At 53.3% G+C, this 115,343-nt stretch carries 116 protein-coding genes (2 of these 116 cut by a window edge); 28 read left to right on the plus strand and 88 right to left on the minus strand.

The features are described 5' to 3' along the window. The 4 genes from BMY01_RS08315 to BMY01_RS08330 form a co-directional block, all read left to right on the plus strand. Window positions 1-730, plus strand: the 3' portion of a protein-coding gene (locus BMY01_RS08315) for an acetyltransferase domain-containing protein (RefSeq protein ID WP_074746136.1). The gene continues 470 nt to the left of window position 1, outside the view; only the last 730 of its 1,200 coding nucleotides appear in the window; the start codon falls outside the window, past its left edge; its stop codon occupies window positions 728-730. 138 nt (window positions 731-868) lie between these two features. Beyond that, window positions 869-1,135: a hypothetical protein gene (locus BMY01_RS08320; protein WP_254772676.1), complete on the plus strand. Its 267-nt coding sequence runs from the start codon at window positions 869-871 to the stop codon at window positions 1,133-1,135. Between the two features lie 119 nt (window positions 1,136-1,254). Then, on the plus strand, window positions 1,255-3,129 hold the full coding sequence (nhaA, locus tag BMY01_RS08325; RefSeq protein ID WP_074746140.1) for a Na+/H+ antiporter NhaA: 1,875 nt from the start codon (window positions 1,255-1,257) through the stop codon (window positions 3,127-3,129). A 161-nt stretch (window positions 3,130-3,290) separates the two neighbouring features. Continuing rightward, window positions 3,291-3,719, plus strand: coding sequence for an OsmC family protein (locus BMY01_RS08330; RefSeq protein WP_074746142.1), 429 nt, complete (start codon window positions 3,291-3,293; stop codon window positions 3,717-3,719). A 275-nt stretch (window positions 3,720-3,994) separates the two neighbouring features. Here the strand turns inward: BMY01_RS08330 and bamC are convergent, their stop codons facing one another. The 4 genes from bamC to BMY01_RS08350 all read right to left on the minus strand — a co-directional run bounded on the left by bamC (window position 3,995) and on the right by BMY01_RS08350 (window position 10,543). Further along, complete coding sequence (bamC, locus tag BMY01_RS08335; protein ID WP_074746144.1) at window positions 3,995-5,119, minus strand: outer membrane protein assembly factor BamC; 1,125 nt, start codon at window positions 5,117-5,119, stop codon at window positions 3,995-3,997. A 56-nt stretch (window positions 5,120-5,175) separates the two neighbouring features. Next, window positions 5,176-6,078 carry a 4-hydroxy-tetrahydrodipicolinate synthase gene (dapA, locus tag BMY01_RS08340; protein ID WP_074746146.1) on the minus strand — a complete coding sequence of 301 codons (903 nt, stop codon included), beginning with the start codon at window positions 6,076-6,078 and terminating at the stop codon, window positions 5,176-5,178. A gap of 234 nt (window positions 6,079-6,312) precedes the next feature. After that, window positions 6,313-8,922: an ATP-dependent chaperone ClpB gene (clpB, locus tag BMY01_RS08345; RefSeq protein WP_074746148.1), complete on the minus strand. Its 2,610-nt coding sequence runs from the start codon at window positions 8,920-8,922 to the stop codon at window positions 6,313-6,315. Window positions 8,923-9,061: 139 nt separating this feature from the next. After that, complete coding sequence (locus BMY01_RS08350; protein WP_074746150.1) at window positions 9,062-10,543, minus strand: FMN-binding glutamate synthase family protein; 1,482 nt, start codon at window positions 10,541-10,543, stop codon at window positions 9,062-9,064. Between the two features lie 59 nt (window positions 10,544-10,602). Here BMY01_RS08350 and nadC point away from each other — a divergent pair, with 59 nt between their 5' ends. After that, window positions 10,603-11,472 (plus strand): carboxylating nicotinate-nucleotide diphosphorylase, encoded by an 870-nt coding sequence (gene nadC, locus BMY01_RS08355; RefSeq protein ID WP_074746152.1) that lies wholly within the window; start codon window positions 10,603-10,605, stop codon window positions 11,470-11,472. Window positions 11,473-11,574: 102 nt separating this feature from the next. Here the strand turns inward: nadC and BMY01_RS08360 are convergent, their stop codons facing one another. Both BMY01_RS08360 and putA read right to left on the minus strand, forming a co-directional pair. Then, entirely contained in the window at window positions 11,575-12,705 is a 1,131-nt protein-coding gene (locus tag BMY01_RS08360; protein ID WP_081353850.1) for an acyltransferase family protein, read from the minus strand. 172 nt (window positions 12,706-12,877) lie between these two features. Further along, complete coding sequence (putA, locus tag BMY01_RS08365; RefSeq protein ID WP_074746154.1) at window positions 12,878-16,531, minus strand: trifunctional transcriptional regulator/proline dehydrogenase/L-glutamate gamma-semialdehyde dehydrogenase; 3,654 nt, start codon at window positions 16,529-16,531, stop codon at window positions 12,878-12,880. 664 nt (window positions 16,532-17,195) lie between these two features. On the opposite strand from putA, the gene BMY01_RS08370 reads away from it, so the two are divergent. The 3 genes from BMY01_RS08370 to BMY01_RS08380 all read left to right on the plus strand — a co-directional run bounded on the left by BMY01_RS08370 (window position 17,196) and on the right by BMY01_RS08380 (window position 20,511). After that, the gene (locus tag BMY01_RS08370; RefSeq protein ID WP_074746156.1) at window positions 17,196-18,404 is read left to right on the plus strand and encodes a cation:proton antiporter; all 1,209 of its coding nucleotides are present in this window, start codon (window positions 17,196-17,198) and stop codon (window positions 18,402-18,404) included. 10 nt (window positions 18,405-18,414) lie between these two features. Further along, window positions 18,415-19,530, plus strand: coding sequence for a YbdK family carboxylate-amine ligase (locus BMY01_RS08375; RefSeq protein ID WP_074746158.1), 1,116 nt, complete (start codon window positions 18,415-18,417; stop codon window positions 19,528-19,530). Window positions 19,531-19,734: 204 nt separating this feature from the next. Next, window positions 19,735-20,511: a gamma-glutamyl-gamma-aminobutyrate hydrolase family protein gene (locus BMY01_RS08380; protein WP_074706824.1), complete on the plus strand. Its 777-nt coding sequence runs from the start codon at window positions 19,735-19,737 to the stop codon at window positions 20,509-20,511. Between the two features lie 125 nt (window positions 20,512-20,636). Here BMY01_RS08380 and thrC read toward each other — a convergent pair whose 3' ends face one another. The 3 genes from thrC to BMY01_RS08395 form a co-directional block, all read right to left on the minus strand. Beyond that, entirely contained in the window at window positions 20,637-22,070 is a 1,434-nt protein-coding gene (gene thrC, locus BMY01_RS08385) for a threonine synthase (protein WP_074746160.1), read from the minus strand. Window positions 22,071-22,221: 151 nt separating this feature from the next. After that, entirely contained in the window at window positions 22,222-23,541 is a 1,320-nt protein-coding gene (locus BMY01_RS08390; RefSeq protein ID WP_074746475.1) for a homoserine dehydrogenase, read from the minus strand. Window positions 23,542-23,639: 98 nt separating this feature from the next. Further along, window positions 23,640-24,869, minus strand: a complete 1,230-nt coding sequence (locus tag BMY01_RS08395; RefSeq protein WP_074746162.1) for a pyridoxal phosphate-dependent aminotransferase — start codon at window positions 24,867-24,869, stop codon at window positions 23,640-23,642. A 234-nt stretch (window positions 24,870-25,103) separates the two neighbouring features. Here BMY01_RS08395 and BMY01_RS08405 point away from each other — a divergent pair, with 234 nt between their 5' ends. Continuing rightward, window positions 25,104-25,472: an Mth938-like domain-containing protein gene (locus BMY01_RS08405; protein WP_074746166.1), complete on the plus strand. Its 369-nt coding sequence runs from the start codon at window positions 25,104-25,106 to the stop codon at window positions 25,470-25,472. Window positions 25,473-25,501: 29 nt separating this feature from the next. Next, window positions 25,502-25,873 (plus strand): VOC family protein, encoded by a 372-nt coding sequence (locus BMY01_RS08410; RefSeq protein ID WP_074746168.1) that lies wholly within the window; start codon window positions 25,502-25,504, stop codon window positions 25,871-25,873. Window positions 25,874-26,107: 234 nt separating this feature from the next. Here BMY01_RS08410 and BMY01_RS08415 read toward each other — a convergent pair whose 3' ends face one another. The 4 genes from BMY01_RS08415 to BMY01_RS08430 all read right to left on the minus strand — a co-directional run bounded on the left by BMY01_RS08415 (window position 26,108) and on the right by BMY01_RS08430 (window position 34,235). Then, complete coding sequence (locus tag BMY01_RS08415) at window positions 26,108-27,346, minus strand: EAL domain-containing response regulator (RefSeq protein WP_074746170.1); 1,239 nt, start codon at window positions 27,344-27,346, stop codon at window positions 26,108-26,110. Window positions 27,347-27,433: 87 nt separating this feature from the next. Next, window positions 27,434-31,639 (minus strand): PAS domain S-box protein, encoded by a 4,206-nt coding sequence (locus BMY01_RS08420; protein WP_074746172.1) that lies wholly within the window; start codon window positions 31,637-31,639, stop codon window positions 27,434-27,436. A 4-nt stretch (window positions 31,640-31,643) separates the two neighbouring features. Then, a complete protein-coding gene (locus BMY01_RS08425) occupies window positions 31,644-32,969 on the minus strand; it encodes an ABC transporter substrate-binding protein (protein WP_074746478.1) in 1,326 nt (441 codons plus the stop codon). A 321-nt stretch (window positions 32,970-33,290) separates the two neighbouring features. Next, a complete protein-coding gene (locus tag BMY01_RS08430; RefSeq protein ID WP_074746174.1) occupies window positions 33,291-34,235 on the minus strand; it encodes a histone deacetylase family protein in 945 nt (314 codons plus the stop codon). 189 nt (window positions 34,236-34,424) lie between these two features. On the opposite strand from BMY01_RS08430, the gene BMY01_RS08435 reads away from it, so the two are divergent. The 7 genes from BMY01_RS08435 (at window position 34,425) to BMY01_RS08465 (ending at window position 46,580) form a co-directional block, all read left to right on the plus strand. Further along, entirely contained in the window at window positions 34,425-36,533 is a 2,109-nt protein-coding gene (locus BMY01_RS08435) for a bifunctional diguanylate cyclase/phosphodiesterase (RefSeq protein ID WP_074746176.1), read from the plus strand. Window positions 36,534-36,776: 243 nt separating this feature from the next. Continuing rightward, window positions 36,777-38,924 (plus strand): hypothetical protein, encoded by a 2,148-nt coding sequence (locus tag BMY01_RS08440; RefSeq protein WP_074746178.1) that lies wholly within the window; start codon window positions 36,777-36,779, stop codon window positions 38,922-38,924. Between the two features lie 76 nt (window positions 38,925-39,000). Then, window positions 39,001-40,023, plus strand: a complete 1,023-nt coding sequence (locus tag BMY01_RS08445) for a class I fructose-bisphosphate aldolase (protein ID WP_074746180.1) — start codon at window positions 39,001-39,003, stop codon at window positions 40,021-40,023. Between the two features lie 23 nt (window positions 40,024-40,046). After that, a complete protein-coding gene (crcB, locus tag BMY01_RS08450) occupies window positions 40,047-40,433 on the plus strand; it encodes a fluoride efflux transporter CrcB (protein WP_074746182.1) in 387 nt (128 codons plus the stop codon). Window positions 40,434-40,499: 66 nt separating this feature from the next. Further along, entirely contained in the window at window positions 40,500-40,817 is a 318-nt protein-coding gene (locus BMY01_RS08455; RefSeq protein ID WP_074746184.1) for a DUF190 domain-containing protein, read from the plus strand. A gap of 980 nt (window positions 40,818-41,797) precedes the next feature. Next, window positions 41,798-45,190 (plus strand): hypothetical protein, encoded by a 3,393-nt coding sequence (locus tag BMY01_RS08460; protein WP_074746186.1) that lies wholly within the window; start codon window positions 41,798-41,800, stop codon window positions 45,188-45,190. A gap of 103 nt (window positions 45,191-45,293) precedes the next feature. Further along, window positions 45,294-46,580, plus strand: coding sequence for a hypothetical protein (locus BMY01_RS08465; protein ID WP_139176820.1), 1,287 nt, complete (start codon window positions 45,294-45,296; stop codon window positions 46,578-46,580). An 89-nt stretch (window positions 46,581-46,669) separates the two neighbouring features. Here BMY01_RS08465 and BMY01_RS08470 read toward each other — a convergent pair whose 3' ends face one another. Both BMY01_RS08470 and BMY01_RS08475 read right to left on the minus strand, forming a co-directional pair. Continuing rightward, the gene (locus BMY01_RS08470; protein WP_074746190.1) at window positions 46,670-47,182 is read right to left on the minus strand and encodes a hypothetical protein; all 513 of its coding nucleotides are present in this window, start codon (window positions 47,180-47,182) and stop codon (window positions 46,670-46,672) included. After that, window positions 47,169-47,900, minus strand: a complete 732-nt coding sequence (locus BMY01_RS08475; protein ID WP_254772677.1) for a polysaccharide deacetylase family protein — start codon at window positions 47,898-47,900, stop codon at window positions 47,169-47,171. The genes BMY01_RS08470 and BMY01_RS08475 overlap by 14 nt, the downstream gene beginning before the upstream one ends. A 106-nt stretch (window positions 47,901-48,006) precedes the next feature. Between BMY01_RS08475 and BMY01_RS08480 the strand changes: the two genes are divergently transcribed. The 3 genes from BMY01_RS08480 (at window position 48,007) to BMY01_RS08490 (ending at window position 49,705) form a co-directional block, all read left to right on the plus strand. Next, window positions 48,007-48,564 (plus strand): NADPH-dependent FMN reductase, encoded by a 558-nt coding sequence (locus BMY01_RS08480; protein ID WP_074746192.1) that lies wholly within the window; start codon window positions 48,007-48,009, stop codon window positions 48,562-48,564. Window positions 48,565-48,611: 47 nt separating this feature from the next. After that, window positions 48,612-48,923: a hypothetical protein gene (locus BMY01_RS08485; protein ID WP_074746194.1), complete on the plus strand. Its 312-nt coding sequence runs from the start codon at window positions 48,612-48,614 to the stop codon at window positions 48,921-48,923. A gap of 320 nt (window positions 48,924-49,243) precedes the next feature. Further along, window positions 49,244-49,705 carry a ferritin-like domain-containing protein gene (locus BMY01_RS08490; RefSeq protein ID WP_074746196.1) on the plus strand — a complete coding sequence of 154 codons (462 nt, stop codon included), beginning with the start codon at window positions 49,244-49,246 and terminating at the stop codon, window positions 49,703-49,705. A 161-nt stretch (window positions 49,706-49,866) separates the two neighbouring features. Here the strand turns inward: BMY01_RS08490 and BMY01_RS08495 are convergent, their stop codons facing one another. Further along, window positions 49,867-51,267 (minus strand): adhesin, encoded by a 1,401-nt coding sequence (locus tag BMY01_RS08495; RefSeq protein WP_081353851.1) that lies wholly within the window; start codon window positions 51,265-51,267, stop codon window positions 49,867-49,869. Window positions 51,268-51,615: 348 nt separating this feature from the next. Here BMY01_RS08495 and BMY01_RS08505 point away from each other — a divergent pair, with 348 nt between their 5' ends. Both BMY01_RS08505 and BMY01_RS08510 read left to right on the plus strand, forming a co-directional pair. Then, the gene (locus tag BMY01_RS08505; protein WP_074746200.1) at window positions 51,616-51,960 is read left to right on the plus strand and encodes a hypothetical protein; all 345 of its coding nucleotides are present in this window, start codon (window positions 51,616-51,618) and stop codon (window positions 51,958-51,960) included. Further along, on the plus strand, window positions 51,961-52,371 hold the full coding sequence (locus BMY01_RS08510; RefSeq protein WP_074746202.1) for a hypothetical protein: 411 nt from the start codon (window positions 51,961-51,963) through the stop codon (window positions 52,369-52,371). It begins immediately after the preceding gene. Between the two features lie 66 nt (window positions 52,372-52,437). On the opposite strand, the gene BMY01_RS08515 is transcribed toward BMY01_RS08510, so the two are convergent. After that, a complete protein-coding gene (locus BMY01_RS08515; protein WP_074746204.1) occupies window positions 52,438-52,896 on the minus strand; it encodes an SRPBCC family protein in 459 nt (152 codons plus the stop codon). Window positions 52,897-53,078: 182 nt separating this feature from the next. Between BMY01_RS08515 and BMY01_RS08520 the strand changes: the two genes are divergently transcribed. Next, window positions 53,079-54,158 (plus strand): alpha/beta fold hydrolase, encoded by a 1,080-nt coding sequence (locus BMY01_RS08520; protein WP_074746206.1) that lies wholly within the window; start codon window positions 53,079-53,081, stop codon window positions 54,156-54,158. 336 nt (window positions 54,159-54,494) lie between these two features. Here BMY01_RS08520 and BMY01_RS08525 read toward each other — a convergent pair whose 3' ends face one another. Beyond that, on the minus strand, window positions 54,495-54,848 hold the full coding sequence (locus tag BMY01_RS08525; RefSeq protein ID WP_175463230.1) for a heavy metal-binding domain-containing protein: 354 nt from the start codon (window positions 54,846-54,848) through the stop codon (window positions 54,495-54,497). Window positions 54,849-54,892: 44 nt separating this feature from the next. Beyond that, on the minus strand, window positions 54,893-55,288 hold the full coding sequence (locus tag BMY01_RS08530) for a hypothetical protein (RefSeq protein ID WP_074746211.1): 396 nt from the start codon (window positions 55,286-55,288) through the stop codon (window positions 54,893-54,895). A 798-nt stretch (window positions 55,289-56,086) separates the two neighbouring features. Between BMY01_RS08530 and BMY01_RS08535 the strand changes: the two genes are divergently transcribed. The 3 genes from BMY01_RS08535 to BMY01_RS08545 all read left to right on the plus strand — a co-directional run bounded on the left by BMY01_RS08535 (window position 56,087) and on the right by BMY01_RS08545 (window position 58,916). Beyond that, entirely contained in the window at window positions 56,087-56,890 is an 804-nt protein-coding gene (locus tag BMY01_RS08535; RefSeq protein WP_074746213.1) for a DNRLRE domain-containing protein, read from the plus strand. Window positions 56,891-57,066: 176 nt separating this feature from the next. Next, complete coding sequence (locus tag BMY01_RS08540; protein WP_074746215.1) at window positions 57,067-58,149, plus strand: tetratricopeptide repeat-containing protein; 1,083 nt, start codon at window positions 57,067-57,069, stop codon at window positions 58,147-58,149. 245 nt (window positions 58,150-58,394) lie between these two features. Next, window positions 58,395-58,916, plus strand: a complete 522-nt coding sequence (locus tag BMY01_RS08545) for a hypothetical protein (protein ID WP_074746217.1) — start codon at window positions 58,395-58,397, stop codon at window positions 58,914-58,916. 41 nt (window positions 58,917-58,957) lie between these two features. Here the strand turns inward: BMY01_RS08545 and BMY01_RS08550 are convergent, their stop codons facing one another. Further along, window positions 58,958-59,473, minus strand: a complete 516-nt coding sequence (locus BMY01_RS08550) for a S1 RNA-binding domain-containing protein (RefSeq protein ID WP_439331398.1) — start codon at window positions 59,471-59,473, stop codon at window positions 58,958-58,960. 214 nt (window positions 59,474-59,687) lie between these two features. Between BMY01_RS08550 and BMY01_RS08555 the strand changes: the two genes are divergently transcribed. Continuing rightward, complete coding sequence (locus BMY01_RS08555; RefSeq protein WP_074746221.1) at window positions 59,688-60,404, plus strand: Npun_F0296 family exosortase-dependent surface protein; 717 nt, start codon at window positions 59,688-59,690, stop codon at window positions 60,402-60,404. A gap of 183 nt (window positions 60,405-60,587) precedes the next feature. Here BMY01_RS08555 and BMY01_RS08560 read toward each other — a convergent pair whose 3' ends face one another. From BMY01_RS08560 to BMY01_RS08620, 13 genes are all read right to left on the minus strand, one after another. Then, a complete protein-coding gene (locus BMY01_RS08560) occupies window positions 60,588-62,954 on the minus strand; it encodes a Tex family protein (protein WP_074746223.1) in 2,367 nt (788 codons plus the stop codon). Window positions 62,955-63,355: 401 nt separating this feature from the next. Next, entirely contained in the window at window positions 63,356-64,429 is a 1,074-nt protein-coding gene (locus tag BMY01_RS08565; RefSeq protein ID WP_074746224.1) for a hypothetical protein, read from the minus strand. A 138-nt stretch (window positions 64,430-64,567) separates the two neighbouring features. After that, a complete protein-coding gene (locus tag BMY01_RS08570; protein WP_074746225.1) occupies window positions 64,568-67,426 on the minus strand; it encodes a hypothetical protein in 2,859 nt (952 codons plus the stop codon). A 265-nt stretch (window positions 67,427-67,691) separates the two neighbouring features. Beyond that, the gene (mnhG, locus tag BMY01_RS08575) at window positions 67,692-68,051 is read right to left on the minus strand and encodes a monovalent cation/H(+) antiporter subunit G (protein ID WP_074746226.1); all 360 of its coding nucleotides are present in this window, start codon (window positions 68,049-68,051) and stop codon (window positions 67,692-67,694) included. Next, window positions 68,048-68,329 carry a K+/H+ antiporter subunit F gene (locus BMY01_RS08580; RefSeq protein ID WP_074746230.1) on the minus strand — a complete coding sequence of 94 codons (282 nt, stop codon included), beginning with the start codon at window positions 68,327-68,329 and terminating at the stop codon, window positions 68,048-68,050. Before BMY01_RS08580 ends, mnhG begins: the two co-directional genes overlap by 4 nt. Beyond that, window positions 68,326-68,814, minus strand: a complete 489-nt coding sequence (locus tag BMY01_RS08585) for a Na+/H+ antiporter subunit E (RefSeq protein WP_074746232.1) — start codon at window positions 68,812-68,814, stop codon at window positions 68,326-68,328. Before BMY01_RS08585 ends, BMY01_RS08580 begins: the two co-directional genes overlap by 4 nt. Continuing rightward, on the minus strand, window positions 68,811-70,475 hold the full coding sequence (locus tag BMY01_RS08590) for a monovalent cation/H+ antiporter subunit D (RefSeq protein WP_074746234.1): 1,665 nt from the start codon (window positions 70,473-70,475) through the stop codon (window positions 68,811-68,813). Before BMY01_RS08590 ends, BMY01_RS08585 begins: the two co-directional genes overlap by 4 nt. Further along, window positions 70,472-70,813 carry a Na+/H+ antiporter subunit C gene (locus BMY01_RS08595; protein WP_074746236.1) on the minus strand — a complete coding sequence of 114 codons (342 nt, stop codon included), beginning with the start codon at window positions 70,811-70,813 and terminating at the stop codon, window positions 70,472-70,474. Before BMY01_RS08595 ends, BMY01_RS08590 begins: the two co-directional genes overlap by 4 nt. Then, window positions 70,813-73,875 carry a monovalent cation/H+ antiporter subunit A gene (locus BMY01_RS08600; protein WP_074746237.1) on the minus strand — a complete coding sequence of 1,021 codons (3,063 nt, stop codon included), beginning with the start codon at window positions 73,873-73,875 and terminating at the stop codon, window positions 70,813-70,815. Before BMY01_RS08600 ends, BMY01_RS08595 begins: the two co-directional genes overlap by 1 nt. 385 nt (window positions 73,876-74,260) lie before the next feature. Further along, window positions 74,261-74,794: an NlpC/P60 family protein gene (locus tag BMY01_RS08605; protein WP_074746238.1), complete on the minus strand. Its 534-nt coding sequence runs from the start codon at window positions 74,792-74,794 to the stop codon at window positions 74,261-74,263. Window positions 74,795-75,020: 226 nt separating this feature from the next. Further along, window positions 75,021-75,398, minus strand: coding sequence for a VOC family protein (locus BMY01_RS08610; protein ID WP_074746241.1), 378 nt, complete (start codon window positions 75,396-75,398; stop codon window positions 75,021-75,023). Between the two features lie 95 nt (window positions 75,399-75,493). Then, entirely contained in the window at window positions 75,494-76,837 is a 1,344-nt protein-coding gene (gene astB / locus BMY01_RS08615) for an N-succinylarginine dihydrolase (RefSeq protein WP_074746243.1), read from the minus strand. Between the two features lie 47 nt (window positions 76,838-76,884). Beyond that, the gene (locus BMY01_RS08620; protein ID WP_074746244.1) at window positions 76,885-77,193 is read right to left on the minus strand and encodes a hypothetical protein; all 309 of its coding nucleotides are present in this window, start codon (window positions 77,191-77,193) and stop codon (window positions 76,885-76,887) included. Between the two features lie 279 nt (window positions 77,194-77,472). Here BMY01_RS08620 and BMY01_RS08625 point away from each other — a divergent pair, with 279 nt between their 5' ends. Continuing rightward, window positions 77,473-78,240, plus strand: coding sequence for a hypothetical protein (locus BMY01_RS08625; RefSeq protein ID WP_074746246.1), 768 nt, complete (start codon window positions 77,473-77,475; stop codon window positions 78,238-78,240). A 240-nt stretch (window positions 78,241-78,480) separates the two neighbouring features. Here BMY01_RS08625 and BMY01_RS08630 read toward each other — a convergent pair whose 3' ends face one another. The 55 genes from BMY01_RS08630 to BMY01_RS08910 form a co-directional block, all read right to left on the minus strand. Next, on the minus strand, window positions 78,481-79,131 hold the full coding sequence (locus BMY01_RS08630; RefSeq protein ID WP_074746251.1) for a hypothetical protein: 651 nt from the start codon (window positions 79,129-79,131) through the stop codon (window positions 78,481-78,483). Window positions 79,132-79,219: 88 nt separating this feature from the next. Then, window positions 79,220-80,998: an ABC1 kinase family protein gene (locus BMY01_RS08635; RefSeq protein ID WP_074746253.1), complete on the minus strand. Its 1,779-nt coding sequence runs from the start codon at window positions 80,996-80,998 to the stop codon at window positions 79,220-79,222. Window positions 80,999-81,044: 46 nt separating this feature from the next. Further along, a complete protein-coding gene (locus BMY01_RS08640) occupies window positions 81,045-81,725 on the minus strand; it encodes an HNH endonuclease (RefSeq protein WP_074746255.1) in 681 nt (226 codons plus the stop codon). 890 nt (window positions 81,726-82,615) lie between these two features. Further along, on the minus strand, window positions 82,616-83,029 hold the full coding sequence (locus BMY01_RS08650) for a nitrosocyanin (protein ID WP_011380929.1): 414 nt from the start codon (window positions 83,027-83,029) through the stop codon (window positions 82,616-82,618). Window positions 83,030-83,971: 942 nt separating this feature from the next. Beyond that, the gene (locus BMY01_RS08660; protein WP_074746263.1) at window positions 83,972-84,157 is read right to left on the minus strand and encodes a CsbD family protein; all 186 of its coding nucleotides are present in this window, start codon (window positions 84,155-84,157) and stop codon (window positions 83,972-83,974) included. A 260-nt stretch (window positions 84,158-84,417) separates the two neighbouring features. After that, the gene (locus BMY01_RS08665; protein WP_074746265.1) at window positions 84,418-84,825 is read right to left on the minus strand and encodes a hypothetical protein; all 408 of its coding nucleotides are present in this window, start codon (window positions 84,823-84,825) and stop codon (window positions 84,418-84,420) included. A gap of 568 nt (window positions 84,826-85,393) precedes the next feature. After that, a complete protein-coding gene (locus BMY01_RS18060) occupies window positions 85,394-85,702 on the minus strand; it encodes a hypothetical protein (protein WP_139176824.1) in 309 nt (102 codons plus the stop codon). Window positions 85,703-85,718: 16 nt separating this feature from the next. Beyond that, window positions 85,719-86,087: a hypothetical protein gene (locus tag BMY01_RS08680; protein ID WP_074746271.1), complete on the minus strand. Its 369-nt coding sequence runs from the start codon at window positions 86,085-86,087 to the stop codon at window positions 85,719-85,721. A gap of 112 nt (window positions 86,088-86,199) precedes the next feature. Further along, window positions 86,200-86,388 carry a hypothetical protein gene (locus BMY01_RS08685; protein ID WP_074746273.1) on the minus strand — a complete coding sequence of 63 codons (189 nt, stop codon included), beginning with the start codon at window positions 86,386-86,388 and terminating at the stop codon, window positions 86,200-86,202. Window positions 86,389-86,479: 91 nt separating this feature from the next. Then, window positions 86,480-86,791: a hypothetical protein gene (locus tag BMY01_RS08690; protein WP_074746275.1), complete on the minus strand. Its 312-nt coding sequence runs from the start codon at window positions 86,789-86,791 to the stop codon at window positions 86,480-86,482. Continuing rightward, window positions 86,788-87,252 (minus strand): lysozyme, encoded by a 465-nt coding sequence (locus BMY01_RS08695; RefSeq protein WP_074746277.1) that lies wholly within the window; start codon window positions 87,250-87,252, stop codon window positions 86,788-86,790. Before BMY01_RS08695 ends, BMY01_RS08690 begins: the two co-directional genes overlap by 4 nt. A gap of 168 nt (window positions 87,253-87,420) precedes the next feature. Then, the gene (locus BMY01_RS08705; RefSeq protein ID WP_074746281.1) at window positions 87,421-87,606 is read right to left on the minus strand and encodes a hypothetical protein; all 186 of its coding nucleotides are present in this window, start codon (window positions 87,604-87,606) and stop codon (window positions 87,421-87,423) included. A 10-nt stretch (window positions 87,607-87,616) separates the two neighbouring features. Next, window positions 87,617-87,766 (minus strand): hypothetical protein, encoded by a 150-nt coding sequence (locus BMY01_RS17765; RefSeq protein ID WP_175463232.1) that lies wholly within the window; start codon window positions 87,764-87,766, stop codon window positions 87,617-87,619. Between the two features lie 84 nt (window positions 87,767-87,850). Then, window positions 87,851-89,446, minus strand: coding sequence for a right-handed parallel beta-helix repeat-containing protein (locus tag BMY01_RS08710; RefSeq protein WP_074746283.1), 1,596 nt, complete (start codon window positions 89,444-89,446; stop codon window positions 87,851-87,853). Beyond that, complete coding sequence (locus tag BMY01_RS17770; protein WP_175463233.1) at window positions 89,446-89,604, minus strand: hypothetical protein; 159 nt, start codon at window positions 89,602-89,604, stop codon at window positions 89,446-89,448. The genes BMY01_RS08710 and BMY01_RS17770 overlap by 1 nt, the downstream gene beginning before the upstream one ends. Beyond that, window positions 89,605-90,237 carry a hypothetical protein gene (locus tag BMY01_RS08715; protein ID WP_175463234.1) on the minus strand — a complete coding sequence of 211 codons (633 nt, stop codon included), beginning with the start codon at window positions 90,235-90,237 and terminating at the stop codon, window positions 89,605-89,607. Further along, window positions 90,237-90,617, minus strand: coding sequence for a hypothetical protein (locus BMY01_RS08720; RefSeq protein WP_074746285.1), 381 nt, complete (start codon window positions 90,615-90,617; stop codon window positions 90,237-90,239). The genes BMY01_RS08715 and BMY01_RS08720 overlap by 1 nt, the downstream gene beginning before the upstream one ends. 2 nt (window positions 90,618-90,619) lie before the next feature. Continuing rightward, window positions 90,620-91,498 carry a hypothetical protein gene (locus tag BMY01_RS08725; RefSeq protein ID WP_074746287.1) on the minus strand — a complete coding sequence of 293 codons (879 nt, stop codon included), beginning with the start codon at window positions 91,496-91,498 and terminating at the stop codon, window positions 90,620-90,622. Further along, window positions 91,499-94,666, minus strand: coding sequence for a phage tail protein (locus BMY01_RS08730; protein ID WP_074746289.1), 3,168 nt, complete (start codon window positions 94,664-94,666; stop codon window positions 91,499-91,501). It abuts the gene before it with no gap. Continuing rightward, window positions 94,654-95,019, minus strand: a complete 366-nt coding sequence (locus BMY01_RS08735; RefSeq protein ID WP_074746291.1) for a DUF6950 family protein — start codon at window positions 95,017-95,019, stop codon at window positions 94,654-94,656. The genes BMY01_RS08730 and BMY01_RS08735 overlap by 13 nt, the downstream gene beginning before the upstream one ends. Further along, window positions 95,019-95,282 (minus strand): hypothetical protein, encoded by a 264-nt coding sequence (locus BMY01_RS08740; protein ID WP_074746293.1) that lies wholly within the window; start codon window positions 95,280-95,282, stop codon window positions 95,019-95,021. The genes BMY01_RS08735 and BMY01_RS08740 overlap by 1 nt, the downstream gene beginning before the upstream one ends. 36 nt (window positions 95,283-95,318) lie before the next feature. Then, window positions 95,319-95,903, minus strand: a complete 585-nt coding sequence (locus BMY01_RS08745; RefSeq protein ID WP_074746295.1) for a hypothetical protein — start codon at window positions 95,901-95,903, stop codon at window positions 95,319-95,321. After that, a complete protein-coding gene (locus BMY01_RS08750; RefSeq protein ID WP_074746297.1) occupies window positions 95,900-96,511 on the minus strand; it encodes a hypothetical protein in 612 nt (203 codons plus the stop codon). Before BMY01_RS08750 ends, BMY01_RS08745 begins: the two co-directional genes overlap by 4 nt. Then, window positions 96,508-98,844: a tape measure protein gene (locus tag BMY01_RS08755; RefSeq protein ID WP_074746299.1), complete on the minus strand. Its 2,337-nt coding sequence runs from the start codon at window positions 98,842-98,844 to the stop codon at window positions 96,508-96,510. Before BMY01_RS08755 ends, BMY01_RS08750 begins: the two co-directional genes overlap by 4 nt. Continuing rightward, window positions 98,844-99,287, minus strand: coding sequence for an HK97-gp10 family putative phage morphogenesis protein (locus BMY01_RS08760; protein WP_074746301.1), 444 nt, complete (start codon window positions 99,285-99,287; stop codon window positions 98,844-98,846). Before BMY01_RS08760 ends, BMY01_RS08755 begins: the two co-directional genes overlap by 1 nt. Beyond that, window positions 99,269-99,394 (minus strand): hypothetical protein, encoded by a 126-nt coding sequence (locus tag BMY01_RS18610; RefSeq protein WP_302848424.1) that lies wholly within the window; start codon window positions 99,392-99,394, stop codon window positions 99,269-99,271. Before BMY01_RS18610 ends, BMY01_RS08760 begins: the two co-directional genes overlap by 19 nt. Window positions 99,395-99,480: 86 nt before the next feature. After that, window positions 99,481-99,828 carry a hypothetical protein gene (locus BMY01_RS08765; protein ID WP_074746303.1) on the minus strand — a complete coding sequence of 116 codons (348 nt, stop codon included), beginning with the start codon at window positions 99,826-99,828 and terminating at the stop codon, window positions 99,481-99,483. After that, window positions 99,828-100,490, minus strand: coding sequence for a phage tail tube protein (locus BMY01_RS08770; protein ID WP_074746305.1), 663 nt, complete (start codon window positions 100,488-100,490; stop codon window positions 99,828-99,830). Before BMY01_RS08770 ends, BMY01_RS08765 begins: the two co-directional genes overlap by 1 nt. A gap of 9 nt (window positions 100,491-100,499) precedes the next feature. Beyond that, window positions 100,500-100,958 (minus strand): hypothetical protein, encoded by a 459-nt coding sequence (locus BMY01_RS08775; protein ID WP_139176828.1) that lies wholly within the window; start codon window positions 100,956-100,958, stop codon window positions 100,500-100,502. After that, the gene (locus tag BMY01_RS08780; RefSeq protein WP_074746309.1) at window positions 100,955-101,509 is read right to left on the minus strand and encodes a head-tail connector protein; all 555 of its coding nucleotides are present in this window, start codon (window positions 101,507-101,509) and stop codon (window positions 100,955-100,957) included. The genes BMY01_RS08775 and BMY01_RS08780 overlap by 4 nt, the downstream gene beginning before the upstream one ends. Then, entirely contained in the window at window positions 101,506-101,811 is a 306-nt protein-coding gene (locus BMY01_RS08785; RefSeq protein WP_074746311.1) for a BppU family phage baseplate upper protein, read from the minus strand. The genes BMY01_RS08780 and BMY01_RS08785 overlap by 4 nt, the downstream gene beginning before the upstream one ends. A 3-nt stretch (window positions 101,812-101,814) precedes the next feature. Continuing rightward, entirely contained in the window at window positions 101,815-103,203 is a 1,389-nt protein-coding gene (locus BMY01_RS08790) for a LamG-like jellyroll fold domain-containing protein (protein ID WP_074746313.1), read from the minus strand. Next, window positions 103,204-103,638 (minus strand): hypothetical protein, encoded by a 435-nt coding sequence (locus BMY01_RS08795; protein ID WP_074746315.1) that lies wholly within the window; start codon window positions 103,636-103,638, stop codon window positions 103,204-103,206. Beyond that, window positions 103,638-104,075 (minus strand): hypothetical protein, encoded by a 438-nt coding sequence (locus tag BMY01_RS08800; protein WP_074746317.1) that lies wholly within the window; start codon window positions 104,073-104,075, stop codon window positions 103,638-103,640. Before BMY01_RS08800 ends, BMY01_RS08795 begins: the two co-directional genes overlap by 1 nt. Beyond that, window positions 104,072-104,374: a hypothetical protein gene (locus BMY01_RS08805; RefSeq protein ID WP_074746319.1), complete on the minus strand. Its 303-nt coding sequence runs from the start codon at window positions 104,372-104,374 to the stop codon at window positions 104,072-104,074. Before BMY01_RS08805 ends, BMY01_RS08800 begins: the two co-directional genes overlap by 4 nt. Window positions 104,375-104,376: 2 nt before the next feature. Next, window positions 104,377-104,799 carry a hypothetical protein gene (locus BMY01_RS08810; RefSeq protein ID WP_074746321.1) on the minus strand — a complete coding sequence of 141 codons (423 nt, stop codon included), beginning with the start codon at window positions 104,797-104,799 and terminating at the stop codon, window positions 104,377-104,379. Between the two features lie 2 nt (window positions 104,800-104,801). Further along, a complete protein-coding gene (locus BMY01_RS08815; RefSeq protein ID WP_074746323.1) occupies window positions 104,802-104,990 on the minus strand; it encodes a hypothetical protein in 189 nt (62 codons plus the stop codon). After that, window positions 104,987-105,427, minus strand: a complete 441-nt coding sequence (locus tag BMY01_RS08820) for a hypothetical protein (protein WP_074746325.1) — start codon at window positions 105,425-105,427, stop codon at window positions 104,987-104,989. The genes BMY01_RS08815 and BMY01_RS08820 overlap by 4 nt, the downstream gene beginning before the upstream one ends. Before the next feature lie 55 nt (window positions 105,428-105,482). Then, complete coding sequence (locus BMY01_RS08825) at window positions 105,483-106,808, minus strand: phage major capsid protein (RefSeq protein WP_175463235.1); 1,326 nt, start codon at window positions 106,806-106,808, stop codon at window positions 105,483-105,485. A gap of 143 nt (window positions 106,809-106,951) precedes the next feature. Then, window positions 106,952-107,632: a head maturation protease, ClpP-related gene (locus BMY01_RS08830; RefSeq protein ID WP_074746329.1), complete on the minus strand. Its 681-nt coding sequence runs from the start codon at window positions 107,630-107,632 to the stop codon at window positions 106,952-106,954. Further along, on the minus strand, window positions 107,625-109,145 hold the full coding sequence (locus BMY01_RS08835; protein ID WP_074746331.1) for a phage portal protein: 1,521 nt from the start codon (window positions 109,143-109,145) through the stop codon (window positions 107,625-107,627). The genes BMY01_RS08830 and BMY01_RS08835 overlap by 8 nt, the downstream gene beginning before the upstream one ends. After that, on the minus strand, window positions 109,142-110,650 hold the full coding sequence (locus BMY01_RS08840; RefSeq protein WP_074746333.1) for a terminase large subunit: 1,509 nt from the start codon (window positions 110,648-110,650) through the stop codon (window positions 109,142-109,144). The genes BMY01_RS08835 and BMY01_RS08840 overlap by 4 nt, the downstream gene beginning before the upstream one ends. After that, on the minus strand, window positions 110,641-111,048 hold the full coding sequence (locus BMY01_RS08845) for a hypothetical protein (protein ID WP_074746335.1): 408 nt from the start codon (window positions 111,046-111,048) through the stop codon (window positions 110,641-110,643). The genes BMY01_RS08840 and BMY01_RS08845 overlap by 10 nt, the downstream gene beginning before the upstream one ends. Window positions 111,049-111,145: 97 nt before the next feature. Continuing rightward, window positions 111,146-111,319 (minus strand): hypothetical protein, encoded by a 174-nt coding sequence (locus tag BMY01_RS17775; protein ID WP_175463236.1) that lies wholly within the window; start codon window positions 111,317-111,319, stop codon window positions 111,146-111,148. A gap of 181 nt (window positions 111,320-111,500) precedes the next feature. Then, complete coding sequence (locus BMY01_RS18775) at window positions 111,501-111,794, minus strand: HNH endonuclease signature motif containing protein (RefSeq protein WP_217638639.1); 294 nt, start codon at window positions 111,792-111,794, stop codon at window positions 111,501-111,503. 156 nt (window positions 111,795-111,950) lie between these two features. Next, a complete protein-coding gene (locus BMY01_RS08860) occupies window positions 111,951-112,379 on the minus strand; it encodes a hypothetical protein (protein ID WP_074746341.1) in 429 nt (142 codons plus the stop codon). A gap of 504 nt (window positions 112,380-112,883) precedes the next feature. Beyond that, window positions 112,884-113,087: a hypothetical protein gene (locus tag BMY01_RS08875; RefSeq protein WP_074746347.1), complete on the minus strand. Its 204-nt coding sequence runs from the start codon at window positions 113,085-113,087 to the stop codon at window positions 112,884-112,886. Window positions 113,088-113,095: 8 nt separating this feature from the next. Beyond that, window positions 113,096-113,380, minus strand: a complete 285-nt coding sequence (locus tag BMY01_RS08880) for a hypothetical protein (RefSeq protein WP_074746349.1) — start codon at window positions 113,378-113,380, stop codon at window positions 113,096-113,098. A 16-nt stretch (window positions 113,381-113,396) separates the two neighbouring features. Then, window positions 113,397-113,819: a hypothetical protein gene (locus BMY01_RS08885; RefSeq protein ID WP_074746350.1), complete on the minus strand. Its 423-nt coding sequence runs from the start codon at window positions 113,817-113,819 to the stop codon at window positions 113,397-113,399. Continuing rightward, a complete protein-coding gene (locus BMY01_RS08890) occupies window positions 113,816-114,109 on the minus strand; it encodes a hypothetical protein (protein WP_074746353.1) in 294 nt (97 codons plus the stop codon). The genes BMY01_RS08885 and BMY01_RS08890 overlap by 4 nt, the downstream gene beginning before the upstream one ends. Further along, a complete protein-coding gene (locus tag BMY01_RS18065; RefSeq protein WP_217638640.1) occupies window positions 114,106-114,279 on the minus strand; it encodes a hypothetical protein in 174 nt (57 codons plus the stop codon). The genes BMY01_RS08890 and BMY01_RS18065 overlap by 4 nt, the downstream gene beginning before the upstream one ends. Further along, window positions 114,272-114,460 (minus strand): hypothetical protein, encoded by a 189-nt coding sequence (locus tag BMY01_RS08895; protein ID WP_074746355.1) that lies wholly within the window; start codon window positions 114,458-114,460, stop codon window positions 114,272-114,274. The genes BMY01_RS18065 and BMY01_RS08895 overlap by 8 nt, the downstream gene beginning before the upstream one ends. Continuing rightward, window positions 114,457-115,029 (minus strand): hypothetical protein, encoded by a 573-nt coding sequence (locus tag BMY01_RS08900; protein WP_074746357.1) that lies wholly within the window; start codon window positions 115,027-115,029, stop codon window positions 114,457-114,459. The genes BMY01_RS08895 and BMY01_RS08900 overlap by 4 nt, the downstream gene beginning before the upstream one ends. Further along, window positions 115,026-115,268 (minus strand): hypothetical protein, encoded by a 243-nt coding sequence (locus BMY01_RS08905; protein ID WP_074746359.1) that lies wholly within the window; start codon window positions 115,266-115,268, stop codon window positions 115,026-115,028. Before BMY01_RS08905 ends, BMY01_RS08900 begins: the two co-directional genes overlap by 4 nt. Window position 115,269: 1 nt before the next feature. Next, window positions 115,270-115,343: the 3' end of a hypothetical protein gene (locus tag BMY01_RS08910; RefSeq protein ID WP_074746361.1), read on the minus strand. Its footprint extends 637 nt past the window's final position; the window shows 74 of its 711 coding nt (coding positions 638-711); its start codon lies off the right edge, out of view — the gene reads right to left on this strand; it ends in the stop codon at window positions 115,270-115,272.

The following is a 115,343-nucleotide window of genomic DNA, read 5'->3' on the forward strand; positions in this document are numbered from 1 at the left end:
GATCCTGAATCACAATCTGCTCGACGGCATACGGCTTGAGGATTTTCAGGCAGCGGGCGGTTCGCTCACCTGGAAAGGGTGGCTGCTGAGCGTGCTCCATATCCCCCATTTCCCGGTGGTGTACCCCCTCATCCCCTGGATCGGGGTAATGGCCGCAGGTTATGCATTTGGTCCTCTTATGCTGCTGGCATCGAGGACAAGAATAAAGGTAGTGCTTGAATGCGGCGCTATTCTTGTCGCAGGCTTCCTCATTCTCCGAGCCCTGAATATCTATGGCGATCCGGAACCATGGGTTTTGCAGGAAACCCGGGTGTTTACACTACTTTCCTTCCTGAATACGACAAAATATCCGCCCTCATTACTCTATCTGCTGATGACGCTCGGACTCATGTTCCTGCTGATATCTGCATTTGAATGGTGGCATGAGGCACATGGGCCGCATGGCATCGCAGGACGTTTTCTGATTACCTTTGGGCGCGTGCCCCTGTTTTTCTATCTCATTCATCTGTATTTTATTCACGGGCTCGCCCTGTTCATTGCGTTTGCAATGGGAGCGAATATTCGCTCCTTCCTGACCTCTTCCTGGGAATTCCCACCCTGGTGGGGATTCAGCCTTCCAGTTGTTTACCTGGTATGGGTAGTAGTCACTACAGCACTCTATCCTATCTGCCGACGGTTCGCGGCATTGAAGTCCCGCCATCGGGGCAGCTGGTGGACGCCTTATATCTAAATCTGATGGGTAAATTCCGGGGAGGCGGGAAACAGGTCATGTTGCACGCCAAATGTTCCTGTATGTGCGCTATCCAACGAAAAAGAATTGTTCCTTTTGCTAGGCTTCGGGTTTCAGAAAATGACAGGAGTTGCTGTAATGGGTGACGATCTTTTTCAATTCCCGATCACGGGATGGGAAATAAAAACAGAACCTGTCGATGGATCACTCTCGGTCCGGTTTCCATTTTTATCCCACGAGCAGCAAAAGCTTGCCGAGGCAGATCCCGGCAGACCCTACGTGATGCAAGCTGAACAGGCTCGGGAGCTTCGAGACGCATTGTCGAGAGCAATCGAACGCCTTGAGGACCAAGAGCTTGCAACCCCCATGTTGGCGGAAACATACAAGCGGTTTCTCATCTATTAAGCGAAACGCAGCGTTCGCTTCTCAGTCCCAATTCACCACGCGGGATAGATAGCAAAAAGCAGGAACCCCCGGCGCCATTGCCAGGAGTGAGCGAATATATTTGATGCGCTCGATCTCTGATGAATCCTGAACTGCCACCAAATCACCTCGATAAACCGGTCGACGATGCGTATGACCATACGTTGGGACCGGCTGATGCCGAAATTACCCTGGTCGAATACGGTAGTTACGCAGATGCGCCCTCACGCTCGGCACACGAGCGCGTTGCCGAGTTGCGAAGCCGGTTTGGCAACCGGATGCGTTATGTATTTCGCCATCGCCCGTTGGCAGGAAGCAAAATTGCGCGCCGTGCAGCTGAGCTGGTGGAATCACACAACGATCCCGCTCGATTCTGGGATCTGCATGTCGCCCTGATGAGCCGCTCTGACAAGTTGAACGCAGACGATCTGTGCACCATTATTTCTGATTTGAAGCTGGATGGGAATAAAGAAGCTGGCCAGGAAGAAACAGCAGCAAGAGCAAGAGATCGCGTAGAAGCGGATATAGCCAGCGCAAACGCGAGCGGGGTCATCGTCACGCCGACATTCTTCATCAACGGCCGTCGTTACGATGGCCCTTGGGATGTGCGCTCACTCTCTGAAGCAATGCTTGGCTCGCTTGGCCACGTTGTGCATGCTGCCGCACTGGATTTTGCCAAATGGGCGCCTTCGACCGGGATCATGCTGTTGCTTGCGACCGGGCTCGCAGTTGTTCTGAGCAACTCCGCGCTTGGCCCGGATTTCAATGAAATGTGGGAGCAGCACCTCGGGATTACGTTCCAGCATAGCGCTTTTGAGCTTTCATTGCGTCATTGGATAAATGACGGATTACTGGTGATCTTTTTCCTGGTTGTCGGCCTCGAAATCAAGCGCGAGTTCACCGTGGGACATCTTGCAGAGCGTCAATCCGCAATGTTGCCAATCGCCGCAGCGACTGGAGGTATGGCTGTCCCCGCCTTGCTTTACCTGATTCTGGTGCCGTCAGGACCGCCAATGGCTCCGGGATCGGAGGGGGCTGATGGTGCATGGTCATATGGGTGGGGTATCCCGATGGCAACGGATACGGCGTTTGCAATTGCGCTGATCGCCATGATGGGGAAACGCGTTCCTGTTGAGCTACGTGTCTTTCTTACCGCGGCTGCCATTGTCGATGATATTGGAGCAATCATTGTCGTTGCAATTTTTTATTCAGGTGAACTGCATATCGGTTATCTGGGCAGCGCGGCCGCGATTGCGGGCTTACTGGCGCTGCTCAATAAGGGCGGCGTGTATCGAGCATCTCCGTATGTGATTCTCGGAATCGTCCTGTGGGTCTGCGTTTATGCAAGCGGGATACATGCCACCCTGGCAGGCATCATTCTCGCGTTGTTCATTCCTACACGCCCGCCGCCTAATCTTCGCGCACTCATGCTGCAAGCGGACGCCATTCTGACCGCCGAAACCCGGCGCGGGAGGGAGGTCATGCATTACGGCCCTTCCGAACCTGCACTGGAGGCACTGGATGCCATTCATGACCGTTTGGAATCTCCCGCTGATCGCATGCTCCGGCATCTGGCGCCAAGATCGAGCTTTCTGGTATTGCCGGTGTTTGCGTTCGCGAACGCAGGAGTGGTTGTAGAGACTAGCGTATTCAGCGAGCACGTACCGTTAATGCTCGGCACCGCCACAGCCTTGGTTATCGGCAAACCCCTCGGATTTGTCACTGCCACCGTAACGGCTGTTCAACTGGGCTTTGCCACCAAACCAGATGCCTACTCCTGGCGACAGCTTGGAGGAGCGGGAGCGCTTGCCGGAATCGGTTTTACCATGTCGCTTTTCATAGCCAGCCAGGCCTTCCCCGAGGTAAGCGATTATGCGGCCGCCAAAATCGCAATTTTCGGTGGATCGATCCTCTCGGCAGTCCTCGGCGTCGCCATACTCTGGAATGCACAGGCAGAAGAAGAAAAAAATCCATGAGTGTGAATAAAAACGGTTCAGGCCGAAATAGCAAGGGGATGCACTGGAAGCGAAGCGAAGGTAAAAATGAAGCGGATGGTAGAACCATTTTCTGAAACACTCGTTGATAATCAAGCTATACGGCAGAAGTAAACGATAACTTTTCCATATGAGGAGGGAATATGAGTACAAAGAAGGCGTGGGCAGTTTGGAAAGGTGGAATCAAGGACGGAGGCGGGACGATTTCCACCGAAACAGGTGTACTGAGCGAAGCACCTTATGGTTTCAAATCGAGATTTGAAAATGGCAAGGGCACCAATCCGGAAGAACTCATCGGTGCCGCGCACGCAGGCTGCTTTTCGATGGCGCTCTCCCTGATGCTTGGAGAAGCTGGCTTGACGCCGGAGAAAATCGAGACGCACGCTGCCGTCACGCTCGACAAAGTTGGAGAAGGTTTCGAGATTACCACTATCCACCTTGACGTTGCCGCCAAAATACCGGGAGCAGATCAGGCGAAATTCGAAGAGATTGCCAACAAGGCAAAGGAAGGCTGCCCCGTATCCAAACTATTCAAGGCAAAAATAACAATGGAAGCAAGACTGGAAACGTAGTTATTGTCCGATAACGCGAGCGGAGCGTCATTCGCCGACATATTACACGGCGGATAATTCGGATTTATCCGGAACTTGCCTGATAGCTGGAAGAAAGCATATCACCTTCGCTCCGAGATACCTGGCGGCAGTACCAATGGCAGCACCGATAGAACCGCTGGATCATTGGAGCGAAGCACAATGCCTCAGCGTATGAAAAGCTCGCTGCAACGCGACTGGATCGGATCACATCGGCGCGGACGTACAGCCATGTGGGCAATAGCAACCGAAGGTGATTACTTCAACTGCTCATACAGCAGCTTCAATATGCGCTTTGCGTCACTGGAATCTTCCGCCACGCCATCCTTGTTCAACACGGTGACGTCGGTATTGGTCCCCGCTTCGCTTAGCTGGATGCGGTATTGATCCGGTTTATCGCTATCCTCGTCCCGCCAGAATGCAAGCTTCGAAAGCAAACCGGTTCCTGCGCCGCTTTCTGCATCCGGATTTACATAGCGTACAAAGTAAATACCCTGGGAGCGATTTCGGTCTTCGACGGTGAATCCGATACGATCCAATGCCAATCCGACGCGTCGCCACGATCGGTCAAATGCTTCGGTTACGGTCAGTATCCCGCCTTTTTCACTATTGAGGCGCGCCCGCTCTTGAACGCCTGTGCTCGCCACTGCGCTTCTGGCGCGCTCCTCCGTCACGCCAAAGCGCATCATCAGGCGGGAAAGCATCTCCGCTTCCAGGTCAGGATCAGAGGGACGAGGCTGCCATACAGTACGTACGTTAGCGCCCTCGATCACTTCATCCATGCCGCGATGGCTGATATAGATCTCCGTAGTGCCATTTTCACCGCGCTCCAGGCGCGTGCGAAACTTGTCACGCTCCCCCGTTGAATACAGGCTGTCCAGAAGCTTGCCGAGCGTATTCCGAAGAATATCCTCGGGAATTTTGGCGCGATTTTCCGCCCAGTCCGTTTCCATCACGCCGGCTTCCGGCATTTCGATCTTGATGAGAAAGCCCAGTTCCTGCCAGAAATCCCTGACGATCGGCCATATTTCCTCCGGTTCGCCATTTACAACGAGCCAGCGCTGCGTGCCCGAACGTTCCATCCGTACCCCGGCCTCATCCATCGAGGGCAGGATGGAGGTTCCTCCGGTGGTGATACCTGCCGTCTTGCTGCGCTCCTTGTTGTAAGCGGAAAAAGTCGCAACCCCGGTGGGACTGATATCCGGAACATGATAACGCTCATCCGAACCCGGCGCGGTCAGATCAGGTGGAATTTCCAGAGGTGGAAGTTTGCCCGCCGATTTATAATTGATCTTTTTAGCTTCCGGCAAAATCTCCGAGAAAACACTGCATCCTGCAACAGCCGCTGCCAGGCACAGCACGGCCATTATCTGCGATCTCATGTGTAACACTTGATTCCTGAAAATCCTGCTCCCGGCTCTCGAATTCGGGCAGTCATTTAAACAGATATCGCCAAATCGATTCCTGCCTCGCTCATCGCTTCCCTGACAGTCTGATGATATCGATTTGACAACGGTGTGAGTGGCAACCGCAGTCCCTCGCCTATCAATCCCATTTGCGCAACAGCCCATTTCACAGGAATAGGATTGGCCTCTATGAATAAATCCAGATGCAATCTCAAAAGCTTTCTGTTTGCAGCGCGGGCAGCAGCCAGGTCACCGGCAAATGCCGCAGTGCACATCTCATGCATGAGCTTCGGCGCCACGTTGGCGGTGACGGAAATAACGCCATGCCCGCCGAGCAACAATAAAGCCAGGGCACTGGCATCATCGCCGCTATAGATTGCAAAATCTTCGGGAGCACGGCACAACAGATCGAATCCGCGACCGATATCACCCGTTGCATCCTTGATTCCGACAATGTTGGGAATTTGCGCAAGACGAAGGACCGTATCGTTGGCGATATCTGCCACGGTCCTGCCGGGCACGTTGTATAGTATCTGCGGGATATCCACAGCCTCCGCCACCGCTCTGAAATGCTGGTATAAACCCTCCTGCGTGGGCTTGTTGTAATACGGCACAACTGACAGGCTTGCATCCGCTCCCGCATTCTTCGCATAGATGGAAAGGTCAATTGCTTCGCGCGTGGAATTGGCTCCGGTTCCCGCAATTACCGGTACCCGTCCTGCCGCCTGCTCCACTGCGGTTTTGATCAGCAGATGGTGCTCTTCGAAATCCACGGTCGGTGATTCGCCGGTGGTTCCTACCACCACGATACCGTCGGTCCCTTCCGTCACATGAAAGTCGATCAAGGATTGGAAGCGCTCCAGATTCAGTTCGCCATTTTCATGCATCGGTGTGACAATGGCGACCAGACTGCCTTTTATTGCGACGTTATCCATGACGCGACTCGAAAAAAACTCCTATTTTACCTGAATCCGGCACCCGCAAAATATATTCGCGACGGTACAGGTCGCGTTGTCAGACAGCGCCAGGAGGAGCGGGTTCCCGACACCTTGGATGAATCCGATGAGAGTGGGGACGATGGCTCTGTAAAGCTGCTCCCTTCCCTCTCCCACAGGCCAAACAGGCGGGAGAGGACCGGGGAGAGAGTCCTTGGCTTCCGGGAAACCTCCTCAAGCGGGTACGGATTCCCTTGCCTTCGAGAAGTTGATCACGCCATTTTTCGAATCGACTGTGATGGTATCCTTCGCAGCGAAGTGACCTTCGAGAATTTCCTTTGCCAAGGGGTTCTCGATCTGACCCTGGATCGCGCGCTTGAGAGGCCGGGCACCGAACACCGGATCGAATCCCGCCTGGGCTACTTCTGCAAGTGCAGCATCCGTCACCTTAAGATGCATCTCAAGTTTTGCCAGGCGCCTTTCCAGTTGCTGCAGCTGTATCCGCGCGATGGATTTGATATGCCTCTCATCCAGCGCATGGAACACTACCACCTCGTCAATCCGGTTGATGAACTCCGGGCGAAAATATGCCTTCACCTCGCCCATGACCGCCAGCTTGATGACCTGGTAATCATCTCCTGCCATCTGCTGGATCATTTGCGAACCGAGGTTTGAAGTCATGACGATAACCGTGTTCTTGAAGTCCACCGTGCGCCCCTGTCCGTCTGTCATGCGGCCATCATCCAGCACCTGCAACAAGACGTTGAATACATCGGGATGCGCCTTCTCCACTTCATCCAGCAGAATGACCGCGTAGGGTTTGCGTCGTACGGCTTCCGTCAGGTAACCGCCCTCCTCGTAGCCCACATACCCCGGTGGAGCGCCAATAAGCCGCGCAACCGAATGTTTTTCCATAAACTCCGACATGTCGATGCGGATCATGTGCTCTTCCGAATCGAACAGAAATCCTGCCAGCGCCCTGCATAACTCGGTCTTACCGACCCCTGTCGGCCCCAGGAACAGAAAAGAGCCATAAGGGCGATTCGGATCAGCCAGACCTGCGCGCGAACGACGAATGGCATCCGACACCAGTCGTACCGCTTCATCCTGCCCCACCACGCGCTCGTGCAGCTTCTCCTCCATGTGCAGGAGTTTCTCCCGTTCACCCTGCATCATCTTGGAAACAGGGATGCCGGTAGCGCGCGAAACCACTTCTGCGATTTCTTCCGCCCCAACCTGAGTTCGAAGCAGCTTCGGCTTGTTTTGCTCCACGGTCTCCTTCTCAGCCTGCCGATCCTGCACCTGGAGTTGCGCCTCCAGTTGCGGAAGGCGCCCATATTGCAACTCTGAAACTTTCTGCCAATCTCCTTTGCGCGTCGCCGCCTCGATTTCGAGCTTGACCTTTTCCATCTCTTCCTTGATATGCTGCGTACCCTGCACCTGGGATTTTTCGGCTTTCCAGATTTCTTCCAGGTCGGCGTATTCGCGCTCGAGTTTGGCTATCTCATCTTGCAGTAATGCAAGACGTTTCTGCGACGCTTCATCCTTTTCCTTCTTCACCGCCTCGCGCTCGATCTTGAGCTGTATCAGACGACGGTCGAGCCTGTCCATTGCCTCCGGCTTGGAATCGATTTCCATCCGGATGCGTGCCGCGGCTTCATCGATCAGATCGATGGCCTTATCGGGCAGAAAGCGGTCGGTGATATAACGATGCGACAGTTCGGCCGCTGCAACAATGGCGGGGTCGGTTATATCCACGCCATGATGCAGCTCGTATCTTTCCTGCAAGCCGCGCAGGATGGCGATGGTGGCCTCGACCGTCGGTTCTTCGACGAACACTTTCTGGAAACGCCGCTCCAGCGCTGCATCTTTTTCGATGTATTTGCGGTATTCGTCCAGGGTGGTGGCACCCACGCAATGCAATTCCCCACGTGCCAGCGCGGGTTTGAGCATGTTGCCCGCATCGATCGCGCCCTCTGCCTTGCCCGCCCCTACCATGGTATGAAGCTCGTCTATGAAGACAATAACGCTGCCCCCGGCCTGTGCGATCTCCTTGAGAACAGACTTGAGGCGCTCCTCGAATTCGCCCCGGTATTTAGCTCCCGCGAGTAGCGCGGCCATATCCAGCGAAAGTACTTTCTTGTCCTTGAGGGTTTCCGGCACTTCGCCATTGACGATGCGCTGAGCCAAACCCTCGACAATGGCAGTCTTGCCCACACCCGGTTCGCCGATCAGCACGGGATTGTTCTTGGTACGGCGTTGCAATACCTGAACAGTACGCCGAATTTCATCATCGCGCCCGATAACTGGATCAAGCTTTCCCGCGCGCGCGCGTTCCGTCAGATCGAGCGTGTATTTTTTCAATGCTTCCCGACTGGCTTCGGCTTCAGGATTGCTGACATTCTCGCCACCGCGCACCTCGTTGATCGCTTGTTCGAGCGCATTGCGATTGGCCCCATTCTGCCTCAGCAGATTGCCGGTCTCGCCTTTGTCCTGAAGTGCCGCCACCAGGAACATTTCCGACGCAATGAATTGGTCACCCCGTTTTTGCGCCTCCTTGTCGGCCAGATTGAGCAGATTACCCAGATCGCGCGAGACGTTGATCTCTCCACCTGTACCCTCTACTTTAGGAAGGCGTTCGATCGATTTTTTCAGTGCCTCGCGCAGGGGCGGCACATTCGCACCTGCGCGCTGCAACAACGAAACCGTGCCGGCATCTTGCTGCTGCAAGAGTGCAAGCAGTAAATGCTGCGGTTCAATATAAGGGTTGTCCTGACCCACAGCAATGCTCTGCGCGTCGGACAACGCCTGCTGGAATTTTGTGGTTAATTTGTCGAAACGCATGAGAAGCCCTTTATGGGTAGTGAATGATTCTTATATATATGGGATACGGTAGAATTTTCAAGATATTCCTCACGCGTCCAAATCCTCCGGCGAGAGGGAGGATGCAATAAGCAAAGCCATTGCTGTATCGCATCCCATGTCAAAGCGAAGGTATTTCCGGATAAGGATACAAAATGTTGAGAGCCACGCTTTTGCCCGCCGTTTCCACGATGCGCACATGCTCGCGCTTCAATTGGCGGGCGTGGCGCAAGCCGCAGGAGTAGGCAATCATATCGATTTCCCTGTTCATGTTTTTGGCATAATTGGCAACGCGCAGGTATTTCTCCTGCACCACCAGACCCCGCTGCAAACGCCGATTATGGGTGGTGATACCAGTGGGACAGGTATTCGTGTGACATCGCATGGCCTGGATACAGCCGAGTGAAAACATGAAGCCGCGCGCGGTGTTGACAAAGTCCGCACCCGCACACAGCGCCCACGCTGCCCGTGCCGCTGTCACCAGCTTACCTGCTGCAACCACACGTATGCGGTCTCTCAAGCCGGATTCCAGTAACGCATCCACCACCCGTGGTAACGCTTCCGCAATAGGCAGGCTCATATGATCAAGCAGAGTCTGGGGCGCAGCCCCGCTGCCCCCTTCGCCACCATCAATGGTGAGAAAATCCGGCGCGTATTCGGAACCCCGGCGATTCACTGCGTCGCACAGTTCGTTAATAAAGTGCCATCCGCCGATGGCAGCCTTGACACCCACGGGTCGCCCGGTGAGATCGCGGATATGAGCGATCTTGTCGAGCAGTTCATCCACATTCCCGATATCGCGATGACGATTAGGGCTGATTGAATCACGATGAGCAGGAATACCGCGGATAGCTGAGATTTCATTGGTTACCTTGGTTCCGGGAAGCAATCCTCCCTTACCCGGCTTCGCGCCCTGAGAGAGTTTTATTTCGAATGCCTTGACCACCTTCGCAAGTTCCTTTGCCCGCTCCGGTGAAAAATTACCTTCCTGGTCGCGAATGCCATACTTTGCAGTACCGATTTGCATGACAATATCGCCACCCCCTTCAAGATGATAAGGTGAGAGCCCGCCTTCCCCCGTGTTCAGCCAGCATCCCGCCTCCGCCGCTCCAAGCGACAATGCGCGTACTGCGGGTGCCGAGATCGCGCCGTAACTCATTCCACTGATATTGATAATGGATTTCGCGTGGAAAGGATGCTCGCAATAGTCCTCGCCAATCACCAGTGGCGGAGTGGGCAGCCGGTCGCTCTCCAATACGGGGAAAGCGACATTGACGAAAAAAATAGAGCCTGGCTCCCGCAGATCATTGGTCGAGCCGAAACCGACGATACCGCCCTCATTCTTTGCATTCCTGTACACCCATGAGCGGGTAGCGCGATTAAAGGGCATTTCGCCCCGATCACTGGAAAAGAAGTATTGCCGGAAATACTCTCCCTGTTTCTCCAGGAAAAATCGCAGGCGCCCGATTACTGGATAGTTACGCAGGATGGAATGCTTCTTCTGGGTGACATCCTGAATGAACCAGAATACGACTATCCCTATCACGATCAGGCCGACAATCGTGCCGAAACCGTATGAGATTACTTTCACTGCATCAGACATGATGCCTCCGTATCACATTCAGCTAAAATACTCCATTCGTTCCGGTGAACATAATAAAAATGTTTTACGATCATTTCACGTATCTGGAAACCGAAATCAAGAATAATGTCAGCCAGGCGCTGCTCGAAGATGTGGGTGCGGGTGATCTCACCGCCAGCCTTGTTCCTTGTGACGAAACTGCGACTGCTACTGTGATCAGTCGTACAGAGGCTGTGATGTGTGGAAGCCGCTGGTTTGACGAGTGTTTTCGGCAATTGGAACCGCAAGTCGAAGTGCGCTGGCAGGCGCGGGACGGCGAAACAGTCGGCGCCGGACAGAAACTTTGCGAAGTGAAGGGTACTGCCAGGGCACTGCTGACAGGTGAACGGACAGCTCTCAACTTTCTGCAACTGCTCTCGGCTGTCGCTACCCAGACCCGGTGTTACGTGAATGCAATATCCGGGACGGGTGCAGTCATTGTCGACACCCGCAAGACCTTGCCCGGATTACGGCTGGCACAAAAATATGCGGTTAAATGCGGCGGGGGAACAAACCACCGGATCGGTTTATATGATGGGATTCTGATCAAGGAAAACCATATCATGGCTGCCGGCGGTATTGAACCTGCACTGCGTGCAGCGAGGAAAATTGCCGCCCGGGGAATATTCATTCAGATCGAAGTGGAAACACTTCAAGACCTTCGTATCGCTTTGGATGCCGGAGCAACGCTGATTCTGCTGGATAACTTCGATCTGGAAGAACTGAGGGAAGCAGTAGTATTGAACGCGCGACTAACCAATAAAGGCGCAGCGCTGGAAGCCTCCGGTGGAATCACGCTCGATAATGTCCGTGCAGTAGCCAAAACCGGTGTGGACCGTATCTCCATTGGCGGCCTTACCAAGGATATAAAGGCCATAGACTTGTCGATGCGGTTTTCTTCCCGTACCTGACATGGCTCCCAACAAGTGCAGTCGGGCGAGTATGTCAACCAGCGCATGTATAGCGAAAATAGCGGGAGTGGTGTTGCTCCTCTTTCGCTACTTCCGCTCTTCTTAGACTGTAGATCGGCTGGTGCCTGACCGTGGCTCGCTACGACTGGCGTCTTTTGTGGGTAATAGCAATCTTGCCAGGAACCGCTGACGCTTAGCCACCTTCCATAAGATCAAAGACACTGTGATGCTCCAAGTGAGACTCACAATGCTATTTAGATACACATAAGGGCTGATGTAGTGCAGCGCGTCAAATGCCCGTGTTTGCAGGAAGTCATGAAAGATCAGGATAAAAAGCGTGCCTGAACCCAGATATGCGAGCGGTTTTCTGAAGGATGGAAAATTTTGCAGTAACGAAGCGATACTGAATGTTATATATATTCCTGTCGCCGCCTCCATGGTCGATACAACCGCACTATCGTATACCCTTTCATTAAGATCAATGGTGTCATCAAAACAAAAGTGCAGAGCAACAAACACCCCAGCAGATATAAATAAGCCGGGCAGGCTGAATTTCATCGATTTCGCAGGCTCGGCGAGCAGATACCCGAAGATAATGAAGGAAGATGTTATCGGAATAAGATCGGCTCCCCAGGGAAGTCCCAGGAATCGTCCTGGTCCCATAACGCTTGCGGCTATTGCCGTAGGGTGATGATAGTCATCGATAGAACCTATGCCAACCCCTAAGAGCATGAGGGCAACTGACACTATCCATACCTTGTTGTTCGTGTAGGCTTCAATCGCCCTCAAAATGATCAGGGACGCGATCAACGAGATAAAAAGATGCGGTAAAAACCACATAGCAATCCACTCGATCGTATCGCCGGTACCATAAAGCAAGCCTATAAAATAACTGGTGGCGCTCATGCCAGCTTCGCCGCTCCCACCCAGTACGGCTCCCAGCATCTTGAGTACGCCCAGGGCTGTCAGGACAACGAAATAGGGTTTCAGTAGCGAGCTTGTCCTTCCTATTGCGAAACGCAGGATTCCGTCCGGTGCTCTCAAGAATATTCCTGCCAGAAAGAAAAACAAAGGTATGTGAAATGAGAAAATAACTGTGTGGAGTTCGTTTTTCTCATGGGTTGACAGCCAATTATGTCCGAGTACGACAAAAAATATGCCGATTCCTTTTGCCACGTCGATTGTGCTATTGCGGGTCGTCATAACAAATAGCCGGTCTGGAATAATATGCATCGAAATAGTTCCGGCAGGCGGGGTAATGCATTGCGCCTGAATCGTTGTTGCTTTTAGATAAGAATTGCGGGAACAGGTTCGAGATTGAAATACACGTCAGCAATTGTTGAAAACTTTAGCGTTGAACATGGAGTTCGCGTGGCGGGCGCTTGAAGTTTCAAAATTAATAGCCTCACCCATTGAAATCAAGTCCCATCAGGGCAGGATTGCCGCCAGCAGCAGTGGTATTCACGCTAACCACCCGCTCAGCCGTCAAACGGTATAAAGGGAAATCGGTGCCGGAGGCAGTAATGAATGCGACTAGAGCGCCTTCGCGTCCCGCCAGCTCGTTTCGGAGCCGGTACGCCTCATCTTCAGAGTCTGAATAGAGCACCGCAGAAACGGGTGCGTGGATCCAGTCCCGCTCGACGCGCAGTCGATCCCGCACCTGGCGCGGCAGTTTATCCAGTAACGCGTGCAAAGGCGGGTTGTCAGCCAAGATAATCTGGTTGCCGGTTGCCAGCGCCGCCGCCATCTGCTCAAGCAATGCATCTTCGTCTACGGCAATACAAGCTACCGCCCCCCGTGGGGCGAATCTTAATGTATTGCTCTCGCCTGTCGGTCCCGGTAACGGAATGCTGAATGCGAGTGGTGTGCGCTTTGCATAATCCTCGCACAACGAGGCGAGTACGTCCCGTCCGGCTTGCCGGGCCCAATCGGCAAGAGCTTGCAGCTCAGCAGGCGCATTATTGACCTGCAGGCCGCCGTTATCCGCCAGCAAGAGGGGCGTCTGAGGTATCAGCCGATGCAGGTAGAGCGGTCCCCCGGCCTTGGGCCCGGTACCCGATTTGCCCTCCCCGCCAAAGGGTTGCACGCCAACCACGGCTCCGATCATATTGCGATTGACATAGATGTTGCCGGCATGCACACGCTTGGTAATGAAATCGATGGTCTCATCGACCCGACTGTGAATGCCATGCGTCAGACCGTAGCCAGTCGCATTGATCTGGCCAACAAGCTCGTCCAGCCGTTCGCGGGCAAAGCGCACGACATGCAGCACCGGCCCGAACACCTCACGCTCTAGCTCATCTATATGATCAATCTCGATCAAGGTGGGTGCAACAAAAGTGCCGTTTGCGCAAACCGACGGTAGCGCCGCTTGGAACACGGTATGACCTGCGGCGCGCATTTTTTCGATATGATCGAGCAGCGCGTGCTGCGCATCTGCATCAATTACCGGACCGACATCGGTAGCGAGCCGCCGGGGATCCCCCACCGTGAGTTCCACCATTGCGCCTCTCAGAACCTCCAGCACCTGTTCGGCGATATCTTCCTGCAAGCACAATACCCGCAGCGCCGAGCAACGCTGTCCCGCGCTATCGAACGCCGACGTCAGCGCATCCTGCACCACCTGCTCGATACGAGCGGATGAATCGACGATCATCGCATTCTGACCTCCGGTCTCGGCGAGGAAGAGGATATCACCTTTCTGCGAACGGAGAGCGAGTGTACGACAAATGAGTTGTGCGACTTCGGTAGAGCCAGTGAAAATAACTCCACGCACACGGACATCTTTGACAAGCTGCTCTCCAACCCTCTCGCCCCGTCCGGGCAAAAGCTGCAACGCTGGCCGTGGAATGCCAGCCTCGTGCAGCAGCCTGACGGCAACGGCGGCAATCAAGGGCGTCTGCTCGGCTGGCTTCGCGAGTACGGGATTGCCGGCAGCAAGCGCGGCACTTACCTGACCAACGAATATTGCCAGCGGAAAATTCCAGGGGCTGATACAAACTACGGGTCCGAGCGCTGAAGACCGACTCGTATTGGACCAGTCGCGTATCTGTTGCCCGTAATAACGGCAAAAATCAACCGCTTCACGTACTTCCGCGACCGCATTCGGTAACGACTTGCCGGCTTCGCGTACCGCAAGTTCCATCAGTTCCGTACGGTGCTCTTCCAGTGCATCCGCTGCCCGTTCAAGCATCGCGGCTTTGGCTTCATTCGATACACTTTGCCATTCGGGCACGAACGCTTGCGCGACAGCGATCGCCACTTCGACATCATGCTCGGTCGCCTCTATCACCATGCCGACGGAATCATTGCGATCAGCCGGATTGAGAACCCGTGAACCTGCACTTCCGGCATTCCCACCCTCTGCCAGCACAGGCTCAGCCCGCCATTCACGCCTTTCCATTCCAGCCAACTCAGCAGCCAATGTAGCCAGCGCCTGCTCGTCGCTGAAATCAAAGCCCACAGAATTCCTGCGCTTGTGGCCGTACAAATCGCCGGGTAAGGGAATCGCCGGATGAGGATGCACCCCCTCCTGTTCGATCTGGCTGATCGGATCCGCAACCAGCTCTTCTACACTGATATCGTCGTCGAGAATGCGGTTGACGAATGACGAATTCGCGCCATTTTCAAGCAGGCGGCGCACGAGGTAAGCAAGCAGCGTCTCATAGCTGCCTACGGGCGCATAGATGCGGCAGGACTTTGTGAGCTGATCCTCCTCCAGGAGTTCGACCTGGTCGTACAGCGTCTCGCCCATCCCATGCAGGTACTGGAACTCGTAATCTTCGATACCCGCATCCTGTGCTATTTGGCATACGGCTGATAATGTGTGTGCATTATGGGTGGCGAATTGGGGAAAGACCGCCTCCGGGGCGCGAAGAAGCTTCTGCGCGCAAACCATATAACATATGTCGGTGTGAATCTTGCGCGTATAAACAGGATAGCCATCCAGCCCCTCTACCTGTGCACGCTTGATTTCCGCATCCCAGTATGCGCCCTTCACAAGCCGAACCATGATGCGATGACCGCTCCGGCGCGCAAGATCGATGAGCCAATCGACAATGAACGAACATCGCTTCTGATAGGCCTGGACGACAAAGCCGATGCCATCCCAACCCGCAAGATCCGGGTCGAACACGAGCGCTTCCAGGAGATCGAGCGAGAGATCGAGTCGATCGGCTTCCTCCGCATCCATGTTGAAGCCCATGTCATAGTGCCTGGCAAGCAGCAGCAGTGATTTAAGACGTGGCAACAGCTCAGTCATCACACGCTCGCGCTGGGAGCGCACATAGCGGGGATGCAGCGCGGAGAGCTTTACTGAAATTCCTGGTCCCTTGTAAATACCACTCTTAATACCACTCTTGCCAAGAGATTTGCCGATAGCATGGATGGCCGAGGTGTAGGAAGCCCAGTAGCGCTGGGCGTCCGCCTCGGTTATTGCCGCCTCCCCCAGCATATCGTATGAATAACGATATCCCCGCATCTCGCGCTCCCGGCTACGCTCCAGCGCTTCCTCGATGGTTTCGCCAATCACGAACTGGTGGCCCAGCATACGCATTGCCAGATCCATTCCTTTTCGAATCAGCGGCTCGCCCCCCTTTTCCATCAATCCGGATAACGCAGCTGACAATCCATCTTCTCCGTGGGTCGAAACCAGCTTGCGAGAGATCAGAAGGCCCCAGGCCGCCGCATTTACGAAAAGCGAAGGGCTGTGTCCTACATGCGCGCGCCAATCACCCTTGCTGATCTTGTCCCGTATGAGGCGATCGGCAGTTTCCCGATCCGGGATGCGCAACAGCGCCTCGGCCAGGCACATCAGAGCTATACCCTCTTGACTCGACAGGGAAAATTCGTGCATCAACGCATCCACGCCTCCCCTATGGCCGTATTTGCCTCGTATCGAAGTCACCAGCTTACGGGCAAGTTCCTCAGCTCGGGCACGACTGCGTGGCGCCCAATCGACCTGCCTCAATAAACCATTCACGCTGTCAGTCTCGTTGTGCCGATACGCGTGGGTAATTGCAGAGCGCAAGAAGCGAGGACAGATGGCCGTTTTTCCCACGTTTTTCCTTATGAGCAAAGCAATTTACTTGATCTGCCTCTCACCTTCATCATCCCCCAGCTTCATGTATTTACCTCATCCATCCTGGAGAAACAAGTTGAGGCCATAAGCGCATGGCGATGATTCCTAATGAGAAGCCGATTACGGTGAAAAGTTATAAAAGCAGCGCAGAACGTTCGAGATTTTCGAACCGTTTTTTTAGACCTCCTCTGAAACCCTCCCTTTTCTGCCCCTACGCTCGCTGAAGAAAAGACTTAAAAATCATAGAACGCTGAACCCGAGTCTGTCTGTTCGACTCATCACATACCCCAGATTGCTGCGCAACTGAAAACTCCGTGAGAGTCACTATCATGAGAAAAACTGAGGTCTATCCCATATTCGTCAGCGTCGAAGAGTTATCCCTGTTTCGATTCATGGTTTATAATCCGGGCATCTCTCCTAATATTGACTCAGTACCTCATTCATAATCCCGCAAAAGCAGTAGAAAATACAACGCTTTCTGGAGCCGGTTTCGGATCTAGCCCCGGTTTTTACCGGGATCTGAACAGATCCAATACCCGCATTTGCCCGAAGGAGGCACCAATGTGGCTTACAGTAACGTTTACAACGATCGGATGAATCTCATGCCGACTCTTCATTCTCAGGAGTACTTGATCATAAACGCATGACCTGGTCTGATTATCTTCCAGCCTGGCCGCTTCAAATCAGTCCAGCGCTGTGGCTGGCGCTCACACTCGTTGTCGCCGTACTTCTGGGCGAAGCGATGGTACGTCATCTGAGGCTCCCCCGGATAGTTGGCTATATCGGCATTGGCGCGGTATTGGGACCAGGTGGATTGGGACTTATCCCTCAACTCCCTGTGAACGAGTGGCGTCTGGTGGTTGATCTCGCACTTGGGATTCTCCTGTTTGAGTTGGGCAGTAAGGTCAATCTGCGCTGGCTGAAAGCCAACCCATGGCTTGCAGGCACCAGCCTTCTCGAAGCCATCACTACTTTTGCGGTTGTCTTCTCGGTGTTGGTATGGGTTGATGTTACCAGCACTGCCGCCGCCGTCGTTGCAACCATCGCAATCGCAACCTCGCCCGCTATCATAGTACGCACGGTAACGGAATCCCGCGCTCAGGGTCAGGTAACCGATCGGCTCTTGCTCATGACAGCGCTCAACACCATCTATGCGGTGATTTTCCACAAGCTGGCGGTTGCTGTCATGCACGGTCAGGCGGGCACGAGCTTCGTGCATACCATATTCCCCCCACTCTATCTCCTCGGGGGGTCCGCGTTGCTGGCATGGTGGTTCGGCATTACCTTTGAACGCATCCATCACCACTTGGGACAGCACGAGGAAACTTTTTCCTTCATCCTGTTCGGCATGATCGCCTTTGCCACCATCATGGCCTCGACGCTCAGGCTCAGCCCGATCCTTGTTCTGCTTGCTGCCGGATTGATCACCCGCTACCAGCGCAAACACACCCGCACGTTCCCACCGCACTTTGGCTCCGCGGGCGCCGTTCTGGTGGTATTGATGTTTATCGCGAATGGTCTGGCAGCTGATCTCAGAGGCTTACGGGATGGCTTTTTACTGGTTCTGCTGCTTATCGTCGTACGAATCATAGCCAAACTGCTGGCCGTGCTACCACTGGCAACCTATAGCGGCATTGGCTGGCGTCAGGCGATATCCCTCGGTATTGCACTAGTCCCCATGTCAAGCGTGGCGCTTCTGCTGACAATGGACACTGCAATCGATTTTCCCGAATTTGCGTTCGGCCTTGGAATGGTGCTGATGAGCTGGATCGTCATACTTGAATTGGTCGGACCTGTTCTGGTGCAAGTTGCCCTGCGAAGAGCCGGAGAAACACCGGAAAAAAAAACATGAGTCTGATGCTATGAGCCTGATGCCCTTCGCGCCCTCCCGTCCCCTGAGCATAGGAGTGGAGCTTGAACTGCAATTGCTCGGCTGCAACGATTACAACCTCGCCCCCTCTGCACCCGAGATTTTGCGCCGCGTAGCAAAACGCACTCACCCCGGGGAAATCAAACCGGAGATGACGCGCAGCATGATAGAGATCAACACCTCGGTGCAGCAGGAATATGCTGGACTGGTAACGGAACTGCGTGCCCTGCGGGATGTTGTTTCCGAGGCCGGATGCTTTCTCAACGTAGCTGTTGCAGGCGGCGGCACCCATCCGTTCCAGCATTGGAGCGAGCAGAAGATTTTCGACGCGCCGCGCTTTCATTACCTCTCGGAGCTGTACGGCTACCTCGCGAAACAATTCACGATATTCGGGCAGCATGTGCACATCGGCTGCCCCGGGCCGGACGAAGCGCTGCATCTGATGCATATGCTCTCACGCTACATTCCGCATTTTATTGCTCTGTCAGCCAGTTCGCCGTTTGTGCAGGGGCATGATACCGGTTTCGCCTCTGCGCGATTGAACTCCGTTTTTTCCTTCCCATTAAGTGGTCGGGCTCCGTTCGTATTGCGCTGGAACGATTTCGAAAAATTTTTCGCCAAGATGGCGGGAACGGGAGTGGTCGAATCCATGAAAGATTTTTACTGGGATATAAGGCCAAAGCCCGAGTTTGGTACCATTGAGGTGAGGGTGTGCGACACGCCCCTTACAGTCGAGATTGCGGCCTCCATTGCCTGCTATATTCAGGCAATGTCCAGATACATCATGGTGGAGCAGCGGATGGCGCCCGAAGAGGATGACTATCTGGTGTATACGTTCAATCGCTTCCAGGCATGCCGCTTTGGTCTGGAAGGCGTCTTTATCGATCCTCGTACCCATCAACAGCGTAGTATCCGGGAAGATATAATGGAGATGCTTGAACACATTTCCGACCATGCAAGAGAACTGCGCGCAGTGGAAGCGATGGAACGCATCCGCGAAATACTCATCGTCGGTAACGGCACAAGCTGGCAGCGCAGGGCTTATGCAAGCGAGCACAATCTTGCCGATGTCATGCAATTGCAAGCCGAATTATGGATGGGAAACTGATTCCCGTGAGGAATGTCTAATTGTCAGTTAGATATGGATCGCTGGGAAAAACCAGCGGAATAAAGTAGCGCAACGTCAGCTCGATTGCCCCCAGGCAAAGGAGGACGCAAAGTTATCCAGGTATCTTATATGTAACGAAGAACACCGCGGAAATTCCAAAATCTAATTACATTTATATTTCTGAGGACTTATTCGTTACTTGAGATGCCCCGCCCGTTGCGTATCGGCCTGTCACCCCGTATCCTGCATCAACCGCCTCTTGAACTGGGTTTTCGCAATAAAACCCTGCAATATCTTGAACAGACCGTCGCCCACTGGATCATGCGCCGGCGAGCGCTGGCATTCATGTTGCCAGCAATAGAAACCGGTGGCGTCGAGCGTTCTCACGTGCGCATAAGCGACTACGTCCGAGAAATCGACGGCCTGGTGCTGCAAGGTGGCGCGGATGTATCTCCCGTTTCCTACGGTGAAACACCTCAGCGGCCGGAGTGGTCCGGCGACCGGGTGCGCGATCTTTACGAAATGGAGCTTTTCTGGGAGTGTGTGGTACAAAGAAAACCGGTATTGGGTATCTGCCGCGGGCTCCAGCTCATCAATGTAGCATTGGGTGGAAGCCTGTACCAGGATATCGCGACGGATCGCCCGGAATGCATCATACACGTGGATGCAGTGTTGTATGACCAGCATCGGCATGCGTTGCTGATTGAAGAAAATTCCCGGTTGGCGAAGCTCTACGGCAATCGCTACCAACATCTTGTCAACAGCATACATCATCAGGCAATCAAGGAACTGGGACGGGATTCCATGGTCGAGGCAGTGTCCGAGTCTGACGGCATCATCGAAGCAATACGCATGCATGGAGATAGCTACGTGACGGGATTTCAATGGCATCCCGAATTTCATGGTCCCGCCACAGACCTGCTCGATTCCGGTCCCATACTGGATGATTTTCTTGCTGCAGCCGAAAAGCAGCGTGAATAATAAGAAGGGGCAGCCCCTTCCTGTCGCTGTTCGTCCTGAATCTGCTGAAGGAAGGGGGAATAGAGGGCGATGCTGCCGCCCGCGCTTATATTTACTGGCGCTCCCCCTCCCGTCTCATCGCAAGCTTATACCGCAGCTGCGGTTTGGGCCTGCCCCGCCTGCTCCATAATAAACGCCTTGACCGCCCCTGCATCAGCATCCATGACTACATAGCGCTGCGCTTTTTCTTCAATATTCTCATACCCTGCCGGACGCACGGGCTCATGTCCGATCGCCTCGACAATGCTTGTCGAGAATTTGACGGGCAATGCCGTTTCAAGGCAGATCAGCGGCACATTGGCGTCACGATGTTCCAATCCCGCTTTCACACCGTCAGCTGTATGCGGGTCTATCACCAAGCCATACCGGTCATGCACCCGGCGGATGGTTGCGATTCGATCTGCATGACTGCTGGTCCCTGATACAAGACCGAAGTCTTCGATTTTCTCCCACAGAGGCGTATTGGCAAGATCAAAAGCGCCGCCCTCATCCACTGCCTGCCATAATTCCTTCACTTTGGCGGCATCCCTTCCAGTCAAGTCGAAAATGAAGCGCTCGAAGTTCGAGGCCTTGGAGATATCCATTGAAGGGCTACTGGTCTGGACGGTTTCGGTGGTTGTGCGCGGGCGATAATGTCCCGTCCGGAAAAATTCGTCCAGCACATCATTTTCATTGGTGGCAAGTATCAGCTTTTTGATAGGCAGGCCCATCATGCGCGCCACATGTCCTGCGCAAATGTTGCCGAAATTTCCCGATGGCACGGCGAAAGATACCTGCTCTGTATTCGAGCGGGTGGCGGCAAAATAACCTTTGAAGTAATAAACGATCTGAGCCGCAATGCGCGCCCAGTTTATGGAATTAACTGTACCAATGCGGTATTTCTGCTTGAACGCATAATCATTGCTGACAGCCTTGATAATGTCCTGGCAATCGTCGAACACACCACGAATCGCGATATTGAAAATATTCGGATCATGCAGAGAAAACATTTGAGCTGTCTGGAACGGGCTCATTTTTCCATGCGGCGAAAGCATGAACACACGAATGCCACGCTTGCCTCGCATGGCATACTCTGCGCTCGGCCCGGTATCGCCGGAAGTTGCACCGAGGATATTCAGTTGCTCGCCACTCTTGTCCAACGCGTACTCGAACAGGTTGCCCAGCAATTGCAGGGCGATATCCTTGAAGGCCAGCGTTGGGCCATTCGACAAACCGAGTATGTGCAGCCCCGGTTCCAGGGTTTTAAGCAGCGTGATTTCATCGTTTTGAAACGACTGGGCGGTATAGGTTCGTGCGATGATGCCGCGCAGATCCGGAGCAGGAATGTCATCCGCAAAACGTGAAAGGATCTCGAACGCAAGTTCCGGGTAATCCATGCTACGCAGTTTCTGCAGTTGCGCGTCATCGAACCTGGGATAGGTTTCCGGCATCGTCAGCCCGCCATCCGAAGCAAGGCCACCGAGAAGAATCCTGGAGAACTTTTTAGGCGGCATGCCGCCACGAGTGGAAATGTAGAGCATTATCCTAAATCCGCCTTGTACAAACTCGCAAAAAGGTAAAAGTGAAGCAATTCATCTCGCTATCCGCCAGGTGGCTGATGAGTTTGCTCTGAAAATGTCAGTGATCTTATCCCGGACAATAGCAGAGGTTGACCATAACCGGTAATGTCAATTATTTGCTGCCCAGATGCTCCAGTCGGACGCGGGTCACCTTGCCGGTCGTTATGGGCAATCGCTTTATTCGGGCGATCGCATCGTTAACGTTTCTTTCCACGGCTAAATGCGTGAGCATAATGATATCCACCTGGTCTTCACCTTCGCTTGGCTCCTTCTGCATCATAGCTTCGATGGAAATACCAAGGTCGGCAAGCACGCGCGTGATATCGGCCAGGGCACCGGGTTTGTCCATGACCCGCAGCCGCAGGTAATAAGACGTTTCCACCTCGTCCATCGTGAGGATCGGCGTATCCGACAGGCGGCCTGGCTGGAAGGCGAGATGAGGAACACGGTGCTTGGGATCGGCGGTATGCATGCGAGTTACATCCACCAGGTCTGCCACAACTGAACTCCCTGTAGGTTCAGCCCCTGCGCCCGGACCATAATAGAGGGTAGAGCCTACCGCATCACCTCTCACCACGATGGCATTCATGACACCCTCGACATTGGCAATCAGTCTGCGAGCAGGGATGAGTGTCGGATGCACACGCAACTCGATTCCTCCGGATGTACGTTTCGTAATGCCCAACAGCTTGATGCGATACCCCAGTTCCTCCGCATACCGGATATCCTCGCGGGTCAATTTCGTTATACCCTCGGTATATACCTTGTCAAATTGCATCGGAATGCCAAAGGCAATCGAGGCCATGATCGTGAGTTTATGCGCCGCATCGATACCTTCGATGTCAAAAGTGGGATCGGCCTCGGCATAGCCCAGTTTTTGCGCCTGCTTCAATACGGTTTCGAACGTCAACCCCTTATCCCGCATTTCCGAGAGGATGAAGTTACTCGTACCATTGATGATGCCCGCAATCCACTCGATGCGGTTGGCAGTCAATCCCTCACGCAGAGCCTTGATGATAGGAATGCCTCCCGCCACCGCCGCTTCGAATGCCACCATCACGCCTTTTTTCTGCGCCGCGGCGAAGATTTCGGTCCCATGTGAAGCAAGCAATGCCTTGTTGGCGGTAATGACATGCTTGCCATTCTCGATGGCCTTCAGTATCAGGTCCTTGGCCGCGGTGTAGCCGCCGATCAGTTCGACTACGATATCGATATCGGGATTCATCACCACTTCATTCGCATCGCGCGTGACGATGACCTCATCGTCGCCTGCGATCTGGCGGGCCTTCTCTTCCTCTCGATCAGCAATCATGCGAACGACGATACTGCGGCCGGCGCGCCGGGTGATCTCTTCCTGGTTGCGTTTAAGCACGGCGAACGTCCCGCTGCCGACAGTGCCTGCCCCCAACAGGCCCACGTTGATAGGTTTCATATCTTCGGTAATGATGAATTTTTCGGACATATTTGCCATATTTGCAAAGGGATTTTTGTTCGTACGCGGCGTTCTCGTTTACAGAAGTTGAGTTCGCCTTACCCGGTTCCGTGCTGCCTGCGGTAGCGGGCTAGAAAACCTCCAACCCGGCTAATGGCTTCGGTCAGGTCGTCACTGTTAGGGAGAAATACAACACGGAAATGATCCGGATAGGGCCAGTTGAAACCGCTACCTTGCACCAGCAGCACCTTCTCTTCCAGCAGCAAATCCAGCACAAATTGCTCGTCATCCTCGATCGGGTAGATTGCGGGGTCCAGGCGCGGGAACAGATACATTGCCGCCCGTGGCTTGTAGCACGATACGCCCGGAATCTCCGTCAACAGTTTCCAGGCGAGATCGCGTTGCCGCATAAGCCGACCAGTGGGCATGACCAGATCCTTGATGCTTTGATACCCCCCCAACGCCGTTTGAATACCAAACTGCGAAGGAACATTTGCACACAGCCGCATGGAGGCCAGCATGGTCAGACCAGCGATATAGTCACTGGCATAGTGTTTTGTTCCGGAGACCACTGCCCACCCCGAGCGAAATCCTGCGGCACGATAATTCTTGGACAACCCGTTCAATGTAACGAACAGCACGTCATCCGCCAGGGAAGCAATCGAAGTGTGGGTCGCATCGTCGTACAAGACTTTGTCGTAAATTTCGTCCGCATAGACGATGAGTTGATGCTGACGTGCAATCTCGATGATTTCACGCAACACTTCGTCTGGATAAAGCGCGCCTGTCGGATTATTCGGATTGATGACAACGATCGCACGGGTGTTCGAGGTAACCTTCGAGCGAATATCCTCCAGATCAGGCAACCAGCCCGATTGCTCGTCACACACATAATGGCGCGGAGTCCCGCCTGCCAACACCACCGCTGCTGTCCACAACGGGTAATCGGGTGAAGGAATCAGAACCTCATCGCCCGTATTCAACAGCGCCTGCATCGCCATCACGATCAGTTCGGAAACGCCGTTGCCGATGTAGATATCCTCCAGCCGGACATCCTCGATACGCTTCTCCTGCGTGTAATGCATGATGGCCTTGCGTGCCGCAAACAATCCTTTCGAATCGCAATAACCGGATGCAGCGGAAAGGTTATGCATCACATCCTGCAGGATTTCTTCGGGAGCTTCGAAACCGAATGATGCCGGATTCCCGATATTGAGCTTGATGATGCGGTGCCCTTCCTCTTCCATTTGCCGCGCCCGGTCAAGCACCGGTCCGCGAATGTCATAGCATACGTTGGCCAACTTGCTGGATTTGAGAATGGGCTGCATCAGATATGGGATGGATGGGTGGCAAAAGCCTTACGGCAAAGGCAAAGGTCAGCGAAGGCTCTGTGCAAGGCCGGGTTCAGATGGAAGTACGTAACCGGGAGTGCCTGCGAATGTTGAGTGTTGAAAATCAAGAGATTCTGTCGTTCCCGCTTTATTCAACGCAAAACCTTTATCGCAACGGGAAAAAGATGTAATGTTACCCGACCCGCTAAACTGCCGCAAATGGAGTCTCGTGTGAAACTGCATCTTTCCGGTCCTACCGGGCACAACCTGTTTACTGGTTACGGAACCGACTACGTCATGATCAATCACGTACGCTACGATCATAGCCTGATCGTGTTACCCGATCGCCTGATCGAAGAGTGGGAGGCAAAAACGTTCGAGGAACTCAATACCGAACACTTTCAGTTCATCCTCTCGCTGCAGCCGGAAATGGTCCTCTTCGGAACGGGCGCCACATTGCGTTTTCCCCATCCGCAACTTACCAGAAGCCTGATCGAGTCCGGCATTGGTATAGAAGTGATGGATACCGCTGCTGCCTGTCGCACTTACAACATATTATCGGCGGAAGAACGACGGGTAGCGGCTGCATTATTGATTTAACCGGATGATAAACATCGAGGAGCAACGCCATGAAATCCAATCCAGTCGTCTGGTTTGAAATTTATGTACAGGACATGGAACGCGCAAAAACGTTCTACGAAGGCGTTCTTCAAGGGAAGCTTGAGCGGATACCAAGCCCCGATATAGAACTGTGGGCATTTCCCATGTCAGAGGAAGGCTATGGTGCGGCCGGTGCGCTGGCAAAAATGGAGGGTTGCCCGTCCGGCGGAAGCAGCACCTTGGTTTATTTCAAGTGTGAAGACTGTGCGGTAGAGGCCGCGCGTGCTGCCGAGCATGGTGGGCGCCTTTTCAAGGAAAAAATGTCCATCGGTAAATATGGTTTCATCGCCCTGGTCCTCGACACCGAGGGCAATATGATCGGATTACATTCCATGCAATAAGCTCATTCATCCGCTTCATCTAGAAAGCGGACTATCTCGTATTCATAGTAACTCCCGCTACCTTCCTTGCACAGCTCGCAACTTGCGTAAGAAAGCCCCTTTAGCGGGCATAGAGATTGTTGCCAAGGCCGAACAAACGGGTCCGAAGGACAGGGCAAATGGCGTGAAAGACTCGAAAACTGCGGACGCTCCCGTCATTCCCGCAGAGAGCGCTTCTGTCCCTCGCTCTGCTGATTATTCCTTTACATCTTCCGTCGGAAAAAGTTCGGTACGGACTCGCTCCCGCCACAGTTCTATCCAGTCCAGCACATCCTCCGGCAACATCGGACTCGAAACGAAAGCCCCCTGCGCCAGATCGCATCCCGTGCGGCGCAGAAGATCCCAATCCTCCCGGTCCTGGACGCCTTCCGCCACGACCTCCATATTTAATTGCCGCGCCAGAGAGAGGCTCGCATCATAAATCGCCCGCAGCGTCTCGTCGGTCCCCGCGTGATGCACAAAGCCCTGATCGATCTTGAGCTCATCAAAAGGAATGTCGCGCAACTGGGCCAGTGATGAATGCCCTGTCCCGAAATCATCAATGGAAAGGCGGAAACGCTTCAAGCGCAGCCGGGTCAGAATCTCAAGTGGAGCGCGTGTGTCCTGCATCAGCTTGGTTTCAGTCACCTCCAGCACCACATTTTGGGGAGCTATGCCCTCCTTGGCTGCGAGTTCCGCCACAAAATTCAGAAAATCCAGCGAGGCCAGATTGTCCATGGACACATTGACAGCTACTCGCAGCGGCAACTGCATTTCTTGCCACAATTTCGCCTGAGCCATCGCCTCGGCAAACACCGCCTTGGTTAGGTCGTCAATCAGGCCGGCAGCCTCGGCCACGCCAATGAATTGGTCTGGAAATACGATACCGTCCGCTGGGTGACGCCATCTCGCAAGAGTCTCTACACCCACCACCTCGCCTGTGGCGACCACCACCTTCGGCTGATAATAATTAACCAGTTGCCCCCCCTCGATGGCGGCGCGCAGCTCATCGGCGGTGTAGACTTTCTTCGCCATACCAGCGGCATCGGCTGCGGAAGGGGCCCAACTTTCAAGCAGTTCGGACAACGCATCGGGCTTCACTGGCTTATGCAGGTATCCCAGTATAGGAATCTTGTGTGCCCGCACCAGTTTTACAGTCGTCTGGAGTATGCGTTCATCCTCACCACTGACCAGTATCAGGCTGCCGAGGTAGTGGAGATCCACGAGATGCCGCACAAACTCGATCCCATCCATTTCAGGCATATTGAGATCCAGCAGAATAACATTCGGCACTGTATCGGCGCCTGTACTGGCTATTTTTTCCAGTGCGGCACGGCCACTATCACAGAGGGTGACCGAGCTATATCCGAGGTTGGATAAAATACGGTTCAACAGCTTGAGCATGAAAGTTTCATCGTCAAGCACTAGAATTTTTACTGCGGATCGTTCGACCATAACATTTATCTTTTCAGTTATTGTTCAGTCAGGTTTTTTGAATCTGAATATCGCCGGACAGAATCTCGGCTGTCGGAGATGTTGTCATTATTCCAATGTGCTGATATACCCATCCACAGCAGCAAGTTCCGATTCGAAACGCGGCAACAGCTCATTCAACCGAGTCATGTCACCCGCCTTGCCCGCCTGTTCCATCTGGGCGCACAACTCACCCAGTTGCAATGCGCCTACCGAGCGAGCCGAGGACTTAAGCTTGTGTCCGATACCGCCGGCTGTTTTCGCATCACCGGCCTGACACGCTGCTCGCAACTCCTCTGCTGTTTTTCGTGCACTCACCCGGAAATCCTGGAGGAATTCATTGATCACGGCAGGGTCGTTACCTACGAGCTGTTCAAGGATATGGACATCGACAGGTTTTGCCGCAATCGTAGAGAGAGCGGGAGCGCCGGTAGTAGTGGGTTCCGCGGGCGTAGCGGGAGCAGCAGGCATGGCCGTGGCGGAAGGTGCAGGCGCAGTAGAGCCTGGTGGAGCCAGTTCGAGCAATTCAGTGCTGCTGCCCGGAGAAGGAAGCCACTTCTGTAGCACCGCTTTCAAATGCGAGAGCTGCACCGGCTTGCTCAAATAGTCATCCATGCCTACGGCGCGGCAATGTTCAGCTTCACCCTTGAGTGCATTGGCCGTAATGGCAATAATCGGCTTGCGCGCAGCACCTTGCTCCCCCTCTTTGACGCGAATTGCTGCGGTCAATTGATACCCATCGATTTCCGGCATGTGCAAATCTGTCAGCAGCAATGCATAGTTGCCGCTTTCCCAGCGTTTGAGCGCTTCCCGTCCATCCTTTGCAATATCCGCCGCATAACCCAACAGAGAAAGCTGCTGCCGGATCACTTTCTGGTTGATTTCGCTGTCTTCGGCGACAAGGATAAGTCTGCCTTCACCGAGCGCCTTTTCTCGCGACGGCAATGCCACCGCCTTCACCTCCTCGGAGGGGGGCGCGGGTAATTCCTCCTGCAGTCTTCCGGCGGCGAGTGCGACTGCCCGCAGGAAGGCGTCACGGTGCATGACATCGCCATCCAGCGTAACGGTATCGACCTCTTCGGTACGCTCATGCCGCCTGCGTCCGCGACGAATGACGACAAAGCGGGGCTCAATATCAGGCTCGTGATGACCATGCTCGAGGACTACGAAATGCGGATCCAGGTCAGGACGGGAACGGAAGGCGGCACGCAATTCTTCCAGCGGGGGTGTTTCATGCCCGGCATCTATGACCAGCAGCCATAGTCCCGGCGGAAGTACCTCGATTCGCTTGAGGGCGGCTGGCAAATCGATCACTCGCTCTGCAACCGCTCCACTGTATCTCAAATATACGGCCAGATCGTCAGCCAAACCTTTTTCAGCACCGATTACAAGGCAGGAAATCCCGCTGAGATCGATAACCTTATCTTCCATGTGCGAGGAAGGAATAAGGTCAAACGTCAACCGCACAGTAAAAACTGACCCTTCGCCCGGAGCACTCTGAACCCGGATACTACCTCCCATCAATTGAACCAGATGATGAGTGATCGCCAGACCCAGTCCGGTTCCACCGTATCGCCGGGTGGTGGATGTATCTCCTTGGGTAAAAGAGGTGAAAAGCCGCGATTGCACCTCCTCGTTCATGCCAATGCCATTATCGGTTATCTCAAACTCCACTGTTACCGCTTTCTCGCTGCCGTCAACGAGCAGTGCCCGTACTGATACCCTGCCTGGCTCCTGCAATCCGCTGGAAAACTTGATGGCGTTATTGGCAAGATTAACGAGCACCTGGCGTAGTCGCAGTGCATCACCCAGGACTTCTTCAGGTATCGCCGGGTCGAGAAACAGGGTAAGTTCCACAGCCTTCCTGGCAGCCAGGCTTTCAAGCATGGCACATGCTTTTTCCACGACCTTTTCCACGGACATTGGGGCCTGCTCGATTTCCAATCTTCCCGCTTCGATTTTTGAAAAATCCAGGATATCCTCGATGATTTCCAGCAAGGCGAAAGCCGACTCACGGATGAGATCGACCATCTCCATCTGATAACCGCTCAGGCTGGTTTGCTGCAGTACGTCCGCCATGCCGATCACGCCGTTCATGGGGGTGCGTATTTCGTGGCTCATGGCCGCAAGAAAAATCGATTTTGCCTGGTTGGCCTGCTCCGCATCATGGCGAGCCTGCTCAAGATCCTTCAGAATGCGACTCCTGTCGCTGATGTCGATTGCAGAAGGAATTATTTTAACGACTTGGCCTTTGGCGTCCCGGACCGGCACCAGCATACAATCAGCTGTCATTAGACCACCATTGGCAATGCGCATCTCAATGTCACGGCGGACGATTTCCCCGGCTCGCGCCCGCCTGATATCTTCCCGGAGTTGTTGCTGCACCTCGGGCTTGTAGGAGAACCATCCGGTGTCGGACAGACACTTGCCGATAACATCCTCGCTGCGCAGGCCGCCTACCTCCAGTGCGGTACGGTTGATTTCCACCAAGACACCATCAGGAGTCATTTCGCCCACAAGCGCCGCCAGGTTGTCCACGATGGCCCGAAAACGCTGTTCACTGTTGCGCAAAGCCTGCTCGACCCGCTTGCGTTCGCGGATATCGCGCAGCACGCCGGTAAAATAACGTTTCCCTCCGACGAAATACTCACTGACAGCCACATACAGGTCGATGAGTTCGCCATTCTTGTGCCGGCCTTCGACTTCGCGGCCCATGCCGATGTTATGCACACCCTCGACTTCCAGCGCCAGAATGTGATCAAACTCGCAGCGGCCTCGCCCCGTCCGATAGTACCTCTCAATGTACTTTTCATGGTTGCTACGGTGGGGTTCAGGCATCAGCATCGATAAGGGCTGACCGATTACTTCCTCTCGAGTGTAACCGAAAAGCTTTTCTATGACGGGATTGACCGAGCGTATTATGCTTTTGTCGTCGATCGTAATGATGCAGTCCACCATGTGCTCCACGATCGAACGCATTTCTTCTTCTTTGCTGACAAGCACCGCATTCGCCTGCTCCAGGTCAGCTGTACGTTTGGCAACACGGTTTTCGAGGTTCTGGTTGAGCTGGCGCAAATCTTTTTCGGCTACGTCACGCTGACGATCGCTGGCGGTCAGGCGCTCAGTCATCGTATTGAAGGTGCTGGCCAGCTGACCGATTTCATCCCATCCTGCAACGGGAACTCGCTGCCTTAGATTTCCAGCGGCAATATGCTGCGCACTGTGACTGAGATTTTTCAGCGTGGTAACCACGCGGCGGCTGAACAGCAAAGCTCCCAGCATGGCGGCGATCAGGGTGAAACTGAGGACTATCAAACTATAGTTGCGCACTCTGGGGACAAAGGCGAACACCTCCTCCGCGTCCATCTTGACCTCGATGCCCCAGTTCATGCGCGGCAGATAACGCCAGGCGGCCACCACCTCCTTGGCCCGATAGTCCGTCTTCAATCCTCCTCCTCGCTCCCCATGCAATCCGCTCTGGATCGCAATGGAAAATGGTGGAGTGGCGAGAGGTATCTTGTATTGCAGCGCCGCGTTCGGCTCATGCTTGAGGGGCGCGATGACCAGTGCAGTGCGATCGTTGAGAAGGCGCGTTACGACCGTTTCACCGCTCGCTCCCAGTCCCACGTTGTCGGTCACTACCTCAAACACGCGTTCGCTGTAGATCTGCAGCGCCAGCACGCCTTCCAGCTTTCCCTGAACAATAATAGGCAATGCCATGAAGGCCGCAATCGCGCCTTTTGAGGGCGGGTAGTATTCGAAATCCGAGACGCCGCTCTGCAAGGTATTGAGTGCAGCACGCACAACCCAGGCAAAACCGCTGTTTCGATACGGACCCGTGATCAAGCTCGTCGCAAAATCCGATTCATGGGCCTGGCTGTAGACTATTTCGCCTTGAGGGGAGATGAGGAACAGATCGTAATACCCGGCATCCTCCACAAAGCGCTTGAAGTGTTCGCGATAAAATGCATCCAGTTGACGATAGGCATCGGAGTCCACTCCACTCTTCACGTACACCCGGCTGAAGTCCTGCATAGCCATGCGTGTTGTACTGGTTGTCTGGATCACCCTCGCGTCCAGCAAACGCTCGCGCAGATAGCTGTCGATCTGTTCCGCTTTCATGTCAGCGATCCCTGACACCTGTTGAATCGCGGCCTTTTCCGCCTCCGTCTCAAAGGTACGCAACAGCGCATAACCAATGATCAGGATAGGCAGCAGGGAAACGACCACAAACCAGACAGCAAAACGCTGTGTAAGTGAGGTAAAGCGTATCATCGTTTCACCCCGCCGGCCCTCTGGAGTTACTCCCGGATTTTTCCATGAACTGGGTTGTCTGCAGCATTGCAGGCGTGTTCAGCACCTTCTCCAGCAGGACGTTCCACTCTTCACGCGAGCGATAGGACGGGAACGGCGATGGTTCCAGCGGTCGCGTGGAATCCCACACAATATCGAATTGACCATCTTCCCGCACTTTGCCAACCCGGGCCACTTTCCATACGTGGCGAGTAATCGGATCAAGCGCCACGATCCCCTCCGGAGCAGGAAGGCTTTGACGCAAAATCAATCTTTGTACCTTTGCCAGATTACCTGAGCCCGCCTCGGAAGCAGCCCGAATCCACATGTGTACGTTGACGTAGGAGGCTTCTGTCGGACTGTCAATAACAGCTTTCTCCCCATAGCGGTCGCGGAACCGCTTGACGAATGCCTGATTCTCCGGCGAAGGAATGGTTTGGAAATAATTCCGGGCAGCGAAGTGTCCCGTCATTGGTATCTTATCCTGTACCGACAGCACTACTTCGGTAACGCTGAACGACAATACCGGGATGCTCTCCGCTGTGATTCCCCTCCTGTTCAATGTTTGAAAGAACCCGGCGTTATAGGCGCCCGCAATCGTGCTCAATATCAGATCGGGCTGTTGATCCACGATATCCTCTACAAGAGATTCCATGTTTTGGGAACCAAGAGGCAGATAATATTCCCCCGCCACGATTCCGCCGTTTGCTGCCAGAACATCCTTGATAAGAATATTCACGACACGCGAAAAAACATTTTCTGACCCTGCTAGATAGACCCGTTTGCCACTATGCCGTGCATGTTTCCGGTTACCAAGATTTTCCAGGGCCCAGTACACAGCAGGCATCACCAATTGATTTGGTACTGCACCTCCATAGATAATATTAGGCGACTGCTCCATGCCCTCATACCGCAATGCATAAAACAGCAGGTGATCGTGTCGTTCTACAACCGGTTTCACCGAGGTGCGGCAGGTAGAAGTCCAGCAACCGAATAATGCCTCTACTCTCTCTTCGAGAATCAGGCGTTCGGCCTCCCGCGCGCAATGACCCGCGTCTGACCTGCAATCCGCTACCACAGCTTCAATTTTATGACCGTGGATTCCTCCCGCCGCATTGGCCTCCTCAACGGCCAACTGTATTGCATCAATCAACGGCTTCTCGCTTGCAGCCAGGACCCCGGAGAGGGAGTGGAGCACACCTATCCTGATGCTCGGCTTACTTCCGGCCAGATACTGCCATACCACCCCCGCCATGATCGCGAGAACGATTAACAGAATCAGGGGAATACCCAGTTTATGGTTGCCCTTCAATGCCACCCTCTTCGATACGAGCCGGAAAATACCGCGTCTGATCCCTTCATTGCTATTTCCATCATAGACTTGATAGGAGGATAGCGAAACGCCTTCGGAGAAATTCTGTTGAACACAAGGTTTCCTGTTTTCAACCTGATTCCTCTCCTTTTGACCTATATCCCTCTTCTCCGTTCGTCCTGAAGCCTTCGGCGGCTCAGGACATTCCCCATTCCCTTTGCCAGGGCGCAAGAGATGCTCGAGGAAGGACTCTCAGGTAAGCCGGAAGGGTCGAAGGGGTAGCCTGGAAGAGTGGGCGCTGGAGAGGCGCGTTTTGAGCTATCAGGGCTTCATAAGGACTTTTATATGCGCTGCCACGCTTCGTCCCAGCGCAGCCAACTCATACCCGCCTTCCAACACCGACACGATACGTTTTCCGGCATAAGCGCGGGCAACCTCTTTGATTTTTTCAGTTACCCACGCGTAATCGTCTTCCACCAGATTCAGAGAAGCAAGCTCATCATCGGCATGAGCATCGAAACCAGCAGAAACAAACAACATTTGCGGTTCGAATCTTTCCAGCGCCGGCAGCCAGAATTCATCCACTGCTTTTCGAAATACCTTGCCGTTGCTCCCTGCCGGTAGCGGGATGTTGACCATTCGCTCTGAACGCCCTGCAATGCCGCTATATGGATAGAACGGGTGCTGGAATGTCGAGACCATCATGACGCGGGGGTCGTGCTGAAAGATATCTTCCGTACCGTTGCCGTGATGCACGTCGAAGTCCACTACTGCGACCCGTTGCAGAGCATGTGTTTCAAGCGCGTGAGCAACCGCTACGGCAATATTGTTGAACAGGCAGAAACCCATCGGATACCCGCGTTCGGCGTGGTGACCCGGGGGGCGAATACTGCAAAACGCATTTTCCACCGTCCCTCCAATCACGAGATCAGCAGCAAGGACGGCTGCCCCCGCGGCCCGATAAGCTGCTCCCAGGCTGTGGCGGTTCATGGCGGTATCCGGATCGAGGTACACGAAACCTCCCGAAGCTGCGCGGGATGCTGCTGCTTGCAATCTTGCAATATGTTCCTGTGTATGCACACGCTCCAGCTGGCCGATAGTCGCTAATGGCGCCTGATAACGTCTCAGTTTATCCATCAGCCCTGAAGCAGACAGCTCCTTCTCGATCGCCTTCAACCGAGCTGGACTTTCAGGATGATAAAAATCCATTTCGTGCAACAGGCAATCCGGATGGGAAATGAAGGCAGTATGGGAAGCGGGTCGCATGGGCTATCTCTCTTGATATCGTCTCGTTGGCTTTTCCGGGTGTGTTTTCTGCAAATTGAACCCCTGTCCACTCCGTGCTAATCTCATAGCTCAGGAATCCACCGCAGGTTGATAATTCCTTGACAAACCGTCATCGCGCCCGCGGAGGACATTGTCCTGAAGACGCTGTCTAAAACAATAAGGCGTTCAATGTCTCTCTTTCGACAACTATGGTTAGCCGTTATCCTGGTGACCATCACAAGTTTTACCGGTAGCCTTTTTGTAAGTCTGCTTGGCACACGAAGCTATCTGGAGCAACAGCTTCACCGTAAAAACATCGATAGCGCGAATTCTCTTGCATATTCGATTTCCCAACTGCGCAAGGACCCTATCACCATTGGTCTTCAAATCGCTGCATTTTTTGATAGTGGCCAATACCAGGCAATCTCCATCACCTCTGCCGATGGCAAGCTGATCACCGAACGCGTGCAGAACGAGATAGAAACGACTGTTCCCGGATGGTTCATTCGTCTCTTTCCAATCAGCGCAGCACCGGGTCAAGCCCAGATATCGGACGCCTTACTGCATTTTGGCGTGATCAAGGTGGTCAGCCAGGCTCAACTCGCGTATCAGGCACTTTGGGAGCAGGCGAAAACCTTGATGCTCTGGTCTCTGGGTACAGCGATCATGTGCGTGCTTATCGGGGCGATGATATTGCAGCGTATCCACAAACCACTGGCGGAGATGGTCGAGCAGGCTGATGAGATTATAGAACGCCGCTTTCTTACTATTTCAGAACCCCGCATACCGGAACTACGCAGCCTGGCGCGTGCCACCAATGACATGATCAGACGCCTGCATAACCGCGGCATCGAAGAAACCAAGCGCCTGGAAGCTTTGCACAAGCAGATAAACTTCGACCCGGTCACAGGCTTGGCCAGGCGGGAGTACTTCATGAACCAGCTGAGCCAAATTTTAATTGGCAGGGAAGAGAGCTATGAAATAGAACAGAAATCTGCGGCTGCCAGCGAAGGAGCGCGGGAGACCGTCCCGGATGGGGCCAGGGAGGGAGAATACCACCCTATGGGTGAACATAGTGAAGTTGTCTTGCATGAGGAAAAGACTCTCGCTTCAACTGCAACTGCTGCAGACGCGGCCACGGGACAGATACACGGCAGGCGGGGAATTTTTTTCCTCATACGCATTAATAATCTGGAAGAGATCAACCGCAAGCTCGGCAGAGCCGGCGCAAACGAACTGCTTCATCGGGTTGGTTCACTGATTGGCGGCATCACCGGGGAATTCGAGGAAATCGCATCTTCTCCGCCACTTGCTGCACGCCTGAATGGCTCGGATTTCGCGCTTCTTGCTCCTGATATCAGTAATGCGGCAAGATTTGCCAGGCGCTTGTCCGAGGAGCTCGCAGCGCTCCCGCTGCGTGACGGTGACAAGATCACTGATTTCTGTCATATCGGAGCCGTGCCCTATCAACGCGGCGATACGCTCAGCGAGCTTCTTTCCAGAGCAGACGCAGCCCTGGCCACGGCGGAGCAGGCCGGAGCAAACGCTTGGCATCTCGCCCCGCCATCAAGGCAGACTTCTCCAGTCTCCCTCAATATCTCCGACTGGCGCCACATTTTCAGCGATGCTTTGACTGCCAACCGCTTCATGCTGGCTTTCTATCCTGTTATCGATCCCACTGGCGCAGTCCTGCACCAGGAAGGCGTTGCACGCATGCAAGCTCAACCGGAAGGCGGGTGGCTGGAGGCATCCGACTTTATCAGCATCGCCGCTCGTCTGAATATAACGGGTCCCATTGACGTAGCAGTATTGCGTCATGCACTGGAATTCCTGCAATCGAATACCGGCGAGGTCGCGGTTGATTTATCGATCGAAACAGTCGCGAACCATCGTTTCCGCAATAAACTTGACGCACTGCTGCGTCCGCATCCCGAATTGTGCTGGCGACTCTGGATCGAAGTGTCGGAGTATGGCGCTTTTCGCAAGTTTGAAGCCTTCCGCGATTTTTGCCACATTTTTAGGCAGTTGGGTTGTCACGTTGGTATCAAGGATTTCGGACGCCATCTCGACAGTATTCAAAGTCTCGCCGGGGCCGGGCTAAGCTATCTTAAAGTAACCGACAGGTTCATTCACCGCATTAACCAGAATAAAACCAACCAGAAATTCCTGAAAAATCTGTGCGAGCAGGCACACGCCCTGGGTATGAAAGTGATCGCGCTGGGTGTCCAAAATGAAGCCGAGCGAAAGGCATTGATAAAACTGGGTTTCGACGGTCTGACCGGCAGGGCCATAAAATAGCTTTCTGATTCAAAAGTACGGCGTTGTGAACGGAGACAGTGGGCTTTGCAGCGTCCAATGTGAACGTAATCCTTTCCCCCGGACGGCGTTATACCTGCAGTCGCCATAAAGCTCATCTTTGGAAGGCTTTTCAGTTTCAACGCTCCGTTCATATATCTTGTGATACAAACATGCTATGCCTATAAATTAATTCCGTATAAGAACGTAGTTCAGGAATAAAACCAAAAAAATAAAGGAGACACAATGACTACTACCCATCAATGGAAGTTTTTCCGGGCAGGTGGTTTTGATCAGGTACAAATTGATACCGGAGCTGACCTGCTGGCATTAAAAAACCTGGATCAGAAATTGTGGGTAGCGTTGAGCTGTCCCACACGCGGCATAGAGTTTGACACGAAAACACTCGACCTGATCGACCATGATGATGACGGGCGTGTGCACGCAAATGAGGTACTCGCGGCGGTCGCGTGGACAGGCAAACTGCTGAGGAACCCGGATCTGCTGGTCAATGGCTCCGGCAGTGTTGCCCTGGCGGATATAGACAACAGCACAGACGAGGGGCAGCAGGTGCTGGCATCGGCACAATACATCTTGAGCAGCCTCGGCAAGCCCGATGCGCCGGAAATTTCTCTTGCCGATATGGCTGACATCGAGAAGTTTGTCGCAGGACTGGATTTCAACGGTGATGGGGTAATCACCGCAAGTCAGATTCCCGATGCAGCACTGCGTGCAACCGTGGAAGACATCATGAAGTGCCGTGGATCAGCAGCCGACGTGAGCGGGAAGCCAGGCATCGATCAGGAAATCAGCGACGCGTTCTTTGCCGAAGTTGCGGCCTATTCCGCCTGGCAAGCCAAGGGAGAAAGTGACGGCGATATCCGCTTCCTGGGGGACAAAACGCAGGCCGCAGCGGCGGCCTTCCACGCGGTCAAAGAAAAAATCGATGATTACTTCACGCGCTGCCGGCTGGCTGCCTATGACATCCGCTCAGCCGTGCCCCTGAGCCGCTCCGCTGACGACTACAAAAGCATTGCCGCACAAACATTGTCGGCAAAAAGCGAGGATATCGCCAGCTTTCCTCTGGCCACCGTGGAGCCGGAAAAACCGCTGCCATTAATGGCAGGAATCAATCCTGCCTGGCAGGAAGAAATCGATGTATTCCGCAGCCTGGTCGTCGTACCATCACTCGGCGAGAAAGAAAACTTATCGGCTTCGGAATGGAAAGCACTATGCGACAGGTTTGCAGCATTTGAAGCCTGGCAGGCGAACAAGCCTGCCTGCTCTGCCGAACCTCTTGGAGACGCACGCTTGCGTGAAATTTCGACCGGCAGGCACAAGGAGGAGATCGCTAGGCTGATCAGCCAGGATAAAGCGGTAGAAGAGGAAGTAAAGGCAATCCATTCGGTGGAAAAACTGCTGCGCTACAACCGTGACCTGTTCAATCTGGTCAATAATTTCGTATCCTTCCGCAGCTTTTATACGGGCAGGGATAGAGCACTCTTCCAGTTGGGGACACTGTACCTCGACGGACGAAGCTGTGATCTGTGCGTAACCGTGGATGACATTGCCAAGCATGCGGAGTTTGCAAGCATGAGCGGGATCTATCTAGCGTATTGCGACTGTATACGTAAGGGTGGCACCGAGAAAATGAGTATCGCAGCCGCCTTTACCGCCGGCGATTCCGATTTCCTGATGGTCGGGCGGAACGGCATTTTCTATGATCGAAAAGGCCAGGATTGGGATGCCACGATCGTGCGAATCATCGACCACCCCATCAGCATTCGTCAGGCTTTCTGGTCCCCCTATAAAAAGCTGGTGAAATTCATCAATGAGCAACTGGAAAAAATGGCTAGCCGGAAAGCTGCCGAGGCGGGTGAAAAACTGACTGCGGCGGTACCGGGAGTTGGCGTTCCGCCGACTCCCGGTACCCCTCCACCGCCCTCCGTGCAACCATTCGATGTAGGCAAATTCGCCGGGATATTTGCAGCGATAGGACTGGCCCTTGGCGCAATCGGGGGAGTCGTTGCTTCCATTGTCACGGGTATACTGGGACTTGAATTCTGGCAGATACCGCTCGCGATCATCGGCCTGATATTGCTGATTTCCGGTCCCGCTATGCTGGTCGCATGGTTCAAGCTGAAAAAACGCAACCTCGGTCCGGTTCTGGACGCAAATGGATGGGCCATCAATGCGCGTGCACGTATCAATATTCCGTTTGGAACATCACTTACCAAGCTCGCCCGCTTGCCGGAAGGAGCGCGCTGCTCGCTGACGGATCCATACGAGGATAAAAAAACCGTGTGGCCATTCTATCTTTTGATCATCGGAATCCTCATTCTCTTGTTCATCATGTGGCAACTAGGAGTCTTTGAATCGCCGCCCATCCGCTAGCCGGTAATGAGAGTGAAAAATCGCATATCCGACTGCCTGTCCTGAATCTATGCTTGCTTAAGGAGGATAAAAGCTCATGAACATCGATGAACTCAAGTCAGTGGCCGAGGCCATTGTTGCCAGGGAGAAAGGAATTCTGGCAGCGGATGAAAGCAGTCCCACCATAAAAAAACGTTTTGCTTCGATCGGCGTTGAATCCACGGAGGAAAACCGGCGCCGCTACCGAGAGTTACTTTTCACTGCCGAAGGCATCGAACGCTACATCAGCGGCGTCATTCTGTATGATGAGACGATACGGCAGAGTTCGAAGCACGGTGTACCGTTTCCGCAGGTACTGTCGGGACGGGGAATCATACCGGGCATCAAAGTGGATAAGGGCGCCAAGCCGCTGGCCCTGCAACCTGGGAACAAAATCACCGAAGGATTGGACGGCTTGCGCGACCGCCTGGCGGAGTACAAACAGTTGGGTGCAAAATTTGCCAAATGGCGGGCAGTCATGGAAATCGATGAGTACACGCTTCCTTCTGCCTATGCCATCCGCGCAAACTGTCACGCCCTGGCTCGCTATGCAGCCCTCTGTCAGGAAGCCGGCCTCGTGCCCATTGTGGAACCGGAAGTTCTGATGGATGGTGCGCACGATATCGGACGGTGCGAAAGCATCACTTCCGCCATGCTCGAGACTTTGTTCGGAGAACTCGACGCCCATGGCGTAGTGTTCGAAGGGGCTCTGCTCAAGCCCAATATGGTCATTCCGGGAAAGAAATGCGCGCTCCAGGTCAGTTCTCAGCAAGTTGCGGAGGCAACGATCCGCTGCCTACGCCGTTATGTTCCGGCGGCAGTGCCGGGAATCGTGTTTCTCTCGGGCGGTCAAAGCCCCGAGGAAGCGACCGATAACCTGAATGCCATGAACGCCATGAAAGGAAACTGCCCCTGGCAACTCAGCTTTTCTTATGGCCGTGCGCTCCAGGAACCGGTTCTTGCTGCCTGGAAGGGAGAGGAAAAAAATGTGGCTGAAGCACAGCGCGCGTTTTCCAGACGTTCCCAGTTAAATGGTCTGGCGCGGGAAGGACTTTATAACCGTTCGATGGAAGATAGCTGACCTTACGGACACGGGTGTAAGCTATGGGCGTTTATGCATTAACGGCGGTGGGCGCAGGTGCGGCGCTGGGCGCTTGGTTACGCTGGGGGTTTGGGATGACGTTAAACCCCCTGTTTCCGACCCTTCCTCTGGGTACTCTCGCCGCCAACCTGACCGGAGGTTATCTTATCGGCGTCGCGATCGAGTATTTTCATCACAACAGCTTTCTCCCGCCCGAGGCGAGGCTGTTTGCCATCACTGGCTTTCTCGGCGGATTGACAACCTTCTCCACCTTTTCAGCGGAAACCGTTACGCTGCTCTTGCGTGGCCAATATGCCTGGACGTTTGTCATCATATTTTCACACCTGACTGGCTCCCTCGTGATGACTATACTGGGAATAATGACAGTCAAATGGCTTGCCCAGCATTGAAAGAGGATTTTCCAAATCCGGCCGGAAGAATGATACAGGGAATGAGAGGAGCAAACGGAGGAGGATATGCAAGGGGTCTTTCTCAAATTCTACGTAAGCGAATACCGCGAGCATAATGGCATACTGCTGTACGAGTGGCTGCTGGAACGCGCAAAAAAAAGCGGCTTTAATGGCGGTACCGCAACCCGCGCCTTGGCCGGTTTCGGTCGCCATCGCGTATTGCACACGGAAACCTTTCTTGAACTGGCGGCGGATCTTCCGGTAGAAGTCAGCTTTGTACTCAGTAAAAAAGAAGCCGAAGACTTCATGCATCTGCTGCAAGCGGAAAACATCGACCTTTTTTACGTCAATTTTCCGGTCGAGTATGGTTTTTTGCCGGAGTAAGTGTAAGTGCTGCCGCAGACAATATACAGAAGCGGCAATACATCAGTATCGCCCCCTAAAAGTAAGTTGAATTGCACTCTATCTGATTCCAGATTTTCCTGCATATTCCTGCTCACCACTTGGTCATGCTGTTCGATCTGCCATTCCTACCAGACATTCTCACTTTTACAGGCACTATGCGCCATTGATCTGCAATGACAAGAGCATTGTCGTTGCGCCCGCCGAGTTCCCTTGAAGCTCTTAAAACCGGATCGGTATTCGATCTGCGACAACTCCGCCTTCGATTGATAAAGCATGCACGACGATAATGTGGAATATCGGCTGTTGTTTTCGCCCTTGCTGCCTGACCGTTGCTTACTGCTCTTTAGACGCAGTGATAAAAAGAGGTGAGATGCTCTCCTTGCTGCCCGCCTTGTCTGAATCCCCTCCTCTTCCCCATACCAGCCCTATCACCAGCGCAACAATTATGATTTTTATACGGATAGCGGACCTCTCAAAAGGAATGATAAGGTTATAAAGTTGCAAAAAAAGCCCGGCGCAGGAGGCCTGGCCGGGCGCGCTGGCGTTTTGCTTCTACTACTGATTACATGTACATGACTTTTACTTCTACCTCGTTTACTGCTACTGGAGAAGCTATCTGCTTCCGATCCACTCTTGCTTCCCCGGTTTGCATACTACCAGCTTGAACGACTTTGCCTATTGGACCAAAGTACAACCCTCGGATATAGCTACGTTTATATCTTCAGGACGACACGTTTCCAGTCAAGGTGGGTGAAGGCATCGCATACGTCCTGTCATTACCGGTTTCCAGGCCCCTCTGCCTAGGGCCCAGGCATCAATCGCTGAATTGGCTGCACATATTCAGCATTTACGGGCGTTTGTGCTATACATAATTGCAACTGCCGACTCCGCAACTCGCTATGGCGCGGCCTTCAAACCGGTCAACCGCCGCTTGCCCCGCCAACTGAAAGGTTCATCACATGGCGGAACAACAGGATGAGAAGCCAAAACTGCCACTCGCCGGAATCTTTGCGCTATTCGCGATGGTCAGCAGCTTTCTCATCTATCAGGAAATCTCGCTCCAGACCTCCCGGCCCATCAGCAAGGGAGTCAGTTCCCATGTTTTCATGGAAGAGGGAATTGTCCAGTCGCGGCTCTGGCAGGATCCGTTCGAAGCGGTAGAAGCATATCAGTCGGGCGAAACGAAAATACCGAAGGAGACGGGCGAGGAAATCGATGAACCGCATCAACTCGCCCGGCTTGTCGAAGTTCTCGCAAAATCTGGCGTCTCCTCCCAGCTCCGCATCCTGCCGGTGTTCGTGGATGGAAGTCCGTACTCCAGCGGCGCGGAAACCAGGCTCAATGATCGTTACGCGGTGATATCCGCCCTGGGCGCAGCAGGATACACGCCGGAATCGGGCGAATACATCCGTTTTTTCATCTGGAATCGCGCAGAAGAGAACAAGCAGAACGGGCAGCAAGAGATGGCAGCAACCAGATCTGTCGTCATTCCTGCCGAGCTATTCATCCCCAAGGAAAAACTGGAAAGCAAAAAACATATATTTGTCATATGGCTGAAAGCGCAGGATTTTGGCCGTAATCCGTTCACCTCCTTGAGCGAGTTGATGACGCACCTCGACAGCAGCTTCGGGAAATATCAGATAAATCTGACATATGACGTTCTAGGTCCCAGGTTCTCCACTGGCCTGCGCGCAATGGTGCAGGAGGTAAAAGACAAGTTAGGCGAAGAGGCAAGGCAATCCAGCGGGCAGTGCCCTTCCTCCAACCCACCATTCGATGCATTGAGGAGCGTTCGGTTTTATTCACCCTGGGCAACGGCAGAAGATACGTTCCTGCTTGACGATTCGCCCTACCCAGATAAAAGCAAAGCGGAAAAAGAAGCAGCGGAAGCAATCGACAAACTCTGCAGCTGTCCCGATAGAACACTCGTCGGCAATGGGGGTGACGGACGAACGGAAACTGCAGAAAATCTGCCGATTGTGGAGCGCCTGTTTTCGTGCGCAGGTATTAAAAACTTCAGCAGGACGATTGGCACAGATGCAGTACTGGCCGAGCACCTGGTTCAGGAACTGAACCGTCGTCAACTCAAGTTGAAGAACTGTTCGGGAACCAAGTTCGGAAAAGATACAAAAGAATCGTGCGAATTCAAGGTGGCGCTGATTTCAGAGTGGGATACGCTGTATGGACGGGCCCTCCCACGTACCTTTGTGGGGGTAGCGTCAAATGAAACCGGTTCCGGCAAATCCGGCCCTGAGCTAGAGACGGAAATAAATAAGCTGCGGAGAGATGAATGGCCGGAATGGGTGTCGCACCACTCGTATCTTGCAGGGCTTGACGGCGAACTGCCGGCATCGCAAAGCAGCAAAACGGAAGGCAGGAGCAGCGATAAGGATACAGAGGGTGTTCTGGCCAAAGGCAAGGCATGGTACGAAGGACGGTCGGCGGCGAACAAGGGAAATGCGAACCAAAGACCCGAGGGCCGCAGCCAGATCGATTATCTCGTCAGACTGGCGGCGGCGCTGAAACAGGAGGAAGCGAAGGATGGGAAATTCAAGGCAATTGGCGTCCTGGGAGGTGATGTATACGACAAGCTTCTGATCCTTCAAGCACTCCGTCCACAGTTTCCAACCGCCATATTTTTTACGACCGACCTCAATGCCAGGCTCGCCTATCCTGCCCAGTGGGAATTTACCCACAATCTTGTCATCGCCTCACATTTTGGATTGAAGTTGCAACCCGAACTGCAAATACCCATTCCCCCATTTAGAGATAGTTATCAGACATCCCTGTTCTATGCCGCTTTGATGGCGCTCGGACATCTCGCCCCTGTTCATGCAGATGAAACGAATTGCCCCGATTGCGTCAGGCTGAACACAGAAGTGAATAAAGAAAACAGGGATGGCAAGCCGGATAATTTTTTTGCAAATACAGGAACGAGGCTGTATGAGATCGGAAGGACCGGAGCATTCGATATCAGCATTGATCCGCATGGACCTTCCGCAGCTTATGAAAGCATCCATCCGATCCGCCCGGACCTGGACGCCTATTTCGACACGCAACGAAACCTCAGGTGGCTGGCAGAAGCGTTCGCCGCGATCATCATTCTCATTCTGGGCATCATACTGATCAGTACCAGGGTAGCCGATTTTTTTCATAACCTTGCCATGATCAAATTATTCTGGGCAGGTTTGGTTGTTGCAGTCGGTGCATGCTACGGCCTGGTCAAATGGGTGCCCTGGAAGGCGTTTGATGTCGCAGAAAGCGAGCCCTTCGTGCTCACCGAAGGGATCAGCGCATGGCCAACAGCAGCAATCCGCCTGTTCGCACTGGTCATGAGCCTGCTCTTTTTATGGTATTCGTGGCGGAAGATGAAAAATAACGAAAATGTTCTGACGCATGAACTGGATCTCGAAGATAAAGGTACAAGTTTTACCGATACTTCCCTATGTGATCCCGAAAAAGGCGCCAGTTACAAGAGGCTTCCGTTCAGGATCTTTTCCCACGCTATTCGACGCATCCTGGGCCTGCATGTCTGGCGTCCACAAAGTACTGACGAGATCGATGCTGTTCGCCTCTGGCGAGAATATATCTCCCTTGGCGCTCTGAAAAATTTCGCAATCCGGAGTCTGCCGCAGCTGGTTGTCGCATTAAGTTTCGCCTGGCTAATGATGATGCTGTTCGGCTTTCCAAATACACCCTGCCGGGGTTCGGGCTGTTTCCTGATAAGCAATAGCCTCCTCACCATGAGCGGCACGGCGATGATGATACTGATATTTTATGTTGTGGATGCCACAAGGTTGTGCCGGCGCTGGGTCAATTGCATTGCCACGAATAAAATCCATTGGCCCGCCGGCACACTCGGGAGAATAGCCAGTAAGAGCGGCATCAACAAGGAGAACCTGGATGAATGGCTGGGCATCGAACTGATCGCCGAACGCACGACTGTCATCGGCAATTTCATCTATTTCCCGTTTATCATCGTTGTTCTTCTAATCATCGGGCGCCATGGTTATATCGATAACTGGGGGTTTCCTGTCTCGCTGGTCATTATCTTTTCCCTCAATGCGATACTCGTTGTCGGGAATGCGCTGGCGTTGCGAAGATCGGCCGAAAAAGCCCGGCGCGAGGCCATCAGGCGTCTGGAGAGCAGGCTGATCCAGCTATCCGGTCAAGCACCGGAAGAAATAAAGCAGAGGCAGCAGATCGAGTGGGCAATTCACACGATCAAAAATAACAAAAGGGGGGCTTTCCTCCCCTTCACACAGCACCCGATATTCGGGGCGGCGATCGCATTGCCGTCCGGCGGCTATGGACTTCTACTCCTGCTGGAATATTTTGCCACCGGGCAGTAATAGCCCCGAGAGCGGGAGGGATGAAGTGAGATTCCAGGGCGGCTTTAACCGGAACTGCGGGGAAAATAGAATCACTTTCGCGGGAGCAAAATGGGTTAACAATATGAATAACAGAAAACTCTTGCTTATCCTCGCTCTTCTTCTGCTCACGCCGTTAGTTCATGGGCAGGAGGCTGTTCCACCGTCCAGCATTGGCCAGAACCAAAGCATGAACGCCAATGCTAATCCGAAAGCGCAGCCTCAGCCTCAACTTCAATCTCAGCCACATCGCCAGCTCCTGCCTCAGACCCAGGCTCAACTGGCAGGAGGACAAGGGGAGCTTCCGCCCAATCCAGTTCCTGTAAAGTTCGAGGGGATCGTCGTTCAGGTTGACCCGCTGGCGGTCAAATCGGTTAGCGGGGATGTGCAGACATTTATTCCGTCGCGTCAGGAAGCGCCGGCCGGGCTCAGGGCTGACTGGCCCAATTCAGGCGACCTGGTTTTACTTACCTACGTACCGCGTGCGAGAGGTCATGCGCTCACTGATATCGAGATAGTGGGTAAAACCATTGTCGGCACAATCAAGGAAATCGCGGAGGATGACTCCTGGATCGTTGTACGCACGCAACTGCCGGAGAAACGAGAGTACGAGGTGAACATACCGCTCCAGGCAAGCACCGATTTCAAGCCTCTGGTGTCCGCCATGCGACAGGGCGATGGGATTAGGGCCACGTACGTACGCGAAGGTGGCATAAACTCATCCGATGAAACTGCTCTGGTTAGAATCAATCACGTCAGATCGCTCGAGTGGCAGAGCGAGCCCATCGGCCGCGCTGCCCGCTGGGCATCGCTACTCATTGCGATCTTTGTGCTTTTCATGCTTGCGTATATTTTCACCCGCGGACATCCCACTCACCTTTACCTCGGGCGTGATAATCGCTACAGCAGCTCCAAGTTCCAGACCTTCCTCTGGTTCTGGCTGGTCATCAGCGCCTATATCGCCATCGTATCTCATCGCATTGCAGCGGCCGGCTGGAGCTATGTAGGCGGCGTGGATATTCCGCCACACCTGCTCATCCTTTCCGGGATCAGCGTCCTGACATTTGCCGGAGCAAAAGCGATCACAACGGGCAAAGTGGATGAAAAACCTGACCTGAAACAGCCTGCCCCCGAACCCAAGGCTACCGATCTGATATGCGATGATAACAACAGGCCGGATCTCGGGGATTTCCAGATGGTGGCGATCACCATTCTCACGGTAATCATTTATGCCATATCCGCAGTCGAATTCATGGAAAACATCGAATTCCGCCGAGTGGTTACCATGCCGGATGTCGATGCCACGCTGCTTTCGATATTCGGCCTCGGACAGGCAGCCTATCTCGGCAAGAAAGCAGCCGGAGAGGGATAACTTCTGGATCGTCAGGCTCAAATCGGAACCAAACAGGCTCTTAAGAAACGGCTTTTTCCTTGTCCTCCTTTCCCCGGTTTTATCCCGATCTATCCCTTACTCCCCGTGGCAGGAGGTTTGAGTACGCATTCCCCCATATCGAAAGTGAGCTTGTCACCCCCGTAATTCCAGATGGCGGTAAAGGGTGCTTTCTTTTCATCTGCGCCACCCTCCATTTCGCTGGTTTTGATGGTCAGGGAGACGACAAGCGGTTTGTTTTTCGGATGAACGACGGGAATCAGTCTACCGATAGCAGTAATCGCGCCCCCTGCTTTCACGGTAAAAGCTTTGGTTTTGGCCGAGTAGCAGTTGGTCCAGAGGCAGGCGGACAACTCACCGGTTTTTGCATTATAAAGGAACGACTCCTGGTGCTGAAAATCCTCCGTTACCCGCTCGCACTGATCCGCCGTACATTCATACTTGACGCTCGTTCTGCAATCAAACTCTCCCTTTTGCTGGGCTAAAACTCCCGGAGAGAACAGCAACGATACCAACAGCGTCGGGTATGCAATCGGGGCAAGATGCCTGGTACAGGAATGGAAACAGCTATCACGGCTCAGCAATGGTAAATCCCCATCCCCGCAACCGGGATATAAAAGATGGCAGGTCTCTCGCGGTTCCGGCAAGTATATGCATGAGGACATTGAATGAAACCTTGCGAGGCATCTGGGTAAACTGCTCCTCGATGTAGGCTATCTTTTCCTCACCTAATCCCTGGGGGGCTTTCCAATCCTCCGTATCGATATCCCAGGTAACGATAGCGAGTGACAACTCCTCGGCTACCCGGACAAGCTCTGGATCGAGGTGACCACGAAAACCGCCTGCACCATAAGGCGGCCGGATTTTGGTAGGCCGGATCCCGCTGACTTCTTCGATAATATCCTGCGTTCGTTCAAGTTCGCGGCGCACCTCCTCCTCCGTCTCCTGGGCGAGATTTGGGTGGCTCCAGGAGTGATTCTGGATATCATGCCCTTGATCGACAATCATTCTTGCTGCCTCGGGAAATTGCCTGACTTCATCGCCAAGAACGTAAAACTCTGCCTTGATGTCATTTTCCCGCAGCGTTCCCAGAATGCTTTCCAGCGCACTTACAGGCCCCGGTCCATCGTCAAAAGAAAGGACTATCCGTTTTTCGTCACCGAGCATGTTTCCCCTCCTGATAATACTGATGGCTGCGTTGAATTCTTCAAGCTCCTTGTCTCGAGCGCTCGACGGGCGGAATTTTCCTGCTATATTATCGATATAGACGATATTTTCATGTCCTGCCCGTCTTTTAGCCATCAGACCTGAACCGTCGGCGCTCAATCAAACGTCATGATCTTCAGTCCGCACGGCTATAGGAGTGATCAAACCGGTCACATTACGATCTTTTATAAGGAGAGATGACATGGGCCAGTATCAAATTGCTGTAGTGGTGGGCAGTCTTCGCCGCGACTCATTCAACCGCAAACTGGCTGATGCCCTGATAAAGCTGGCTCCCCCGGAATTTACATTCAAGCACCTGAACATCGGCGACTTGCCGCTATATAACCAGGACGACGATGAAAATCAGGCCGAGTCGGTCAAACGGTTGAAGGGCGAAATCGCCGGAGCCCAAGGCCTGCTGTTCGTCACGCCTGAATATAACCGGTCCATGCCGGGCGTGCTCAAGAACGCACTCGATCATGCCTCCCGTCCGTATGGGCAGAATGCATGGGCAGGCAAACCGGGGGGAGTGATCGGCGCTTCCATTGGCTCTATTGGCACAGCCATCGCGCAGCAGCACTTGCGCAACTCCCTCGCTTACCTGGATGTTCCCACTCTGGGCCAGCCAGAAGCGTTTATACATGTAAAAGAAGGGCTGTTTGACAAGGATGGGAACATCGGCAATGAAGACAGCAGAAAATTCCTGGAGAACTGGATGAATCGTTATGTCGATTGGGTAAAAAGGCACGCCATGTCATAAATGACATGAGATAGCAGCGTCTTGATCAAGGATAACCGGAGAAGAACATGGACTCGGCATCCATCACCAACTCTAAGGACATTATCAATTCGAAGGATTTATTCACCCGCATCAACTGGCTCGAGCAGGAACTCAATTATCGGTGCTCCGATGAATACTCTGAAGAATTGAAGGCATTGCAAGTATTTGCCAAAAACGTTGATGCCGCTGCCTCCGTCTCAACCTACGACAAAGGATCGAACCTCATTCGCAACAGTTACTTCGAGGACTATAGAAAGGTGCTGGAAGGGAAGAATGCAAAAGCTGTGCGCCTCGCTCCGGTTGATTTCGACGGTGTGATTTACTGGCTGCAGCTGTAAGAACGAGGCTCGCATCTCTGCTCACCCTGTGAGCCTATCGAAGTGATTCAAAAAATCTCACCCTGGCTCTGTCAAAGAACGTAAATCCCTCGTCCCTCCTTTATGCAGACAAGACCCCTCTCTGGCCGAGAGAAGATCATTCCTGAGACCTGCGGGAGATTGAAGGATCCACTGGACTCAAACCCTTCGGCAGGTTCAGGACAGGCTTGCTGAACGGTATTCTGCTAAAGCCTAAATGTGTCTCAACGTACAGAACGACAGAAAGGATTTTTCTATTCTATTTTTAGATGCCATATTTAGACTTTCATCAGGAGATAAAAATGGATAACGAGCGAATTATAAGCATGTTGAACGGCCTCATCGAGATTTCGCGCGATGGCGCAGAAGGCTTCAGAACTTGCGCGGATGATATCGACGATCCCGAGTTGAAGATGTATCTTCGAAACCGGGCACAGAGCTGCGAGGAGGCGGTGCGTGATTTAAGTGTAGAGGTCAGGCGTTACGGCGGAGATCCCGATACAGGTGGCACCGCTACCGGGACATTGCACCGTATATGGGTTGATCTGAAAACGGCAATGACAAGCAATGATAATCTGGCCGTACTCGAAGAATGCGAGCGGGGCGAAGCTGCTGCCGTGATGGCCTATGACAACGCGCTCAGAGAAGAAATGCCACTCGACCTGCGGGCACTTCTCGACAGGCAATACGAAGGTGTTAAAAGAAACCATGATCGTGTCCGTCATCTGCGTGATGCGGCACGACATGGTATCAAAGCGGTTTGAAAACGCGGCTGACGTTTCTCACTTTTAACCTGCGAACGGTGGGTAAAGCACCTCTTACAGCTAAAGGGTAACCAGGGAAGCGCAGCGTCGTATGTTGATCGATCTCCCTGTTTTGTGGGACCTGACTATTATCCGGGAAACCGACCCTCTAGCGAGCCTCGCTATTTCGATACGCGGTATAGGGAAATCTTGCTTTTATCCTGTTTTTCCAGGGTAGCCGTGTTGCCATCGGCATTCAGGTTAAAGGAGTTCGCACCAGTTTCCGAAAAGCCGGCACACCCGTTGGTGTCATAGGTAAACCCTTTGATGCTCAAGGCCTTGCTCCCGGCATCGTACGTGTACGAGGCGAACTCGACACCGGGCCCGCAATTTTCGGCGTGCTCCGCATTGCCGATCGGATCAACCATCATGAACTTTCCATTGGAAAAGAAAAAGTAAGTCTGGGTCTTGATATTCGCCTGGTCTGCCGCCCACGCCCCAACGATGCCTTTCGGCTCATTTTCCATCGCGGAATAGCGGCTTTCCTTGATCTCCGTCTTGATCGGCTCCTTATCCGAACTGATCTCCAGGGTTCCCGCGATGTGGAAAAGCTCTCCAAACAGACTTGCCTGTTTCTTCTCTCTTTGAACAGTCACGATGTCCGAATTAATCAAGTCGGAACCGTCCGTGCGTACTCGCACTGTTGCCCGGGGATTGGATAAACCAGCCTGGAGGTTGGTATCGATTACCGGTTTGCTCACGAATTTGAATCCCCTGGTATCAAATTCTGATACACCTGCCACACCGTACTCCACGCCCGCCTTGCTGACCAGTTTGCCGCCACAAACGCGGTTGGCATCACAGGAATCGTCCGGTGTGGCTTCACCGTTCAGGTACTCGCCCCCTCCGCTGGTGGAAATACGGATTACAGAGGCGGACGTATCATCATGCTTGACCCAGATGCTGGAGCTCAGCATGGGAATGCCTTGTGAAAGGAAATGTGCCCTCGCCTGATCCGCCGTCTTCACAGCACCACTCACGCCTCCCGCCTCCCTGGCCTTCTGCAATTCAGCAGAAGCTGCGAAGGCAGCCGGATCGCTATCCAGATTGATGGAAGTCGCGACAGCGGCCGCGGCACTGGGAGGAATGGAGATACCATTATCGGGATTGCCGTCGATATCGAGCGATTGCAGCAGAATAAGCAGGTTTTGCAGTTTATTCGTGCTTTCTCCCGCCAATTCCATGGGAGTGATGATACCTGCTCCCTTCACTTTCCCCAGAGCCAGCCCCCCCAGCTTGAACTCCACGGTATCGCCATGGCTGTATTTGAAGATTCCGTTTTCATCCGTATTGGCGGCTGCACCCGATGACGCGGCATAACCTACACCACTTACCGCGGTGTCCAGCAGCCTGCCAGTAGTCGGGCCTGTTCCGGTTTTCCCCCCACCGCCATTGCCGCCGCCTGTTGCCGGTCCGCTTCCATTACCGCATGCGGCGACGCTCAACGCCAATGCAAGCGGCATGAGATGAGCCCAGGAAATGGCCCTTTTATTCTGATTGAACTCCATCTTCGATTGATCCATTCGATTTGAACAAACGCGCTATCATATCAAACTATAACGCGACAATAGCGAAAACATCGGCCCTTTTCTTCCCTGCTTGCGCGTATAAACCACACGGGATGCGGAAAGGAAAATCGGCCTCCGGCAACTGGCCCGGTTCAGTTCCCGTCGACTCCTTCAGAATGCAGATAACAGCCTTGTTCCATTTCCCATGAGCCAGAGATGAGGCGAAGCTGTTGTATAATTTCGGATGGTAGAATCCGGAAGACTTGCCATACCAGGTTTTGCAATCTGCCGAGTGACATTGACTCAGTCGCTTCTTCAGGTCCTGTACCAAATATTGATAACAACATTTCAAGGAGAATGATTATGCGCAAATTCCAAGCCATTGCAGCTTCACTTGCTTTCACTTGCTCCATTCCGCTGGCACTTGCCGCCGAAGGAACCGTTGCAATTTCTTCACCTACGGAAGGTGCCAAATTCAGCCCGAAGACGGACATCGAGCTGGTCTATGACATCTCGCTGGGAGACAAGGGCGACCACACCCATCTCTATATCGATGAAAAGGAAATCTTGACGCTGCGTAATCTGAAAGGAAGCCAGTCTCTGGGAACGCTTGCAGCGGGAAAACACGAAATATGCGTCAAGGTGGTAAACAAGGCGCATACCCCCATTGGCCCACAAAAGTGCGTCAACGTCAACGTAGAAGCGTAGGTGTTTGAAAATCTCAACTACGCCCTGGTGCAGCTGGCGCATAATTTTGGCGCCGCTGCCGTGGTGGGTTTTCCGGTCCTTGCGTTATACGTCTTAGGGCAGACAACCTCTGCGCACCGCAAGTTTGCATGGATAGTCGGGTTGAGTTGGGCGGTTCAAGCGCTGAGCGGCGCGGGATTCGGTGCAGTGAGTTACTACTATTACCAGGTATTCCCCGATCTGCACGGCGTCGCCTTTGCGGCATTGCTGATCAAGATCCTCTGCGCCGTGGGCGGAATCTTCATCGCGGCGAAGTACATACGCGAATCCACCACGTGGACCTCCAAACAGCGCCGTAATGCCTGGAGACTGCTCAGCCTGCTAGGTGTAATGGCGCTGACTGCTGCGGCATTCCTGCGCTGGTACGCGTGAAACCCATGAGGTCCATCAAACGCATGGAGTCAGAGTGATTGGTCTAACGCTTGGTCAGCTCTCTTTCTATTGATCAATCGACTCTGACCGCCGGGACTCGCTCGTGAACTCCGCTGCGAGATCGGCGAGAAGCGAACGATACACCCTGTTCATGTATTCCACTGCTTCTGTGTTTGCGGATTCCCATGACCCGGACCACTCCACGAAGGTCGTGTCATCGGTCGTCACCGGGAGCAGATGCAGGTTGCCCACATAATTGCAAATCTCTCCTGATGAAACCGGGGAAGGCCCTTCGTCCATGGAATACATCATCCGACGCTCGATCTCGCTGTAAGCAATCAGCGTATCGAGGAATTCCCCGTTTAACAGTCGTCTCGCCCCCACCGAATATCCACCGCCCTCGCCCACCTTTTCGCATGACTTGATCAGCGAAGGTGCCCAGGAGAAGTCGTGGAAGTTCCGTATTCTGGACCAGACCTGCTCGATTGGACCATCGACGACAATGGAGTTGTATACTTTTGGCATGGTTATCCTCCTCTTGTTTTTTTGCCCGGATCTGGCGGGTTTGTCATCCGCTTTTTCGGGCAGATTTCACCCGGCTGAGCACCGGTCGTTTTTAAGCTAACATATCTTTTTAAGCTAACATATCTTTTTAAGCTAACATACCACATCATATCCACGGAACAATGTCCTGAGCAGAGACATCGGTGCCGAGCTCCGCTTTTCTTCGTCATACTGCTGCCACAGTGTTGCTCCTCCTATGCAGCGGCTGCGTCCATACCGTGCCATTCCGGGATGCAACCGGAAGTATCATTCCCGGCAGTATCGCCAGCATGGAAACGATTATCATCGGCGGCATTCCTCAAAGCATCTGGTTTCGCGGAATATCCACCTCCAATCCTCCCCTGATTCTCCTGCATGGCGGGCCGGGCGCCAGCGAGTCGGCGCTCTTTCGCCATTATAATTCCCTGCTCGAACAGCATTTCACCGTGGTGTATTGGGAGCAGCGAGGAACGGGTCGATCATTCCATTCCGATATACCTCCTGAATCGATGTCCATTGCACAGTTCGTGCGCGATCTGGATGAGGTCGTGGAATACGTAAGGCATCGGTTCCACAAGAAAAAAGTCGTATTGGTGGGTCACTCGTGGGGTACCGTGCCCGGGATAATCCATGCTTCGCAGCATCCCGAAAAAGTCTCCGCTTATGTGGGCATTGCCCAGGTGGCCGATGTGCCGGAAGGTCGCCGCTTATCCTACAGTTTTGCCCTGTCCGAAGCGAAAAACAGGGGAAATGCCAAGGCTGTTTCGGAGCTGGAAGCCATTGGCCCACCACCCTACGCCTCTATCGATGAAAGGTTGACAACTGCCAGATGGGTGGAACGGTTCGGCGGCATATTCCATACCCATCTGTCGACAGGTAAGCTGATATGGACAGCACTCAATACCGATGAGGCGAATCTGATTGACCTTATCAGGTTTGGTCAGGGCAATCGCTTTTCTCTCGTGCAGTTGGAGAATGAAATCTCCCGCCTCAATCTGAGCGAACACTACCGCTCATTCAAGGTACCGATGTTCTTCCTGCTTGGGCGTTATGACAAGCATGTTCCTGCCGTCCTGGCAGAGCGATATTTCGAAACCATCGAGGCACCCTGCAAGCGGATGGTGTGGTTTGAGAACTCAGCGCATAACCCGCCCTTCGAGGAACCGGCAGGGTTCAACCAAATATTGATAGATGAAGTGTTGCCGGTTGTTAGCTCGTGCAATTGCTCGGGGATCTGCGGTTAGTCCTTCAACGTCCCCAGCAGAAGATGATTTTGCGACAAATCCTGGATGAATCACAAATCCACACAGGCGGACTGGGACTGATCCGCAATACGCCGCTGAGATCATCACCAGCGGCCAAGCAGATTTTGTTTTTATCTGCCGAGAGTTACTGCGGGAACCTTACTGGACCCTCAAGCGCACCTGCGTTAGGGATAGAGCCAGAAATGGCCCGTCCAGTATGGTTATGCTGTTAAGCGGCGGGCAAAATAGATATGCAGGGATTATAAAAATCGAGCCCGGCTCAGCTACCGGATTTCCTTCCCTATCTGATCCAACTTGGGCTCAGTTACTTGATCCCTATTCGGTGTAACGAATACCTATCGCCGTTACATGATATATCCTGGTTTCTCCAACCATGGAGGAATGTTCTCTAATATCAACGATGGCATCCGCACCCGATAGGCGAGCTTGTTTTTTCAACTCTTGTAGAGCATCATCAAGAGATGATCCGACAAAGTGCGTTTTTTCCAGATGAACATCCAGGCGCGAGATTCTCACGAATAACCTCTGAGGTGCGTCATGAAAAACCTGGATATCGTATCCTTCCGGTTTAGGGGGATACGAGCTTCCAAGCATTGAATAACGGCTTTGTGTGGTTGCACACGACGCTAAAATCAGCACTGTCAAACACAACGTTAAAATTCTGTCCATGATATCCATATATGCTGGTTCCCTGAAGGCGCCTCTTCCGCTCGCTATTTGGCGAGCGACTTCCTCATTTCATTGAGAATCTCTGTATCCCAATTCTTTTGTCCGACGATGCCGACAAGAGACCTGGCTGTATCAACCTTGACCTTGGTCTTGTCCTGCCCTTGCTCCGTTAACCAGACGCCCGCGGTTTCACCTCCCGAGCCGACAAAAAATCCAACCTTGCGAGGACGGAAACCCTCAACATACGCAGGTTCCTGTTTTGTGACGTCAAAGCCAGTCACAACAAGGGCGTCTACGGCAGCCTTCTGCACTTTCTCGATGGGTTGTTGGAAAACCGTTTGAGGCGCGCCCTCACTGGCTACTGGCGTTGAGGCGCATCCAGCAATCAAGGTTGAAACAATAACCAGTAATATCGTTTGACCAAAAAGACTGATTTTCATAAGTTATAAGTTGTATTCCCTCTTGCGATTAGCGTGAGCGCTCCTCACGGCTAAACCGTGATCAGGCGACTGCTCGCGCTCGAACATCTATTAATGGTAACGGCAGGCAAATAATGCCAGCAAATCTATTGAAGAGCAAGAGCTTGAGAATAGTGGGATCAGGTAATTGAGGCAAATGTTGTTCCCCTTTGTTCGCTCATGGGCTGTGTGCCTCTAGTGCGCAAAGGCACGCTACGCGTCTGTCCACTTCCCCCGCTTTACCGAAATGATCCTTTGAGTAGGGTTTCGCAAGGTGTAGTGGTTGAGCTAAACGTTGGGGTGACCTGCACGGAGGGATTTTTAAGATGACCATAGATAGGTCTGTTATAAAAATCGAATCCTCCCCGCTATCCACATTTCTTTCCCTCTTTCTCTTTAATCCAAGCCTCCATTGATAGCTCCACCCGGTACAGGCTCGCACATTCCATACCTTTGGCTTCCCCTGACGGATATTCGAACTACGCATCCTGCTACTTAATGAAAAGAAAAAAGAAACTGCGACCTGAAGCGACTACTGTTTCCTCGTATTTTTCTTAGTTTTCTTGTAGTTTTCGGGATGAGGGCTATATTTAACAACAGCAGTCTGCCACTCAGCGAGATTGCGCGTCGTCCTTCCTAAACTACCGCTTGGAGGTATTCATGTTCCTCGAAATTACCTTAAACTCGACTGGGTCCCCTTCTATTACCGCAAATTCAAGCAGTTGCCAAAGAGGGGATAAGCTGCACTTTCTGTGTAGCGGAACGATCATACTAGGCCTGATGGTAAGTGCTGCTTCGGTTCATGCGGATACCGTCAGTATCAATGCCTTTAAGGATGCCACCATCTTCGGAACCTCAGCCGGCGTTGATACTGGAAATGCCAGTGGCATGGGGCCGGGTCTCTTTACGGGAGCCGATGGCCAGCTAAACATCAAGCGCTCTCTGCTCCAGTTCGACTTGGGGGGGGCAGGCATTCCAGCCGGTTCCACGATCGACAATGTAACCTTGAGTTTGTCCCTAGGGCAAGTTGGCGGCGGAGGTGGCGGAGTACCTCAAACCATTCGGCTATTTGATGTGGCCCAGAGTTGGAGCGAAGGCAGCAGCGGTAGCCCGACCAGCAGCAGTCTTTCCGGCACTGGGCAGGGTTTCCCCAGAGGAAACGGGGATGCAACCTGGGATTACTCCAATTTCAACACCGATCCGGCAATGGCTGGCAAATGGCAAAGTGGAGGCACCGACCTTCACGGAGGGAATTTTTCACCTACTGAAAGTGCATCCGCATCGTTCAGTACATTTACCCCTGGATCAACCTTCACCTGGAGTTCAGCCGGAATGGCTGCAGATGTGCAGGACTGGCTGGATAATCCCTCTAACAATAATGGTTGGTTGCTAAAAAATGATGAAGAAGGCATTCGGCAATCGCTCCTTGGCTTCTGGTCCAAAGATGGCGCGGCAGCAGTTGGCGATGCAGCTCTAGCGCCAAAACTGGATATCGTTTACACAATACCGGAACCCGAAGTCTATGCAATGTTTCTGGCAGGACTCGGCCTGCTGGGATGGCGGATGCGCCGGTTAAAGAAATGATTCAGCTACGCCCGCTTCAGCGGGCTTTTTATTGCCCCCTTTCAATCTATTGATTTGCGCGGCGCTTGTGTCGGGAAAAATGTTTCAATCGTAAGGATGGTATTGGTTTAACATTTCATTTACTCTTTCTTAGCCCCTTAACCTGATGCCTGCCGCTAGATACAAGAGGAAACCGAATGAAAACGCTCTCGACCGCTTTCTTTTTAGCTCTCGTGCTCGGCATAACTCAAATTGCTTATGCGCAGCAGACAAAGTGGCGGACATTCAGTGAAGAGGCAATATCACTTTACAAGAAGGGCGAGTATGACAAGGCGGTAGCTGCCGTCAAGAAATCGCTCGCGGTTGCGGAAAAAGAATATGGCCCTGACCATCCCGATACTGCGACCAGCCTGAACAATCTTGCGGAACTGTACCGTGATCACAAAAAGTTTGCCCAGGCGGAGCCACTTTATAAGCGTGCTGCGGCAATTCGGGAAAAGCACTTTGGACCAAACCATTCCCTGGTTGCAAGGACTCTGAATGGACAGGCTGAACTCTACCGCGCCCAGGACCGTTTCGGTGACGCCGAGCCGCTTTACAAGCGGGCGCTAGCCATCAGGGAAAAATCCCATCGCCCTGATCATCCGGATATAGCCCAGACGCTGAACAATCTCGCGGAACTGTATTGCGTTCAGGAGCAGTACACTTCGGCCAAAACGCTCTATGAACGCTTGCTTCCGATACGGGAAAAAGCGCTCGGTTCCGACCACCCTGGTTTGGCAGCGGCTCTGCACAATCTCGCCTTGATCCACCAGAACGAAGGCAGATACGCACAGGCGGAACCGCTCTACAAGCGCGTGCTGGCTATCCGGGAGAAGGCATTGGGCCTCAATAATCCGGGGGTGGCCCAGGATTTGAGCATTCTTGCGGAACTTTATCGCACCCAAGGCCGCTATCCACTGGCACAACCCCTTTATGAACGTTCACTGGCAATCTTTGAAAAAACTGCCGGAAAGCATCATCTTGATGTTGCCACCATCCTGAACAACCTCGCGTTCATCCACCACAAGCAGGGGCAATATGCACAGGCAGAACCGCTTTATAAGCGGGCCCTGGCAATCTGCGAAAAGTCTCTCGGCATGGACCACCCTACCTCGCGGATAACCCGGGATAATCTTGCCGGACTTCGTGTCGCCATGGATCGGCTCAACCCAGATGGCGAACCGGAACGGCAGGTAGCGCGGTTCCAGTGGTTCAGCAACATAATGGGCCGTCCGTGAGCTTAATCCACAAGCAAACAGAAAAATAAAGATTTCGGATTCCTGGGGTTCTTGCCTTATTTTCTCCAGCACGAGCATATTCTATTTCTGATGGCATAGGCAGTGCACGGGAATTAATAAGACCAGAATCGATAGACGGTTGAGGAGCAGCTAGCTATTCGGATCTAAGAGCCCTACCCAGTATTTCGACCTATCTCCCCTCCCTGAAAACAACACCGGTTGCCAAAATCGAGTATTAGCATCTTATGGACAACATGCGCTTTGAACGCTGGATACGAGCAAGCCATGCCTTGGCAACCGTTGAGCCCTTTATGACCCTTACTGTTCAAGGCCTCGGAAAAATCGACTCGGAACTTTTTCAGAAAGATCAACAGTACCGCAAGCTGTGTATTGATAGTAATATGGGTGTCCAAGAAGCGACAAATTTCACTGATTTCTTCACTTTGTCTTATCTCTGGGTACTTGGTGCCTATGAAGTGGTTCGTACAATCACGCAGCGCTTCAAGCAGACAGATGGTCCAACCGCGCCACGCTATATAAAGAGTCAAGAACTCAAAAAATTATTTGAGCGCGTCCGAATTCCCCTCGCCAAGTTTGAACCATCGGAGCGTTATAAGAAAATAGACTCTAAAGTTGCATACCCTAGCCTGACATTCGAACACGGAATTGCTTGGCAGGTTTCAGAGAAAGACTTCATATCCCGTGGCGAGCTATCCGAAGCATTTATTAAATTCATGGAGTGGTTGCGAAATGACTATCACACTTAACCATTTCGTGTTTCAACAAAAAGTTGCTCTATTCATCTCACTTAACCCTTCAATCTCGCAAACACAGCCGCCATCGCGGTATTGGGCGTAGACTCTCGCTTCTGCTGGGGCTTGGCTGAGCGGTCCTTCCTATCCCTTGGCTGCTCACGCTTGCCGGTCCCTCGCGCCTCCTGTGCTTGTGGTACTGGTGCATCTGTCAGTCTCATGGTCAGCGCAATGCGCTTGCGCTTTTCATCGACTTCCAGCACCTTGACCTTGACCACCTGCCCCACTTTGCCTACCGTGTGCGGGTCTTCCACAAACTTGTTAGCCAATGCGGAGATGTGCACCAGCCCATCCTGATGTACGCCGATATCAATGAACGCACCCAAGGCAGCGACATTGATTACCACGCCTTCCTTGAACGCCACAGTGCTGAATTCCGGCTGGCGGTCGCACTCCGGCTTTTCCAGCTCTCTCACGATGTCGGTTACCGTGAGCAGGCCAAACTGCTCATTCGCGCACTTTACCGGATTCAGTGACTTCAATAATTTGTTGTTGCCGACCAATCCTTCCACAGGGATGGGGTTTCGTTTCTGAAGGAGATTGTTGTTTCCCTTTGATGTCGAAAGACTTTTCAGGTGATCGAATGAAGAAAGAAGCTCATCTGCCAAGCAGTTGAAAACATAGTCTTTTAAAAATAGGCATGATTTTTGCTCCTCATATAGAGCTGTGAGGCCATATCAAGCAGCTCATTTATATTCGTAATGAACATACAAGAAGGAGCAAAAAATGCCCAAAAAAAAAGCCATGTTCTATGTAGCGACAGGGGTTTTTCTCGCTACCACGACCCTAACCTCTTCCATTAGCGTTGCTGCTCTTATCAGCGCTTCCGTCGGGGGAATTCCTATCAGTGATGCAGTTTATGAAAATTTCAATAACCTCTCCTCCTCAGGAGGCCTTTCCAGTAAGGGTATTTACGTTACGTTCAATGGGATAGATTCGGGTACGGCAGCCCTTCCAGATGTTTCTGGAAAATACGCGGCCCCTTACGTAATCAGTGCTAGCGATCATCTGTTTAATGATATCCCTCAGGAAGACGGACCAGATCGTTCACAATATCTTGCCACTGGTATCGGATCAGTTACGCTCGACCTAAACGCATATCATCAATACTTTGGCCTTCTGTGGGGATCAGTGGATAGCTACAACATCTTGTCTTTCTACGACGGCAGTACCCTCCTTTTCAACTTCACCGGCCTTGATGTCACCCGTCTGCCAAATGGCGACCAGGGGGTAAACGGCACTTTTTATGTAAACATTACTTCGGATGTCAAGTTTAACAAGGTGATAGCCTCAAGCTCGCAATATTCCTTTGAATTCGATAACGTGGCCTTGGTTGACGTCGGAACTTCAAGCCAGGAGATTCAGGAGATTCCCGAACCAGGGACACTGGCTCTTCTAGGGCTTGGTCTTTTGGCAGGTTCCATTACTCGTTACAAGGAATGAGACTGATCTCCTCTTCGTAAGAAACGCTCTCCTAACCTCCCTTCCCACTGTCAGGGCGGCTGCTGGTGGAAAGGGATTGGACTGCATGCTGCCTTTCCGGACAAGATGTTTTCCTTGCCTGAGGAGGCAGTTCCAGTAGAGGAGCGAGCACGCCGTATTCAAATAAGAGCGTCAAAATCTCATTTAACCCTTCAACCTTGCAAACGCCGCAGCCATCGCCGTATCCGGCCTAGAATCCTGTTTCTGCTGAGGCCTGGCTAAGCGGTCCTTCCTATCCCTTGGCTGCTCACGCTTGCCGGCCCCTCGCGCCTCCTGTGTTTGTGGTGCTGGCGCATCTGTCAGTCTCATGGTCAGCGCAATGCGCTTGCGCTTTTCATCGACTTCCAGCACCTTGACCTTGACCACCTGCCCCACCTTGACGACCGTGTGCGGGTCTTTGACGAATTTGTCAGCGAGCGCGGAGATGTGCACCAGTCCATCCTGATGCACTCCGATATCGACGAATGCGCCAAAGGCGGCCACATTAGTGACCACGCCTTCCAGCAGCATTCCCGGCTGCAGATCGGAAATCTCGTTCACGCCTTCCTTGAATGCGGCGGTGATGAATTCCGGCCGGGGATCACGCCCCGGCTTTTCCAGCTCCTTCACGATGTCGGTCACGGTCGGCACGCCGAATCGATCATCCGCATACCTCGCGGGATTGAGCGACTTCAATAATTTGTTATTGCCGATGATCGACCTGATTTCCTGCTTCAGGTCGGAAAGGATTCTTTGCACGACGGGATACGACTCGGGATGCACTGCCGAGGCATCAAGCGGGTTCTCGCCATGCATCACACGCAGGAAGCCTGCCGCCTGCTCGAAGGTTTTCTCACCCAAACGCGGAACCTGGTGCAGAGCTTCACGCGAGGTGAACATTCCGTTTGCCTCACGATGGACAACGATGCTTTGCGCGACAGCGGCGTTAAGCCCCGAAACACGTTCGAGCAACGGCGCGGAGGCCGTGTTGACATCCACGCCTACCGCGTTCACACAGTCTTCGACCACGGCATCGAGCGAGCGCGCGAGCTGGGTTTGCCCGACATCATGCTGGTATTGACCTACGCCAATCGATTTCGGATCGACTTTGACCAGTTCCGCCAGCGGGTCCTGCAGGCGGCGCGCAATGGAAACCGCTCCTCTCAGCGACACATCCATATCGGGGAATTCCCTGGATGCCAGATCGGAGGCGGAATAAACCGAAGCTCCCGCTTCCGAAACCACGATAGAGGTGAGCTTGAGATCGGGGCGACGCTTGATCAGGTCTTTTGCCAGCTTGTCGGTCTCGCGCGAAGCGGTGCCATTGCCTATCGCTATCAGCGATACCCGATATCTTTCCGCAAGCGCGCCGAGAACATGAAGCGACCCATCCCAATCATTCCTGGGCTGATGTGGATAAACGGTGGCCGTTTCCATGACCCGCCCTGTCGCATCCACCACTGCGACCTTCACCCCGGTGCGCAAGCCGGGGTCGAGGCCAATTGTCACGCGAGGCCCGGCGGGGGCGGCCATGAGCAGGGCTTTCAGGTTGCGCGCAAAGACCTGGATTGCTTCGGTCTCCGCCCGCATGCGCAACGTGCCCATAAGATCGATTTCCAGATGTGGAAAGCTCTTCACCCGCCAGGTCCAGCGCACCGTATCCATCAGCCACGCATCGGCAGGCCGCCCTTTGTCCGCAATGCCGAACCGGACAGCTATGCGCGCCTCGCACGGGTTGTGCGGTGCATCCCATTTCGGTTTCTCCGCCTCCGAATCCAGACGCAGGGCAACGCGTAAAACTTCTTCACGTCGCCCCCGAAAAAGCGCCAGCGCCCGGTGTGAAGGAATAGAGCTGAGCGGTTCGGAGTAATCGAAATAATCGGAATATTTCGCGCCCTCCTCTTCCTTGCCACCATTCTTGTCGCTCGCGACTTTCGACTCCACCACCCCATGGTCCAGCAGATACTCGCGCAGCCACTGAAGCAACTCGGCATCTTCTGCGAAACGTTCCATCAGTATCTGGCGTGCTCCCTCGAGCGCAGCTTTCACATCCGGTACCCCGGGATTATCCCCCTGCTCGGTGGTGAAGGCCGGCTTCAAGTACTTGACGGCCTCTTCCTCGGGTTGCAGCATCGGGTCGGCAAGCAGCGCATCCGCCAGTGGCTCCAGCCCCGCTTCCAGCGCGATCTGCGCCTTGGTGCGCCGCTTTTTCTTGAAGGGGAGATACAGATCTTCCAGCCGTGTCTTATCCTCGGCCTGCAGGATGGAAGCAAGCAGCGCGGGCGTCATTTTCCCCTGCTCTTCTATCGATGCGATGATCACGGCACGCCTGTCTTCCAGTTCACGTAGATAACCCAACCGTTCTTCCAGCAGGCGCAACTGCGTATCGTCCAGCCCGCCTGTCACCTCCTTGCGGTAACGTGCAATAAAGGGCACGGTGGCACCTTCATCCAGCAAGGCAATGGCAGCGGTAACCTGTACAGGCTTCGCGCCGAGTTCAAGGGAAAGACGTTGTTCAATGGATGGCAGCATGATGGGCAGAGTGGAAAGATGAACTGAGCCAGAGGAATCTGCGGTTAATGGCAGTAACATCTGGCGGCGAAGTTATCGGAATTCTTGGGGCTTTTACACAGATTGGCTGAAAAGTGAAACGAAGTCAGCCTTTAGGGATTCTCGGGAGATCTTATGATAGCAGGTGCTTTTGCTTCATAAATTAGGGTCATTGCGTTATCGAAGCTCGGTTTGCACGAGTTTTTACTTATCTAAGGGAAAGTAATGCAGAGTATGACATGATTCCAGTAAGCATTCCGTGAGAGAACGTAGTCTAGCAGAAAATGGTAATCTCCTGTCTGCTTGACGGAACGGATGAGATCACTCCGTAGCGGCATAAGGAAGCTGATTGATCAAATAAACCACCCGATATTTGTTCAACCTCACCGCTTGGCCGTTTTCAAGCGCATGAAATGCTGATCCATTGCCTGCGATACGATAGCAGTCTTGGTGGCGATATTAAGCCGAAAGAATTGCTTCAGCCGCCTCAAAAACTGTAACGCGACGCGCTTTTCGGACGATTGCGGCTTGAGCGCAACGACAACGTCAGGAGAAAAATTCCGGAGTGCCCGGCTGCTCTCGGCATTTGGTACGTCAGTGATTTCATGAAGCGGCACGTTCGCCAGATGGAATGCATGGAGAATTGTAATGATTCCTGTTGCACCTGGGCTCACTGAAGCCACGTTCTTCCCGCCATCTGCGTTTGCGAAAGTAATGGCAAGCCATATCTTGCGTTCCATGCTGGTCAAGGCGGCAATTTGTGCTTCTGCAAGCGCCTCCGCATCCGGGTCGCCTGCTCCGCCAGCATCGTTGAAAAATTCGTCCGCCACCGCGCGGACAAGCATGACATGGGCAAGACCGACACGCGCGAAATAAAAACCCATCAGCCGTTCCTGCGCAATTTCGGCAGCAGAGCTCTTGACTCTTGAGCGCTTCATCTCCTTGACCCACTGCTCCGGGACAAGCTCGGCATCCAGATACATCTGCCGGTTGCTGAACAAATTGTCGAGACCGCCTTCTGCAAAAGAATCGATAATACGTCCTGCCCTCGCCGGCCGAGCCAGGCCACCGGACTCGCGCAGGGCAATCGAAAGACCAAGGGTTCGGTCTATCAGCCGTGATCCCGGCAGCGCCAGCATCTCGTCCAGCTCATCGAGCCACGGTGGCAATTTTTGCGACGCTGCCATCGCACTGCTTACCGCTTCCCGCATCGGCTTGAAATGGCCGAAAGCGTTTGTGCGAGCGTATGTTGATAGCTTCTTTATTGTGAGCTTCCCTGCGAACTCGGGACTGGAGGTTTCATGGTCCTCGAAAATCGCAGGCAGGTTGACAGTCTCTTTGCCTATGGTTGTCACTTCATCAATAAACTTCCGCTCATCGGGTGGCAATGTCGAAAACAACAGGACAATGCCTTTTGATTCATCAGGAACGGACTGGACTGGAGCAGGAGCAGCCATCAGGAATTTGCACCGCCTTTTGTATGAGACCGCAATGCGAGAATTCGTCCAATATATGGAACTGTCAACTTCGGCATGCCTTTGTCCGTTGATCGAATGCCTGTCGCGCCTGCCTCTTTTTCGCCCGTATATCCGCGTTCAAGGCGGGGGTTCCGCAGGGACCCAGTTCCCTTCCTCGTTGGGCTCCCACGCAGGCAGCCCCGGCTCGGTGCGCAGCGTGTGCAAGGTTGTTGGCAAACGCACTTCAAAGGAATCGATCAGCTCGCCGCGATCACCTACACCGAGCATCGCCTTGAGTTCCTCTACGATGCTCAAATAATCTTCCCCAATTACGCCGGAAGGATGAGATTGCGGTACCTCGCCGGTCTCGAAGAACGCCAGCGCGAACTCCTCGAAGCCGGGCCGCACGGGTATCTGGATACGGGCAAAACCTGCGCGGAGAAATGCCGCAAACAGGGGATCGACATCGCTGGAAAGGAGCCGATAATTCCAGGTGCTCTTGCGCGCCCAGAAATAGGGCTGAAAGACATACACCATGTTCTCCCATTCAAACCAGCGGGAAAATGCGGCGACATAATTACCTTCGGCAAAAGCTTCGTCGAAATCGATTCGAGGCCGCTGCCCCGCGCTTTCAAGAATAGCGCTGAAGAGATCGTAGTGTTGTGCTGTCAGAATCGAAATTGCGCTTCTTTGCAACTCGCTGCGAATAATCGTCTGATTTTCGAGGGGATGGCGTCCTTCCGGCTCTTCCCTGCGCTCAAGGGCCAGCGCGGCAAGGCGCTCTTGATATTCCGTCTTGAGCGCAAGATAAGCCTGAAGAATGAGCGCATGGGTTTTCAGACGCCACGCCTCCATCATACCGGGCATCTGCAAGCAGCTAATCTCGATTGCGACGGTATAAGCGAGAACATTGTTGACGAGTACCGTGACAGGAATATTCTGAGGACTATCTCCTGTTTCGCCATCGAGTAAACGGGATTCGCTCTCGAAGCCGAACTCCTCCCTGCCAACGGTAATGTAAACCTCTGCTGCCGGACCGAACCCTCCTGGCGTACCTGAGACCGGCTCCGGGGGAACAGCAATGACATTGGAAGAGGCGTGGGCGATGACAGCACGGTAACCCTTGGGAATGTCCACATCCTTTGCCTCGGCCATGGGCGGAGGCAGAACACCCTCCTCAAGCGCCTGCGCCTTACCCTCCAGGGCGATGGAAATGGTCGTGATAAGGTCGGGAACCGGTTCGACACCCACAACATTGTATTTTTTCACGAACTCGCCATAGTTCTCGGGCGTGATGTCGCTTGGTGCAGCGGTAAAGGGCTCAGGCGGCGCGAAGCCGTCCGGAAGCTCGCTTTCCCGTGCGACTGACCATAGGTAGTTCGCGGCAGGTTCAGGCACCATCACCTCGATCATCAAACGCTCTCCCACTTCGCGCACCTCATACTCCATCACCTTGGTAAGCCACTGGAATATCGCGGAAACATCCGCCGCGCCGGCGGTATTGTCGAAACCGTGACCGAATTTTTCCTCAAATTCCTCCAACGTCGTGCGAGTACGCTTTTCCCGAACCTTCTCGGTTACCTTGGTCGCAGTTTTATTCGTCACTTCCCGGGCGTAAGTCGAAGCCGACTTGCGTGATTCCTCGGTTGCAAATTCGGACTCGAATCCTGTAGTCAGCTCAGCCTTGATCGGACCGTAGCTCCCGGAAATCGTCGCCCCGACATTGAACCTCTCCGATTCCTCAATGGTGAGGCCCACCTCCTGCTGCATCTCATTCCGTTCGGTCGTCTGTTCGTCGCGCTCCTGCTCAGTGCTGCGCTCGATCTCGGTTTCGAAAGATTCTTCCGTACGGGTCAATCTGCGTGTTTCCCGCGACTGCTTCTCCGATCGCAGAATAGTTTGTACGTCCGAAATCTGGTCGAGTTCATAGCGTTTGATCTGCTCGAAAACAACAATGAGGGGCATGATCCCGATGGGTCGGATGGCACCCACGCTGGTCGGAACTCTGGGTCCTTCAGGCAGAGCAATGTCACCCGCCGGCAGCATATTCTGATCGAGCATCGGGACAGTTGCAGTACCGATCATCACCAAAGAGGGTGCGATCCGCTGCTCCTGTGTCTCTCGCAGCGATTGGCCTAGCGCCGCGCTAGCCAGCCCGATCTGGTCCAGTGCCGTCGATACGGTCACATTTGAAAGATTAACGTTTACGCTTCGCAATGCCTCTCGTATGTCTGCCGGTAACCGCGCGATAGCATTTGAACGCACGCGTGCATCCCGCCCGCCCGTTACCGCGAGGTCATCCACGCCGGTTGAAAGAATTGCGACACGAGCGCGATCCAGCGCGGCAATACGGTTTGATAGCTGACGCGCTCCTCCGCCACCGCCGCGTCCACCGGAGCGGGGATCCACCGCAGGGGCCGGTGTCGGCGCAGGGTGCGGCGCCCGAGGCATGGGAAACAAGGCTCGGGGGAGTACAATGGTGCGGTGCAGAAGTGTAGCGGCTGTCTCGTCATCGAGCGTCTGATCATTTTCCGAGAGGCGTTGGACAAGGTCGATCATGCGGACCAGTCCGGTAAATATGGGCGAAAGGCGCGGGAACCGGTCCGGGAGAACGCGCAAGGCAAGCACAGTATCGAACGCGCGGTCTTTAAGATTCGCAAAGCCTGCGTCTTCGACCAGTTGATTTGCGACTGTGCCAGTTGCTTCTTCGACGGCCCTTGCAAGTGTCACACCGGAGATTGATCCGAGATTCTGCAAACGCTCGCGAAGGTCAAGGAGAGCCGAACCGAATTGAATACTTGCTGCATCCTCCGAGAACTCGTTACCCTCGAAAAACTGCGCAGCTGCTGTTCGCATACTCGCACGCGGGTCTGGATGATCAAGTGCTGCGAAAAGACCGCGACGTAACAGGGTCAGGTTACCGGGAAATACAATGCTTCCCCGGCGGGAGGCCGGACGCGGTGGGCGGATGACTCCAAATCTGAACAGTTCTTTCATATCCCTTCCCAATCATGTTTGGATCACGCCCTGCACAACGCAGCGATTGGAATGAATTGAATTCAAGTAGCGTTTTTTAACAAATAGGCGAGGAAAGGCGCCTAGTCAAGGCTATTTGCATCAGATTCTTCAGCGGCTCCCCAGATGTGAGCCACGCCGGGAATGAAGAATATTGACTGCGGTACCAAGCTGCCGGGATCCGCGAAGGTGGGGAAACTGCAGTAGGGAAAACGCTAGGATGGGGAATGGAAGGAAAGGTGAAAGGTCACCCAGGATTCGAACTATCCTGGTGTCCTGCTGTTTTTCTATCAGCATCCATTCGTCTACGGTATATCCCTGAGCGCATGAGCAGGATCGTGGTGACAGGCGATGTCGATATCATGAACAGTGTGATCAACACCTCTTGAAACACGAACCGCTCAGCGTGTATCGAAGCAATCAGTATCGATGTCAGCAGCACACACCCGAGGCCGAGTGTATTTCCCAATGTTATGCCATGCATTCGCGCAAACAGGTTGGGCAGCCGAAGCAAGCCGAGGGATCCGATCAGCGTCAACAGACTGCCTGAGATCAGCAGCAGCGAGCCGAGCAGATCGACCCAGAAAGGAATCACCCCATCCGTCATGGCTCGATCACCTCGCCACGCAAAAGGAATTTAGCCATTGCGGCTGAACCGACAAACCCGAATAGCGCAATCAACAGAGCGATGTCGAAATAAAACCGGGATCCGAACTGAATTCCCAGCGTGAGCATCATGATCATGCTGTTTACATACAGGGTATCCAACGCCAGTACGCGGTCTTCCGCGGCAGGCCCGCGCAGAAGACGGATCGCCGTAAAAATCATGGCAAGTGTGACAGCAATCAGGGCAAAGGATATCGCCCACGGCAGCATTCCATTCATTCGAATATCTCCATCAGTCGCCGCTCGTAACGCTGCTTGATGATGCGAACCCAGGCCTCCTCATCCTGTAGATCCAGGACGTGAATCGTGAGCGTGCCTCCATCAGGCGAAAGGCCGGCCCAGACGGTACCGGGCGTGGCCGTGATTATACAGGCGAGGGCGGCAAGCCCGTACGGATCACGCAGGTCCAGCGGAATTTTCATGAAAGCCGAATTAAAACGTCTCTTCGCCGGACCGAGAATGATCCCGGCCACGGCGATGTTGGAGCGGATAATATCGATCAGCACTACAAAAAACAGCCCCAATGCGGTGAGCAGATGGTGCGGGTGCGCGCGCAGTGGGCGTATTGCCGCAGTCGATGCGGTAATAGCCACCGTGAGCATCAGACCCAGCAAAAGCTGGCCCGGCGCCAGGGAATCATTCAGCAGAAGCCACAAGGCAAACAGAATGACAGTAAATAGTGTCAACGATGGCCAGCGTTTCACTGCCTGATTCCCTCCACCGGAATTGAAGGTACTGGCGAAGGCCCGGGTGCCCGACTGCCTGACAATACCGCATCGATATATATCTGCGGTGAAGACAGCGAATTACCCGCAAGATTCAGGTAATCCATTGCCGGGCCCGTCTCTATCGAGAGCGCAACGCTGAGCAGCAGCAGCACCGCAACTGGAGCCGCCTCCCCAAGATGCAGTCTTGGCGTCATGATCTCATCCGTGCTCCAGAACAAATGTATCCCCATCCGGCAGAGAGCAATGATTGCAATCAGACTCGAACCCAGCATCCCCGCCCACAGTACCCATACCGTAACCGGCGCTGGCCCCGGCGCAGTATCAGTCAGTGTGGCGGAGAGGATCAGGAATTTGGCGATAAAACCCGATAGTGGTGGCAAGCCTGCCACGAGTAACGCGCATGCCAGAAAGCTCATGCCCAGAAATGCCATCGCCGCAGGAATGACGATACCTACCACTTCATCCGTAAAATCGGTATCAACCGACTCCTGTCCGACAGGCTCCATCATCTCCAGCGGCAGCTCCTCGCCGGTTTGCCGTGTGCGGTCGATCATCTCACAAAGCATGAAGAAAGCGCCTGTCGCCAACACTGAACTTGTCAAGTAATACAGGGCTGCCCCTTTCATTGCCGTACCACCAAACCCGAGCGCCGCAAGCAACGTGCCGGCGGAAGCGATGACACAATAGGCAACCAGCCGCTGTGGCTGGCTGGCGGTGAGTATGCCCGCTGTCCCCAGCACGAGTGTAATGATGCCAATGCCAAACAGCCAGCCATCATTGAACGGCGCGGGGACGCTCGCGCCGGAAGCGCCGGACAGCAGCGACCCCAGTCGCAGCAGCGCGTAAATTCCCACCTTGGTCATAATCGAAAAAACTGCTGCCACTGGGGGTGCGGCCGTACCGTAAGCAGACGGCAGCCAGAAGTTCAGAGGCCATGCCCCCGCCTTGAGCAGAAATGCGCTGCCGAGAATGGCGATACCGGTTTCGAAAAGTATGCGCTCGTCCTGGGTGAGCAGTGAGGCGCGCGCAGCCACGTCCGCCATGTTGAGCGTTCCGGTTACTCCATAGATCAGCGAAACACCAATCAGAAAGACAAACGAACCTGCAAGATTGATCGCGATGTAGTGCAGGCCAGCCTTGACCCGAGGCTCACCCAGACCGTGCAGCAGGAGACCGTATGACGCGGCCAGCAGCACCTCCACAAATACAAACAGGTTGAAGAGATCGCCGGTCAGAAAAGCCCCGTTTACCCCCATGATCAGGAACTGGAACAGCGATTGGAAATGCGGACCAGCCTTGCGCCAGCGCGCCAGAGCGTAGATCAGGGAAGTCAATGCCAGCACCGCATTGAGCACCAGCATCAGAGCAGACAATCGATCCAGCACCAGCACGATGCCGAAGGGCGCCTCCCAGCCACCGAGCAGATATACCGCAATACCATCCGGCCAGATACTCGGAACAGCATCGCTTGCAATATAGGCGAGCGCGAGTGCCACGAGTAAATTTGCCAAGGTGGCAACAAGGGCGATAATGGTGCGCGGAGCACGCCGGGCTTCGGCGAACAGCAGCATGACTGCTCCCGCAACCAATGGGATCACTATCGGAAATATCGGAAGATGATTCACCCAGCCATTCATGCTTCCGGGTCCCCGTCGACATGATCATTGCCCGTCAACCCTCGTGAAGCCAGCAACACAACCAGAAAGAGCGCAGTCATGGCAAAACCAATGACGATTGCGGTGAGCACAAGCGCCTGCGGCACGGGGTCGTCATACAGGGAAGGATCTGCCTTTGCCGCAGTTTCGATGATGGGCGCGCCTCCTATCATGAGTCGCCCCATTCCAAAGATGAACAGATTGACCGAATACGACAGCAGAGAAAGTCCCATGATGACCTGAAAGGTGCGGGGGCGCAGCACCAGCCAGACACCCGAAGCGGTCAGAACGCCAATAGCAAGCGCATAGATTGCCTCCATCAATCCTCCCTTTCCTTCGGAGGCGAAACATGGGGAAGCTTTTGCCTTCCGGCTTCCATAGGCGCATAATCAGTCGGGGCCGTTGAAGCGACGGGGAGAGATAGCGAGGCGGATGCATGGCCGCTTGCGCCTTGCCCTGCCGGGAAACCCGGCACCTCCTTCGGCGTTTCAACTTCTGCTATTTCGTGCTTGCGGTGCGCGCGTCTTGACTGGTGGGCAAGCGCCACCAGGATCAACACCGCTGCGCCAATCACCAGAAAAAAGACACCCAGATCGAACAGCAACACCGTTGATAGGTGCATCTCGCCGATTATTGGCAAAGTGCCATGCCATGCCATTGCAGAAAGAAATGGACGCGCCGCCAGCCACGCTGACATACCCGCACCGGCAGCACACAGTAACCCCGCTGCAAGCCAGTATTGGGGGAAAATACGGGTACGGGATTCTGCCCAGGCAGTGCCTCCCACGAGATATTGCAAAATGACTGCTGTCGTGACGATCAACCCCGCTACGAAGCCGCCGCCCGGTTCGTTGTGCCCGCGCAATAAAAAATAAATCGCCACCATGCCCGAAACCGGCAGCAGCAACTGCACGAATACCGCTGGCACCATCATTGGCCCAGCGGGCAACAACGCATGCGGATCTGATGGCAGGGCTCCGATCTGTGCATCCTGCTCCTGCTGTTTTGCGGGCACCGTCATGGTCTCAGCAGCGGGGCGGAACCTCCGCAACAGCGCGAACACAGTCAATGCCACGATGCCCAGCACAGTTATCTCACCCATCGTATCGAAACCGCGGAAATCAACCAGGATCACATTGATGACATTCGATCCACCTGCCAGGGGCAGTGAATTCTCGATAAAAAAAGGCGAAATGCCTTCTCCGGCGGACCGGGTCAAAATTGCGTAGCTCAATCCGGTGATACCGATACCTGCACAAATCGCGATCACCAGATCCCGCGATCGGCGACCTTCGGCGCGCATACGCACCGGAAGCGGCACCGTTTCATGGTCCAGCGATTTATCGCGCGGCGGCAGCCAGCGCAGACCCAGCAGAAGCAGGACAAGTGTGACAACCTCTACGATAAGCTGCGTCAGTGCCAGGTCAGGCGCGGAAAACCAGACGAAGGTCATGCAGGTTGCCAACCCCGCCACGCCTGACAAGGTCAATGCAGCAAGGCGGTGATACTTTGCCTGGGCAGCGGCCGCGATTGCACAGACCGCGCCGATCAGCCACAGCGCCGCAAAAGCCGGTTCAACCGGAAGCGGCGGTTTATCACCCACGGGCAGGCCGCCCCTGGAGAGCGGTATCAGCGCACTGGCAAACACGGCAATGATAAGCAGCAGCATCTGGACCTGCAGATGCTCGGTGGATAGCCATCGCAAAAGGCGAATTGCCAGCCTGTCAAGCTTTTCGATCATGAATTCGAAAATACGCCTGCCGTCGAAACGCTCGATCAGCGGTACTACTGTCGTGCCCTGTTGATATTCTCCCAGTGCCCGATACAGGAGGATTCCGCCTACCATCGCGGCTAGGCTCATCATGAGAGGGAGATTGAAGCCATGCCATACTGCGAGGCTATGGAACGGCGTGTTTTCTCCAAGGATGGACCGCGACGCCATGTTCAGGTACGACCCAACGGTTCTGGCGGGAAACATTCCAACCACCAGACAGGCCGTGACAAGCAGCGCGCTGGGAAACAGCATCCAGCGTGGCGGCTCGTGGGGCTTTTTCGGGAGGTCTTCCGCCGGGGGCCCGAAAAACACTTGCAGAATAAAACGCAGCGAATAGGCAACGCTGAGTATTCCCCAAACCACAGCCATTGCCGGCAGGCCGATACGTGTGATCGGGTGCCCGCTGACAAACACAGTCTCGGCAAAAAACATCTCTTTTGAAAGAAAACCATTGAACAAAGGCACACCCGCCATGGACGCGGCACCGACGGCAGCCAATGTGGCGGTGATGGGCATGGCACGCCGCAAACCGCTCAAACGTGATAAATCGCGCGTGCCGGTCTCGTGATCGACCATGCCTGCCGCCATGAAAAGCGATGCCTTGAATGTAGCGTGGTTCATGATATGAAAAATTGCGGCTATCAACGCGAGGGGACTGTTCAACCCGAGCAGCAGCGTAATCAGACCCAGATGACTGATAGTGGAATATGCCAGCACACCCTTCATATCCCGTTGAAACACTGCTGCGTATGCGCCCAGCACGAGCGAAAGAAGACCTGCCGTGCCGATCATCCAGAACCATTCTTCGGTACCCGCAAGCACAGGCCAGAGCCGGACAAGCAGGAAAACACCTGCTTTGACCATCGTTGCCGAATGGAGATAGACAGATACGGGTGTAGGCGCCGCCATGGCATGCGGCAACCAGAAATGAAATGGAAATTGTGCGCTTTTAGTCAACGCTCCCAATCCGATCAGGATCAGCATGGGCACATACCAGGAATGTGCGCGGATCAGATCGCCCGAGGCAAGCACACGATCCAGATCATAGCTCCCCGCTACCCATCCGAGCATCAGGACTCCGGCAAGCAGGCAAAGACCACCGGCTGCCGTCACGGTCAATGCCATGCGGGCACCATGGCGGGCATCCGGCCGGTGATACCAGTATGCTATCAACATGAAAGACGTCAGACTCGTCAGCTCCCAGAACACTGCCAGTTGAATCAGGTTGCCGGACAGCACGACACCCAGCATCGCGCCCATGAAAGCGAGAAAGAACGAGAAAAAACGGGGAACCGGGTCTTGTGCTGCCATGTAATAGCGCGCATACAGTACAACCAGGGCTCCCATCACTGTAACCAGCATTGCGAACAGCCAGGCAAAGCCATCCAGGCGAAACGTGAAGTCGAGACCCAATTGAGGAATCCAGTGCACCGCTTCCCGTATCACCTCCCCTTCAGCTATTGGCGGATACAACCGGACAGTGAGAATGACGCACGCCACCGCAACGGTACCCGCGAGCCAGGCGGCGACGTTGCGCGCGTGGGATGGCAGAAACGCGGCGCAGAGGCTACCGGAGAAGGGCAGGACAACTATCCAGATCAACGACATGAACTATCGATATGATTTACTGCGAACAAGGCCCACCCGTGCCGACCGGAATTTTCCGAAAAAGGAAACAGGAGCGCGACCAGCCAGGAACCTCTGGGCGCACACCCTGTAAGGACTGTCCCGGGAAGTTCTCAAGGTGAAATGCGGATGGATCGGGCATAGGCAGCATTCTCATGCCCAGGGGGAGAACTGTTAAGAAATTGCTCAAGTGCAGACAGAACTCAGGCACGCATCAGACCGCCTGCTTGAATAATACCATCGGACAGAATCTCTTGACGATTTGTTATTAGATCAGCGCCTCCACCTGCCTCTATCTCACCGTCCTAGGTTTCCAGGGGCAATGATGAAGCAGTAATATAACAGCGGAAACAACAGGAAGAGTTTCTTACATATCCAGCCGCTTCGCTTTCCAGTAGGCGGATTTCCAGTAGCCCTCGTTCAATCCTGAAATGGTCACACCGTAGGTGCTTGAAGCATGGAGAAATCTGCCGTCTTCGATATAGACACCTACATGCCGGCCCCTCCAGCCTGTCTTGAAAAAAACAAGATCTCCCGCTCTCAGTTCACTTTTACTGACACTCTCTCCCAGTTGCGCCTGGAACTCGGTCGAGCGCGGCAATATCACACCCAGCTTGGTCTTGAATGTCACCTGAACGAAACCGGAGCAGTCGATGCCGTTCTTGCTCATGCCGCCAATCCGATATCGGGTATGTTTCCACTGGTTGTACTGCTCATACAGCATTTTCTTCACCAGCGGCGTCTTCTCAAGATCTACCTTGGCGCCGGGTGCATGAGTAACTCCGGGTGCATGAGTAACTCCGGGGGCATGAGTAACTTTCGTGCCCTTTTCTGGTACGCTGCTGCATCCGACCAATCCAATGGTCAGAGGGACAATCATGAACCAGATGCTTTTTTTCATAGCACCCTCCCCAATTTCAGGTTATTGTTTTCCCATGCGACATTCCGCAAGGTTTGTAAGTATTATGGGCAGCAGCACGAGGGCCGCTCTGATGCTCCTCCTTAATGCCCCTCCTTAAGGCATAGAATTCTAGGACATCGCTTGCCAGCTCATCAATATGGAAGATCGGCCGCTTCTTCCATTATCAAAGATAGCAAGGCGGGATATATCGGACAACGCTTATGTTTCAAGAAATCTTGTAATCAACCGTCAGCATTTCCAGCAGATGTCCTGCGGGATCGCGGAAATAGACGCCGCGCCCCCCGTCGTTGTGGTTGATGCTCATGTTTTCGGGATCGAAAGGGCCGCTGCCATACTTGATGTTCTCCGTTTTCAACCTGCTGAAGATCTCGTCGAACTCCTGCTCCGTGACCTTGAATGCATAATGGTTCGAATCGAATTTTTCCCGGTTATCGAAATCCAGAGAAAGTGTGTCGTTCACTTTTACCACAATGAAATGAGAAAACGGGCCGACATACCGGAAACCGAATATTCTCGAATAGAACCGTGCGGATTCCTCCTTGTCGCGCGCCGGTACGATAGTGTGATTGAGCGTGATGGCCATGAATTCCTCCGGGAATGATTGGCAGAGGTTGTTTGTTCAGATTCAGCAGCGCTTCCGGATTCCACTGCCGATTGCTGCTAAAATGCTGACAAGGTTTAAAGCCGCTGGAAATCGTACAGCGAGCCAAATCCCAGTATAGTCGTCAGTTCGTCCAATGCAGCACGGCTCTCCTGCAGGAGAGCCGGATCATCCAGGTCAGTTGGTGAAAGGCGCTCGCGATAATGCTTTTCGATCCATGCCTTGAGTTCATTGTAGAGGCACTCATCAAGAATCACACGGCTGTTTTTTTGCACAGCATCGAGTTCCGGTTCGGTTAGCACGACACGAAGTCGCAGGCAAGCAGGCCCTCCCCCGTTTTTCATGCTTTGGCGCAAATCTACGTACTCGACATGTGCAATGGGATTAGCCGCATCCTGCACAACTCGTTCGAGAAAGGTTTTGGCAGAGTGAGATTCCCGGCATTCCGAGGGCGCGAGGATCATCATCTCGTTACCGGGAAGAGTAAGGAGCTGGCTATTAAAGAGATAAGTCCTGACCGCCTCGGCAAGCGTAATATCTTCTTCCCCAGCCCTGATGAAGTGAATCGGCCAGTCGCAGGCCTTTGTAATTCTAGCTTCGGTTTCCTCCCACTCCCGGTATGCCGCTTCGTGGTAAAACAGGACATCGCAGTTTGCTACTGCCAGCACGTCGTTATGAAACGCCCCTGCATCGATGGCCACAGGGCCTTGCTGCACGAACAATTCCTTTCCACGCTTGATTCGGTGCAACCTCGCAACCGCTTCGCTGGCCTCCAGCGACTGGCGTGCAGGAAATCGCAGAGGCTTGGGAATATCGCGGCTGGCAGAGCGGCCAAAGACAAAAATCTCCACGCCGGTTTCACCGTGCTTCGGGCAGAGACGCATGTGGTTGGCAGCGCCCTCATCTCCAAAATAAAGATTGGACGGCAGGGGATCGTGGTGCACAAAATAGCGCTCATTACTGAACACCCGCTTCAAAACGGCACTGGTAACAGGCGCCTCGATGCTTCGATGAAGTTGCGAGGGTAGATTGGCAGCCGTAAGATGTACCTTGCCATCCTCGGTGTCGGCGCTCGGCGAAACAGTGGCGGCATTGGCTACCCACATGCTGGATGCGGACGAGCAGGCGCGCAGAAGCCCAGGGGCAACTGTTGCCGCGCACCGGATGACGGCGGTATCCTCCCCGACAAATCCCAGCTTTCGGAGCACCGAAACAGCTGGACGATCCTGCGGCGGCAGAACGCCCTGCATGATGCCGAGATCAGAAAGCCGTTTCATTTTTTCCAACCCCTGCAATGCAGCTTCGCGGGGATTGGAATTTGTCAGGGCGCTCTCTGCAGAAGCGATGTTTCCTACCGCCAATCCACCATAATTGTGCGTGGGACCTACCAACCCGTCAAAATTGACTTCGTAAGCGTTCATCGCTTTGCAAATGGAGTGTCAGAGTGCACTTTGTCGACCGAGGAATCTTAAGCCTGCGGCCGGGATTGGGCAGTGTCTACTTCTTTTTTAACCGGAAGAAACGCGCTGGCGCAAGCCTGTTCGAGCCGCCGCGCCTTTTTTTCCAGCGCGCCCACCACCAGCTTCTGGACACGCCTGTGAGGAAGCGCCTCACCCGCCGCCCATCGCGAAACCGTAGACGGAGCAAACTCGAACTCGGCTGCAATGGCACGCTGCGAGACTCCTGCAATATCGCCATGCTGAACCAACCAGGAAAATTCGGCCGCATCTCCGCTCCATTCTGCGCAAAGCTGCCGATACTGCTCTACTGTAACCATTACTTTCCGTACCTCATTAGCAAATATCCAAAGCATTCAACCGTGCAGCACGCAATTATTTATATATTCTTTTCTTTTTTGTGTCAAAACATTATCTCGAGCCATGCAATGGCTTGTTCAGAAATCGGCTGATATCCATGGATTTGGCCATTGATTGAATTCTATGGAATAGATCCCATCTAACACCGCTATTCCAGGAGGCGTCTGCCAGTATCTGTCATAACTCCTCCTTTTTTCCTTTTTGCCATCGGAATACGACAAGCGCGACAGGAGAGCGAGATGTCAGGCACTACTCATGCAACCATCCGGTCAGCAGGCCTTGGGGATGTTGAGCACATATTGGCGGAATATCGGCAAGCTGTTGCAGAACTGCCCCGGGAAGAATCCGCAAACCTGTTGTGGCGGCCTTATGATGAATTCAAGGCCGCAGTCGAGAACGGTCTGTTTTTTATCATAGAGAATGCCATGGGTAGTTTCATGGCAGGTGCTGGTGTGTTCGATCTGCCAGGTTCGGCCGAAAAAGAACTGGGGATGTGTTACGTAAAGAAGGAGTGGAGAGGCTACGGATTGCAGAACCTCCTTTTGCAAATCAGAATTTGCGCTGCGACACTCGGTCACGTTCCGGATAAAAGCGGGGACGATACCGCCACAGAAAGCTTTGCGGCGTTAATCACCGGAGTAAAGCCGGCCAATGAACATTCTGCTGTCAATACGGAACGGCTTGGCTTCGAACCTCTCCTGACACCCCCATCGGCGTTGTTCAATGCCTGCGCTTCCTGCCGGACGCCTCCGGACTCAGGACGGAAGTGCTGCTGCGATTTTTTCTATCTGTCCGACGCTAGACGCGCAGATGCCATCGAAAAAAGCCTGCAGATGAAAAATTGGAGCCGAACACGAAACGGGCATGAGCTTATCGTGGCGTTGAAAATTCGCCACCTGCTTGATGCCGACTTCCGGAAGGCGCTGCACGATATTGTGCAAGAACTGCGCGTACAGGAACTGCGGGTTCCAACGAGCCGGCTTCTTGAAAATCCTGATCGGGGATGATGCATTTTGCCCGGAGCCTTTGGGTCTGTCGATGTCACCGCGGGTGTTCTATGAGCTTTTGCAGAGGAAGGCAAGGCATGTGCAAGAGCGGTTTTCCCTCGCTGTCACGGTTGCCCCCTCCCGCCATTACACGGCAGCCTCGCCTGCAAAATACGGTTTGAAATCCCGGGCTCATGCACCGGCGGGAGGCCAAACGGATCGTGGTATTTGTGAATATTTTCCTTTTGGCAATGCTCCTGCTTACTCTGCCTTATTCTCCCCCCGCGGACTGGCGGGCTTGCGGTTGAAGGAACCCCTCTCCGGAACGGATGGAAGATCTGTGAAGGTATGCGACAACATGAAGAGAACCGTGTAGTCATTGTAGTAGGCATCCCCCAGAAAAGCAGAGGTCGAGCCAAGAAAATTCCCGGCTGGCAAGCCAAAGACATTCAGGCGAAATTTCGCATATCCGGTCTGATACTGGGATTTATAGAGCGCCAATTCCGGCAGCGAAAATGGAATGAATTGACTCTGGACCGGAGGCATTCCCATGAATGTCCCCGATAATTCTGTTCCCAGGGCCTCCACGACCACGTCGACCCGATGTGTGGCATCCTTGCCGTCTTTCTGCACCAGATAACCCCGCTGCCCCAGCCATCCGGCTAAAACCTGCTGCAGAAAAGCCTGGTCGGGCGTCATGCCTACCGTGTTGATCGCCACGCTCGCTCCGCGGGGGATGAGCAGGAATTCCCCTGGCTCGTTGGGAAAGCTTCTTTTTACTGCTTCACTCAGGAGGAGCTGTTCGACAGCTGTTCTTGATGATTGAGTGTTGCGCTGCGTAGTCGAACACCCGGCTACCAGTACGATGGCGATTGCCAAAGTAAGGGTTTGCAAGAAATTGATTGTTCTCATTGTTCTATCCTGGTTTCTGCTACTGGAAGAAAGAATGAAATAGGCAGCATATGAATACGAGCACACGCAAACAAACGCAATCCTGCGATCAATCGCCTCGTGGCTTCCTCTCGCGATCGGCCTTATTGGCCCGGGAAATCGCCGAAAACAGCCATATTGCGCCAATCGTTGCACAGGCAAACCCGAGCAGACTGAAGAAAGGGACCCCCCATAGAGTGGGCCCAGTGGAGACTGCCATCACGACTGAGGAACCCACGATGACAGCGGCAACCACAATACCCACGACCAGCCGGTTGACCGCACCGTCCAGTTGATCACCAACGTGTTTGAGATGCGCCACCTCGATATGAATATCCACTTTGCCCCGACGGGCAGAACGCAACAATCGCGAGAGATCGCGAGGCAAATTGCTTAGCAGACTTGCCAGCTCGATGGCTGTGCGCCATCCGCGCTTTGCCATTGCGGCCGGCGCGTAACGGATTGCCATTGCATCCCGCAACAGGGGCAGTGCCTCGCCTGCAATATCCAGTTCCGGATCGAGCTCTCTTCCTGTGCCTTCAAGCGTAATGAATGCCTTGAAAAAGAGCGCAAGATCAGGCGGCAGATGCAGCCGATGTCCGCGCAGGATGGCAACAAGGTCTGCAAGCATGGAGCCAAGCTTGAGCTGCTTTAAAGGGACGCCCAGATATTGATCGACAAACAACTGGATTTCAGTCTTAAGCGCTTCTTCGTTGACATCACCCTCCCCGGTCCAGTCGAGCAACACATCGGCCACCGCGGCGGAATCATACTGAACCAGCCCGAGTAAAAGATGGATCAGCTCTCCGCGCCGTGCTTCTCCCAGCAGGCCGATCATGCCAAAATCGATGAAGGCAATTCGGTTGCCCGGAAGATAAAACAGGTTGCCAGGGTGCGGGTCCGCGTGGAACAACCCATCCACCAGAATCATTTTTATCACCGCCCCCACCCCACGGCGGGCGAGAACCCTGCGGTCGAGACCAGCCCGATCGACCGCCGCAACATCGCGACCAGGAATGCCTCGAATATACTCCTGCACACATACGCGTTCACCGGTCCATTGCCAATAAACCTTGGGAATGACAATGAGTGGAAGTAACGAAGAAGATTCATCCTCGCCGGCAGGAGGATGTGTCAAGGGCAAAATGGGCGAGGCCTCGTCCGAGTAGCCGGCGAAGTTCGAGGCAATACGTTCCGCATGCCGGCACTCAGCACCAAAATCGAGTTCACGCCGGAGTGACTGTGTAAATTGCGCAACCACTTCCTGCCAGTGGAAGTGGCGCAGTTCCGAGTTGCTGGTTTCGATGAGTTCGGCAAGCCTTGAGAGCCAGCGCAAATCCGCTTCAACCACCACTCGAATGCCGGGTCGCCGCACCTTGACCACAACTTCGGTGCCATCTTCCAACCGTGCAAGATGAACCTGGGCAATAGATCCGGCGGCAAACGGCTCCGGCTCAAAGGCGGCAAATATTTCCTCCGGGGGGGCGCCCAGATCCTCAGTGAGCTGCTGATGGACTTCGGGATAAGGGGAAGCCGGTGTACTGTCCTGCAGCTTGCTGAATTCAGCGATCCATTCGGGATCGAAAAGATCGACGCGTGTTGCCAGAATCTGGCCGAGCTTGACGAAGGTAGGTCCCATCTCCTCCATCGCGCGCCGCACACTCGCTTGAGGTTCAAGCTGTGCCAGTTCGGTGGCCTCACTCCAATGCAATGCGCGTCCGGCACGCTCCAGCGCATGGGCAAACCCGAGCCGGCGCACCACATCCCCGAAACCATGCCGTATGAGGATTGAAGCAATCTCGTGCAGGCGTCCGAGATCCCGCGCTGCGGTCATTGCCTGCCAGAGCATCAGCTCTCCCCCGGATTCATGATTTCAACCCGACCTTCACCTTTATCTAATCCCGTTCCAGTCTCTGCACTGTGTCATACAGCCACGCTTCCACCGCGTGAGCATTGGCGCCGTAATGTATCTCGCGATGACAATTGGGACATAGCGCCACTGCATTGGAAACAGCATCGGCTCCGCCATCAGCCAGGCCCTGAACGTAATGCAATTCGAGATAAGGTAATCCATCCGCCCCTTGAAATGGAGCGGGTTTTTCGCATGATTCGCAAGTTCCTGCTGCCTGCTGCAACACCCATGCCTTCACGCTGGGATCACGCTGTAATTGCGCAACAGATATGCGTCGTCGTTTAGGGCGGGGATTACCGCTGGGCTTGGGAAGGTCTTTCTGTTCCGTTGCCTCGCGCACAGCAATCTCAAAGGCGGCTACTGGAACCACCTTTTGTCCACTGGTCTGCTCCAGTAATTGTTCGACCCGCGCAGCAACAAGAGGCTCGATATTTTTTGCCGGCTTCAGCCCGGTCATCCATCCGCGTCCCATCAGTGAAAGAACATAGGAAATGTTCTGCATGCGAGATTCAAAAGCCTGTTCGCTGCGGCCGAACATTTCCACCAGCTTTTTGTAATACTGCTTCTTTACAATGAGCTGCCCAGTACGCTCATTGCGCTGCATCTCAACGTAAGCTTCAACGCAAGCCTTCAGTTCTTCATCGCTCCAGGAAACGTCATCCATACTTTTCCGCCAGTTAACGAACCACAGTCAGGATTATGACGCGGCGCTCCCACCTGTGCAAATTCGACCTCTGCAATAGGTGCGTCACCGCACAGAACACGACAGTTTTCCGCTCCTAAAATTATCGTGTTTTTTTGCCACTTCTTTCTTTTTTTATATAAGAAATTCATCATCAATAATAAACTAGTGTCAGCAAGAGGGAGTTCTCGGTCATTTGCTTTTTTTCTTCATTTCAAGGGGAGTTGACATGAAAACTTATTCTGTTTTTAGCGTGGCCAGATTCACAACATTGCTTGCGTTGACTCTGGGCTTGGCCATGGGTTTGGGAGGAAATGTTCAGGCACAGGACGGAATGCATGAAGGCCATAAATCCGATTCGAAATCCCAGCATATGGACCAAAAGGAGTTGCCTTGTGGCGGGCCTAGCGTAATTAAATGTCCCAGGGGTATGTCCTGCGTAGATGATCCGTCAGACAAGTGCGACCCCACCAAAGATGGTCTGAACTGTCCGGGCAAGTGCGTAGCGGGTAAAGGCGAAGAAACAAAAGTCAAGCAACCTTGCGGTGGTCCCAGCAGAATCAAATGTGCGGGCGGCATGATTTGCATCGATGACCCATCGGATAAATGCGACCCCACGAGGGATGGGCTTGACTGCAAAGGGATGTGTGTAGCCAAGTAATGAAAGACATTTGGGAAAACGTAATGCGCTGCAAGCAATTCGGCTTGTCGTTTCCCTATACATCTTACCTGCGCCGTAAGAACATTCCCGAACTAAATGCATAAATTAAAAACCCGCTAATCAGCGGGTTTTTAATTATAACTGTACGACAGAACGAGAATGCATCTTTCGCCGCCAATGCTGCTCCATCAGCAGCATCAGATCGATCCAATTAATCGATGACGTTCAGAGAACCGGGCAGGTGGATGTTCTTGGGATGAAGCTGGCACCAGATGGTGAATGCACCGACCTTGTCCGCTTTGAAGCTAACGGTCTTGGTTTCGCCAGCCTTGATTACTTCCTTGATTCCATAGGCGTCAATGGAAAAACCTTCGCTGATGGGCGATTTGTTCTCGATGGTGACCTTTACTGTATTACCTTTCTTGACGGTCAGTGCTTCCGGCTCGTTGAGAACATTAAAGGCCCGGATGTTCTTAACCGTAACACCTTCAACATTAAGTTCAGGAATCGTGGTGTCATAGGCATTGATAACCACCGTGAATTTTTGTTCTGCTGCGTGCACCGCACCCGTCAACAGCATGCCAAAAGCCAGACCCGCAAACATTGCCTTGTTTATTTTCATCATTAGTTTCCTTTCGAAGTTTAGTTGGTTTTAATTAAATGGCATTTCTGGAACCAATACTTTGTATGGGATGACGCCGAATGTCAAGAGCCACTTTCTCATCAACTTCTGGCTTGAGAAACAATTTCCCCGCTCATTTCGGCATAATCACGTTTATCCGAAATCTCCCTCATCATCCTTTTACAGTACAGAGCAAATAGAGCTTAAGATTATCTCAGTTAAATCATGAGGTTGAGTTTATTGTTTTCAAGCTTCCGGATTTCTGGCCACGATCAAGGGAAGAAACCGGCATGGCCGAAAGAGCCAGGGCAGGTCGATTCAGATTCAACTAACAAGTCCCGGACTGTTGTATTTATCACACAATCCGGCACATCAATTTGCGATTTTGGAGTGTCCTCAGGGAGAAGCTGTGGAAACTCCGGCGAGTTCATCTTGATGTCCTCAGCCGGTCAATTGCCCTACCCTCGCCGCTCACTGAGTTCTCAAGAACTTGAAGGACTTCTTGCCGAGTAGTCTCGTCCAGGCTTCTTATCAGGTCAATCAAGGCTCGCTGCGATTCTTCCAGCCCTAAGTTCCATAGCTTCAAGATGTGATCGATCAGTTGATCATTTCCTATTTGGTATTCGCGCTTCATCCTTTCCTCTCTCCTTAATGAGTCTAGGCAAAGTACGTTATTACATCGGGGGTTAAATTGATGTGAATCAGCTGTGAGATTCTTGTAACCTTCGGAGGATGGCAACAAAAAGTCCGGCGAACACCGTTTACTGCAATCGCTTTCCTGTTTTGGAAGGGAGAAGTGAGTAGGTAGATTAACAATACAATGGAATCTCTGCCGTTAAATACTTAACGTATGGAAATAAAAAACCCGCGCAGGCGGGTTTAGGAAGTGAGGAGAGGAGAATGTATTGTTATTATTGAGTGATCTTTTAGCTTCCCGGCATTTCGTCAGAGCTTGTCAGCGGCCTTCTTGACTGCCTCTTTCGCATCGCCAACTCCTTTTTGGATTTTGCCTTCAGCCTGCTTGGCAAGTCCTTTGGCTTGCTGTTCCTTGTCACCGGTCAGTTCTCCTACCTCCTGCTGTACTTTGCCGGCGATATCTTTAGCCGCACCTTTAACTTGATCTTTGTTCATCTGTAATCTCCTTAAAGATGTTTCTTTATCCACCGTGGACGAGAAACATGAAGATTACAATATCAGATGATATTGCTGAGTAATGTTCGGTAGCAAACACAGCAATAAAAAACCCAGCTTGGAGGGATGGAACATGGCCGGCATCGATTTATCTCAACTTGATCACAAGACGGAGCAGATAAACATCCTTAATGCTCAGACCCTTCACTATCGTTCTCTTCGTCGCCGGAAAGTAGCTTGTGATCCTGTTTTATCGGAGGCTACGCTTTGCAGTCGTTCCCTTTCCAGATTGATCCGACAACGATACCTTTCTCAACTTCAAAGGTAGTTTGGCATGACTTGGTATTTTCGACACTTTCTTCCCCAGCCGGAACCATTACAGACTTGGAAAAAGAATAAGTAAGGAATTTTTTGTCTCCTGCCTCATAAACTTGCTGAGGAGTGCCAAGCAACATGATCAAATCAATCTCTGATAGGCCGTAAAACAAAGCTAATTTCTTTTCGTACCCGCTTGTGGTTGCGCATCCTGATAACGCCACAGCAGCTATTAGAAGTATTATGTCCTCTTCATAATCAATCTCCAGCTGTTGAGCCCGATACCAGTCTACCAGACTTGATATTACGGAATCTTCTTTTAACCATTCCCAACCCTCCGGGAAGAGAGTCACTAACCTCGCTCTCCTGTTTCTTGACGAGGGGCTTGTTCGGCATCTCTGAATATCATTCTATCCTCCAAGTTTTGCTAATCAAACGAGGGCGCGCATGTGCAAGCTCCGGCTTTGGCTGTAATGGTTCCTGATGGGCCCAAGCTACGATGCGGAGGGCTCAAACTTGAAGGCGGAAATCAAAAGGCTGGATGCAAAAATAAACCGGCTATCCGATCTTCTGTCAGAGACAACCGCAATTGGAACGCTGCTTCAAAAGATAGAGGAATTCGCGCATCAACGAGCCTGCTCGAAGATCAGCTTTCCAGACTGGAAGTGACTCGGAAGCAATCGAAGGCGCTGCGTGAGATAAAAGAGTCTGATGTGCAATCCATGCTCTCGAGGGTGGCAGAAAATCTACCGGAACTCGACAGAGAATCGCTAAAAGACATACTGCGCAGCCTGATAGACCGCATTACTTTCGATTCCTCCAGTCCAGCTTGTTGTATCCATTACAAAATCAAGCTAAAAACTGGGGATTTCGTGGCGTCCCCAGGGGGATTATACCAATTCCCCCACGTTTCAAAACGCGTCAACTTCCAGATTTCTCGTTTAAAACGGAGGGCTTAGATTGGTTACACCCCTTCACCGCAGCCCTTAACTTGACCTCACACGCCGCCCGTTCCTCTATCTCGGCACGCAACGCCCTATTGATCGTCAGCGCATTGTCAGCAGGAGAAACGCGATCGACTGAATAAGCTTCCTTGCATTCTTCTGGTATCTCGACATGGCACGGGACGGGAATAGGTTTTTCGATGACGCGCGTCTGGATGATTGGCTTCGAGGCGCAGCCAGTCAGAGCTAGCGTCAACATGTAAAGAAAAACGGATTTTCTATACATGTCATTTACGATATGTCTACGAATTACGTCTTTTCTGTACATATTCCCCCTGCTCCCTGAATACCGCATCACACATCGGCTCATCCTGGCGCACAGGTGCCTCCCGGATAGCCTTCGCCGCCGTCACGTGTTTCTCCGCTTTGGCTTGAGCATTGAGCATCGCGGCCTCTGCTTTCTTGGCTCGCTCAGTGGCCGCATTGACCATCTCGGCAACACCCCGGCGCACATCAGCAATATCCGTTTCGCATTTCTGGTTGCTGGACTCAGCAACAGCGGAACGCGATCCGAGACGCGCTATTTCTTCCCCGTTGCGCCAGCCATTGACCACCCAGCCGCCGCCGAAACCGATGGCACATGACGCTAGAATAATTATGAAAAGTGACAAGATTTCAGCCCCTTATCTAACCATTGCCGAGAAAAAATAATCGATTGTGGAGCCTGTAGATCGCTCGTTTTTTAGGCAAAAGAGCGCCCGGAGGCGCTCCGAAGCGCATGTCTTAACCGTTTGCCTCGATCTTTGCTTTAGCAATACCGTGAAGCTCGTTCACAATCTCCAGCAATCGTCCCTGTATGTGAACGGCGTCCTTATAGCTGAGGCCGGTAAACTCAAAAGGAACTTTCGATCCACGACCTTGAGCGTCATGCATACCAAAGCTAAGAGAAACTGTTAAATTGTCCTTTTCCATCTGCTTCTTCCTTAAAGAAATGCCATCTGTCTAGGGACTCAACCCTCACGGTCGGCGCGGTTTAAAATGGGCAAATGCCCCGTTTAAAAAATCAATGCGGGAAATTCTGGTAAATCCACATCTGATACGCCTCTCTTCCTTCTTTGCTGCGCCACCATGACGCACCGGGGAATTGATGGGCGCGGCAGAATGCCTCTATTGAATGCGGATCGGATTTCAGTACAACGCCGTGCCATGCCTCAACCAGGGCAGTCAAATCGCTTTCGTGCGATTCAGCAATGACGCAACTTGCCCGAACCGGACCGGGGATCTGATTGCCTTCATGAAAGCGCAGCAGAAAAGGTCTGCGATCGCTCAAGTCCTCGGCTGTGACTAAACCTTGCTGCCAGCAGATTTTGTTCATGTCAGCCCCATGCACTGTTTGTATTCCGCTTCACGCCGGATCGTCAGGCCGCGCAATGGCTTGCCCTGGAATTTGTTCCATCTCAATATTTCCCGGCAGGCCGTCTCGTACTCGCCCTTGTTCAATTCACTTACAAGCGTAGAGCTGCAGAACGCCGATACACCGATGTTGTAGGTCAAGCTCACGTATGCATCGAACTCGTGCTGATAGAGTTCGACCTTGACGCACTTTCTGACGCCTGCCGCATACTTGCCCTCGAGGTTGTTTAAGAGGTAGATCAACTCGCGCACCGGCTCTGTCTTGTCTCCCATCTTCACGCCTTCAGTGCGACCTGGGCCGATAGTGGGAGCATCGCCGGGAACAGGAATAATAGCCTCAAGTGGGAATCCCTCCTGTTTCGTGATCCCGACAAGCAGAGCAGCTCCAACCACCAGACCGGAAACAGCCATACGTTTGATCATCTTGCCCTCTCTCTCGCCTCAAAATCCTCTCCGCACTCGCGGCAGCAATACGCACCCTCCGCTGGCTCATCACAGTTCAAACAAAAGCCGGTACGCTCTGGCACCGGCTTTCTGTGACTCAACGCAGCTTCAAGCTGTTTCTCTTCTTGTGCTGCAGCTCGGTCTGCTTCATCCATCACACTTCTCAGCAGGTTTGGCGCGCCATTTCTTGTATGCCACGCCGATCTGCAACAAGGTATAAATGAGCGTCCCCCATCCGATCAAAATCGGCAGGTTGTCGTTAACCCAATTGAACGCCGAAAGCGCCCACAAAATAGCCACCTTTACCCACACGGGCGCCTCGAAGTCGCGCATCGAAATTTCCTTATCCGAGCACTGCCAGAGCAAACATAACCGCCGCAGCAACAAGAGCAAGTCCGGTCCACGGAGAGCCAACCAGCTTCATCAGGAACGAATCAGCTTTCGCATCGAGTTGTTTAACCTGCTCCTTCGCCTCTTCCAATTTCTCTAACATCTTCCGTCTCCTGCGATAAAAAGTAATGCTCATCAAATAAAAAAGGCCGCATTAGCGGCCTCGTTGCGAAAAATCAAAAGTTGATCAAACCGGCTCTGCTGCCGTCAGCCATGCGGGAACAGGATTGTCATCCACCGCCCCGATGTTCGGGGGGTTATAGAAGTGCTTGCCGTAGAAGTCTTTGCCGCCTAGATATGCTCCGGTGCGGATACAACTGGCTGCTTCCGGCCTGTAAACCGTGTTAAGGTCAGGATCGGCTGTCAAAGTTGATGCCGCTAATGTATGACCGACCGGACCAGAGAAACCATAAAAACAGTTATTGGATTCGCCAGTCCAGGCAGAAGCAGTATTTGCCCTGACAGAAGGCGTTGAACTGGTTGTTGTAGTAAAGATGTTATTTCGGATAACGTTTGCCGTATTGTCTGCCGTAGACATCATGTAAGCTCCGGCGTAAGAGCAATTGACGAATGTGTTGTTGAAGATGTTTGATGATTGCGCTGCCTCCTTATTTCCAAAGGAAACGCCGGTCACGCAGTTAACAACCAGATTGCCGTAAGCCGTGCAATTTGTAGCATCTAAAATCAGTATCCCCGATCCCGCGGGAGGGGAGTTGTTGGTAGAACCATTACCGTATAAGTCCCTGATTTGGTTTCCAAACGCAACGCTGTCCCGGCAATCATGGTCGAACAGAATACCGCAAGCATCTACCCCGCCTGTTGTCAGGTTCTCCGCGTAATTATTAAAGACACGGTATGTTCCATAGAAGATATTTGCAAGGCCAGACAGCCCATGGAGCCCATAGCATTTGTTGTTATAAACGTCATTGGGCCCAAAATCTGGAGTAGCGGACAGGCCAAATCCGCCGAGAACAATACCCCCTCCAACAAGACCCACTCTCTGCTGATTAGTGATAGTGTTGTCATAAACCTTGATGCCTGAATTTCGCCCATAGATCGCAGGGCAGAAACACTCAATAGCAACTCCGCTGCAATTGGCAAACGCATTCCGGCTGATGACCACATCTTCCATCTTTGCTCCGTCCCAAGGTGTAATGCCATCGTCGTAGAAGAAGTCCTGTTCGTTAAAAACGATGACGCCGCGCGGGCCGGATACACCGTTGAAGGCGTTGTTGTTTATCTGTATGTTTGTCAGAGTAGTGGTCACTCTACTTGTGACCCACCAGAGAATTGCTCCCCCAGTTCCACCGTTGAACGTGTTGCCTTCAATGACGACGTCCTTGTATGCAAAGGTATTAGCAGGCATTAAGTCCACTGCTTGCAGGGCTGATCCGGACAGCGTGCAATTCTTAAGCCAGAAGCCGATATTCGGTATTCCGGTAACGCCAATGCAGCGATTGTTCCCTGAAGTTATCGTGAGCGATTGCAGGGTTATATAGGACTTGTCTATGTTGAAGTAGTAGGCCCCGGCACTGAATGTAATTGATCCAGCCTCAGTCGCGTAATCGCCGCGAATTGTTATGAGACTACCCAGGCTTCCACTCGCGCCGGGTCGAATGATCTCAGAGTAAGTATGAGCGCCGCACACGTACAATGTAGATCCCGCAGTGACTTTGCCTGAGCCCCATTGCACGGTTGTCCAACCAAGCCAAGCAGTCTCATACGTGAGTCCGTCTGGAGTATTGCTGTGCGCCCCGACAGGACGAACAAAGAAGTCAGTCATCAGGATTCACTCCACCGCTTGTAAATCATGCGACCCAGTCCAATCGCCGCAGCACTTCCGAGGGCGATACTAACTAGATCGAGGCTTGTATGAACCGTTAAGTCATAAGATATGACGGGCGTAGTTACCGCTGCCCATATTGCGTTCAAGGCATCCATTTAATCTCCCACGAAATGCAGCACGCGATAATATTCAAGGGTGAGAGCATCGCCGCTGTCTGCTCTCTGCCCGGTAATATCGACTACGACATTGTTTGCGAAATCGATTGAGTGGGTTGCTGGAGCGCTCGCCCCTGCTGTGCCATAAGCGCCGTCATAAGGCTGTATCTGCGATGCCAGGGAATTACGGTTTGCCAGGACGATCAGCGGAGCCTCTTTGACAGATGTGGTGCGCGTGGCGCTGTAAACTGTCACGCCGCCAACCTTGACCTTCAAAATCTTGTTGTTCGCGCTGTTGGTGAATGTCCAAAGCGGCTCGATCTGGAGAATGCTGTTAACACCAAGCAATCCTGCAGGGATAGCGAACGAATCAAGAGGCTCGTCAATCGAGGTCAGGGAACATGAAAATCCAATAGCCGATCCAGCTAAAATTTCTATTGGACGACGAATGAGCGGATAAACAAAGCCGTGCTTGCCAGTAAAGCCAATAGGCTTGCCGCCGCTCGTTGCGTATGGAGCTTTCTCGGCTTGCTTCGCGTTGAGTGCATTGTTGTTTGCGTCATATTCTTCAAGCGAGAGCGCGGTCCCCTTGGATTTGCGACCGACGACAGTTGCTAGATCATTCCAGGCCATTACAGTGTAGCTCCCAGCGTGAACAGATCGTCAAGTTGCTTCTCGGTCAGAGAAAGTTGCGTAGTCATCGTCCCGACTAGCGGATGAGTGCGCTCAACCGTCTGAGCAAATTGCCAGTCAATCCGAGCCGCGTCACCTGCCGCTCCCGTCATTGCGGCGATAGCGGCATCAACCTGTGCAAGCAACCCGGATTGAAGTAGGGCGCGACGAGCTTGACGCATTGAGATAACGCTCGGTATGGCTGTAGCAGGCACACGCAATGCATCAGCCTGAGCTTTTGTGATCAAGGTTAGTTCGGGTTTGATATACGCATCCTGCGATCCATCCGCCTCGAATGCATAGACTTGGTTGTTTTGATCTTTGTAGTATTTGAATGACATGGTTACCTCAACTCTGTCCAGCCGTTTGAAACGATAGAGGCGCTACCGACCGTCACTCCGACTCTATATGTCGCCCCCGCTGGAATTATTGCCGACACATATAAAAACTCACCCGGCGCCGCCCCTGAAGAGCCATAAATATTGATGGCTCCATTAATGAGGATTACAGCCGCTGAGCCTCCTGAAGAGGATGACACGCATACGCTTACTTGAATTGATCTGCCGGTTGAGTTCGTGTAGGTCGTATTTACAGCGCGGCTGGCGGTGAGGTTCTGCCAACTCTGGCCCAGGCCGAGCACTACTGCCCCGAGGTTGTCTGGCGTGACACAGCGAGTAGCGTCTGTTCCAGCCTGCGCCTCAGCATCTGTTGCCAATTCAACCACCCCGGTAGCGGATGTCGTTGCGGCTTGCTTGAGCGCAGAAAACGCTGCTGCCGCAGTAGCCGCGCCCGTGCCGCCTGCCGCAATGGACAGGACGCCTCCGCTCAATGACACAAGCTGCCATCCATCCGCAGTCCCGCTAGATGAGGAAATCGGCCATGCGGCCATTAACTCATTTGCCGTCGTCGTGTAACTTACACCCCAAGGACAGCGTAGCGTTGTTGAGTTATGCGTAATCGTCAGCGCCCCGGCCATTCTGATCTGGATAGGGCCCCGGTAATTCGTGCCAAAGCCGGTGATCGTTGTTGTGCCAGTGATCCGCAGCTTGGTCGATAATTGCCCACCAATGTCGCAGGTGGTGGCAGACGCGAGATCGAGTTCCGGTTTCTCAAACACCTCATTGATCACGTCCCATAGCTGCGCAAATCCGGCTCGTGCGGTTGCGTTACTAGGATTCGGGTATGTGTCGGATATGCTTGTTTTTAACGGTAACGCTGTCATTTAATATCCTTGAATATCAACATCTACTTTTGCTCCTGATACGGCCACGCCTGAGCTATTCAGAGCGCGAATAACAGGAGCAAGGGGAACGGTTTTATCTATGGTCAAGCTGCGCGCGCCGCTCGCGCCGGGTTGCAGAGCGCCGAACGTGACAACCTTGATCGAGGCGAAGTTTTTCGTATAGGGGATGGCCGTGCCGGACGCGCTTATCGGGAGATTTGCTATCGACTCTTTGATGTCTGGGGCATCAATCGTCACCGTCATGCTGATGATCTTGCCCTGAGTCGTCCCGCCGCCTATCGTTACGCGAAACTGGTAATCCGCATTTTTCACCGTAACCTGCCCCGGCCATGGAAGCCATGCTGCCGAAGACGATCCGTAGAACGGGCCCCCTTCGGATGAGAGCGCGGCATCAACAGCCAGGAAGCTGTTCGGGTTGTTCGGGTCAAAATTTGCCAGATCAACCGCGACGAAAGAATTCGGGTTGCTCGGATCAAAACTCTCCAGATCGATAGCGTCGAAAGCGTCTGGCTCGGAAACAAAGAAAGATTCTGTGTCGGAACCATAGAACGATTCGTCATCCGGTCCATAGAATGAACCGAGTCCTGAAACGCGATACTCGACAACAACATCAATGCCGCTGGTCGCCAGCGCCAAAGTCATCTTCGATCCGGTCAGAGCCGACCCAACGTTCATTACGCCGGACTCGTAAACCATTTTCCTGAACCCGGCTTCCGGCTTGTAGAGCGAAGCTGTATTTACCGAGCCATAAAATGACTGCGCATCATCCCCATAAAAAGAGTCTGCCGCCCCGGCCACGATCTGGCCGCCAGAGACCGTGCAATCTGTGAGCGTTCCATCAAACGTCGGGTGAAAGCTGTACGTTTCAACGACGTTGGCAATGGGCGCATCGCCAAGATTGGTAAAAACCGTGCCGACATTGAGCGATTCATTCCCGCTTGTGTCGACAGCCTTGCCCATGATCGTTACCGATCCGTAGGGCAGATTGGTAACGGTATATGGCGATGAGGTTATGATCCCAGTGTGAAGCGGTACAGCGGTATTCCAGTCAAGGTTGTTGCCGAAGTGGTAGCGGAATACATATCCGGCCAGATCGACATCATTAACGCCGGTCCACGACAGCACATCCTCATCTATCGCGAGATCGGTTATGTCATCAGGCGGCTCTGACTTGCCGACAACTTGATGCAGATCGGCATAGGTCCAATCTGATCTGGAGTTGAAATATGGGTTGAGTGGACGCGCCCGGACAACGTACCAGCCGCCGTCAACCACTGGGGAGAGGTAAGCGCTTGTCTCATCGCTGAGCGCGCTAGTTTTCCGCCATGCCGTTTCTGAGTCTCGGCGCCACTGTATCTCGATCTCGCCATCAGCAAGGACGGCGCCCTTCCACTCCACAAGGATCCGGGAGATGATCGTTCCATCGCCCTGCGCGAGCAGCGCATCCGTGCCGGAGTAGCACGTCACAAGATCCAGCTTCTGGACTACAAAGGGATTCGGCAGGTCAGTATTCGGCGTATCGTCCAGAGTGACGGTATCAGCCAAGTCCCAAATGCTTGGCGCGTCTTCCTTGAGTGTCAGCGTGATAGCGGAGTCCGGCGCATAGCTCTTATCGGTGATCCGATAAACCTTGTCCGTCTGCCCAAGGAACGCGCTGGTCAGTGTTACCCGATCCCCTACCCTGTAATCCCATGCCTTGAGCGAAAACTCAGCCTTGACCGTAAAACCGTTGCGCTGGTCCTCGGTTATGATCCGGCAGAGGTTATGAACTCGCTGCGTCGTATCGGTGAACGGGAAATCGATGTTGGAAAACTTATCCTTGCCATCCGCTGCCAGGTACGTTGCATTCTGGTACGACTTGAAATCGGTCGCTACATACTGATTTTCGGCAGAGACGAACTGCCCGCGGACTCCATTAATCGTATCCGCGTCGGATATGCCAGGAGTCACCGCGAGAGCCCCGACAATATCTTCCTGCTGCAATGAAGCTATGGGCGCCACGTACTTGCCCGCGTATATCTCCCATGTGGTGGCAACGATCCCCCCGGCCATGCTTTGTGCCATGGCTTCCAGCACATTAGCCTGATCCTGATCGCTTGTTACCGTGCCATTGCAGGTATAGAGCGCGCCGAAGGATTTCGCTTCATCGCAGACATTCGCAGCCGTGATCACGTGCGAGAGCGGAATGTCGCCTGCGTCGACTCCACACATCTCGGACGTGAGGTAGTCATAAATGACTAGAGCGTTGTTCTGGCTCCACGCCGTTGTGCCTGTGCGCGGATCGTAAAGTTTCTTCCCGCGCAGCAATACTTCAACCCCAGGCACGCCACCCTGGAAGTTCGGCTGCCGCAGATCAAGCCTGATTACCGTATAGCAAAACCCGGTGAGGGTTGCGCTCGAACTCCACTTGTCAGGACATTCTGCGAGCAGGGAGGCGTCGGCCGTATCGCCCGGCACGCCAAGATGCTTGCGCACCCGCACCTGTGAGGTGTTGACTTGGTACTGGTACGTGACGCTGTAGTGCGTTGCGCCCGGGTTGCCAGTAACGGTGATAGTGTTGCCTGACTGAGTATATGGAACCTCAGTTATAAAAGTCGGGAGCAACTTGAACAGCGCCGGAGGTCCGTACGCTAATACCTTGACGGCACTGCTCGGCGTGTGCGCCAGGGTAAAAGGCGACGCGGGGAAATTCTCGGTTATGCTCTCTGTTCTGGCTGAGTAATATTCCCCTCCGGTAACAAAGCCGTCCGCATCGAGCTCCCCCAGGTCTTTACCGTCGATATAAACTTTCTCGATCCCGTCACACTCATGGGCGGCATGAACACAGACCAAGTGCTTGAATTCTTCATTTTCGCCGCTGGACAGAATCGCTACTATGTCCGAGCCAACCTTGGCACGACCGTAAACGTACCGATGAGCAGCGTCACTCGCAATGCGCGTGACCGTGCGCTCTTGCAGGGAATTGAGAAAATCTTCCCGCGCTTTCGCCGCTGCGCGCCTCGCCTTCTTTGCGGCAGCGCGTTGCGCCATGGCACCGAATATCGTAGTGCCAACCGTCAGCGCAATGGATGCGGCGGTTAGTACAGTCGTTGCAGATAAGGTAATGCCGCCAAGCAGCGCCCCGATAGCCGGGATTAATGGCGGCACGTCCAGGCCTCTTTGGCGACGGAGCGATCAGTAAAAACAAGGCCGGTTTCGCCAACAGAAACGATATGCCGCCCACTGAACAGGCACGCAGCGCCCTGATAAATTGTGAGGTCGCCGTCTTGCGCCATGCCGGGGGGGATTCTTTTAAAATGTTGATCCAAAAAAAAAGAGAGACCGTTTAGGTCTCTCAGCTTTTTCTTTGCTTCACGCGCCGTTGTCCACGGTCGGTGTTCTGTCAGGTAATCGCGCCCTGTCTCAAGTCGCACCCATTCCCCAACAAACGTACAGCAGTCATGCACGCCCCATATAAACCTTCTATTTGCATGGGAAGAAATGTATTCGGAAAATTTCATTATTCCTTAGCAACTGCATACCCCTTTGCCTCCATACACATCACCGCCAAGTTCCGTCGCCGTTCGTGCATATCAAGCGCGCCGTAAAGATCCCCATAACGAGGATCAACCGTTTGCGTATGTTTTGTAGCCTCGTACTCACAACCCTTGGCGTCAGCCAAGTACTGTGATTGGCTTGCAGTTGGATGTGTAAAATTAATAGGCTTCGATGCGGCGCAGCCGGACATAATAATTACTGCTGACACTATTGCTATTTTTTTCATTATTCCCTCCTGTTAAAACAGGAGATTATAAGCACGTCAGTTAATGCTCCGCTGGAATTTTTTTGACAACCAAACAGTAGGATTTGCTATCAGATCATTGAGATAATCAAACCCCTTATCGTTCGGATATTTCCTCTTGTGTTGTGCGGCATTCAGCCGCAGAGAGGGTTGTCGTTTGAGGCCATAAGCACTCGTCTCGCACTTCAGCGTCACCCGACCTTCTTCGCCCTCGACAGCGACGGCCACCAAATCCATAATGCCGCGCCAGCAAAGCTGAGGCGTCCCAACAAGCTGAAAGGATTCGTTCAGGGGACAAAAATACATCTTCGCGGGTTTGCCGCGATACTCTTCGACGTCGCCCACTGCCAGCGCCAAAATGGCGGACTGGGCTATGTTGAGCATAAAATTCAGTGCCTTCGATTCAACGCCTTCTGACTCTTCTATGGCACTGATTGACCCGACTATTCCAAAACCAAGCCAGTCGTGGCCGTTCCATGTGATCGTTCTGTCTGCCGTGCAAACGTATTGCGTCTCAGAGGAAAACTGGAACTCCACGAAGTAGACGGGACGCGCAACGGGCTTTTCAAGTTCTGTCTGCTGAGCCGAATCAAGAATCGTCATATACGCCAATCCTCGATCAGATCAAGAGTAAAACCCTCGGTCACGGCGGCGTAACTCTCCCACGAAAAACGGGAATTGACACGCCTGAATAGCGCCTTAGGTCTGTTCCAGGTTATCGCTTCGCCCGCCGAGAATGCATTGCGCAAAGGCGGCTCAGCAGTCACGGAGATAATGCCACTCCCATCGCTTTTGGCGTCCTCTACGACCATGACGACCTGCTGTGTTAGGTTATCCCCTATCCCGAGCAAATCGCCCTGCAGAAGCGTTTTAGACGCTTGCCCGCTTGCCACAATGGATAAGGTTGTAGCGCCCTGCGCCGCGTCTAAATTGAGCGTCATGGTGCCGCGCATGGTTCCCCGGGGAACGGGGCGGGCATGGTTCCACAGTTCGAGCTGGTTTGTCCTGCCGCGTAATTGCATTCCGAGCGCTTGCCAGCCGCCACTATCTGCCTCACGTCCCGGCGCGGCTTCGAGTGTGACAGACCAGAGCGGGCCAGCCAGTTCCACCGCCTGAGCGCCAAAGCCGGAGCGGAATTCCACATCATTCCGTTGCTGTGCCCATGTCACGCGGGCGACCTTGAGCGACTCAGGGAAAGTGATGATGCTCATATCGCGCCTTGACGGGAGAGCCTATCGACCAGATCGGCGTTTCCCTGTTTCACCGCTCTCGATACGATAGCGTGAACCTCTGCGCGGTCAGTGCGTGAATCGACATTGATTACTGGAGCGTAGTTGACCGACACACCTCCGCCGCCTTGGGCAATAACTCCAAGCCTTCCCTGAGAATCTCGTTTGAGCGGGAAGATTCCCTCGGTTCCAGCTTCGCCCATTACTCCATCATGAATTGTTCCGCCTTTGGCAAATTTGAAGAAGGTGGGCGAATCTACTATTCCCCCTTTGGCGAAGTACGACACTCCATGGTCGAAATATGCGCCCTTGGCGGCCCAGCCAGTAAGCCCTGGACTTGTTACTTTCAACGCACCAGCAGCCGCCCCGCCGCCCCCAGCTATCCCTCCAGCAATGCCAAGAACCGAGGAAAACAGCGACAGTCCCATCTTGAGCAAACCACCGTCTTTGCCAAACAAAGCTTGAGTCAGATTCGCTGCCAGCGCATCAGCCGCCATGCGCTTGATCATTGAAGCAAACGACGCGCCGATATTCTTGAAGTTTCCGTCCAGAATATTGAAAAGCTGATCCCCGAGATTGCGCTGAATGTTGAAACCGAAGTTATCCCAGACTTTCTGCATCTCTGCGACTTGTGTTTTCTGTTTCTGTATCTGCTCTTCCAGCCGGATCGCCTCTTCTTCGCTCGCCTTAGCCTTCAGTATCGCCTCTTCCTGGATCTTGCGAACAGAATCGCCGGTATCCAAGCCGTCTAATTCTTTCAGACGCTCCTTGACCTTCACTTCGAGATCGTACAGAGCGAGCATGCGCTTCTGTTGCGCCTCGGATTTGTCTACAAGGCCTAGCTCAACCTTGAGCCGCTCTACCTTCTCCGTGGCTACTTTGTTGTCTTTCGCTACGGTGCCGATAAATTCCAGGTATGACTCTGCGGCCTCTGCGTAGGACTCGCGCATGTCTTCCAGAACCTTCTGCTCAGCCTGGAATGCCTCGATACGCTCCGCGTTTGCTTTCACGCCATCCAATCTTGCGCCAGTTATTTTGAGCAAACCGGCTTCATAGACTTTAAGCTGAGATGCTGTCATGCCGAGCGTATCGGCTTCTTTTTGCAGGCCGTCGATAAATGTTTGCTGTTGAGCGGCGAATGCCTTTGCTGCTCGCGCCGCATCCTCAGCGGCTTTTTTCGCATCATCCGCCGCTTTCTTTGCCTTGGCTTCAGCTTCCGCTTTTGCCAACAACGCTTTCATCCCGGCTTCGGGATCAGCCGGTGCTGCTGCTGCCTTTGCCGCTTCCTCGCGCACCCCTTCCAGGCTGCGCTTAAGTTCCAGCGCTTGCTGGTTTAGTTTGTTGATGTAGCTGTCGCTCGCGCCTTGTGGCGGCTCCATACCTAGCGCATTAAATAGTTTCCGCATCTTCAGAGCGGAATCCATTAACTGCTGTGTATCGAGCAGTTTGTCGCTGATTATTGAATCCGGGGTGTCTCTAAAGCCTTTGAATGCTTTCCCAATCAGACCAATCGCCTCTGCCGCCTTGGCGCTTGCCCCTGTTACCTTGTCTATCGCTCCCACGGTCAAGAGCAGTTCATTCCTTGCATCCGTAAAAGCGGTACCGATCGTTTTCGGTAGCGTCTCAGACTCCCTGATCAGTTTCGGAAGCTGCGAGCCAAGACCTTCCACCAGGATGTCACGAGTCAGCTTGCCCTCGTGTGCCATCTCCCGCAACTTACCGACAGGAACACCGAGAGCATCGGCCAACGCCTTCATAACACGTGGCGCTGCCTCATTGACCGAGTTAAATTCCTCGCCACGCAATACGCCAGAGGCTATAGCTTGGGAGAATTGCGTCATCGCAGATGCAGACTCTTCCGCCGACGCCCCGGATATTCTCAGGCCGAGCGCAAGCGCCTGAGTGGTATTCGCTATCTGCTGCTGCGTTCCGCCGACATCGATGAGAGACTGGGCAATACGGGTATAGAGGGTAGCGGTAGCCTCAAGCGGGGCTTTGGTTGAGTCCGCAATGCGCCGGATATTAGCGTTGGCCTGAGCGAACTCATCCGCGTTGCGCGTGGCGAGTTTAAGTCGAGCTTGAATGTTGCTGTACGTTTCAGCCATCTGCGCAATTTCGCGCACACTGATACCGGCAACCAGTCCCCCAAAAATGCCTTGCAGCCCAGAACCTAGCCGCTCAAAAGACTTGCTGACGTTCTTGCTGATGCGATCCGCGTTCGTCTGGAACTTGGCAAGATCGTTGGTCATCCGGTCGACGCTCGACTGGAAGCGTGCGACATTGGCATTAAAATCAATTGTGATCGCTTTTGCCATTACAGACCCACCTTGCGCTTTAATACCTCAGACGCAGCTATCGCGGATTGCTGGATAGCCTCTGCTGCCTTTTCCTTGTTCTGCTCAAATGCTTTATCGATAAACAGCTTTCCGGGCATAACTCGTTTCCCGGCTCTCCATCCAGCCTCCTGGAACTTGCCGTAATACGGATCATCTTTCTTCTTCCTGGCTATCGTGAGATATACCCCGATCATGTCTTTTGATGATTTGCCGCGATGTATTTTGGAGTTGCGAACAATGATTCCGCGCCTCTTTAAGGCGCTTGTCTTGACGGGCGCACTGGCTCTCGCAATTCTGGCAATGTAGTTAGCGCCGACCCGTAGCGAGCCCCTGACAACACGGTCCCCGAGTTGCTGCGAGTAGGCGTATATCGCCTTTGTTGCCTCGCTCAAACCGTGAACGCTTATCGATTTTTCGGCCATTCAAAATCTCGCATTGCGATGAGCTGAGCAATCAGCACTTCCACATCAGAAACGCCGTATATCTCGGTCAGGATCGGCAGAGCGTTCCAGTCGAGCGTTCCGCCCATTGCGTTCCACACCTTTACCGAAAGTTCGCATTCAGGAGGGGCGCCGGATGGCTGGATCGGTAACTTGAACTCTTCCAGCCAGTCCGCTACTTTTTTTTCGCTGCCCCTACCCTCTTCTCGTGCGCTCCGAGTTCGTCATCTATGGCTTTGGTTATCTTGTTCCAGTGCTCGGAATGATCCTTGATCCACCAGCAGAACAGTTCCTTGTCAAAGGGAAGTGGTTCGGCATCACCACCGGGGAAAATATCAAGATCAACAAAGCCATCCCACCCAACCGTGAACTCATAAATCATGTCGAGAGGACCGGCTTTGCCGCGGGCCGCCATCTCGGCAAAGTCCCCGTCAAGAGGACGGCGGAATATGATGAACTTGCCCGGAACTATCTCAACACGTGATTGAGTGCTCTTGAGAAACCGGTCTACAAGTGGATTCATCAAGCAATACCAAAGGTCGGGGCGCCGTTCATGGCGATAGCGGCTTGGGTCGTGGTGACGGCCTGATTACCACCGCCCGGCATGCCGGAGAATCCGACTGAACCGTAGAACAGCATGTACCGACCGTTTGGCCAGCGGATACGGAAACCTCGGGCTTCGCTTGTTTCAAACGCGGTTTGCATGGCGGCTTGTGCGGTATCGCCCGGATCCCATTGCATTGTCAGGCTGTAGCTCATTGCGGTCACGCCAGCCACGATCTGCTTATCGCGGGTATCGGAAACAGTGGTGGTATCGAGGAACTTGATGTCGCCGCCTTGCGGGGAGAATTCCTGAACGCCAGGTATCGTTGTCCCGAGCGTAATCTTCTCGAAACTGCCAGACGCAAATACGCCAAAATCCGTGGTATCGATGCCGACAGTACCGGTGGCGGCATTCTTGAGCTGGAACGTGTTCGTGGCCTTGTTGGCTACCACAAACATGCGCTCATTGATCTCGATCATTCCGGATGCACGCACCAAAATGATGTCGCCATCAAGCAGCGTATGACCAGTTGCCGTGAATACCCCGGGATTGGCATTGGTTGCCGACTCAATGTCAACAGAGGCAGCTATCGCGCTCTGCATCGACAGTACCAGGCCAGAATTCTTGTAGATTGTTGCCATTTCCTTCTCCTAAATTAACGTGTCCGGGGAACCTTCAAGTGTTGAATAACTGATGCGCCATGACGTGATGACTTCGCCGTGGTCTATGCCGTCCTCTTCCTGCACGACTTCCATGCTTGTGCTGATCAGCGTCAGCGACTGGATTTGCTGCAACTCATTGCGCAAAGTGGATTGGGTTAACTTCTGCTCGATCTCTGCCGCGCACTCATCCATCTTGTCTTCAATGATCGAGGTATTTGTGGGTAGCTTGAGCATCCCGGCGACAGTGATCGTCACCTCGCGCTCATAAACACAGGGGTCGTTGACGGTAAGCTGACTGGATGATTCCGACTCGGCAAAGACCATCAAATACGGCCAGATTTGCATCGTCGCGGGAATGCGCGTCTTCGTTACGGTTTTCCAGGGAACAGGATTCCTGGAGAGAACGGCTGCTACCGCCTCTCTGATTTGTTGGCGTGCGTGGGTCATACGAAATAAAGCCGGTAGGGGCTGAGAAGATCAGTTATCGCGAATGGAATGCGGGAAATTGAAATTCCGCTCTCGATCCTGGGCTGGTGATTCATCCAGTGGCCGACAAGCAGGATGATTGCTTCGCGGATTATTGGCTCAACATCGTTTGCTTTTGGCCCGTAGCCTGCCGTGTATTGGATCCGGACAGCGTTACGCTCTCTCCGGGTGGAAGGCCACCCGAGGTCATGCACAGCGCGCACATAAGGAATCGTTGAGTAGGTATCCAACACATAATTCTCTGTGCTCAGCGTTGTCTCAACCCCGTATGGATCGATGTATTTCAAGCTGCCAACCGTCAAAGCAGACGGCAATTCGTGCTCATCGACAAAGCAGTCCCATCGGATTTCTCTGGTCTGAGTGATCAGCGCACGCCCGGTGTAATCCTCTACCCATTTGCGCGCTTCTATGATCCGGCGCGCTATTAAATCGTCCGAGCCATCTGCGCCTATCTGCGCCTTAACCTCGCCAATCGATACAGGTTCGATCTTCGGCTGCTCGATTACCCTCATCCCAACTGCTCCCGTACTGTCACGGAAATCAAATCCACGTTGCTCAGTTTCTTTCCGCTGATGTCGGTTACCTCGACCTCGAACGACATGCCAGGAGAAAACAACTCATCCTCGCCGAATTGATACGTGCACTCGCCGTTTGCAGCATCTAATACCGTCATAGCCTTTGTCTGCACCTCGCCGACCTCATCTTTCCAGCGGATGTTTGCTGTACAGCCAGTCAGATCAATGGGCGTCTCGGACTTATCGACGCACGTAACCTTCAGGACGGACGCTGTGTCCCCTGCCACGAAGTCAGCCATTGATTAATTGAATCGGACGGTTACGGATTTTGAGCGCTGAAATACTGCTGTGCGCTCAACGATGGAGGTGACAGGCTCGGGCCCGCCAGTGCGGGTCAGGGTTGCGTCGTTGAGATTGAAAGCAATCTGAGCAGCTTCTGCAATAACGGCGCGAGCGTATCGGAGCGATGCATCGGCGCCGTTGAAAGCAAGTTCGACCGGTTCTGCCGTAAGTTTGCGGTCATATTTGAGTGAAGCATCCGTGACAGCAAAACCAAGTGTTACGGGCTCTGCTGTAAGCGTGTAGCTTCCGGGTTGAGCATGTGTGAGCGTCGCATCCGCGACATCAAACTGTATCGTTGCAGAACCGGCCTGTAATACCCGGTTGTATTCTAGAGAAGCATCTGCGGCGGCTAACTCAAGCGTCCCTGAATCCGCTTGCAGAACGTGAGCGCACTTAAGCGCGGCGTCAGCACCAGAGAAATTGAGTGATGCCGAATCAGCGGTAAGCGCGTATCCTCGTTTTAGTGTTGCATCAACAACGTTAAACGAGAAGGATGCTGGATCAGCCGAAAGAGCTCGGTTATATTCAAGGTTGGCGTCTGTTCCAGCAAACGTCAGCGAGAAAGAATCAGCGGTGAGTGTGTAGCTGGTCGTAGCCGAAGCGGTGAATATCCGGCGCTCCGGCGCTTTCCAGATTGCCCAGATGTTTCTGGAAAAATCCGCAACCTCTGCGTCAGACAGTGCGCCATCCAGGACAAATCCATCATAAAGAAGCCCGAAAAACCGCGCCCCCAGGTCTGCCCTGTTTCCGATCTTAACAGTCTCAGTGTTGCTATTTGGCGCGCCTGATCCAGATCCGCCATAAAGACTTGTTGATGCAACGGAATCCAAAACCCCATCAACGTAGAACTTTGGCGCAACGGATATATCTGCGCCCTGGGTTGCAGCAATAACAACAGTACGTCCGGTTGTTAGCGCTGTCCCGCTTTGCCATACCCGAAAACCCGCATTGGCTCGGTTAAGGAATATGTAACCGCCTATTTCCAGGCCGAATGCCCAAGGGGTATTTGATCCACCCCCGCCAGATGACTTTGATATTACGTGCTGCTGTACTGTTGTCCCCCCTACAGTTACAAGAGCAATTACGGTTATCCCGCCAGTGATGTTGTAGTCGGGGTTATTCGCAAACGCTATGTAACTCGAAGAATCAGCAGGCTTGACATTCTTGCCTTTCTGTCCCACTCCATATGTCATGGCCCCGGTAACGGAGCCTGCTCCATGTGCAGCGTCACTTGGGCCACGCCCGACCGAATAGGCGAACGTCAGCCGCTCATGGAATTTGTTCGATTTGTCGAGAGGCGCGGGATATTGAGGCTGCGACCTGAGTCGACGAGGGAGGATCAGAGACACTTACGCGGATGCTCCGGTAATATCGGCACGGTAGACGAAGCCCGAAGTGAGGGTAACGCCTGTGCGATTACGAACTACCAGCTTTATATGCTGAGCAACAGGAAGGCCCGACAAACTGAATAGCTTCCTGTGCGTGCCTGTGCTGTTGCAAGGAAGCGTTCCGATCCAATGCAGATCAGCTTCATCTGTAGCGCTTGAACCGCTTGTAGGCCCAGTGGTGAAATCCGTCCCATCGAGCGACAGTTGGGCAAACAGGATCACTTGTTTATCGCTCACCGGGGATGTGACTGTCGCAACCACCTCAAAAGTTGAATCCAGAGGGATATTCGCCCCAAGATCGATTGCCGCTGAAGCGATATAGGTATCGCTAGCAAGCGCCCCCATCGTAACAAGGGCTCCACTTTTCGCCCCTTGAGATTGTGTGAATGTCGTCATCAGCGGTTCCTCAGCATTTCTTCAGTCACATACGGCAAGCCAAGCACTTCAGCGCGCGAAGCGGACTGCAGTGACAGAGATTTCAGGTTATCAGCCTCTTCCGTGGTGATCACGCCCGGAGTCAGCTGATCTATCATTCCGTGTGTAGCGGGGTGTCCAATGTCCAAACCTTCCGCAGTCTTGAGAAAACCGAAGGCCCACTTTAGAGCTGGAACGGATGGGGCGGCAGCTTCCAGCTTATCAAGCACGAGTGCGGCAGCAACTGGACCTCCCGGGTAATCCGACAAAATGCCTCGCGCCGTGATCATGCGCGCCTTGTGCTTTGTCTCGGTCAGCGCATTAAGCAGTGCGACCACATGCCCCGGCTGGTCCGGCAAGAATGCCGCATACCCCTTCCCGGTCGGATCGTTATCTATTTCATCGCTCAATACGCTCATATCTGCACCCTGTCGCCCAACCTGTCTTTATCGTGCTGGATATTCATCGCCACAGCGAGGTCATAAAACTCGTACGGCAGTTGCCGTCCAAGCACTTCCTTGATATACGCATTGCGGCAGTGATCCCACCCTTGGAACGGAAAGAACAGGCAGTTGACGAATATCTCTGCCACTCGATATGCTTTTATGTGATTCAACCGGAAGCAGCGCGAGGAAATGGTTTCATCCGCCGATCCGTTCAAGAGCGTGTTGGCAAGCTGATCAAGCGCGATGAACACCTGATAGACCCACTCTTTCATGATCAGAACGTCGCCAGAGACGCGCCAAAGTCAATCGTGAACGACTCTCCATCGTTCAGCGTGATAGATGAGCCGTAGTCGTAGTAGCCCCACAGCGAATCACTCGCCGAGGTGTCGTTGTAGATCGGCGCATATCGGAATGGGCCTATCGTTCCACCGGAAGCTGTAATGGTCACGTCCGTTGCCGTGACTGTGATCGTTCCATTGCTCTTGGACGCAGAATTCTGTATATCGACGCCGCCCGCCGTGTAACCATTACCAGCAGAGATTTCCGCGAGATCAGCTTTAACCGAATCAAGAGCCTGATCCGGCGTAGCGTTGGTCAGATAGGCCTTGAGCGTGTCTGTACTTGCATTGATCGCATTGGCGTGCGTGCCAGCCGCTATGTCGGTATGCAAGCAGTGGAATTTGACGAAGGTTGCCATTGTTAACCCTTATTCTGTTTGCGACGACGAGGAGTGGCATCGGATGCGGTCTCTTCTGCCTTTTCCTCGACCGCCAGCCCGCGTTTCAGCCAGTGATTTGCAGACGCATCGTTGAGGGAATGCAAAGAGCCCTCTTTCAAGGGCTCTCCGTCTCCGCCAATCACGTTTTTTAAGAGACGTATGGTTTTCATCCTACGATCTGGACCACCGTAGACAAGTCGTTGTCACTGGCCGGCAGATGACGGGCATCAAAGCCCAGCACCACTGCTGATGCGTCTGAAGTTGCTGTGCCGACGGTCATAACCAGTCGCGCATAACGCTTTTCGGTGTAATCCGTACTCGGAACAAAGTTCATCACAGCCTGCTTGTTGTCGCCGCTGGCCTTGACGATTTGCGTAAGAGTGGTGCCGACATCGGTTGCGTTCGTGCCCGAACTGTCATCTGCTTGCTGCCACTTGGCATCGAGCGTACCGGACGCGCCCATCGTGCCGGTTGAAATAACCGCCATCAGACGGGTATAAGTCGCCAAGTCGATCCAGCCAGAGTTTTTAGCGCCAGCAGTCAGGGCTCCAGGCGCGATAACAGCGGCAACTGCTACGCGCTCGCTCGGTTTGGTAGTTGTTTGCATGTCCGTATCCTTTAAGTGAATTCATGAAACGGGGCCGAAGCCCCGTTATTTATACTTAGGCGCGATCCGCCAGGGTTGCGAAGAAACCACGGGCAGAGCTTCCAGCCTTGAATGCAGCGATCGTGCTGTTCCACCATGGCTGACCGCCTACGCGCAGGATGAAGCGGAAAGCAGTGATGTCCCAATCGAACCAGACATGGATGGAAACGTCCGAGCGGATACCCCCAACCTTGACAACGCTCAGGTAGCTGGACATATCACCGAAAATGATGTCGCCCTTGTCTCCGAGCGCAGAGCAGGCTTCACTGGTGATTACCGGACGACCTAAGAGAGTCCCGTAGGGAGAAGCAGAAAGACCGCCAGGAGGCAGATATACCGGAACGGCAGTGCCGGTACCGGGAAAACTCATGGTCATGAGCTGCTGCTCAATATCAGGATTGACTATCCAGCGAGCCTTGGCGCGGGCGCTCGGCGTCAGAGCCGAATACATCTTAATGATGTTGTTGTGATTTACCGTGTCGGCTGTCTGGCTAGTTTCTTTCGCAACCTCAACAGTGCCGGGCGACGCCAGGATCCCGAGAGGCATTCCAGTACCAGAACCGTTAATGATTGCGTCATTCAGGCGGAAGTTGATTTTCTCGGGAGCCTTGCGGTTGACGTAACTCGCCATAGCCGGAGCGTCAGCAAGCAATTCATCGGAAAGCGGGACAAGCGTAATAATCTTGTTCGCTTTAACAGTTTTTTCTACCAACTTCGGCTTGGACTGTGTCATCTGACTAGCCTCAGACTCCCAATACGACTGAATCCCGCCAGAAGACTGCCAAGGAGTTGTTTCGTCTGCGAGAAAGGTTATGCCGTTGCCGGATGTTTGTTGTTGATCCGTCATCGAGAGAAGTGAATCCTCCCCCATCACTTTCTGCATGATGGCAGAGCGAAACTCAGGAGGGACAGCAAAGCCACCGTCTGCACCAACACCTTCTGATCCGTATGTAGAAGGCGAATTTGCGATCAACCGAGGATCGGTTTGCGCGCCCTTTGCGGACGAGCGAGCCACAGCATCAAAGAATTCAGCCTGCGAACGAAAACCCCACTTGTTCGCATCCGTGCTACGTGGAGTAGCATAGATTTTGGTACCGGGCTTCTCGGTAGCCTTGGCTTGAGGATCTGCTTCCTCGATCTCGTGATTCACTTTACGGCCCGCAGGAGCCGAAACCTTGGCGTTGATGGCGTTGATTTGTTCCCTGCGAGCAATGTCGGCCTCGACATTCTGGAACGAGGCAAAGATTTCCTCGATTTCCTTCGTTTCGTCAGCAGTCAGTTCACGCTTTTCCGCATCGGCGCGTGCCTGGATGTTATTGGCCGCGTCTTTCAGTTCGATCAAACGGTTTTGCAGTTGCTCAAGGGTGTCGGCATTATTGAAGAAAGCCAGCCCGGAGAGCACGTTTATCAAAAATTGCATTTTCTTGTCCTCAAAAATAAAAAAGCCGCTCGAGGCGGCTGTGGTTTAGTTGAAAGGGCTGGCCCTTATTTTCCGGTGCTGGCACCGCGAATCTGTTTACTGCGCATTTCCATTCGGGCGATTAAAGCGCCCGACGCTTTGCTCTGTTTCCTTAGTTGCTCGGGAACCTTGTTGAATTTCGAAAGCAGGGTGAATTCGGCTTTCACGGTCTTTTCTTCCGTGATCTTGTCAGCGAAGCCAAGCTCTACCGCTTCGTCTGCATTCATCCATGTCTCCGCCGCCATCCAGTCTGTAACCTTCTTAGCGTCATGGCCTGTTTTGGCAACATACGTGCCGGTAATGGTGTCCCGGATCTTGTCGAGGGAATCAGCAGTCTTGCGCATTTCCTCTGCCGTGCCGATTGCCATGCCCCACGGATCATGAATCATGATCATGCCGTTTGCGGCAATCCGGATCTCGTCTCCTGCCATAGCGATAACCGAGGCGATACTGGCCGCTATGCCGTCAATGTGAATGATCTTCTCGCCATTAAAGCGCTTGATCTGGTTGTAAATGGCTACGCCATCAAATACCGATCCGCCCGGGGAGTTGATGTAGATGTCGAGCGCCGACACGTCGCCGATCTCGCGCATCGTGTCCGAAAAGGCCTTGGCAGTCAGACCACCGAACCAGCCCTCGCCGATGTCCTCGTATATGTAAATCTCGCCTCGTTTCCCGGATTTCTTTGCGAAGAAAACTTTATTCATGCTCGCCCTTAAAAACACATGCCGCCGCAAAATACGGCGGATGAATTCCGTTCGCCACTTCTAGCGCCCGTTGCTTTGCGGCATCCATCTTGTCTCCAAGAGCGCTCGACAGCTCAGACACCTGTTCGTTAGCGTAAGTCTCAGCATCTTTGTTAGATTGCTCTATCCAGTCCTTGCGCCCCGCCTTTTGTAGATTGGCCGCCCGACTGTTACGGCGTCGCTCGATACGGCAATAAACAGATTCAAGCCACGCTTGCGCTACCGGCTTGTCTTGCTGCTTGGTCTGAGCGGGAAGCATGTTCTTTCCTACATCCTCCAGCTTCATCATGGCGCCCTGGATCATGTGTACATCACCTTCCGGGCCCAAAGTATTCTCCCCGAGCTTCCGGCGAACATCGTTCACTGAGTAGACGCCACCGGTGATGCCGGTTGAGAAACCGCGCATACGACTCTCGAAGTCTCCTTCTGAGGCCCAGTCGATGTCGATCTCAACGAATTTCTGTGCGCCACGAGCTGGAAAGAGCTTGAAGTCAGCCTCTTGCTCAATTTCCTTGACCCAGGGACGGAGCGTGTCGCGGCTAAACTCTAAACCTTGATGCTCGATGTTGTTATTCGTGCTGCGCAGGAGGTGCGCTACTTTGTGAGGGGGAACACGGAACCAGCGGCAGACTTCCTCGACGATCTGGTATTTAGCGTCGACAAGTTGAGCTTTATCCGCGTTTGTATCTAAGCGGTTAACAGTCCATTCCCCACCTTCCAAAATGCCTGGGGTGAACGCTTTTTTTGACCCGATGTGTTTTTCAGAAAGACGCTTTCTTATCAGATCATGCTTAGCCTCCGTCAGCGTTCCTTTGTACGTGAAGATCGTCCCTAATTCTGCATTATTCGAGAAGTACGAGGATGCGAACTGATCTATGGCTATCATCCGACTAATCGTCTTTATAGCCTTGTTGATCATGTCATCACCAACCGCACCAACTACGCTTGGGCCGCGCACGTGATACACATCAGTAGGATCGAGGTCTACCGTGCCTCCCACGCTATTCTGGCTGACGCGATAAACTAGTTTCCCTTCTTCATTGCGAATTGGTGTGACTCGATCGGGCGAGATAGGCCACAGCGCAACGACGCGCCGAGACATATCGCGCTCAATCTCGGCATATCCGTTACCGTAGCCGACAGCGGCAATGGCAAGAGCGCGCTTACCGGCCTGCGCCGTCATCTCCGGATTGAACCGGGTATTCAGGATATATTGCAGGTTATCGCTCGGTATTGCCTGTTTGTTGTCGCCTCCCCGTACGCCGGAATACACGTTCCAGTCTGATGAAGCCAGGCTTGACGCAACAACATCAATACACGCCCAGACTGCGGCAGACATAAAAGCGGCTTCGTGTGTTACATAGATCTCGCTTTCATCGTCACCGCGAAGAAAAAATACGCTATTCCTGGAACTCTGAAAACCAACGGGAAATGCCGCATTCCATGCATTTTTTATGCGACCGATCAGACTCATACCCATCTGAAATCCGGTTCCGGTTCTATCGCTTCCATCGACGACGCAACGCCTACCGCCATAGCCAGAGCAACCATTCCGTCAATCCTTCCTGTAGCCTTGGCTTTCGTAAATTTGCGATTCTCTGCCGGGTCTTTAACTACCGTGGCGTTTGCTGCGCACATCGTTAAAACAGGATGCATGCCGTGTTCCAGCTTGTTTGCCAGAAGAAGCGATTCAAGTTCCCGGATCGCCGGGGACATGCTGGCAAAGCCCTGCCCGAACTCAACGAAACGCTCTAATTCTTCTTCCGTAAAGCCAACCCGCTCAAGCCACGGTTTGAGAAACCGCATGTTGTAGCGGTCGAAGGCTATCGCTCGTACGTTGCACCGATCGAATACGCGTCTCAGGTATGCAGCAACAAACTCGTACTCAATAGAGCGTCCCGGAGTGGTCTCTAAATACCCCTGCTCTGCCCATACATCGTATGCAACCCGGTCTGTTTTTGCTTTCTGCTCCAAGCCTTCCTGCGGCAGCCAGAAAGTGGACTTTACGTGCCATTTCTCGCTCTGCCTGGTGATCAACTCCAGAGAAGTGAGGTCAGATACACTCGACAGATCAAGTCCGCCGTAGACCTCCAGTCCTTCAAAATCGGTTATCGGGTTCCCTGTGTTATCTATCCAGAGTTGCCGAGAAACGAATGGATCACGCGCTTCCACGCGCTGGTTTAATACAAGATTCCTGTACGCCGCTTCACGCGAAGGCATGCGCCGCGCCTCTTCGGCTTGGCGCAGAACCTCCTGCTGGTTCATGAAGATGTCGTAATGCGGATTGCCCGCACGTATCGCATCTTCGCCAAATGGATCCGTATCCATCGGCGCGGAATGTATCCTCACCTTCACGCGAGGATCGGCGCCCGATAGCGCATCGTCTATCAGCAAACTGAGCAGATCGGCATCAGTAGGTGCCTGCGTGCTGATGATGACGCTAAGCGGCTCTTCCTGTGCCGCTGCGGCAGTCTCCAGCGCCTCGTACAACTCCGAACGGTTTCCCTTAACCTGCCCCAGTTCGTCATGAACGACAAATGCCGGGCTCAGGCCGTATGCAGTGGATGCATCGGCAGACAACGCCCGGTAGAGAGTTCCCAGTTCTGGACAGAAGAGCTGTTTTGCGGTATCCCGAATAACGACGTACTGCGCCAGATCGGGCGACATCCGGACGATCTTGGCCGCCAAGGCGAAAAGTATCGCCGCTTGTTCCCGGCTTTGCGCCGCGCTGTAAAGCTGAGAATTACGCTTCGATTCTGGGCCGCACAGATGGAGGAGCAATAAAAAAGCGGAAAAAGCTGTTTTCGCATTTTTCCGCCCCATGCTCAGGATAAATGTTCGCGTTGGCGAATCATAAATATCCCGGACCCACTCTCTCTGATGCTCGGTGAGATGTACCGGCTTACCTACTAACTTCCCTTCTGGTATGCGACACAGCTTCTCGATCCAGGCAATATTTCGATCTGATCTTAATCCCATGGCCTAGATTTGCCTGCCTTTTCCGTGGCAGTGGCAGCCGATCCAGTTGTGTATCTAGCCTGTTGAGTTAGGCGCATCTTTGTGGCAAAGGACTGCACCAGGCGAGCTTGACGTTCAAGCATGGCATAGAGCTTGTCCTCGTCCTTCAGATCATCCATGCCGCCCTGCGCCTCGACAGCATCCACACGAGCGGAAAGAATTTCATATGACGCTATCGCCTTGACGTAACCCAGGAGCAGAGATTGCGCGTCGCGTGTGAACCAGTCAGCAGGCTTGGATGCGACGATCTCAAGCCATAACTCTCTTTGCCTGTCGGTTATGTTTGCCGGCGGCTCTAGACGGGAATCCCTTGGCTTGACCGCGACCACCGATAAACTGGCAGCGGATTTTTTAGCCATTTCTTACCTTTTTTGTTACGGTTTATGAAAGCGAAGGGGACGGCGCGCTCTAGAGCCTCAGGAGACAGAGATTTGCACCCCCCCTCTCTTTCGTTGTTCACGCAGCTTCTTTCAGGTCTTTTGAAGCCAGGTATTCTTTGCGCTGATTGCTGAATCCTGTTTTATTTACAGTCTCTAATCCGCGTCCACGGCGATAGCCGTTCATCTTGTGGGGCTTGCACATCAGGCAACCTGCTCTAGAGTTCTTTGGTTTGCCTCGTTTGTGATTCATGCTTTATCCCACTCAATACTCTTGGAGACAGCAGCGGCCACAACATCAGTCACCCACACAGAGATGATCTTGTTTCTTTCTCTGTAATACTGTCCCGGGCTTATGCGTCCCTGGCGCCACAGGTCAGCGAGATGCCCGCACTTGTAAACAGCGCGCCTCATGCGCCTACGCTCTCTCGTGGTCATTCTCTATTCCAATGATGATTAGGATCAACCGGCCTGCCTGATGCGTCACACCCAATCACGCGCCCGGACTTCTCCAGTCTCTGCTTGTGCGAGTCGTGGCATGGCTTGCACATGGCTTGCCAGTTATCCTTGTTCCAGAACTTCTCTAAATCGCCTTTGTGAGGAATGATGTGATCGACTATCGTTGCGATAGTGCGCTTACCCTGCTTTGCGCATTGCGCGCAGAATGGATTACGTCCGAGGAATACTTTGCGCTCTTGCTGCCATCTGTAGTTATAGAGAGATGGCAAAGCTACTGGAATAAAGAGTTATTACGAGTGATGCTGTGTAGGTAACAGCAACAAGAAGGGAGAATAGTTTGATTTTCACGGGCACAAAAAAAGCCCGCTCGATGGCAGGCTTTCTGTTGACGGATTTCTAAACATCTGACAAGCTCAAGTGTAAACCTACAAAACCTGCCTGTCAAGCGTACTCGTACGCATTGCGGCTTCACGGTAAATCGCCACTTTCTCTGCTTGCTTTGCTAACTCGCTCCTTAGCAACTCGTGCCCATGCATCACTCGCACCTCAAACGTGCGCCAATCGATCATAAGTCTACGACCAAACCAGGCGAGCGGCCTATCCTCATACTGCCAGAACAATGAAACAGCCTGTCTATATCTGAGCGGAAGCTGGAGCAGAGCGTTATTCACGTCCTCCGCTTCCCCCATCAATACCGGCTGTCTCTGCCCATCTCCGTACGTATCCCGCGGGGCAGGATCATAACAGGAGCTGATGAGATAATTGCTCGAAACAACCCCAGCCGTGGTGAGCGCCCAATTGCGCATTTGTCGAATGAAATTCTCTGATACTGCATTGTATATCTTAGCGCTCAACGATCTTCTCCTTAACCTTGCGACAAATCACGCTCGATCCGCTCATGGCTATAACAAGCAACCTTTTTTCATCCAACATGAACTGTAGAAACTCTGGAACATGGCTTGGAGCCATAGGCGAGAGCTGGTTCCCTCTGAACGACCCATTCTCATTGATCCTTAAAAACACAAAATCAGACGTTTCGGTGCATACCGAGAAATATTCGCAACCCTCAACCAACGCTCGACCCTCCATTCTTCTTAACCTGCCTCACCAGCGCCCTGATACGCCTCCTCCGATGCAACACATGCAAATCAGCCTTACGCTTCTCGGCTTTCTCTGTCTTGGCTGAGTAAGCGATAAGGCCGTCTGCTATCTCTTCTGGGTTTCTGTACATCCAAGCGGGAAGCGCGGCACTCTTCACTTCTCCACCTTTATGTCTACCTTCGCCAAAAATTCTTTGCGCTGATTGCTGAAACCAGTTTTGTTCACAGCCTCCAACCCTCGTCCCCGGTGATAGCCATTCATCTTGTGCGCCGCTGCAGCCCATGCACGCCTGTAGCACCTCTGTGATGCTCGACGCACAATGGCGCTACGGCACAGTCATCAGCAGGAACGGATACGTGATGCACCTCGACTGGCCGAGTCTCGATGCCCATCTTGTAAAAGCACACGATGCAGGGGAGTTGGGCTACGCGATCCATGTGGTTTTCAGTTGCTTTGGTCATGTATCTCCTCAGCAAATGATTTCAACGGGGTTAATTGGAGCAATACCAGTTGATGATCTATCGAGAAAAGGATTGATATTTGGCTGAACGTTCGGCCACAAATTCTTTTTCAAATCATCTTGAGCCCGCTTAAGCTCAGACGGACCAGGAGCCGGCAAACGAACCGGTGTTTCTTTCTTAAACACCAACTTCAAGTGATCAGCGATGATCTTCCACTCTTCCGCGCTCGGCGGATTGTTGGGTTGCATCTCTGCCCTACCCTGCAACCAATAACAAAATTGTTCTGGTGTCATTACGCATACCTCCTCATCATTTCCTCGTTTTCATCCATTCCATGTACGGAGCGCGAATCCTCTCCTGGAATTTCACCGCCGCTGCTTCGTTATGATCAAGTTCTGACCTTGAGGCAACTCCGCATGTGACTCTTATCCAGTCTGCCGCCTCTTCTTCATCAACAGGAACGCCATCGTTGTAAGCCATGTATAGCCATTCCTGAAAATCCTCATCCTTGCACCAGATGCCGGCCAGTCTGCACAACGGGCCTCCTTTCGGCTTTTCCTCTTCCTGCCGCTCAAAATCTGATACGAGCGGAGCAATGGCTACCGGCATATCGATATTTGGAAACATCTGGTGAAACTGAGTTTTGAAACGTGGATCGATGTCGATCTGGACTCTGATAGTCCCATCGACAAGCTCTTTTAATGCCCTACGTGTTCCTGATATTGCGCTCACGCCTCCAACTCCTTCACGACTCGTGCCACGTCATCCAGCGACTCGACTATGAAATACAGCCCTTTCCAGCTATGCATGAAGTCCATTTCTCCTTCGGTTAACTGACGCTTGCTTTTGGGTAGAGAGCCGTCTTTTATCTCGATAGCGGCAGTCTTCTTATTCTTGGAAACAAATAAATCACACAGCTTTTTGAGCTGTGACACTATGGCTACAGAGCAGCCCATCTTGCGGAACGCGTCTACTATCTCGGGTTGGTTTGCGTCTACGCGCGCGGCTCGGCGGAATGTCATTTCAGCTTAATTTCCTGGCATTCGAATCTTGCTGCGCCAATAACGAACACTCCGTTCTTCCTGCACTCTTCAGCAATCAAGAATCTTTCAATTTTTGAGTTCAGCGAAAAGAGGCCGTACATGACCGAAAAAGCGAAGAAACCAACAGCGCAGGATTTAAAATCAAACACTCTCAACCTCCTTCTCTACCATTACCTCAGCCCTCTCCTTCGCCTCCTCCGGCGTTCTAAAAATCCCGACCATCCTCTCCCCTTCCCATAGCGTGTATCGCGGCTCGCCATTCACCAGAGCCTTGCTGATGGTGTAGGGCTCGCAGGCTATGGCGTAGGGGCTCAGTTTTCGCCAATTCATGCAGCCTCCAATTCCCGCTTGGCGCATCTCTTGGCCAGCTCGCAGAGCCAGATCGCGAAGTCGCGCGGCGTATGCTCACGCTCTGCCTTGCTGATATGAGGTCTGCTGCCTACGCGCTTTCTGCTCTGAACAACATGAGTTGGCTCATCGATTCTGTATGGCATCTCAGGAATGTTTGCCGGGTTGCAGCCAACGATATAAAGCAGTGTCGATTTCTCTGCTCTATGCCCCCACCAATGCTGGTAAACCGGAAGAGTCCATCCACCAAATTCATCTCTCTCACCTGGCAACGGCAATCCGGCTGCAGGCCATAACGTTGAGGCCGCGGGATGCTCGAGTACGCCACCAAATCTGCGTACTTGCTTCACTGCCCACAAGGCCAGCTCTTTCTCATCTGATCTTGGCTTGGCGAAATGCCTTAACCTTCCCCATGCTCTACAGGGAGGATGCGCCACTACCGAGCAGCCTCCGGGCCATTTGCGCGCATCACGCTCTATGTCCCAGACGTCGCAGCCCGGAAGGGATTTGTAGACGCTATCGCCGCGGGCAAAAAGAACCGCTACTTTCACTCGTCACACCCATCATCAAACGCCCTGCGCCCGGCCACATCGAGCAGCTTTTTCCACTCACGCTCCAGCAATGCATACTCGCCAGTCACGGCAGACTCAATATTGCTGGTTGCTACGTCAATTGCTTCTGCAGCCTCTTCTGCTGTCCACCCCGCAATCTCAATCACCTTCGCTACGTTCTCTGGGGTTTGCTGCATGTCGGGATGGAACATGGAGGTGGAAACGGTGGTGTAGCCCATCTCAAGCTTCCTCTTCCTCTTGCGGAATCGCTTTTACGGCCAGCATGCTTTTGAGGACGGAGATATGCTTCAGCC

The sequence above is a fragment of the Nitrosospira multiformis genome (assembly GCF_900110185.1).
GTDB lineage: Bacteria > Pseudomonadota > Gammaproteobacteria > Burkholderiales > Nitrosomonadaceae > Nitrosospira > Nitrosospira multiformis_A.

Excerpts from the sequence above, each read along its gene's own strand:
- BMY01_RS08390 (WP_074746475.1), bottom strand. The coding sequence starts at position 23,541 with ATGAAACCTATCAACGTGGGCCTGTTGGGGGCAGGCACTGTCGGCAGC.
- BMY01_RS08545 (WP_074746217.1), top strand. The coding sequence starts at position 58,395 with ATGGACAACATGCGCTTTGAACGCTGGATACGAGCAAGCCATGCCTTG.
- BMY01_RS08505 (WP_074746200.1), top strand. The coding sequence starts at position 51,616 with ATGCGCAAATTCCAAGCCATTGCAGCTTCACTTGCTTTCACTTGCTCC.
- astB (WP_074746243.1), bottom strand. The coding sequence starts at position 76,837 with ATGAACGCTTACGAAGTCAATTTTGACGGGTTGGTAGGTCCCACGCAC.
- BMY01_RS08530 (WP_074746211.1), bottom strand. The coding sequence starts at position 55,288 with ATGAAAATCAGTCTTTTTGGTCAAACGATATTACTGGTTATTGTTTCA.
- BMY01_RS08840 (WP_074746333.1), bottom strand. The coding sequence starts at position 110,650 with ATGGGATTAAGATCAGATCGAAATATTGCCTGGATCGAGAAGCTGTGT.
- BMY01_RS08495 (WP_081353851.1), bottom strand. The coding sequence starts at position 51,267 with ATGGATCAATCGAAGATGGAGTTCAATCAGAATAAAAGGGCCATTTCC.
- BMY01_RS08795 (WP_074746315.1), bottom strand. The coding sequence starts at position 103,638 with ATGACGACATTCACACAATCTCAAGGGGCGAAAAGTGGAGCCCTTGTT.
- BMY01_RS08460 (WP_074746186.1), top strand. The coding sequence starts at position 41,798 with ATGGCGGAACAACAGGATGAGAAGCCAAAACTGCCACTCGCCGGAATC.
- BMY01_RS08565 (WP_074746224.1), bottom strand. The coding sequence starts at position 64,429 with ATGGCTGCTCCTGCTCCAGTCCAGTCCGTTCCTGATGAATCAAAAGGC.
- BMY01_RS08745 (WP_074746295.1), bottom strand. The coding sequence starts at position 95,903 with ATGACGATTCTTGATTCGGCTCAGCAGACAGAACTTGAAAAGCCCGTT.
- BMY01_RS08330 (WP_074746142.1), top strand. The coding sequence starts at position 3,291 with ATGAGTACAAAGAAGGCGTGGGCAGTTTGGAAAGGTGGAATCAAGGAC.
- bamC (WP_074746144.1), bottom strand. The coding sequence starts at position 5,119 with ATGAGATCGCAGATAATGGCCGTGCTGTGCCTGGCAGCGGCTGTTGCA.
- BMY01_RS08395 (WP_074746162.1), bottom strand. The coding sequence starts at position 24,869 with ATGCAGCCCATTCTCAAATCCAGCAAGTTGGCCAACGTATGCTATGAC.
- BMY01_RS08380 (WP_074706824.1), top strand. The coding sequence starts at position 19,735 with ATGCCCCGCCCGTTGCGTATCGGCCTGTCACCCCGTATCCTGCATCAA.
- BMY01_RS08410 (WP_074746168.1), top strand. The coding sequence starts at position 25,502 with ATGAAATCCAATCCAGTCGTCTGGTTTGAAATTTATGTACAGGACATG.
- BMY01_RS08775 (WP_139176828.1), bottom strand. The coding sequence starts at position 100,958 with ATGACCCACGCACGCCAACAAATCAGAGAGGCGGTAGCAGCCGTTCTC.
- BMY01_RS08445 (WP_074746180.1), top strand. The coding sequence starts at position 39,001 with ATGAACATCGATGAACTCAAGTCAGTGGCCGAGGCCATTGTTGCCAGG.
- BMY01_RS08710 (WP_074746283.1), bottom strand. The coding sequence starts at position 89,446 with ATGACTGACTTCTTTGTTCGTCCTGTCGGGGCGCACAGCAATACTCCA.
- BMY01_RS08535 (WP_074746213.1), top strand. The coding sequence starts at position 56,087 with ATGGTAAGTGCTGCTTCGGTTCATGCGGATACCGTCAGTATCAATGCC.
- BMY01_RS08620 (WP_074746244.1), bottom strand. The coding sequence starts at position 77,193 with ATGGTTACAGTAGAGCAGTATCGGCAGCTTTGCGCAGAATGGAGCGGA.
- BMY01_RS18060 (WP_139176824.1), bottom strand. The coding sequence starts at position 85,702 with ATGTATAGAAAATCCGTTTTTCTTTACATGTTGACGCTAGCTCTGACT.
- BMY01_RS08875 (WP_074746347.1), bottom strand. The coding sequence starts at position 113,087 with ATGACCAAAGCAACTGAAAACCACATGGATCGCGTAGCCCAACTCCCC.
- BMY01_RS08805 (WP_074746319.1), bottom strand. The coding sequence starts at position 104,374 with ATGAAAGAGTGGGTCTATCAGGTGTTCATCGCGCTTGATCAGCTTGCC.
- BMY01_RS08660 (WP_074746263.1), bottom strand. The coding sequence starts at position 84,157 with ATGAACAAAGATCAAGTTAAAGGTGCGGCTAAAGATATCGCCGGCAAA.
- BMY01_RS08800 (WP_074746317.1), bottom strand. The coding sequence starts at position 104,075 with ATGAGCGTATTGAGCGATGAAATAGATAACGATCCGACCGGGAAGGGG.
- BMY01_RS08360 (WP_081353850.1), bottom strand. The coding sequence starts at position 12,705 with ATGCATATTATTCCAGACCGGCTATTTGTTATGACGACCCGCAATAGC.
- BMY01_RS08580 (WP_074746230.1), bottom strand. The coding sequence starts at position 68,329 with ATGAATGGAATGCTGCCGTGGGCGATATCCTTTGCCCTGATTGCTGTC.
- BMY01_RS08755 (WP_074746299.1), bottom strand. The coding sequence starts at position 98,844 with ATGGCAAAAGCGATCACAATTGATTTTAATGCCAATGTCGCACGCTTC.
- BMY01_RS08835 (WP_074746331.1), bottom strand. The coding sequence starts at position 109,145 with ATGAGTCTGATCGGTCGCATAAAAAATGCATGGAATGCGGCATTTCCC.
- BMY01_RS08525 (WP_175463230.1), bottom strand. The coding sequence starts at position 54,848 with ATGGACAGAATTTTAACGTTGTGTTTGACAGTGCTGATTTTAGCGTCG.
- BMY01_RS08595 (WP_074746236.1), bottom strand. The coding sequence starts at position 70,813 with ATGGAGGCAATCTATGCGCTTGCTATTGGCGTTCTGACCGCTTCGGGT.
- BMY01_RS08690 (WP_074746275.1), bottom strand. The coding sequence starts at position 86,791 with ATGAACAAAATCTGCTGGCAGCAAGGTTTAGTCACAGCCGAGGACTTG.
- BMY01_RS08880 (WP_074746349.1), bottom strand. The coding sequence starts at position 113,380 with ATGACACCAGAACAATTTTGTTATTGGTTGCAGGGTAGGGCAGAGATG.
- mnhG (WP_074746226.1), bottom strand. The coding sequence starts at position 68,051 with ATGACGGATGGGGTGATTCCTTTCTGGGTCGATCTGCTCGGCTCGCTG.
- BMY01_RS08895 (WP_074746355.1), bottom strand. The coding sequence starts at position 114,460 with ATGAATTGGCGAAAACTGAGCCCCTACGCCATAGCCTGCGAGCCCTAC.
- BMY01_RS08465 (WP_139176820.1), top strand. The coding sequence starts at position 45,294 with ATGAATAACAGAAAACTCTTGCTTATCCTCGCTCTTCTTCTGCTCACG.
- dapA (WP_074746146.1), bottom strand. The coding sequence starts at position 6,078 with ATGGATAACGTCGCAATAAAAGGCAGTCTGGTCGCCATTGTCACACCG.
- nhaA (WP_074746140.1), top strand. The coding sequence starts at position 1,255 with ATGAATCCTGAACTGCCACCAAATCACCTCGATAAACCGGTCGACGAT.
- BMY01_RS08455 (WP_074746184.1), top strand. The coding sequence starts at position 40,500 with ATGCAAGGGGTCTTTCTCAAATTCTACGTAAGCGAATACCGCGAGCAT.
- BMY01_RS08750 (WP_074746297.1), bottom strand. The coding sequence starts at position 96,511 with ATGAGCATCATCACTTTCCCTGAGTCGCTCAAGGTCGCCCGCGTGACA.
- BMY01_RS08770 (WP_074746305.1), bottom strand. The coding sequence starts at position 100,490 with ATGGCAACAATCTACAAGAATTCTGGCCTGGTACTGTCGATGCAGAGC.
- nadC (WP_074746152.1), top strand. The coding sequence starts at position 10,603 with ATGTTTTACGATCATTTCACGTATCTGGAAACCGAAATCAAGAATAAT.
- thrC (WP_074746160.1), bottom strand. The coding sequence starts at position 22,070 with ATGCTCTACATTTCCACTCGTGGCGGCATGCCGCCTAAAAAGTTCTCC.
- crcB (WP_074746182.1), top strand. The coding sequence starts at position 40,047 with ATGGGCGTTTATGCATTAACGGCGGTGGGCGCAGGTGCGGCGCTGGGC.
- BMY01_RS08820 (WP_074746325.1), bottom strand. The coding sequence starts at position 105,427 with ATGCAAACAACTACCAAACCGAGCGAGCGCGTAGCAGTTGCCGCTGTT.
- BMY01_RS08475 (WP_254772677.1), bottom strand. The coding sequence starts at position 47,900 with ATGGCTAAAAGACGGGCAGGACATGAAAATATCGTCTATATCGATAAT.
- BMY01_RS08695 (WP_074746277.1), bottom strand. The coding sequence starts at position 87,252 with ATGATCAAACGTATGGCTGTTTCCGGTCTGGTGGTTGGAGCTGCTCTG.
- BMY01_RS08890 (WP_074746353.1), bottom strand. The coding sequence starts at position 114,109 with ATGACATTCCGCCGAGCCGCGCGCGTAGACGCAAACCAACCCGAGATA.
- BMY01_RS08685 (WP_074746273.1), bottom strand. The coding sequence starts at position 86,388 with ATGGAAAAGGACAATTTAACAGTTTCTCTTAGCTTTGGTATGCATGAC.
- BMY01_RS17770 (WP_175463233.1), bottom strand. The coding sequence starts at position 89,604 with ATGGATGCCTTGAACGCAATATGGGCAGCGGTAACTACGCCCGTCATA.
- BMY01_RS08635 (WP_074746253.1), bottom strand. The coding sequence starts at position 80,998 with ATGCTCTGGCAGGCAATGACCGCAGCGCGGGATCTCGGACGCCTGCAC.
- BMY01_RS08435 (WP_074746176.1), top strand. The coding sequence starts at position 34,425 with ATGTCTCTCTTTCGACAACTATGGTTAGCCGTTATCCTGGTGACCATC.
- BMY01_RS08625 (WP_074746246.1), top strand. The coding sequence starts at position 77,473 with ATGTCAGGCACTACTCATGCAACCATCCGGTCAGCAGGCCTTGGGGAT.
- BMY01_RS08760 (WP_074746301.1), bottom strand. The coding sequence starts at position 99,287 with ATGGCCGAAAAATCGATAAGCGTTCACGGTTTGAGCGAGGCAACAAAG.
- BMY01_RS08480 (WP_074746192.1), top strand. The coding sequence starts at position 48,007 with ATGGGCCAGTATCAAATTGCTGTAGTGGTGGGCAGTCTTCGCCGCGAC.
- BMY01_RS08785 (WP_074746311.1), bottom strand. The coding sequence starts at position 101,811 with ATGGCTGACTTCGTGGCAGGGGACACAGCGTCCGTCCTGAAGGTTACG.
- BMY01_RS08715 (WP_175463234.1), bottom strand. The coding sequence starts at position 90,237 with ATGGCCTGGAATGATCTAGCAACTGTCGTCGGTCGCAAATCCAAGGGG.
- BMY01_RS08590 (WP_074746234.1), bottom strand. The coding sequence starts at position 70,475 with ATGAATGGCTGGGTGAATCATCTTCCGATATTTCCGATAGTGATCCCA.
- BMY01_RS08765 (WP_074746303.1), bottom strand. The coding sequence starts at position 99,828 with ATGAATCCACTTGTAGACCGGTTTCTCAAGAGCACTCAATCACGTGTT.
- BMY01_RS08490 (WP_074746196.1), top strand. The coding sequence starts at position 49,244 with ATGGATAACGAGCGAATTATAAGCATGTTGAACGGCCTCATCGAGATT.
- BMY01_RS08705 (WP_074746281.1), bottom strand. The coding sequence starts at position 87,606 with ATGCGCGACTTCGAGGCGCCCGTGTGGGTAAAGGTGGCTATTTTGTGG.
- BMY01_RS08420 (WP_074746172.1), bottom strand. The coding sequence starts at position 31,639 with ATGATACGCTTTACCTCACTTACACAGCGTTTTGCTGTCTGGTTTGTG.
- BMY01_RS08350 (WP_074746150.1), bottom strand. The coding sequence starts at position 10,543 with ATGTCTGATGCAGTGAAAGTAATCTCATACGGTTTCGGCACGATTGTC.
- BMY01_RS08560 (WP_074746223.1), bottom strand. The coding sequence starts at position 62,954 with ATGCTGCCATCCATTGAACAACGTCTTTCCCTTGAACTCGGCGCGAAG.
- BMY01_RS08440 (WP_074746178.1), top strand. The coding sequence starts at position 36,777 with ATGACTACTACCCATCAATGGAAGTTTTTCCGGGCAGGTGGTTTTGAT.
- clpB (WP_074746148.1), bottom strand. The coding sequence starts at position 8,922 with ATGCGTTTCGACAAATTAACCACAAAATTCCAGCAGGCGTTGTCCGAC.
- BMY01_RS18610 (WP_302848424.1), bottom strand. The coding sequence starts at position 99,394 with ATGGGCGGAACGCTCGACTGGAACGCTCTGCCGATCCTGACCGAGATA.
- BMY01_RS08485 (WP_074746194.1), top strand. The coding sequence starts at position 48,612 with ATGGACTCGGCATCCATCACCAACTCTAAGGACATTATCAATTCGAAG.
- BMY01_RS08735 (WP_074746291.1), bottom strand. The coding sequence starts at position 95,019 with ATGAAATTTTCCGAATACATTTCTTCCCATGCAAATAGAAGGTTTATA.
- BMY01_RS08810 (WP_074746321.1), bottom strand. The coding sequence starts at position 104,799 with ATGGCAACCTTCGTCAAATTCCACTGCTTGCATACCGACATAGCGGCT.
- BMY01_RS08725 (WP_074746287.1), bottom strand. The coding sequence starts at position 91,498 with ATGACAGCGTTACCGTTAAAAACAAGCATATCCGACACATACCCGAAT.
- BMY01_RS08600 (WP_074746237.1), bottom strand. The coding sequence starts at position 73,875 with ATGTCGTTGATCTGGATAGTTGTCCTGCCCTTCTCCGGTAGCCTCTGC.
- BMY01_RS08630 (WP_074746251.1), bottom strand. The coding sequence starts at position 79,131 with ATGAGAACAATCAATTTCTTGCAAACCCTTACTTTGGCAATCGCCATC.
- BMY01_RS08650 (WP_011380929.1), bottom strand. The coding sequence starts at position 83,029 with ATGATGAAAATAAACAAGGCAATGTTTGCGGGTCTGGCTTTTGGCATG.
- BMY01_RS08740 (WP_074746293.1), bottom strand. The coding sequence starts at position 95,282 with ATGAAAAAAATAGCAATAGTGTCAGCAGTAATTATTATGTCCGGCTGC.
- BMY01_RS08640 (WP_074746255.1), bottom strand. The coding sequence starts at position 81,725 with ATGGATGACGTTTCCTGGAGCGATGAAGAACTGAAGGCTTGCGTTGAA.
- BMY01_RS08720 (WP_074746285.1), bottom strand. The coding sequence starts at position 90,617 with ATGTCATTCAAATACTACAAAGATCAAAACAACCAAGTCTATGCATTC.
- BMY01_RS17765 (WP_175463232.1), bottom strand. The coding sequence starts at position 87,766 with ATGTTAGAGAAATTGGAAGAGGCGAAGGAGCAGGTTAAACAACTCGAT.
- BMY01_RS08430 (WP_074746174.1), bottom strand. The coding sequence starts at position 34,235 with ATGCGACCCGCTTCCCATACTGCCTTCATTTCCCATCCGGATTGCCTG.
- BMY01_RS08540 (WP_074746215.1), top strand. The coding sequence starts at position 57,067 with ATGAAAACGCTCTCGACCGCTTTCTTTTTAGCTCTCGTGCTCGGCATA.
- BMY01_RS08370 (WP_074746156.1), top strand. The coding sequence starts at position 17,196 with ATGACCTGGTCTGATTATCTTCCAGCCTGGCCGCTTCAAATCAGTCCA.
- BMY01_RS08570 (WP_074746225.1), bottom strand. The coding sequence starts at position 67,426 with ATGAAAGAACTGTTCAGATTTGGAGTCATCCGCCCACCGCGTCCGGCC.
- BMY01_RS08375 (WP_074746158.1), top strand. The coding sequence starts at position 18,415 with ATGAGCCTGATGCCCTTCGCGCCCTCCCGTCCCCTGAGCATAGGAGTG.
- BMY01_RS08780 (WP_074746309.1), bottom strand. The coding sequence starts at position 101,509 with ATGAGGGTAATCGAGCAGCCGAAGATCGAACCTGTATCGATTGGCGAG.
- BMY01_RS08905 (WP_074746359.1), bottom strand. The coding sequence starts at position 115,268 with ATGGGCTACACCACCGTTTCCACCTCCATGTTCCATCCCGACATGCAG.
- BMY01_RS08815 (WP_074746323.1), bottom strand. The coding sequence starts at position 104,990 with ATGAAAACCATACGTCTCTTAAAAAACGTGATTGGCGGAGACGGAGAG.
- BMY01_RS17775 (WP_175463236.1), bottom strand. The coding sequence starts at position 111,319 with ATGAATCACAAACGAGGCAAACCAAAGAACTCTAGAGCAGGTTGCCTG.
- BMY01_RS08415 (WP_074746170.1), bottom strand. The coding sequence starts at position 27,346 with ATGGTCGAACGATCCGCAGTAAAAATTCTAGTGCTTGACGATGAAACT.
- BMY01_RS08555 (WP_074746221.1), top strand. The coding sequence starts at position 59,688 with ATGCCCAAAAAAAAAGCCATGTTCTATGTAGCGACAGGGGTTTTTCTC.
- BMY01_RS08605 (WP_074746238.1), bottom strand. The coding sequence starts at position 74,794 with ATGAAAAAAAGCATCTGGTTCATGATTGTCCCTCTGACCATTGGATTG.
- BMY01_RS08320 (WP_254772676.1), top strand. The coding sequence starts at position 869 with ATGGGTGACGATCTTTTTCAATTCCCGATCACGGGATGGGAAATAAAA.
- BMY01_RS08830 (WP_074746329.1), bottom strand. The coding sequence starts at position 107,632 with ATGAATAAAGTTTTCTTCGCAAAGAAATCCGGGAAACGAGGCGAGATT.
- BMY01_RS08610 (WP_074746241.1), bottom strand. The coding sequence starts at position 75,398 with ATGGCCATCACGCTCAATCACACTATCGTACCGGCGCGCGACAAGGAG.
- BMY01_RS08515 (WP_074746204.1), bottom strand. The coding sequence starts at position 52,896 with ATGCCAAAAGTATACAACTCCATTGTCGTCGATGGTCCAATCGAGCAG.
- BMY01_RS08845 (WP_074746335.1), bottom strand. The coding sequence starts at position 111,048 with ATGGCTAAAAAATCCGCTGCCAGTTTATCGGTGGTCGCGGTCAAGCCA.